Source organism: Faecalibacterium sp. 3, from assembly GCF_048323735.1.
Classification (GTDB): domain Bacteria; phylum Bacillota; class Clostridia; order Oscillospirales; family Ruminococcaceae; genus Faecalibacterium; species Faecalibacterium wellingii.
Genome location: NZ_JBLWFN010000001.1, coordinates 1391672 through 1505820, shown reverse-complemented (window position 1 = coordinate 1505820; position 114149 = coordinate 1391672). Strand labels below are relative to the sequence as shown.

The 114149-nt window shown below is 54.8% G+C and carries 106 protein-coding genes, 2 tRNA genes, 3 rRNA genes and 3 pseudogenes (2 of these 114 running past the window's edge); 47 read left to right on the top strand and 67 right to left on the bottom strand.

Annotation, left to right across the window (positions count from 1 at the left end; translation table 11 throughout):
* Together purE and ybaK are read right to left on the bottom strand one after the other, a co-directional pair.
* A protein-coding gene (gene purE / locus ACNSPV_RS07050) for a 5-(carboxyamino)imidazole ribonucleotide mutase (protein WP_249238284.1) crosses the window boundary here: on the bottom strand, positions 1 to 17 show its start. Its footprint begins 484 nt before the window's first position; 17 of the gene's 501 nt are visible here — the first part of the coding sequence; its start codon is at positions 15 to 17; its stop codon lies off the left edge, out of view.
* Positions 18 to 588: 571 nt separating this feature from the next.
* Positions 589 to 1071 (bottom strand): Cys-tRNA(Pro) deacylase, encoded by a 483-nt coding sequence (ybaK, locus tag ACNSPV_RS07045; protein ID WP_249238283.1) that lies wholly within the window; start codon positions 1069 to 1071, stop codon positions 589 to 591.
* Positions 1072 to 1544: 473 nt separating this feature from the next.
* Between ybaK and aroF the strand changes: the two genes are divergently transcribed.
* Positions 1545 to 2558 carry a 3-deoxy-7-phosphoheptulonate synthase gene (aroF, locus tag ACNSPV_RS07040; protein WP_348583925.1) on the top strand — a complete coding sequence of 338 codons (1014 nt, stop codon included), beginning with the start codon at positions 1545 to 1547 and terminating at the stop codon, positions 2556 to 2558.
* A 190-nt stretch (positions 2559 to 2748) separates the two neighbouring features.
* On the opposite strand, the gene ACNSPV_RS07035 is transcribed toward aroF, so the two are convergent.
* Complete coding sequence (locus ACNSPV_RS07035; RefSeq protein WP_348583927.1) at positions 2749 to 3204, bottom strand: threonine/serine exporter family protein; 456 nt, start codon at positions 3202 to 3204, stop codon at positions 2749 to 2751.
* Complete coding sequence (locus ACNSPV_RS07030; RefSeq protein ID WP_249238280.1) at positions 3201 to 3968, bottom strand: threonine/serine exporter family protein; 768 nt, start codon at positions 3966 to 3968, stop codon at positions 3201 to 3203. Before ACNSPV_RS07030 ends, ACNSPV_RS07035 begins: the two co-directional genes overlap by 4 nt.
* 238 nt (positions 3969 to 4206) lie before the next feature.
* Between ACNSPV_RS07030 and ACNSPV_RS07025 the strand changes: the two genes are divergently transcribed.
* Positions 4207 to 5328: an AI-2E family transporter gene (locus ACNSPV_RS07025; protein ID WP_348583929.1), complete on the top strand. Its 1122-nt coding sequence runs from the start codon at positions 4207 to 4209 to the stop codon at positions 5326 to 5328.
* Positions 5329 to 5406: 78 nt separating this feature from the next.
* Here the strand turns inward: ACNSPV_RS07025 and ACNSPV_RS07020 are convergent, their stop codons facing one another.
* On the bottom strand, positions 5407 to 6084 hold the full coding sequence (locus ACNSPV_RS07020) for a GntR family transcriptional regulator (protein WP_339396056.1): 678 nt from the start codon (positions 6082 to 6084) through the stop codon (positions 5407 to 5409).
* Between the two features lie 634 nt (positions 6085 to 6718).
* Here ACNSPV_RS07020 and ACNSPV_RS07015 point away from each other — a divergent pair.
* The 4 genes from ACNSPV_RS07015 to ACNSPV_RS07000 all read left to right on the top strand — a co-directional run bounded on the left by ACNSPV_RS07015 (position 6719) and on the right by ACNSPV_RS07000 (position 9631).
* Entirely contained in the window at positions 6719 to 7849 is a 1131-nt protein-coding gene (locus tag ACNSPV_RS07015) for a sodium ion-translocating decarboxylase subunit beta (protein ID WP_249238276.1), read from the top strand.
* Positions 7850 to 7862: 13 nt separating this feature from the next.
* Positions 7863 to 7991, top strand: a complete 129-nt coding sequence (locus ACNSPV_RS07010) for an oxaloacetate decarboxylase (protein ID WP_249238275.1) — start codon at positions 7863 to 7865, stop codon at positions 7989 to 7991.
* Between the two features lie 138 nt (positions 7992 to 8129).
* Positions 8130 to 8552 carry a DUF3783 domain-containing protein gene (locus ACNSPV_RS07005; protein ID WP_348583932.1) on the top strand — a complete coding sequence of 141 codons (423 nt, stop codon included), beginning with the start codon at positions 8130 to 8132 and terminating at the stop codon, positions 8550 to 8552.
* On the top strand, positions 8549 to 9631 hold the full coding sequence (locus tag ACNSPV_RS07000; protein ID WP_348583934.1) for an FAD:protein FMN transferase: 1083 nt from the start codon (positions 8549 to 8551) through the stop codon (positions 9629 to 9631). The genes ACNSPV_RS07005 and ACNSPV_RS07000 overlap by 4 nt, the downstream gene beginning before the upstream one ends.
* A gap of 51 nt (positions 9632 to 9682) precedes the next feature.
* On the opposite strand, the gene ACNSPV_RS06995 is transcribed toward ACNSPV_RS07000, so the two are convergent.
* The 6 genes from ACNSPV_RS06995 to ACNSPV_RS06970 form a co-directional block, all read right to left on the bottom strand.
* The gene (locus ACNSPV_RS06995; protein ID WP_348583937.1) at positions 9683 to 10522 is read right to left on the bottom strand and encodes a response regulator; all 840 of its coding nucleotides are present in this window, start codon (positions 10520 to 10522) and stop codon (positions 9683 to 9685) included.
* A 208-nt stretch (positions 10523 to 10730) separates the two neighbouring features.
* The gene (locus tag ACNSPV_RS06990; protein WP_348583939.1) at positions 10731 to 11441 is read right to left on the bottom strand and encodes a CpsB/CapC family capsule biosynthesis tyrosine phosphatase; all 711 of its coding nucleotides are present in this window, start codon (positions 11439 to 11441) and stop codon (positions 10731 to 10733) included.
* On the bottom strand, positions 11438 to 12184 hold the full coding sequence (locus ACNSPV_RS06985) for a CpsD/CapB family tyrosine-protein kinase (RefSeq protein WP_348583941.1): 747 nt from the start codon (positions 12182 to 12184) through the stop codon (positions 11438 to 11440). Before ACNSPV_RS06985 ends, ACNSPV_RS06990 begins: the two co-directional genes overlap by 4 nt.
* Positions 12181 to 13002, bottom strand: coding sequence for a YveK family protein (locus ACNSPV_RS06980; RefSeq protein WP_348583943.1), 822 nt, complete (start codon positions 13000 to 13002; stop codon positions 12181 to 12183). Before ACNSPV_RS06980 ends, ACNSPV_RS06985 begins: the two co-directional genes overlap by 4 nt.
* 145 nt (positions 13003 to 13147) lie before the next feature.
* Positions 13148 to 13747 carry a hypothetical protein gene (locus ACNSPV_RS06975; protein ID WP_339396064.1) on the bottom strand — a complete coding sequence of 200 codons (600 nt, stop codon included), beginning with the start codon at positions 13745 to 13747 and terminating at the stop codon, positions 13148 to 13150.
* Positions 13748 to 13818: 71 nt separating this feature from the next.
* Positions 13819 to 14808 (bottom strand): LCP family protein, encoded by a 990-nt coding sequence (locus tag ACNSPV_RS06970; protein ID WP_339396065.1) that lies wholly within the window; start codon positions 14806 to 14808, stop codon positions 13819 to 13821.
* A 240-nt stretch (positions 14809 to 15048) separates the two neighbouring features.
* Between ACNSPV_RS06970 and ACNSPV_RS06965 the strand changes: the two genes are divergently transcribed.
* From ACNSPV_RS06965 to ACNSPV_RS06955, 3 genes are all read left to right on the top strand, one after another.
* Entirely contained in the window at positions 15049 to 16281 is a 1233-nt protein-coding gene (locus ACNSPV_RS06965) for a glycerate kinase (protein ID WP_348583946.1), read from the top strand.
* Between the two features lie 134 nt (positions 16282 to 16415).
* On the top strand, positions 16416 to 17447 hold the full coding sequence (locus tag ACNSPV_RS06960) for an SPFH domain-containing protein (protein WP_339396067.1): 1032 nt from the start codon (positions 16416 to 16418) through the stop codon (positions 17445 to 17447).
* Positions 17447 to 17647: a PTS ascorbate transporter subunit IIC gene (locus tag ACNSPV_RS06955; RefSeq protein WP_005940562.1), complete on the top strand. Its 201-nt coding sequence runs from the start codon at positions 17447 to 17449 to the stop codon at positions 17645 to 17647. Before ACNSPV_RS06960 ends, ACNSPV_RS06955 begins: the two co-directional genes overlap by 1 nt.
* 121 nt (positions 17648 to 17768) lie before the next feature.
* Here ACNSPV_RS06955 and glpK read toward each other — a convergent pair whose 3' ends face one another.
* From glpK to ACNSPV_RS06920, 7 genes are all read right to left on the bottom strand, one after another.
* On the bottom strand, positions 17769 to 19262 hold the full coding sequence (gene glpK, locus ACNSPV_RS06950; RefSeq protein WP_348583948.1) for a glycerol kinase GlpK: 1494 nt from the start codon (positions 19260 to 19262) through the stop codon (positions 17769 to 17771).
* 36 nt (positions 19263 to 19298) lie between these two features.
* Complete coding sequence (locus ACNSPV_RS06945) at positions 19299 to 19652, bottom strand: DUF1667 domain-containing protein (RefSeq protein WP_249238263.1); 354 nt, start codon at positions 19650 to 19652, stop codon at positions 19299 to 19301.
* Entirely contained in the window at positions 19649 to 20908 is a 1260-nt protein-coding gene (locus tag ACNSPV_RS06940; protein ID WP_348583950.1) for an NAD(P)/FAD-dependent oxidoreductase, read from the bottom strand. Before ACNSPV_RS06940 ends, ACNSPV_RS06945 begins: the two co-directional genes overlap by 4 nt.
* A complete protein-coding gene (locus ACNSPV_RS06935; protein ID WP_348583952.1) occupies positions 20901 to 22346 on the bottom strand; it encodes an NAD(P)/FAD-dependent oxidoreductase in 1446 nt (481 codons plus the stop codon). Before ACNSPV_RS06935 ends, ACNSPV_RS06940 begins: the two co-directional genes overlap by 8 nt.
* A gap of 241 nt (positions 22347 to 22587) precedes the next feature.
* Positions 22588 to 23001: an EamA family transporter gene (locus ACNSPV_RS06930; protein WP_348583953.1), complete on the bottom strand. Its 414-nt coding sequence runs from the start codon at positions 22999 to 23001 to the stop codon at positions 22588 to 22590.
* A 90-nt stretch (positions 23002 to 23091) separates the two neighbouring features.
* Positions 23092 to 24642 (bottom strand): helix-turn-helix transcriptional regulator, encoded by a 1551-nt coding sequence (locus tag ACNSPV_RS06925; protein WP_348583955.1) that lies wholly within the window; start codon positions 24640 to 24642, stop codon positions 23092 to 23094.
* A 32-nt stretch (positions 24643 to 24674) separates the two neighbouring features.
* Complete coding sequence (locus ACNSPV_RS06920; RefSeq protein ID WP_348583957.1) at positions 24675 to 26006, bottom strand: ABC transporter substrate-binding protein; 1332 nt, start codon at positions 26004 to 26006, stop codon at positions 24675 to 24677.
* Between the two features lie 653 nt (positions 26007 to 26659).
* Between ACNSPV_RS06920 and ACNSPV_RS06915 the strand changes: the two genes are divergently transcribed.
* The 16 genes from ACNSPV_RS06915 (at position 26660) to ACNSPV_RS06840 (ending at position 43240) form a co-directional block, all read left to right on the top strand.
* The gene (locus ACNSPV_RS06915) at positions 26660 to 27268 is read left to right on the top strand and encodes a twin-arginine translocation signal domain-containing protein (RefSeq protein ID WP_348583959.1); all 609 of its coding nucleotides are present in this window, start codon (positions 26660 to 26662) and stop codon (positions 27266 to 27268) included.
* 122 nt (positions 27269 to 27390) lie between these two features.
* Positions 27391 to 27963 (top strand): twin-arginine translocation signal domain-containing protein, encoded by a 573-nt coding sequence (locus ACNSPV_RS06910; protein ID WP_348583961.1) that lies wholly within the window; start codon positions 27391 to 27393, stop codon positions 27961 to 27963.
* Between the two features lie 91 nt (positions 27964 to 28054).
* Positions 28055 to 28621, top strand: a complete 567-nt coding sequence (locus ACNSPV_RS06905; protein WP_348583962.1) for a twin-arginine translocation signal domain-containing protein — start codon at positions 28055 to 28057, stop codon at positions 28619 to 28621.
* Positions 28622 to 28698: 77 nt separating this feature from the next.
* A complete protein-coding gene (locus ACNSPV_RS06900) occupies positions 28699 to 30249 on the top strand; it encodes an acid-shock protein (protein ID WP_348583963.1) in 1551 nt (516 codons plus the stop codon).
* Between the two features lie 18 nt (positions 30250 to 30267).
* A complete protein-coding gene (locus tag ACNSPV_RS06895; RefSeq protein WP_348583965.1) occupies positions 30268 to 31818 on the top strand; it encodes an acid-shock protein in 1551 nt (516 codons plus the stop codon).
* A 38-nt stretch (positions 31819 to 31856) separates the two neighbouring features.
* Positions 31857 to 33413, top strand: coding sequence for a hypothetical protein (locus tag ACNSPV_RS06890; protein WP_348583966.1), 1557 nt, complete (start codon positions 31857 to 31859; stop codon positions 33411 to 33413).
* A 71-nt stretch (positions 33414 to 33484) separates the two neighbouring features.
* On the top strand, positions 33485 to 34921 hold the full coding sequence (locus ACNSPV_RS06885; RefSeq protein WP_348583968.1) for an SPFH domain-containing protein: 1437 nt from the start codon (positions 33485 to 33487) through the stop codon (positions 34919 to 34921).
* A 29-nt stretch (positions 34922 to 34950) separates the two neighbouring features.
* Entirely contained in the window at positions 34951 to 35817 is an 867-nt protein-coding gene (locus tag ACNSPV_RS06880) for a DUF4428 domain-containing protein (protein ID WP_348583970.1), read from the top strand.
* Positions 35818 to 35837: 20 nt separating this feature from the next.
* Complete coding sequence (locus ACNSPV_RS06875; protein WP_348583972.1) at positions 35838 to 36929, top strand: twin-arginine translocation signal domain-containing protein; 1092 nt, start codon at positions 35838 to 35840, stop codon at positions 36927 to 36929.
* Between the two features lie 89 nt (positions 36930 to 37018).
* Positions 37019 to 38110 carry a hypothetical protein gene (locus tag ACNSPV_RS06870; protein WP_348583973.1) on the top strand — a complete coding sequence of 364 codons (1092 nt, stop codon included), beginning with the start codon at positions 37019 to 37021 and terminating at the stop codon, positions 38108 to 38110.
* A gap of 14 nt (positions 38111 to 38124) precedes the next feature.
* On the top strand, positions 38125 to 38973 hold the full coding sequence (locus tag ACNSPV_RS06865; RefSeq protein ID WP_348583974.1) for a TPM domain-containing protein: 849 nt from the start codon (positions 38125 to 38127) through the stop codon (positions 38971 to 38973).
* A gap of 13 nt (positions 38974 to 38986) precedes the next feature.
* Positions 38987 to 39418 (top strand): hypothetical protein, encoded by a 432-nt coding sequence (locus ACNSPV_RS06860; protein WP_348583975.1) that lies wholly within the window; start codon positions 38987 to 38989, stop codon positions 39416 to 39418.
* Positions 39419 to 39440: 22 nt separating this feature from the next.
* Positions 39441 to 39986: a DUF6935 domain-containing protein gene (locus tag ACNSPV_RS06855; RefSeq protein WP_348583976.1), complete on the top strand. Its 546-nt coding sequence runs from the start codon at positions 39441 to 39443 to the stop codon at positions 39984 to 39986.
* 16 nt (positions 39987 to 40002) lie between these two features.
* Positions 40003 to 40605, top strand: coding sequence for a gamma-glutamyltranspeptidase (locus tag ACNSPV_RS06850; RefSeq protein ID WP_348583977.1), 603 nt, complete (start codon positions 40003 to 40005; stop codon positions 40603 to 40605).
* A gap of 35 nt (positions 40606 to 40640) precedes the next feature.
* Positions 40641 to 41714, top strand: coding sequence for a hypothetical protein (locus ACNSPV_RS06845; RefSeq protein WP_348583979.1), 1074 nt, complete (start codon positions 40641 to 40643; stop codon positions 41712 to 41714).
* 32 nt (positions 41715 to 41746) lie between these two features.
* Entirely contained in the window at positions 41747 to 43240 is a 1494-nt protein-coding gene (locus ACNSPV_RS06840) for a bifunctional UDP-sugar hydrolase/5'-nucleotidase (protein ID WP_348583981.1), read from the top strand.
* 220 nt (positions 43241 to 43460) lie between these two features.
* Here ACNSPV_RS06840 and ACNSPV_RS06835 read toward each other — a convergent pair whose 3' ends face one another.
* The 4 genes from ACNSPV_RS06835 to ACNSPV_RS06820 all read right to left on the bottom strand — a co-directional run bounded on the left by ACNSPV_RS06835 (position 43461) and on the right by ACNSPV_RS06820 (position 48574).
* The gene (locus ACNSPV_RS06835; protein WP_348583984.1) at positions 43461 to 44936 is read right to left on the bottom strand and encodes a glycoside hydrolase family 32 protein; all 1476 of its coding nucleotides are present in this window, start codon (positions 44934 to 44936) and stop codon (positions 43461 to 43463) included.
* Positions 44937 to 44960: 24 nt separating this feature from the next.
* On the bottom strand, positions 44961 to 46631 hold the full coding sequence (locus ACNSPV_RS06830) for an extracellular solute-binding protein (protein WP_348583986.1): 1671 nt from the start codon (positions 46629 to 46631) through the stop codon (positions 44961 to 44963).
* A gap of 76 nt (positions 46632 to 46707) precedes the next feature.
* Positions 46708 to 47643: a carbohydrate ABC transporter permease gene (locus ACNSPV_RS06825; RefSeq protein WP_005945023.1), complete on the bottom strand. Its 936-nt coding sequence runs from the start codon at positions 47641 to 47643 to the stop codon at positions 46708 to 46710.
* The gene (locus ACNSPV_RS06820; RefSeq protein WP_097781457.1) at positions 47627 to 48574 is read right to left on the bottom strand and encodes an ABC transporter permease; all 948 of its coding nucleotides are present in this window, start codon (positions 48572 to 48574) and stop codon (positions 47627 to 47629) included. The genes ACNSPV_RS06825 and ACNSPV_RS06820 overlap by 17 nt, the downstream gene beginning before the upstream one ends.
* Positions 48575 to 48934: 360 nt before the next feature.
* On the opposite strand from ACNSPV_RS06820, the gene ACNSPV_RS06815 reads away from it, so the two are divergent.
* The 5 genes from ACNSPV_RS06815 to ACNSPV_RS06795 are packed head-to-tail and all read left to right on the top strand — an operon-like array spanning position 48935 to position 54064.
* On the top strand, positions 48935 to 49990 hold the full coding sequence (locus ACNSPV_RS06815; protein ID WP_348583989.1) for a LacI family DNA-binding transcriptional regulator: 1056 nt from the start codon (positions 48935 to 48937) through the stop codon (positions 49988 to 49990).
* Positions 49991 to 50007: 17 nt separating this feature from the next.
* Positions 50008 to 50658, top strand: coding sequence for a YesL family protein (locus tag ACNSPV_RS06810; protein ID WP_348583992.1), 651 nt, complete (start codon positions 50008 to 50010; stop codon positions 50656 to 50658).
* Positions 50645 to 51262, top strand: a complete 618-nt coding sequence (locus ACNSPV_RS06805; protein ID WP_348583995.1) for a hypothetical protein — start codon at positions 50645 to 50647, stop codon at positions 51260 to 51262. The genes ACNSPV_RS06810 and ACNSPV_RS06805 overlap by 14 nt, the downstream gene beginning before the upstream one ends.
* Before the next feature lie 36 nt (positions 51263 to 51298).
* Positions 51299 to 52231, top strand: a complete 933-nt coding sequence (locus ACNSPV_RS06800) for a carbohydrate kinase (RefSeq protein ID WP_348583997.1) — start codon at positions 51299 to 51301, stop codon at positions 52229 to 52231.
* A gap of 3 nt (positions 52232 to 52234) precedes the next feature.
* Positions 52235 to 54064 (top strand): amylosucrase, encoded by a 1830-nt coding sequence (locus ACNSPV_RS06795; protein ID WP_348583999.1) that lies wholly within the window; start codon positions 52235 to 52237, stop codon positions 54062 to 54064.
* 228 nt (positions 54065 to 54292) lie between these two features.
* Here the strand turns inward: ACNSPV_RS06795 and ACNSPV_RS06790 are convergent.
* From ACNSPV_RS06790 to ACNSPV_RS06715, 16 genes and pseudogenes are all read right to left on the bottom strand, one after another.
* Positions 54293 to 54433, bottom strand: a pseudogene (locus ACNSPV_RS06790) (transposase); the annotation flags it as partial.
* Between the two features lie 129 nt (positions 54434 to 54562).
* Positions 54563 to 55192: pseudogene (locus ACNSPV_RS06785) on the bottom strand (recombinase family protein); the annotation flags it as partial.
* A complete protein-coding gene (locus ACNSPV_RS06780; protein ID WP_348584001.1) occupies positions 55143 to 55313 on the bottom strand; it encodes a recombinase family protein in 171 nt (56 codons plus the stop codon). The pseudogene ACNSPV_RS06785 and the gene ACNSPV_RS06780, both read right to left, overlap by 50 nt.
* A gap of 130 nt (positions 55314 to 55443) precedes the next feature.
* Positions 55444 to 57171 carry an ABC transporter ATP-binding protein gene (locus ACNSPV_RS06775; RefSeq protein ID WP_348584002.1) on the bottom strand — a complete coding sequence of 576 codons (1728 nt, stop codon included), beginning with the start codon at positions 57169 to 57171 and terminating at the stop codon, positions 55444 to 55446.
* A 3-nt stretch (positions 57172 to 57174) separates the two neighbouring features.
* Entirely contained in the window at positions 57175 to 58944 is a 1770-nt protein-coding gene (locus ACNSPV_RS06770) for an ABC transporter ATP-binding protein (RefSeq protein WP_348584004.1), read from the bottom strand.
* Positions 58945 to 59018: 74 nt separating this feature from the next.
* Entirely contained in the window at positions 59019 to 59633 is a 615-nt protein-coding gene (locus ACNSPV_RS06765; RefSeq protein ID WP_348584005.1) for a hypothetical protein, read from the bottom strand.
* A gap of 268 nt (positions 59634 to 59901) precedes the next feature.
* Positions 59902 to 60858: a helix-turn-helix domain-containing protein gene (locus ACNSPV_RS06760; RefSeq protein ID WP_418268261.1), complete on the bottom strand. Its 957-nt coding sequence runs from the start codon at positions 60856 to 60858 to the stop codon at positions 59902 to 59904.
* A gap of 51 nt (positions 60859 to 60909) precedes the next feature.
* Positions 60910 to 61149, bottom strand: coding sequence for a hypothetical protein (locus tag ACNSPV_RS06755; protein WP_418268260.1), 240 nt, complete (start codon positions 61147 to 61149; stop codon positions 60910 to 60912).
* A 176-nt stretch (positions 61150 to 61325) separates the two neighbouring features.
* The gene (locus ACNSPV_RS06750) at positions 61326 to 62072 is read right to left on the bottom strand and encodes an alpha/beta fold hydrolase (RefSeq protein WP_348584008.1); all 747 of its coding nucleotides are present in this window, start codon (positions 62070 to 62072) and stop codon (positions 61326 to 61328) included.
* A gap of 20 nt (positions 62073 to 62092) precedes the next feature.
* Entirely contained in the window at positions 62093 to 62695 is a 603-nt protein-coding gene (locus ACNSPV_RS06745; protein ID WP_212791846.1) for an L-2-amino-thiazoline-4-carboxylic acid hydrolase, read from the bottom strand.
* A 6-nt stretch (positions 62696 to 62701) separates the two neighbouring features.
* Entirely contained in the window at positions 62702 to 63334 is a 633-nt protein-coding gene (locus ACNSPV_RS06740) for an L-2-amino-thiazoline-4-carboxylic acid hydrolase (RefSeq protein ID WP_348584011.1), read from the bottom strand.
* Positions 63331 to 64257, bottom strand: coding sequence for a ketopantoate reductase family protein (locus ACNSPV_RS06735; RefSeq protein ID WP_348584013.1), 927 nt, complete (start codon positions 64255 to 64257; stop codon positions 63331 to 63333). The genes ACNSPV_RS06740 and ACNSPV_RS06735 overlap by 4 nt, the downstream gene beginning before the upstream one ends.
* Positions 64254 to 64418 (bottom strand): annotated as a pseudogene (locus ACNSPV_RS06730) (class I SAM-dependent methyltransferase); the annotation flags it as partial. The pseudogene ACNSPV_RS06730 and the gene ACNSPV_RS06735, both read right to left, overlap by 4 nt.
* Positions 64419 to 64520: 102 nt before the next feature.
* Entirely contained in the window at positions 64521 to 65222 is a 702-nt protein-coding gene (locus ACNSPV_RS06725; RefSeq protein WP_348584015.1) for an L-2-amino-thiazoline-4-carboxylic acid hydrolase, read from the bottom strand.
* Positions 65219 to 66082 carry an MBL fold metallo-hydrolase gene (locus ACNSPV_RS06720; protein ID WP_348584017.1) on the bottom strand — a complete coding sequence of 288 codons (864 nt, stop codon included), beginning with the start codon at positions 66080 to 66082 and terminating at the stop codon, positions 65219 to 65221. Before ACNSPV_RS06720 ends, ACNSPV_RS06725 begins: the two co-directional genes overlap by 4 nt.
* 101 nt (positions 66083 to 66183) lie before the next feature.
* On the bottom strand, positions 66184 to 66951 hold the full coding sequence (locus ACNSPV_RS06715) for an alpha/beta hydrolase (RefSeq protein WP_348584019.1): 768 nt from the start codon (positions 66949 to 66951) through the stop codon (positions 66184 to 66186).
* A 922-nt stretch (positions 66952 to 67873) separates the two neighbouring features.
* Here ACNSPV_RS06715 and ACNSPV_RS06710 point away from each other — a divergent pair.
* The 4 genes from ACNSPV_RS06710 to ACNSPV_RS06695 are packed head-to-tail and all read left to right on the top strand — an operon-like array spanning position 67874 to position 71131.
* The gene (locus tag ACNSPV_RS06710) at positions 67874 to 68296 is read left to right on the top strand and encodes a hypothetical protein (RefSeq protein WP_348584021.1); all 423 of its coding nucleotides are present in this window, start codon (positions 67874 to 67876) and stop codon (positions 68294 to 68296) included.
* Positions 68293 to 68727 carry a plasmid mobilization protein gene (locus tag ACNSPV_RS06705; RefSeq protein ID WP_348584023.1) on the top strand — a complete coding sequence of 145 codons (435 nt, stop codon included), beginning with the start codon at positions 68293 to 68295 and terminating at the stop codon, positions 68725 to 68727. The genes ACNSPV_RS06710 and ACNSPV_RS06705 overlap by 4 nt, the downstream gene beginning before the upstream one ends.
* The gene (locus ACNSPV_RS06700; protein ID WP_348584025.1) at positions 68699 to 70234 is read left to right on the top strand and encodes a relaxase/mobilization nuclease domain-containing protein; all 1536 of its coding nucleotides are present in this window, start codon (positions 68699 to 68701) and stop codon (positions 70232 to 70234) included. Before ACNSPV_RS06705 ends, ACNSPV_RS06700 begins: the two co-directional genes overlap by 29 nt.
* 12 nt (positions 70235 to 70246) lie before the next feature.
* Positions 70247 to 71131: a hypothetical protein gene (locus ACNSPV_RS06695; protein WP_348584027.1), complete on the top strand. Its 885-nt coding sequence runs from the start codon at positions 70247 to 70249 to the stop codon at positions 71129 to 71131.
* Between the two features lie 423 nt (positions 71132 to 71554).
* Here ACNSPV_RS06695 and ACNSPV_RS06690 read toward each other — a convergent pair whose 3' ends face one another.
* The 8 genes from ACNSPV_RS06690 to ACNSPV_RS06655 form a co-directional block, all read right to left on the bottom strand.
* Positions 71555 to 72442 (bottom strand): M14 family metallopeptidase, encoded by an 888-nt coding sequence (locus ACNSPV_RS06690; protein WP_348584028.1) that lies wholly within the window; start codon positions 72440 to 72442, stop codon positions 71555 to 71557.
* 41 nt (positions 72443 to 72483) lie between these two features.
* Positions 72484 to 73278, bottom strand: coding sequence for a dipeptide/oligopeptide/nickel ABC transporter ATP-binding protein (locus tag ACNSPV_RS06685; protein WP_348584029.1), 795 nt, complete (start codon positions 73276 to 73278; stop codon positions 72484 to 72486).
* The gene (locus ACNSPV_RS06680; RefSeq protein ID WP_348584031.1) at positions 73271 to 74104 is read right to left on the bottom strand and encodes an ABC transporter ATP-binding protein; all 834 of its coding nucleotides are present in this window, start codon (positions 74102 to 74104) and stop codon (positions 73271 to 73273) included. The genes ACNSPV_RS06685 and ACNSPV_RS06680 overlap by 8 nt, the downstream gene beginning before the upstream one ends.
* Positions 74101 to 74925, bottom strand: a complete 825-nt coding sequence (gene opp1C, locus ACNSPV_RS06675; RefSeq protein WP_005935744.1) for a nickel/cobalt ABC transporter permease — start codon at positions 74923 to 74925, stop codon at positions 74101 to 74103. Before opp1C ends, ACNSPV_RS06680 begins: the two co-directional genes overlap by 4 nt.
* 2 nt (positions 74926 to 74927) lie before the next feature.
* Complete coding sequence (gene opp1B / locus ACNSPV_RS06670) at positions 74928 to 75866, bottom strand: nickel/cobalt ABC transporter permease (RefSeq protein ID WP_348584033.1); 939 nt, start codon at positions 75864 to 75866, stop codon at positions 74928 to 74930.
* A gap of 60 nt (positions 75867 to 75926) precedes the next feature.
* Positions 75927 to 77552 carry a nickel ABC transporter substrate-binding protein gene (gene nikA / locus ACNSPV_RS06665; RefSeq protein WP_348584035.1) on the bottom strand — a complete coding sequence of 542 codons (1626 nt, stop codon included), beginning with the start codon at positions 77550 to 77552 and terminating at the stop codon, positions 75927 to 75929.
* Positions 77553 to 77717: 165 nt separating this feature from the next.
* Positions 77718 to 78620, bottom strand: coding sequence for a LysR family transcriptional regulator (locus ACNSPV_RS06660; RefSeq protein WP_348584037.1), 903 nt, complete (start codon positions 78618 to 78620; stop codon positions 77718 to 77720).
* Positions 78621 to 78786: 166 nt separating this feature from the next.
* Complete coding sequence (locus ACNSPV_RS06655; RefSeq protein ID WP_348584039.1) at positions 78787 to 79038, bottom strand: DUF6061 family protein; 252 nt, start codon at positions 79036 to 79038, stop codon at positions 78787 to 78789.
* 221 nt (positions 79039 to 79259) lie between these two features.
* Between ACNSPV_RS06655 and ACNSPV_RS06650 the strand changes: the two genes are divergently transcribed.
* A complete protein-coding gene (locus tag ACNSPV_RS06650) occupies positions 79260 to 79715 on the top strand; it encodes a hypothetical protein (RefSeq protein ID WP_348584041.1) in 456 nt (151 codons plus the stop codon).
* A gap of 137 nt (positions 79716 to 79852) precedes the next feature.
* Here the strand turns inward: ACNSPV_RS06650 and ACNSPV_RS06645 are convergent, their stop codons facing one another.
* The 6 genes from ACNSPV_RS06645 to ACNSPV_RS06620 all read right to left on the bottom strand — a co-directional run bounded on the left by ACNSPV_RS06645 (position 79853) and on the right by ACNSPV_RS06620 (position 84558).
* Positions 79853 to 81019 carry an iron-containing alcohol dehydrogenase gene (locus tag ACNSPV_RS06645; RefSeq protein ID WP_348584043.1) on the bottom strand — a complete coding sequence of 389 codons (1167 nt, stop codon included), beginning with the start codon at positions 81017 to 81019 and terminating at the stop codon, positions 79853 to 79855.
* A 14-nt stretch (positions 81020 to 81033) separates the two neighbouring features.
* Positions 81034 to 81354: a carboxymuconolactone decarboxylase family protein gene (locus ACNSPV_RS06640; RefSeq protein ID WP_015561020.1), complete on the bottom strand. Its 321-nt coding sequence runs from the start codon at positions 81352 to 81354 to the stop codon at positions 81034 to 81036.
* 11 nt (positions 81355 to 81365) lie between these two features.
* A complete protein-coding gene (locus ACNSPV_RS06635; RefSeq protein ID WP_348584045.1) occupies positions 81366 to 81770 on the bottom strand; it encodes a cupin domain-containing protein in 405 nt (134 codons plus the stop codon).
* A 131-nt stretch (positions 81771 to 81901) separates the two neighbouring features.
* Positions 81902 to 83245: an MATE family efflux transporter gene (locus tag ACNSPV_RS06630; RefSeq protein WP_348584047.1), complete on the bottom strand. Its 1344-nt coding sequence runs from the start codon at positions 83243 to 83245 to the stop codon at positions 81902 to 81904.
* Between the two features lie 72 nt (positions 83246 to 83317).
* On the bottom strand, positions 83318 to 83554 hold the full coding sequence (locus ACNSPV_RS06625) for a hypothetical protein (protein WP_348584048.1): 237 nt from the start codon (positions 83552 to 83554) through the stop codon (positions 83318 to 83320).
* 113 nt (positions 83555 to 83667) lie between these two features.
* A complete protein-coding gene (locus ACNSPV_RS06620) occupies positions 83668 to 84558 on the bottom strand; it encodes a LysR family transcriptional regulator (protein WP_348584050.1) in 891 nt (296 codons plus the stop codon).
* 161 nt (positions 84559 to 84719) lie between these two features.
* On the opposite strand from ACNSPV_RS06620, the gene ACNSPV_RS06615 reads away from it, so the two are divergent.
* The 7 genes from ACNSPV_RS06615 (at position 84720) to ACNSPV_RS06585 (ending at position 92336) form a co-directional block, all read left to right on the top strand.
* Positions 84720 to 85079: an ECF transporter S component gene (locus ACNSPV_RS06615; RefSeq protein ID WP_348584052.1), complete on the top strand. Its 360-nt coding sequence runs from the start codon at positions 84720 to 84722 to the stop codon at positions 85077 to 85079.
* 965 nt (positions 85080 to 86044) lie between these two features.
* A complete protein-coding gene (locus ACNSPV_RS06610) occupies positions 86045 to 86380 on the top strand; it encodes a hypothetical protein (protein ID WP_348584054.1) in 336 nt (111 codons plus the stop codon).
* A 679-nt stretch (positions 86381 to 87059) separates the two neighbouring features.
* The gene (locus ACNSPV_RS06605; protein WP_348584055.1) at positions 87060 to 88310 is read left to right on the top strand and encodes a hypothetical protein; all 1251 of its coding nucleotides are present in this window, start codon (positions 87060 to 87062) and stop codon (positions 88308 to 88310) included.
* 76 nt (positions 88311 to 88386) lie between these two features.
* Entirely contained in the window at positions 88387 to 89679 is a 1293-nt protein-coding gene (locus ACNSPV_RS06600) for a virulence-associated E family protein (RefSeq protein ID WP_348585200.1), read from the top strand.
* 212 nt (positions 89680 to 89891) lie between these two features.
* Positions 89892 to 90206 (top strand): helix-turn-helix domain-containing protein, encoded by a 315-nt coding sequence (locus ACNSPV_RS06595; RefSeq protein WP_348584057.1) that lies wholly within the window; start codon positions 89892 to 89894, stop codon positions 90204 to 90206.
* A 13-nt stretch (positions 90207 to 90219) separates the two neighbouring features.
* The gene (locus ACNSPV_RS06590) at positions 90220 to 91617 is read left to right on the top strand and encodes a site-specific integrase (RefSeq protein ID WP_348584060.1); all 1398 of its coding nucleotides are present in this window, start codon (positions 90220 to 90222) and stop codon (positions 91615 to 91617) included.
* 470 nt (positions 91618 to 92087) lie between these two features.
* Positions 92088 to 92336, top strand: coding sequence for a DUF6061 family protein (locus ACNSPV_RS06585; RefSeq protein WP_097783552.1), 249 nt, complete (start codon positions 92088 to 92090; stop codon positions 92334 to 92336).
* 83 nt (positions 92337 to 92419) lie between these two features.
* Here ACNSPV_RS06585 and ACNSPV_RS06580 read toward each other — a convergent pair whose 3' ends face one another.
* The 6 genes from ACNSPV_RS06580 to ACNSPV_RS06555 all read right to left on the bottom strand — a co-directional run bounded on the left by ACNSPV_RS06580 (position 92420) and on the right by ACNSPV_RS06555 (position 96528).
* Entirely contained in the window at positions 92420 to 92959 is a 540-nt protein-coding gene (locus ACNSPV_RS06580; RefSeq protein WP_112091226.1) for a hypothetical protein, read from the bottom strand.
* Positions 92956 to 93234 carry a hypothetical protein gene (locus tag ACNSPV_RS06575; RefSeq protein ID WP_242699431.1) on the bottom strand — a complete coding sequence of 93 codons (279 nt, stop codon included), beginning with the start codon at positions 93232 to 93234 and terminating at the stop codon, positions 92956 to 92958. Before ACNSPV_RS06575 ends, ACNSPV_RS06580 begins: the two co-directional genes overlap by 4 nt.
* Positions 93235 to 93367: 133 nt before the next feature.
* The gene (locus ACNSPV_RS06570) at positions 93368 to 94351 is read right to left on the bottom strand and encodes a hypothetical protein (RefSeq protein ID WP_242699430.1); all 984 of its coding nucleotides are present in this window, start codon (positions 94349 to 94351) and stop codon (positions 93368 to 93370) included.
* A gap of 237 nt (positions 94352 to 94588) precedes the next feature.
* Positions 94589 to 94906 carry a zinc-ribbon domain-containing protein gene (locus ACNSPV_RS06565; protein WP_348584064.1) on the bottom strand — a complete coding sequence of 106 codons (318 nt, stop codon included), beginning with the start codon at positions 94904 to 94906 and terminating at the stop codon, positions 94589 to 94591.
* A 142-nt stretch (positions 94907 to 95048) separates the two neighbouring features.
* Positions 95049 to 95714, bottom strand: a complete 666-nt coding sequence (locus ACNSPV_RS06560; RefSeq protein WP_207697964.1) for a sigma-70 family RNA polymerase sigma factor — start codon at positions 95712 to 95714, stop codon at positions 95049 to 95051.
* Positions 95698 to 96528, bottom strand: coding sequence for a helix-turn-helix domain-containing protein (locus tag ACNSPV_RS06555; protein ID WP_207697963.1), 831 nt, complete (start codon positions 96526 to 96528; stop codon positions 95698 to 95700). The genes ACNSPV_RS06560 and ACNSPV_RS06555 overlap by 17 nt, the downstream gene beginning before the upstream one ends.
* A 674-nt stretch (positions 96529 to 97202) precedes the next feature.
* Here ACNSPV_RS06555 and ACNSPV_RS06550 point away from each other — a divergent pair.
* From ACNSPV_RS06550 to ACNSPV_RS06540, 3 genes are read left to right on the top strand one after another with little or no spacing between them, the layout of a single operon-like run.
* On the top strand, positions 97203 to 98468 hold the full coding sequence (locus ACNSPV_RS06550; RefSeq protein ID WP_348584066.1) for a plasmid recombination protein: 1266 nt from the start codon (positions 97203 to 97205) through the stop codon (positions 98466 to 98468).
* A gap of 42 nt (positions 98469 to 98510) precedes the next feature.
* Positions 98511 to 98825, top strand: a complete 315-nt coding sequence (locus ACNSPV_RS06545; RefSeq protein WP_370866644.1) for a helix-turn-helix domain-containing protein — start codon at positions 98511 to 98513, stop codon at positions 98823 to 98825.
* A gap of 16 nt (positions 98826 to 98841) precedes the next feature.
* A complete protein-coding gene (locus ACNSPV_RS06540) occupies positions 98842 to 100230 on the top strand; it encodes a site-specific integrase (RefSeq protein ID WP_217285605.1) in 1389 nt (462 codons plus the stop codon).
* 162 nt (positions 100231 to 100392) lie between these two features.
* Here the strand turns inward: ACNSPV_RS06540 and ACNSPV_RS06535 are convergent.
* The 4 genes from ACNSPV_RS06535 to ACNSPV_RS06520 all read right to left on the bottom strand — a co-directional run bounded on the left by ACNSPV_RS06535 (position 100393) and on the right by ACNSPV_RS06520 (position 105362).
* Positions 100393 to 100468, bottom strand: a tRNA-Lys gene (locus ACNSPV_RS06535).
* 38 nt (positions 100469 to 100506) lie between these two features.
* Positions 100507 to 100623: ribosomal RNA gene (gene rrf / locus ACNSPV_RS06530) — 5S ribosomal RNA — on the bottom strand.
* 128 nt (positions 100624 to 100751) lie between these two features.
* Positions 100752 to 103586 (bottom strand): 23S ribosomal RNA (locus ACNSPV_RS06525).
* Positions 103587 to 103851: 265 nt separating this feature from the next.
* Positions 103852 to 105362, bottom strand: a 16S ribosomal RNA gene (locus ACNSPV_RS06520).
* Together the 16S, 23S and 5S rRNA genes with 1 tRNA gene alongside form the textbook arrangement of a ribosomal RNA operon.
* 575 nt (positions 105363 to 105937) lie before the next feature.
* Here ACNSPV_RS06520 and ACNSPV_RS06515 point away from each other — a divergent pair.
* Positions 105938 to 106714 (top strand): type III pantothenate kinase, encoded by a 777-nt coding sequence (locus tag ACNSPV_RS06515; protein ID WP_348584068.1) that lies wholly within the window; start codon positions 105938 to 105940, stop codon positions 106712 to 106714.
* A gap of 292 nt (positions 106715 to 107006) precedes the next feature.
* On the opposite strand, the gene ACNSPV_RS06510 is transcribed toward ACNSPV_RS06515, so the two are convergent.
* Positions 107007 to 107083 (bottom strand) — tRNA-Arg (locus tag ACNSPV_RS06510).
* A 163-nt stretch (positions 107084 to 107246) separates the two neighbouring features.
* Between ACNSPV_RS06510 and ACNSPV_RS06505 the strand changes: the two genes are divergently transcribed.
* Positions 107247 to 108626 carry an MATE family efflux transporter gene (locus ACNSPV_RS06505; protein ID WP_348584070.1) on the top strand — a complete coding sequence of 460 codons (1380 nt, stop codon included), beginning with the start codon at positions 107247 to 107249 and terminating at the stop codon, positions 108624 to 108626.
* Positions 108627 to 108679: 53 nt separating this feature from the next.
* Here ACNSPV_RS06505 and ACNSPV_RS06500 read toward each other — a convergent pair whose 3' ends face one another.
* The 4 genes from ACNSPV_RS06500 to ACNSPV_RS06485 form a co-directional block, all read right to left on the bottom strand.
* The gene (locus ACNSPV_RS06500) at positions 108680 to 109702 is read right to left on the bottom strand and encodes an ATPase P (RefSeq protein WP_348584072.1); all 1023 of its coding nucleotides are present in this window, start codon (positions 109700 to 109702) and stop codon (positions 108680 to 108682) included.
* A 226-nt stretch (positions 109703 to 109928) separates the two neighbouring features.
* Positions 109929 to 111434 carry a carbon starvation protein A gene (locus ACNSPV_RS06495; RefSeq protein WP_348584073.1) on the bottom strand — a complete coding sequence of 502 codons (1506 nt, stop codon included), beginning with the start codon at positions 111432 to 111434 and terminating at the stop codon, positions 109929 to 109931.
* A 429-nt stretch (positions 111435 to 111863) separates the two neighbouring features.
* Positions 111864 to 113363 carry a carbon starvation protein A gene (locus ACNSPV_RS06490; RefSeq protein WP_348584075.1) on the bottom strand — a complete coding sequence of 500 codons (1500 nt, stop codon included), beginning with the start codon at positions 113361 to 113363 and terminating at the stop codon, positions 111864 to 111866.
* 312 nt (positions 113364 to 113675) lie between these two features.
* A protein-coding gene (locus ACNSPV_RS06485; protein WP_348584076.1) for a LysR family transcriptional regulator crosses the window boundary here: on the bottom strand, positions 113676 to 114149 show its 3' portion. Its footprint extends 444 nt past the window's final position; the window shows 474 of its 918 coding nt (coding positions 445-918); its start codon lies off the right edge, out of view; it ends in the stop codon at positions 113676 to 113678.

Below are 114149 nucleotides of genomic sequence, written 5' to 3'. Positions count from 1 at the left end.
GCCACTTTACGAACCATATCCAAACCTCTCTTTCTTGATCCCGACAAACAAAAAAGGCTGTGGTACCCCCGTACCACCGCCTTTATTTCTGCATACGCTTTTCCCACACGCCGCACAAAGCTGCACGATGCCCCTGACTTGCATGAATGTTGTTCTGACTCATGAGACCGGCCAGCATCTTCATCATTGAAGTTTTCCTCCGCAACTCTTTGTGCCTGCGTTTTTTCAGGGACGGCAAAAGCCCTTTCTGCGGGCCATCCGTCCCTGTACTACATACAGTTTACGGCAAAAGAAACGCTTTGAAAAGGGCGTTTCCATAAATTCTACCTTGTGTTTTCATGCCGCCAAAAAACTTTCAAAAGTTTTGTGCAGTTTCGACATTGTTTTTCTTTCTAAGTATGACTTATAGTTTAGGTATATTTTAGGTAAAGAAGTTTGTGCAAACTTCTGCATAATAGACAGACTTTTTGCCCTCTCATCTCCGCAAAGTTCAAAAGCTCCTCCAATCAGAAGGTTCGATTTTCTTCACAGCACATAAAGCTCGCCCTTCGGGAGAGCTGGCGCGTCAGCGCCTGAGAGGGTTCATCCTCAGAAGATGATCTTTGCAGTTGCCGCCCGTGCTGCGCGGATAAGGTCTGCCGGGGCACAGCACACCTGTGTGCCGATGCGGCCGCCGGAGACATATACCTTTTGCTGTGTCAGCACGCTCTCGTCAAACACGGTCTTGTACTGTTTTTTCATACCCACCGGGCTGCAGCCGCCCCGCACATAGCCGGTGACCTTGTTGATATCGGCCACATGGATCATCGCCACGCTCTTTTCGCCCACACTGCGGGCGGCGGCCTTCAGATCCAGCTCCGCTGCCACCGGAATGACGAAGACGAAATAGTTTTTGCTGGCTCCCTGCGTTACCAGCGTTTTGTACACGCATGCCGGGTCCTCGCCCATGCTGGCTGCCACGGTCACGCCGTCCACAGCCACGCCCTCTTCGTGGGCGTACTCGTGGGCGGTGTAGGGTACCTTTTCACGTTCCAGAATGCGCATGGCATTGGTTTTTGCTTCTTTTCCCATATTTGAATCCCCTTTGCTTGTATTGAACCCTCTCAGGCCGCTTCGCGTCCAGCTCCCCCGAAAGGGGGAGCTTATGCGCGGTAACTGGCAGATCCTCTTTCACCGTGAAGCAATGCCCCATGGAAAGCAGTAAAAAGCTCGCCCTTCGGGAGCAACAACAACGACCGCCGCCAGTGGCGGATACAGGGAGTTGTTGTTGGGGCAGCGGCCAGCAAAGCACGAGTGCATTTTTGCACGAAGTGATTGCTGGGAGCCGCAACCCGGCAAGTGTCATTGCGCAGCAATGACTGAGAGGGTTCTTTTTTATTCTACCACTTTCTCCATAAAATTTCAAAATTTCTCTTGACTTCAGTTTCCTGAAGTGATATCATAGCGTCACACACTTCAGAGCACTGAAGTTTGACAATGCAAGCTGCGGCAAAGGAGCCGGTCTCCCTCGCCGTTCACACGATAAGGCAAAGGAGACAAAAATCATGATCATCGTATTGAAACAGGATGCACCCGAAGTACAGGTACGCGAGTTCTGCCACGAACTGCAGGATATGGGCCTGCAGATCAACGACTCCAAGGGCAGTGAGCGCCACATTCTGGGCCTGATCGGCGACACCAAGGCCGTGGCCGAAAGCTGGGTGCTGGCAAACCCGGTAGTGGAGACCTGCCGCCGTGTGACGGAGCCCTACAAAAAGGCCAACCGCAAGTTCCATCCGGATGACAGCGTCATCGATGTGGACGGCGTCAAGATCGGCGGCGGAAACTTTGCAGTCATTGCAGGCCCCTGCAGCATCGAGAGCGAGGAGCAGATCACCTACTGTGCACAGCGGGTCAAAGCCGCCGGTGCTTCCCTGCTGCGCGGCGGCGCGTTCAAGCCCCGCACCTCTCCGTACTCCTTCCAGGGAATGCGCAGCGAGGGTCTGGACCTGCTCAAGCTGGCACGCCGTGCCACCGGCTCCCCCATCGTCACCGAGATCATGAACACCGAGCACCTGCCGCTGTTCGAGAACGTGGACCTCATTCAGGTGGGTGCCCGCAACATGCAGAACTTTGAGCTGCTCAAGGCCGTCGGCCGCCAGAAAAAGCCGGTGCTGCTCAAGCGCGGCCTTGCCAACACGCTGGAAGAGTTCGTGATGAGCGCCGAGTACATCATGGCCGAAGGCAACGAGAACGTCATCCTCTGCGAGCGCGGCATCCGCACCTTTGAGACCAGCATGCGCAACACCCTCGACCTTGCCGGTGTGGTGATGCTGCACAAGATGACCCACCTGCCCGTTGTCGTGGATCCCAGCCACGCCTGCGGCCACGCATGGATGGTGCCGGAGCTGGCAAAGGCTGCCGTCGCCGCCGGTGCCGACGGCCTGATGATCGAGGTTCACAACAACCCCGCCAAGGCCAAGTGCGACGGCGCTCAGAGCCTGACCCCGGATCAGTTCGACGAGCTGATGCAGTTCGTGAGCAAAGAGGTGGAGTTCTTCGGCAAGAAGATGAACTGACACGCTGAAAGCCGGTCGGCAGACGGGCCACGATTTTCTGAATACAGATCCAAAATGGATGCTTTCCTGCATTGAGCGGGAGGCATCCATTTTTTCGATAAAAACATTTATAATGTGTAACCGGATCTCCGTACCGTTGCAATCATCTCCCTGTAAAATCCATGTGATTTTCCAGAGCAGACCATACAAATCATTTGCGGGGCCGGACCAGAAGCAGATGGAGTTTCCGGCTCAGATCTGCCAGACACCACGCGATCGCCATGCCGCTTGCAATGCCGAGGGCGGCCAGAAAAGTCTGCTCCCCAAAGTGCTCTGCCGCCCGCAGATCGCTGGAGACCACCGCATTCATGCAGTAGTAAAGCGTGCTGCCGGGGATGAGGGGAATGGCCGACGTGATGAAAAACGGCGTGGAAGGCGCATTGCAGCACCGGGCAAGGATCTCGGCATAGAGGGCGGCACAAAAACCGGCCAGCAGATTTGCAAGAAAGACGCTGCTCAGCGCATGATCGGCCAGCAGGTAGGCCAGCCACGCCAGAAACCCGCCCACAGCGGCGGCAGGCAGGTAGCGCCGGTTCAGGTTGAAGATCAGCCCGAAGCCGACAGAGCCCAAAGCTGCGCTGAGCAGCTGCGATAAGATCTGCATCATGCGATCCCTCCCATCAGCCAGATGGCCGCCATCATGCCCAGTGCAAGGACTGCGGCCATCAGAATGGCCTCCACCAGCCGCAGAGAGCCGGAAATGATATCGCCGAGCAGGATATCCCGGATGGAATTTGTCAGCATGATGCCGGGGATCAGCAGCATGATGATGCCAATGAGGATCTTGTCTGCGTGGAGCTGCGGCCCGATGCGGCAGAACAGCAGGGTGGAAATGCCGCAGCAAAATGAGGCGATGAACTGAAATTCCACGCCGTTCATACAGAACGGTGCAAGGCAGCGCTCCATCCAGAAGACCAGCACTGCAATGACGCCGGCCAGCAGGCCGTCCCACAGGCTGCCCCCAAAGAACACGGCAAAGCTGGAAGCAGCCAGCACGCTGCCCGCCAGCCGGAGCCGGGGGTCTGCACGCTTGGCAAGGATGGCGTCCAGCTGCCTTTGAAATTCCTCCACAGAGGGCGGTGCCGCACAGATTCGGCGGCTGAGTGCATTGAGCTCTTCCAGCATGAGCAGATCGTTCCCGGACGCATGGCGCAGACGGCGTGTCTGGGTCTGCGGCGGGAGCTGCGGCATTGTCAGGGTGACAACGATGCTGGATGTGATGACGAACACATTGACCTCCTGCGCGCCGTATGCGGCTGCGATGCGGTTCAAGGTATCTTCTACGCGGAAAACCTCGGCCCCGCTGTTCTGCAGTGCTTCTCCCATTTTGATCAGAATGCAGAGAAAGCGGCTGACTTCTGCTTCTCCCATGAAATATCCCCTTTTCAGCTTTGTCTTTTGCCCCTATTATAATGGTTCTGCGGGATGGAAACAAGAGTGGTAGGGATGCCTGCACGGAAATCCGCTTTTGCAGCCTGAGCCAAATCAAAAGCCTTCCCCTTTCCCGGCGTCTTGACAAGCCCTTTTCTTCTGGTTACAATACGGAAAAGAGTCCGCAGACCGTCTCTTTGCAAATTTCAGCCGCCGGCTTCGGGAAAGGAACTTCGTCATGGAACCAAAAACCAAACAATATCTGCTCGTAACTGTTGTGGGCGTAACGCTTTTTGTTGCTCTGCTGCGGCTTTCCACCGTTCTGGCCTTTGCGGCAGAGCTCGTGGATCTGGTCCTGCCCATTCTGGCAGGCGGCATTCTGGCACTTTTTATCAACGTGCCCATGAGTGGGCTGGAAAAGCGGCTGAAACGTCTGTTCCGCAAGGCCAGAAGGCAGCCGTCGGATAAAGCCATCCACCTTATCAGCTTTTCCATCACGCTGCTGGGCGTTGTGCTTGTGCTGGTGCTGGCTCTCACTCTGCTGATCCCGGAGCTTGTGCAGTCCTTCCACAGTCTCTATCTGCAGATCGAGGCAAACATTCCCCGCTGGACCGCCTATCTGAGTGCGCAGAATGCCGACACAGGCTGGCTGATGAGCTGGCTGGAAGGCATCAACTGGGAGCAGCTGCTGCACAAGATCACTGCCGGCATCGATACTGTGCTGATCAACGCGGTAAGCGCCGTATCTGCCACGGTGAATGTTGCGGTGACAGCCTCCTTTGCCCTGATCATCTCCATCTATATGTCCCTTGGCTCGGAAAGTCTCTGCCGACACGCCCGCACGCTGGTGTGCGCCTATCTGAAGCCGAACCACGCCGCCGGGCTGCTGAAGTTCTGCAGGGCGTTCCGCCAGTCTTTCGCAAACTTTCTTACCGGACAATGCAGCGAGGCGGTGATTCTCGGCGTCCTCATGACCCTTGCGTTTTCCGTTTTCCGGATCCCCTACGGCAGTCTTGTGGGAATGCTGACCGCCATCTGCGCCATCATCCCCTACGTCGGCGCGCTGATCTCCTGCGTGGTCAGCGTGTTCCTTGTGCTTTTGGTGGACCCTGTGCTGGCGGTGCGCTGCCTCATCGTTTATCTTGCCGTGCAGTTCATTGAAAATCAGTTCATCTATCCCCGCGTGGTGGGCAAGTCCGTGGGGCTTTCTCCCCTTTACACTCTTGTTGCCGCCATGATCGGCGGAAAGCTCTTTGGCATCATCGGCATCATCTTCTTCATCCCCCTGACTGCGGTGATCCTCGAGCTTGTGAAGGAGGACGCCTGCCGCCGCCTGCGTGCAAAGGAAGAGCAACAATAAAAACCAGCGGCCCCGGAAAGCTTCTGAAAACGCTTTCCGGGGCCGTTTTATTCCTGTCCGGGGTGCCCCCGGCAGCATTTACTTGAAATATTGGGGGAAGGACTTCCGGATGGTGGCCAGATTTTCGGTATACCGCTGCATATGCCGGGCGGCAATGGTGCGGGCAGCGGCGGTATCCTTTGCCTCGATGGCCTTCAGCAGGCTGGTGTGGTCATCCAAAATTGCTTCTGCCGGGCGGCAGCGGAAGCTGAGCATCGTGGTGCGGTCAAAATGAGGGGCCAGATTTTCCACCAGCTCATACCAGTAAGGGCAGCCGCACAGCTCATACAGCATTTTGTGGAACTCCTTATCCAGTGCAAAGATCTTTTCCTCCTGCGCCCGCTGAATGTACATCTGCCACAGCGCCACATTCTCCCACAGACGGTCGAGCTCCTGTTTGGTCAGCATTTCGCAGGCCATCCCCGCCAGCTCTGTTTCCAGCACTGCCCGGAGATGCCGGACCTCTTCCACCAGCCCGGCGTCGATGAGGGAAACATAGGTGCCGATCTTGGGCCGGATCTCGATCAGCCGCCGCTGCGCCAGCTCCAGCTCTGCTTCCCGGAAGGGGGTGCGGCTGACCCCCAGCTGCTCGCACAGCTCCGGCTCGTTGAGTTTTTCTCCGGGTTCCAGACGGGTGTTGACGATGTTATCGATCAGCACCCGCAGGACAAAATTTTTAGCAGATTCCTGCTCTCTGCGTTCTGAGATGGTGATCATGGAAATGCTCCTTCTATCCGTTTGCGGTCTGCTCAGGGCGTATCTGAAAACAAAGAAAATGGCGAGTATTCCGCAGTCACAGGCGGGCTCCAGGGCTTTTTCCCACAAGATCCTGCTGTGGCTGCAGAAACAGGCTGGATTTTCGGCTTTTCAGCTGCACGCAAGGGGTACAGCCTGTTCACAGTATAGCACAAACCGCTTCGGCTTGTCCCGTTTTTTGCAGAAAATGCAGCAAAAAGCAAAGCATACAGGGCGCGATTTTTGCTGCCGGAGCAGATCATGGACTTTTTAAAGCTGGAACAGGTCGATCCGCACGGCCATGGCAAGGCCATAATAGACCACAACAGCCACCCGATCATGGATGGTGGTGCTCAGCGGCCCGGATAAGATGCAGGAAAGATTTCCGCTTTTGCCTTGACTTTACCCCTGTTTTCTGCTTTAATACCTTTGATAAAAGGGAGTAAAGGGCCGTTTTCCGTTTTGTGATCCGGAAAACGGCTGCATGGCAGCGTCATCACGGCAAAATGCCCGATGTCATGTGTTCGCTTGAGACTTTTGTCACAGACAAGGTACTGTGGCAGAGGTCTCTTTTTTCTTGCCGCTGTACCGGAGCACAAGGAGGCAAAGAAAAAGCATGAACTTTCTGAACACATTCGCAAGTCTGTTTTCCAACTTTGGAAACCTGACATGGCAGATGGTGGTGATGTGGGCCATCGGTGCGCTGCTCATTTACCTTGCCATCGCCAAAAAAATGGAGCCGAGCCTGCTTTTACCCATGGGCTTTGGTGCCATTCTGGTCAATCTGCCCCTGTCGGGTGCCATCACGCAGGGCGATACGGTAGGCCCAATTTCCGCTCTGTTTGATGCGGGCATGTCCAACGAGCTGTTCCCGCTGCTGCTCTTCATCGGCATTGGTGCCATGATCGATTTTGGCCCGCTGCTGGAAAAGCCGTGGCTGATGCTCTTTGGTGCGGCGGCACAGTTCGGTATCTTTTTCACCCTGTTTCTGGCGGGCTTCTTCTTTGACCTGAAGGATGCCGCCTCCATTGCTGTCATCGGTGCAGCGGACGGCCCCACTGCCATCTTTGTGGCAAACACCCTCAACTCCCAGTATCTCGGTGCCATCATGGTGGCAGCCTACAGCTACATGGCCCTGGTGCCCATCGTGCAGCCCCCTGTTATCCGGCTGCTGACCACCAAAAAGGAGCGCCTGATCCGGATGCCTTATGAAAAAGGCAGCGTTACCCAGCTGACCAAGATCCTGTTCCCCATCGTCGTGACCATCATTGCGGGCATAGTCGCCCCTGCCAGTGTGGCGCTGGTGGGCTTTTTGATGTTCGGCAACCTGCTGCGGGAGTGCGGCGTGCTGAACGTGCTCAGCGAGACCGCACAGAATGTGCTGGCAAACCTGATCACCATTGTGCTGGGCCTGACCGTTGCCGGGCAGATGACCGCAGACAAGTTCGTCCGGCCCGACACGCTGCTGATCCTTGCACTGGGTCTGGTGGCCTTCGTCTTTGATACCGCAGGCGGCGTGCTGTTTGCAAAGCTGCTGAATCTGTTCCTGCCCGAAGGCAAAAAGCTGAACCCGATGATCGGTGCAGCCGGCATCTCGGCTTTCCCCATGAGCGGCCGCGTCGTCAACAAGATGGGTCTGGAAGAGGACAGCCAGAATTTCCTGCTGATGTATTCCATCAGCGTCAATGTTTCGGGGCAGATCGCATCCGTCATTGCAGGCGGTCTCATCCTGACCCTGATGACTTAACGGAGGTGTACTTATGCTTCATCTTTCTTCGTGGATGGTCACACTGCCGATGATGCTCATCGGAATGGTCGGCATCATCCTCGTCATCGGCATCATCGTTCTGTCCGTGATGCTGCTGAACCGGCTTACCAGCCGGAAATGATTTTTCCTTTTACCGTTTGACTGAACAAAAAAGTCCGGGCCTGTTTCCGCTCAGAGAAAGGCCCGGGCTTTTCGTTTGCTCTGGTTTGTGGTATACTATAGTGTATTTTGAAATCACCCTTTAAAAAGAGGTATCATTATGAAAGCACATATCGCACGCAACCAGAACGCCGGTGTGCCGCTGGCGCTGGGCTGGAATCTCTCCAATGCTGACCGCGGCAAGCTGGAGGGCATGGCCCCCGCCTTTGGCATGAAGCTGCTGCTCGTGTCCCCTGCGGATGCCGGCAAGACCGTTGCCCAGCTGCTGGGCGAGGTGGAGACCAGAACCGCCCGCACGCTGGTGCTGGAACCGGGTGCCTATCCCCCGGCACTGGTGCTGGCAAACTTCAAGGATAAGGATGTGGACACCCTGCTGGACCTGATGAAGCAGGCACAGGTGAACATCCCGCTCAAGGCCGTGGTCACTCCCTCCAACCGCAGCTGGGTGTTCGGTGACCTGCTGGCCCATCTGCAGGAGGAGCACGCAGCCGTTACCGCCGCAAAGGAGAACCAGACTCTATGAAGACCCGCGCAAACCGTTTGGTCAGCATGCTGCTGGCCGGTGCGCTCTGCCTGAGCCTGCTGGCCGCTTGTGCCCCCAAAAAGAAGGAGCTGACCCGCTACTCCACCATTTTTTACGATGTGTTCGACACCGTAACGCAGGTGATCGCCTACTGTGAGAGCGAAGAGGTGTTCAAGACCCAGATGGACGCTCTGCACGCAGACCTTGTCACCTACAATCAGTTGTACGACATCTACAACGATTACCCCGGCGTGACCAACGTGAAGACCATCAACGACAACGCCGGCAAGGCCCCCGTGGAGGTGGATGACCGCATCCTTTCCATGCTGGAGCTGGCCGACCAGATGTACGCCACCACCAACGGCAAGCTGAACATCGCCATGGGCAGCGTGCTGAACATCTGGCACAACTACCGCGAAGCGGCCGAGGCCACCGAGGCCGATGCGGACAACAAGCTGCCCGGCATGGACGAGCTGGAAGCTGCCGCCCAGCACTGCGACATCAACAATGTCATCATCGACGAAGACGCCAAGACCGTCTATCTGGCCGACCCGGACATGCGGCTGGACGTGGGCAGCGTGGGCAAGGGCTATGCCGTGGAAATGGCATGTCAGGCAGCCGAGGCCCGCGGCCTGACCAGCGCTCTGGTGAGCGTGGGCGGCAATCTGCGTGCCATCGGCACAAAACCGGACGGCAGCCAGTGGACCGGCGGTGTGGAAAACCCGTGGAACGCTTCCGACCTGTACACCGCCAGTTCCATGCTGAGCGGTGCCATCAACATGAGCGATATGGCCCTTGTGACCAGCGGCGACTACCAGCGCTACTTTGTGGTGAACGGCAAACGCTATCACCACCTGATCGACCCGGACACCCTGTTCCCTTCCACCTATTTCAATGGCGTGACCGTGCTGTGCAGCGACTCCGGTCTGGCCGACTGCCTGACCACCGGCCTGTTCTGCCAGCCGCTGGAGGATGGGCTGAAGATCGTGGAAAGTCTGGACGGCGTGGAAGCCATGTGGTGCACACCGGACCAGCAGATCATTACCTCCTCCGGCTGGGATGCCCATTTGAAAAACTAAAAGCATTTCGACAAAAAGAAAAGCACTGCAATGCAGTGCTTTCTTTTTGCTTCAAAATTCGGTCGGCGCGTAATAGCTGGGAATGGACGCCGTTTTCTGGGCGCTTGCCTGCTGGCGCAGCGCCGAGCGGGTCACCTCTGCCCAGGAATACTGGGTCATATACTCGCCCCGGTAGGAGTTGATGGCCGAGCGGTCGCCCTTCAGGAAGTTGTAATAATCGCAGTCCACCTTGCCCGTATCGATGGCCAGCGTGCTGCGGCCGCGGATGAGCAGGCCGGTAACACCTGCATCCTCCAGCGCATGGCTCAGGTCAAAGATCAGGTTGCGCAGATGGCTGTGCAGGGATGCGGTATCGGGCTTGTCCTCCCACAGCACCGCCAGCATTTCGCCGTTGGTACAGGTGGCACCGTTGCGGTCCACCAGATAGGCCAGCAGCTCTTTGCTCTTGCTGCGCTTGAAAGACAGTGTGCGCCCATTGACAAAGATCTCAAAATTGCCGAAGCATTGGATCTTGACGCCTGCCGGGCCATCCTCCGGCGGGTAGCGCAGATGCTTCAGCACATTCTTGACATCATCCTCGTTTGCGGGCTTGAGCAGAAAGCCGCTGACGAAGATCTGCAGCGCTTCCAGCGCATATTCCGGATGCTCTGTCACCACAATGATGTTGCAGCGCGGCTGCAGCTTCTGGATCATGCGCGCCAAACCAAGCCCGTTCATGCCGGGCATTTCCAGATTCAGGAAGGCAGCATCCATAGGCCCCTGACGCATCCATGTCAGAGCGTCTTCGGTGGTCATGGCGCTGATATAATCACAGTCGGGTGCAACACGGCACAGGATGCGGACCAGCGAGTTGATCGCAAGCTGTCCGTCATCGACGACCAATATCTTCATTTAATAATACACCCCCGCAAGCTTACGTTCAAAACGCTCCCCCTTGTTCAGTTTAACACGTCACCCGCTGATTCGCAAGTTATTTTTGCACAAAAAACGGAAACTTTATCTTAATTACGAAAAAGCACCTCTTCCGTGCAGTTTGTCCGCAAAACCACTGACCGAAAGAGGTGTCTGAGCCGGATCTTATTTCCCGCAGCTCAGGCAGTTATACAAGATATTCCGTGCCGTCCAACCCTGTCAATTTTTGTGCCGTAGTTTCTCCCACATGACTGCACAGCTGCGCGTAGGCCTGCCGCATCCGGGTCGGGCGGGAGGTGCAGTTGTGTGCATCGGAAGAGACCGCGTCCACCAGCCCCGCCTTGACCCAGTGCTCCAGCCGCATCCGCTGCCAGAAGCCGCTGTCCAGCACAGCCGAGCAGTTGATCTGGCAGCGCAGCCGGTACTGCTCATGCAGGCGGGCCAGCAGGCCGTGCTGCGCAAGGCAGGGATACCGCTCAATGTGGGCCACCAGAATGCGGTAGCCTGCACCCGTGATCTCCCGCAGAGCCGTTTCCAGCTCCTTTGCGGTTATGTTCGGCACAAATTCCAGCAGCACCCAGCCGGTATCTCCCAAGGTCAACAGCTGGCGCTGGACTGCCGCATATCCCGCCGCAGGGGTATACAGCAGCTCAGAGCCGTGCTCCAGCTTCAGGTCGTAGCCTTTTTGTGTGCAGTATGCGCGGGCCAGAGCCAGATGCCGGTCGTAGACTTCCTGCGGGAAGCGTTCCATGCCCGGCGTGCTGTGGGAGGTAGCAAACAGGTGCCGCACACCGTCTGCTGCCGCTGCATCCAGCATGGCATACATTTCTTCTCTGGTCTGCGCACCATCGTCCACGCCGTAGACGAAGTGCGCATGATAATCCGTAAAGCCGCTCATTTCTTTTCCGCTTCGTGGCTCCGTTTATAATACTTTCTGTAATAGCCGTACTTTCCATACTTTGAGTAGGATTTGTAGTACTTGCGGCCCATATAGTTGTCGTAGTCCACCTGATTGAGCACGGTGCCCAGAATGGGGCAGCCGGTCTGCTCGATCTGCTGCTTCACGTCCAACAGCTCCTGACGGCTCACATCGTTGTAGTTCACTGCGATCAGGGTGCCGTCACATGCCTTGGCGATCTCTGCCGCATCGATGACCACGCCCACCGGGGGTGCGTCCACAATGATGTAATCTGCCATTCTGGCCAGCATATCCAGCAGTTCGGCAAAATGGCTGTTGGTCAGCAGTGCCAGCGGGTTGGGCACATCGCGGCCCACCGGCACCATGATCGCGTTGGGGATGTCGGTCTGGTAGATGACCTCATCCATGCCCACCATACCGGCCAGAAAATGGGAGAGGCCCTTGCCGTCGCTGCGGCCATCCTCATATTTCAGGCCGTAGTCACTGTTGACCATGCTGCGGCGCAGGTCTGCGTCCACCAGCGCCACCTTGATGCCGCGCTGTGCCAGCGTGCGCATCAGGTTCATGGCCAGATAGCTCTTGCCCTCTGCAGCATGGCAGCTGGTGATCATGATCTTTTTGACACTCGCACCTGCAAAGGAGAGGTTGGTGCTCAGGGTATTAAAGGCTTCATTTCCCGCATAATCCAGAGCCGGAAATTTTGTGATCTTCAGCTGTTTCATGCTTTCCTCCCAGAGCTGCCACCCACACGGCGGCGGACATCATCGGCAAACCGCTTGGTGCGGCGCTTGAACTCGCTTTTCTCTTTCGGCTGTTCGCCAGCGTCGGCCAGCGGGATCGATGCCAGCACGACCATGCCGGTATACTTGCGGATATCATCGGCAGACTTGTAGGTATCGTCCAGCATGGTCCGCAGCACCACCACGGCGCAGGCCAGCACAAAGCCCACCACAAAGCCCAGCAGGATGTTCTTGGCCTTGTTGGGGCTGAACGGATTCTCCGGCACGCGCGCAGAAGACATCAGGGTGGGCTCGTCCGTCTTCATCTTTTCCGAGATGTACTTTGCGCCCACATCCGCATACTCGTTTGCGATCGCTGCCGCTTCTTCCGGGTCCGGGTTCGTGACCGTGATATCCAGCATACGGGTGTCGCTGGTGTTGGTGACAGACAGCATACTGGCCATATTGGTGTAGGTATAATTCAGGTTCAGGTTGCTGATGACCTTTTCGTGGACTTCCCACATTTCAAAGACCTTGATGTAATCGCTGGTCAGCTCGCTTCCGACCTGCAGGTCGGAGAAGTTCAACACCGAATCATTGCGGCTGACCACATAGATGGTGGCCGTTGCCTTGTACATCGGCGTTACCAGAAAAAACGTATAAAGCGCCATCAGTACGGCACCCACCACAGCCGTGGCTGCAATGAGCGTCCAGTGGGCCAGCAGACCCATGAACAGTTCCAGCAGATCAATGGTGTCTTCTCCCTGTTCCGGCTGTACCGCTAAAGCTGTGCGCTCCTTCACAAAAGTATCTTGCTGCACGATTTCACTCCTTATAACCTTATAATATTGCCGCCCATGCGGCCCGGGCGTTGCGCCCTTTCCTCTATTTCTCTAAATCCCATACGCCAAAAATGCGGCGTCCCCTTTTTCATCAGGGAGCACCGCAAATGATGCAGTCTGCTAATTACTTTGCGGTAGCAACAGAAGCAGTTGCCTTGCCAGCCTGAATGTTTGCCATGGTCACGCCATCCAGCACAACCTTGACAACACGCCGGGTCACAGGTTTACCATTGACGGTGGAAGTCTGCTCAACAACGGTACCAACCACAGGCAGAGTCACAACGTTGCCATTCGCAGTGACGACCTTGACCGTAACGACAACCTGAGTGCCTGCCTTGGGCAGAGCTGCAAAGTGGAGGTAAGCGGCAACATCGCCCATTCTAGCCACATAACCGGTAACCTCCAGCTCCTTGATCTCGCTGATGGTCACATTGCTGCCCAGAATGCGGGTAATTTCAGAACAGGCATCTGCACCCAGATAAGCCTGCACGCTGCCTGCTGCCTTCAAAGCTTCCTCTTCCTCGGCAGAAACAGTGGTGGTCTTTAACTCGACGTTCAGGCCCTCAGAAGAAGAACCGGTGGCCTCAAAGGTAATCTTGCCGGCATCCTTATCTGCGCTGGTCGGGCTTGCAGGAGCAGTCTCTGCTGCAAAAGCAGTGGCTGCAACCATACTTACGGCCAGAACCACAGAAACTGCAACACCAACGACCTTTTTCATTTTCATATGACTCTTCCTTTCAAACTTTCGCACTCTTTCCCCGAGAGTACCTCTATCTAAATGTGCAACACACACATTTATTCAACCTGTTCATAGAAAAGCTTCAATACAGCCTGCTGCAGGCTTGCAGCATCCGGATAGAACTCCATAAAGCCATCGGCACCGATCTCATGGGTGCCTTCCGGCTTGATTGTATCCGTCCGCTCATAATCCTTTGCCGCCCACACTTCATTTGCCAGCTGGCCGCGCGGGATGTTCGTATAGAGATACGGTTCCATTGCGTCGTAAGCCGTGAGCACAAAGCTCTGGTTCTGCTTTACTTCAGCATCCAGCTGTGTGGCAAGCTTCTGGATATACTGTTCCTGCCGGGCCATGCGGGCCTCATTGGTGCCAACGCCGATGCTGCGGCGGGTACGGACAAAGGTCTCTGCCTGGTCGCCATGCAGCGTCAGGGTCGTGCCCTTGGTCATAGCCGGATCGATGGCGGAGAAATCATCCTCCAGCGTAACGGTAATGCCGCCCGCCAAGTCATTCAGTGTTGAAATGCCATCCAGACCCATGGAAAGGTACTGATCGACCGTCTGTCCGCCCAGCAGATTTTCCACAGCTTCCACTGTGACCTCGCAGCTGGTCTGGCGTCCATCGCCAAAGCCATATCCCACACAGATCTGCTGCTCCACCGGCTCATACCGGTCCCCCATAACGCCCAGCACTGTCACCGGCGTGATCGTGTCACGGTCGATCTGCAGCTGCTGCACCGTCTTGTTGTTACTGTCCAGCACGATCAACCGGAGGAAATCCGCCTGACCGGCCTGCCGGTATGCATAGGACTCCTGCGTTTCATGATCCACGCCCATTACAAGAATGGTCGTAAGCCCGTCACGCTTTTTGTAGGTATGGCCGTTCAGTTCCACGGTCTCCTGCTCTGCCTGCGGCAGCTCGGTCCGGGTCTCCGGTTTCCGGCTGCGCTTTTCCAGCCAGCTGCCGCCTGCAAAAAGCAGCAAAGCCGCCAGCACCAGTACAGCCAGCGCCGCAGCAGCAGTGCGATATTGTTTTTTTGTGTTCAAAAAGGTACGCTTCCCCTCTTCCCCTCGGAATATGATCCTGCCGGAAAATATTCCACGGCTTATTATAGCGTCACAGCCGTGCAACTGTCAATGCATTTTTCGCTATTTTAGCTGTTATATCAGTTTTTTTCACCCTTATTTTTCTTTGAAATCAAGGAAGAAACCCGGCAGAGCTGCACTTTAAAAGAATGCAGAAACGCGCTATACTAAAAGCAAAAACAGTTAGTGGAGGAATGCTTTATGAATTCGACTCTGCGAAGGGATGCAGATGCCATCATCCGCTCCAGCCTGAACGCCGTTCTCCCGGACGAAGCCGTGCGCCGTGCGTTGAACGCCTTTGCGCCGAGGGGCGGCAGAGTGCTGCTGGTGGCAGCGGGCAAGGCGGCCTGGCAGATGGCACACGCTGCGGTGGAAGCACTGGGCCGTGTGGACGGCGGTGTGGTGGTGACCAAATACGGCCACGTAAAGGGTGAGATCCCGGGCGTGACCTGCTGTGAAGCAGGCCATCCGGTCCCGGACGAGAACAGCTTTGCTGCCACCGAAAAGGCGCTGGCCCTTGTGCAGGGCCTGACGGCAGAGGATACCGTGCTGTTCCTGCTCTCCGGCGGCGGCAGCGCATTGTTCGAGCGGCCGCTGCTGCCCGGGGAAGAGCTGCAGGACATCACAAGCCAGCTTCTCGCCAGCGGGGCCGATATCGTGGAAATGAACATCATCCGCAAGCGGCTTTCCGCTGTCAAGGGCGGACGGTTTGCGCAGGCCTGTGCCCCGGCAGAGGTATTCAGCATCGTGCTCAGTGACATCCTCGGCGACCCGCTGGACATGATCGCCAGCGGCCCGGCGGTGCCGGACACCTCCACCTGCGCACAGGCCCTTGCCATTGCGGAAAAGTACCATTTAAACCTGTCGGAACAGGCAAAGACGCTGCTGCAGCAGGAAACGCCCAAAGCGCTGGACAACGTGACCACCCGGATCACCGGCAGTGTGCGGGAACTGTGCACCGCTGCGGCCAATGCTTGCCGGGAATTGGGCTATGAGCCCATCCTGCTGACCGACCAACTTTGCTGTGAGGCCCGGGAAGCAGGCAGTTTTCTTAGCTCCATCGTCCGCACCCACACGGGGCACGGGAAAAAGCTGGCCTATATCGCAGGCGGCGAGACGGTCGTCCACCTGACCGGCAGGGGCCTCGGCGGGCGGAATCAGGAGCTGGCGCTTGCGGCAGCTCCCGCCATTGCAGGGCGGAACGCGGCAGTGTTCTCGGTGGGCAGCGACGGCACCGATGGCCCCACCGATGCTGCAGGCGGCTATGTGGACGGCGAGACCCTTGCTGCGCTGGCTGCAAAAGGCTGGAACGTGTTTGACACCCTGCAGCACAACGATGCCTACCACGCCCTCCGGGCTGTGGAGGGGCTCATCATGACCGGAGCCACCGGCACGAACGTCAACGATGTGGCCGTGGCATTGCTCCGGGACTGAGAAGCCGGTTTTATAAACATTGTACCCCGCCTGAAGGGATTTTGGCCTCCGGGGCTTGACAGCAAAAGTTCAAAGTGATATGATTTTGATATCATAAAGAAGCGTTTTCAAACCCTGATAAGAAGGAGACCATTATGGAAGAGAAAATTCTGCAGACCAAAAAGAACGGCATGGTCATGCTGCTGCTCACCCTGCTGGGCTATGTGGTGTTCACGGTACTGTTCGTGTACAGCCTGATCCTGCTGGACACCAGCCTGTTCCCGGGCATTCTGCTCATGGCGCTGTCCATCCTGTACTGGGTGGCGGGCATTTTCCTGTTCTGCGGCCTGAAGGTGCTCAAGCCGCAGGAAGCACTGGTGCTCACCCTCTTCGGTGATTACATCGGCACCTTAAAGGGGCAGGGCTTTTACTGGGTGAATCCGTTCTGTACCGCAGTCAATCCTGCAGCGGGCACAAAGCTCAGCCAGAGCGGCGATGTGAACAGCGGCGAAACCGGCATGGCGGCCCTGCTCAAGGCAGGTAACAGCAGTGCCCAGACCGCAGAATCTACCAGCAAGAAGATCTCGCTCAAAATGATGACCCTCAACAACTCCCGCCAGAAGATCAACGACTGTCTGGGCAACCCGGTGGAGATCGGCATTGCGGTCATCTGGCGGGTCACCGACACCGCAAAGGCCGTGTTCAATGTGGACAACTATAAGGAATACCTCTCCCTGCAGTGCGACAGCGCCCTGCGCAACGTGGTGCGCGTTTACCCTTATGATGTAGCCCCCAATGTGGACACCACCGGCGACGGCGTGGCCGATGAGGGCAGTCTGCGCGGTTCCTCGGAGGTGGTAGCCGCCCGCATCCGGGACGAGATCCAGAAGAATGTTGAGCAGGCCGGCATCGAAGTGGTGGAGGCCCGCATCACCTATCTGGCCTATGCGCCGGAGATCGCAGCCGTGATGCTGCAGCGCCAGCAGGCAAGCGCCATCATCGACGCCCGCAAGATGATCGTGGACGGCGCCGTGGGCATGGTGGAAATGGCCCTGGACCGCCTGAGCGAAAACAAGGTGGTGGAGCTGGACGACGAACGCAAGGCGGCGATGGTCTCCAATCTGCTGGTGGTGCTGTGCGGCAACCGTGACGCACAGCCCATTGTGAACAGCGGCAGCCTGTACTGATGGCAGAGCCCAAAAAGCAGGTGCCCCTGCGCCTGAACGCGAAGCTCTACGACGCCCTTGCCGCCTGGGCAGAGGATGACTTCCGCTCGGTGAACGGACAGATCGAGTATCTGCTCACCGAGTGCGTGCGTCAGCGCAAAAAGAACGGGAAGTATGTCTCGGATCAGATCGACGTCCCGCCCGAACTCGACATCAAATGATGTAATAATCTGGCCCGATGGGCCGCTGCAAACAGCTCCATACAAAAAATGAGACAGGCTTCCCCGAAAACAAGGGGCTGCCTGTCTCATTTTTGCTGTAAGTGATCGTGAGCGAAAATCTTCAATGCTCTGCCCAGTCGCTGCTGCGGCCCACGGCCTTGTGCCAGCCTGCCAGCAGGCGGGTGCGTTCGGCCTCGTCCATCTGCGGGACAAAGGTCATGTTGCAGTGCCACAGGCTGCGGATCTCGTCCCGGTCCTTCCACACACCGGTGGCAAGGCCCGCCAGATAGGCGGCTCCCAGAGCGGTCGTCTCCCGGATGGCCGGGCGCAGCACGGTCTTGTTCAGGATGTCGGCTTGGAACTGCATCAGGAACTGGTCACGGGAGGCGCCGCCATCCACCTTCAGCGAGGTGATGGGCACGCCGATGTCTTTTTCCATAGCCGCCACAAGATCGGCGCTCTGGTAGGCGATGGATTCCTCCGCCGCGCGGATGATATGGTTTTGGGTGGTACCGCGGGTGATGCCCACGATGGCACCGCGGGCGTACATATCCCAGTACGGTGCACCCAGACCGGTAAAGGCGGGCACGATGTAAACGCCGCCGTTGTCCGGCACCTTCTGGGCGTAGTATTCCGCGTCGCGGCTTTCCTGGATCATGCGCAGACCGTCGCGCACCCACTGGATCACAGCACCGCCCACAAAGACGCTGCCCTCCAGCGCATACTCCACCCTGCCGTTCAGGCTGATGGCAATGGTAGAGATCAGGCCGTTCCGGCTGCGGCAGATGGTGTCGCCAGTGTTCATCAGCAAAAAGCAGCCGGTGCCGTAGGTGTTCTTGGCCTCGCCCTTGCTAAAGCAGCTCTGCCCGAACAGCGCAGCCTGCTGGTCACCGGCAATCCCGGCCACCGGGATCTGCACACCGCACAGGTCGGTGGTACCGTAGACCTCGCTGGAATCGGTCACGCGGGGCAGGATGCAGCGCGGGATATCCAGCGCTTTGAGCAGAGTGTCGTCCCAGTCCAGCGTGCGGATGTTATACAGCATGGTGCGGCTGGCGTTGGTGCGGTCGGTGACGTGCACTCTGCCGCCGGTCAGCTTCCAGACCAGCCATGTGTCCACAGTGCCGAACAGGATCTCCCCTGCCTCGGCCCGCTCCCGCGCACCGGGCACATTGTCCAAGATCCACTTGATCTTCGTTGCGGAGAAATAGGCATCGGGCATCAGGCCGGTGTTCTCCCGGATGTAGTCTGCCATGCCGGGCTGCTGCAGCAGTTCATCCACCAGCGGTGCCGTGCGGCGGCACTGCCAGACGATGGCGTTATAGATGGGGCGGCCGGTGGCCTTTTCCCACAGGATGGTGGTCTCCCGCTGGTTGGTGATGCCAATGGCGGCAATGTCGTGGACATCGACGCCGCTCTGGGCCACCACCTCGTTCATGACTCCATACTGGGTGGACCAGATCTCCATGGGGTTGTGCTCCACCCAGCCCTGCTGTGGATAGATCTGCTCAAACTCGCGCTGCTGCACCGCAATGATGTTCTGCTCATTGTCGAACAGGATGGCACGGCTGCTGGTGGTTCCCTGATCCAGCGCCAGAACATATTTTGTACTCATGCTTTTGCTACCTCCGTATCGTTTCAGGAGTGTATATTACAGATTTCGCGTCGCCACAATGTCCACGCCGGTGCCGCACACGTCGGCCAGCACCACCTGCCCGGTGCGGACGGGTGCGTGCAGGGTGACGCGGTCCAGCGCAGCCATGACCTCGGTCATCTTCTCTTTGGGCACAGCCTGCGCAGTCTTTACCGGGCAGCGCGGATACAGTCCACCCTCTACCCGCACGGTGCTGGTGAGGATGCGGGTGGGGTGGGTCAGTTCCTCCCTGCCGTAGGCGGCACCGTTGGGGCAGGCGTTTCCCGTTACATTATAATCATTTTCCGGGTCCACCTGCAAGTGGCAGCCGCAGGGACAGCAGATGCAAATAACTTCTTTGATACGGCTCATTCTGCAATAACCTCCTCTACCGCGACGGTCAGAGGGCCGTCCGCTTTTTCCAGCAGGACTTTTGGAAGGGTGATGTGCTCCATCTCACCGGGTGCCATGCGCTGGCGCTTGAACCGGGCCAACTGCCTGCCGCCGCAGGCCACTGTGATCTGGCTGGGGCCGTAGTTCTGCCGCACGCGGAAGGAAATATTCACGCTCCTGTCCACATCAGCGGGGCGCACCCGCTGCGGCACGGTGTAGCCCACGCCATTGCCCGGGACAAGGTCAAGCACAACCGTATCGGAGGCTTCGCCCTTCAAAACATAGGCCGCCGCAGAAGCACCGGCAAGGTCGCTTTCGCCCGAAACGAAGTCCACCAGATCATGCACATGCACCACGTTGCCGCAGGCGAACACACCGGGGATACCGGTCTCCATATTCTCGTAGACCACAGCGCCCTTGGTGTGGGGATCCATGGGGATCCCGGCCTGCCGGGTCAACTCATTTTCCGGGATCAGGCCAACGCTGAGCAGGATGGTGTCCACATCAAATTCCATTTCGGTGCCCGGGATGGGGCGGCGGTTCTCGTCCACCTTGGCAACGATGGCCTTTTCCACGCGGGCCTTGCCCTGAATATCCACGATGGTGTGGGACAGATACAGAGGGATGTCGAAATCCTGCAGGCACTGCACGATGTTGCGGGTCAGGCCGCCGGAATACGGCATGACCTCCACGCAGGCCAGCACTTTGGCCCCTTCCAGCGTCATGCGGCGGGCCATGATCAGGCCGATGTCGCCGCTGCCGAGGATGAGCACCCGCTTGCCTACCAGATAGCCCTCCATGTTGACATAGCGCTGGGCAGCACCGGCGGTGTAGATGCCGGCAGGGCGGGTGCCCGGGATGCCGATGGCACCGCGGGTGCGTTCCCGGCAGCCCATGCAGAGGATGATGCTTCTGGCTTCCAAAATCTGATAACCCTTTTCCCGGCTGACACAGTGGATCTTTTTGTCCGGGGTGACCTCCAGCACCATGGTGCCCAGCTCCACCCGCACGCCGGTGGATTGCAGCAGTTCAATGCATCGGCCGGCATACTCCGGGCCGGTGAGCTGCTCCCCAAAGCGGTGCAGACCAAAGCCATTGTGGATGCACTGGTTCAGGATGCCGCCCAGTTCGTTGTCCCGCTCCAAAATCAGAATATCGCGCAGACCATGCTGCCATGCGCTGTAAGCTGCGGCAAGGCCTGCCGGGCCGCCGCCGACGATGACCAGATCAATCATGGTGATTTTCCTCCTGCTTGGTTTCGCACAGTAAGACGTTGGTACCGGCTTTATCCTGCAGCACGTCCAGCGGGCTGATGCCCAGCGTTTTGCTGATCAGCTCCAGCACCCGCGGCCCGCAGAAGCCGCCCTGACAGCGGCCCATACCGGCACCGCAACGGCGCTTGACGCCGTCGATGGTGGTGGCGGGGATCTCTTCCCGCAGGGCGTTCAGGATCTCCCCCTCGGTGATCGTCTCGCAGCGGCAGACCACGCGGCCGTATGCGGGATCTTCCGCAATGAGCCGGGCCTTTTCTTCCGGCGAACACTCCTTAAAGCGCACTCTGGTGCGGCCGTCCCTGTAGTCTGTCTTGGCGGCGGGCAGGTCGCCGTGGGCCTTCAGGATCTTGGTAACTTCCTTTGCGACAGCCGGGGCGCTGGACAGGCCGGGCGATTTCATACCGGCCAGATCAATGAAACCGGGCGCGCCCTCTGCTTCGCCGATAACGAAGTCGCCCGTATCCACATTGGCGCGGACGCCCGCAAAGTTGCGGATGGACTCCCCGAACCGGATGCTCGGCACGCTGCGGCGGGCTGCGGCGCTGACAAAAGCCAGACCGGCAGCGGTGCAGGCGGTGTTGTCGCCCTCTACCCGAACGGCGTCCGGGCCAACAAGCAGGTTGCCGTGGACGGTGGGCGCGACCAGAACGCCCTTGCCGTTTTCGTTGGGGCACTGGAAGATGACGTGGTGCACACGGCTGCCCTCGGATTTGTCCAGCAGGTAGTATTCGCCGCGGGTGGGCTGGATGGTAAATTTGTGGGGCGCAGCCATATCGTGCACGGCCTGTGCCGAGATGCCTGCCGCATTGATGATGTAGCGGGTCTCCACGATGCCATCGGGCGTTGTCAGTGCCCATCCGCCGGCAGTCTTTTCAATGTGGGTCACAGGGCAGCTGCGGTGCAGCTCCACGCCGTTGCGCACAGCTACTTCTGCCATGGCCAGTGCAAAGTCCCACGGGCTGACGATGGCGGCGCTGGGCGCATACAGCGCGCCAACCACATTGGAGGCCAGATTCGGCTCCATGGCAAGCGTTTCCTCTGCGGAAAGCAGCCGGATGCCCGGCACGCCGTTGGCGATGCCGTTCTCATACAGTTTCTGCAGGTGGGGCAGCTCCTCCGGGCTGAGGGCCAGCACCAGACTGCCGCACTGATGGTACGGCACATCCAGACGGGCACAGATCTCCTTGGCCAGTGCAGAACCCTCCACGTTGAGCCGTGCCATCCGGGTGCCCGGCTCGGGATCGTATCCGGCGTGCAGAATAGCACTGTTGGCCTTGGTCGTGCAGTCTGCCACATCGTTTTCCGCCTCAAAGACCGCGGTCTGCAGCCGGTAGTGTGACAGCTCGTAGGCACTTGCTGCGCCGATGACGCCGCAGCCGATGATCGCTACATCCAGCATAAATACCTCCTGATCGCTCTGTTTTCCGAACAGAAGAAAAAGAGCAGAGCAAACAAAAGGGTTTTTGCTTTCCCTCTTGTTTGTTCTGCTCGATTCTCTGAACAAACTTTTATTGTTTTTATAATAACGCAGTCCGCATAAGATGTCAAGGCATTTGTTCAAAAATAATAGTCATATCAGACGAAAGTGCTCGATCTGCAGGCTGCAGCACCGCGCAACGTGTCGCAGCCATTTCTTGTTTTTATAATACCATGAACAAGGTTCCTGCCGCAATGAGCGCACAGCCGATCAGATTTTTGGCCGTGAACGGCTCATGCAGGATGAAAAATGCCAGTGCCAGCGTGATGACCACGCTCAATTTATCGATAGGAACCACCTTGGACGCTGCACCGATCTGCAGAGCGTGATAGTAGCACAGCCAGCTTGCACCCGTGGCAAGGCCGGATAGGATCAGGAACAGCCAGCTTTTGTGAGAAATATCCCCGATGCCGGTCTGTGTTCCCGTCAGAAACACCATGCCCCAGCTCATCAGGAGCACAACTGCAGTGCGAATGGCCGTGGCAAGCGTGGAATTTACTCCGTCAATGCCGATCTTCGCAAGAATAGAAGTCAATGCGGCAAATACCGCTGACCCCAACGCAAAAACAAACCACATGCTGCTTCCTCCTGTTTTTCTCAACTCTACCACCATTTCAGGTCTATTTCAAGTAAAGGTGTTTGGGATAGCGGTGCGGGAGCATTCCGTTCAGCGGCCTTTCGGCGGGGCGTTTTCGTCCGGGGCGCTGCCGCTGCCGGAATTCAGGATCGCCACGAACTGCTGCAGCTGCTTGAGGGAGCTGACACCCAGTTTGTCGTAGATGTTCTTGTTGTGGAAGCGCAGGGTGCTGTCCTTGATATCCAGCTGCTGCGCGATCTCCCGGGTGCGCAGCCCGGCGGCGTAGCCGTCAAAGATGCGGCGTTCGGTCTTGGTCAGGGTGGGGATGCCCGCCACAAAGGTCTGGAAGGCATCGGGCACCGACTCGTTGCGGCACACGTCCGCCAGCCGGGACAGCTCAGTCTGCATCTGCTGGCGTTCCAGCTGCAGCTCGTCCATCCGCCGCCGGGACTCCCGCCGGTCCTCCTCGAACTGCCGGAACGCAGGCGAGAGGATGCGCCGATGGAAGTTCATGCAGCAGAACACCACGAAAAAGGCGATGAACAGGCCGATGAGCAGCATCTGCAGATTGCCGGAAAAGACCAGTCTCCGGTAGTCTGCCATGGGGATGCACACCGCCAGCCGGTAGGACTGGCTCTCGCTCAGGCGGCACAGCTGGGAGATGCCCGCATAGGCGCTGTCGGGGCCGGTCAACTGGGTCAGCCCGCCGCCCATGCTGCGCAGCATCAGCGTGTCCCGGGGGGCATGGTAGTAGCCGCCGGTGGTGCCGCTGCTGAGGGCGGCATCGGCAGCAAGGCCGTCCCCCGCCGGGGCCAGCAGGCAGCTCAGCCGGTCAAAGCCGGTGGGCTGGGCAAAGTTCTGCTTGAAGTAGCTCTCGCTGATCTCAAAGCCGCACAGCCCGTACATCGTGCCGTCCCGCCCCCGCAGAGGCAGCAAAAACAGCTGCACCTCCTCCGAGGTGCCGGGCAGCTCGAACCGCTCGGTCAGCGTATAGGACTGGTACAGCGGGGCGCTGCCGGGGGTCATCCAGCGGTCGTAGTCCGGGAACTGGTCGGTCTGGAACTCCATGCGCCACTTGCGGTGGGGCATCACGCTGTGGGCCTTGCCCACCTCCGCACTGCCCCGGTACAGCAGCAGGGGCACGGTGGGGGTGTCGGCACCGCTTTTCTGCACATACAGCCCGGCGCGGGAATGCTCTGCCCCCTCCATGCGGGTGTTGACGGTGGCATCCAGCAGCACAAAGGCGCCGGAACAGCCGGTCTGGCGCAGACGGCGGCACAGCGGCTCGATCATTTCCTCCTCCAGCGCGTTCAGCACCTCGGGAGAGTCGTTCAGCTGGGCAAAGGACATCTGCCGCAGGGCAAGCTCCTTGTCCACCTCTGCACTCATGTCCTCGGACAGGTTCACGCCCATGACCGCCAGCTGTTCAAAATAGCGCTCCATATCGTTCTGGAACACCGAAAACTGGATCTGCAGACTGCGGCTGATGTCCTTTTTGGTGTTGTGCAGGCTGGCAAACAGGAACAGCGCCGCACCAAAGGTCAACACCAGCAGCACCACCAGCAGCAGGCAGGCCCACAGCAGCCGGCTGCTCATGGGGCTTTGGCGGATCTTTTCACGGTGCCGGTCAACAAAGTGCATCAAAGTCCCTCCTTTCCGGCTGAGCGGCAGGCTCAGGCATTGTCACACAGCAGCTGCCATGTCTCCTCGGCAAGGGCTTCCAGCGTTTCGCCGTCCGCAAGGCGCTGGGGATAGTCCTTCTGGCGCTGGCGCAGGCTGTCGTACAAGGTTTTGGCCTTGGCGTGGTACCCCACGATGCCCGGTTCGGACAGGGGGGTGTTCTGGATGCGCATTTCGTTGTAGACGTCGTACAGCCGCTGATAGCTCTGCTGCTCAAAGGGATAGTCCGCAATGGCGTCAAAGGCGGCGCTGGACACCGGCATGTAGCCGGTATCGGCGGCAAATTCCAGATTGCGCTGCTGTTCGGTGAGCCAGCGCAGGAACACGGCGGCGGCTTCGGCCTTCTGGTCGGTGGTCTTGAAGGCGCACAGGCCCACACCGGCCTGCGGCATCAGGGGCGTGGCGGTGCCTGCGGCGTGGGGCAAAGGAGCCAGCAGCAGGTCGGTGGGCTCGGTGGTGTTGTCCGGGTAGGTGACGAAATCATTGTAATAAAGGATGGCCGCAGAGCTGCCAAGGCCCGCCAGCGTCTCGCCGGTCATCACCTGCGTGTTGGAGTACAGGTCCGACACCAGAATATCGCCCTGCACCAGCGCCCGGGCAAACTCCATCCACGAAGCGCGGAAGGTCTCGTTGGTCAGATCGTACCAGCTGCCCTTGTACAGCTCTGCGCTGCCCTGCTCCAGCGCGTTCAGCTCCACCAGACGCAGGGGGTAATCCAGCGCGCAGAAGGGCTTGCCCTGCGACCACTGCCGGTAGGTACCTGCCATTTCAAAAAAGCCGTCCCATGTGGCAAGGGTGGAAAGCTGCGCCCCGGTGTCCGCCGCAAACCGGGCGTACTGGGAGCCGTTCAAAAAGATGAGCTGGGTGGATTTGGACACCGGGAACACCACCTGCCGCCCGTCAATGATGCCGTCCTGCACAAAGCCGGGCACATAGGCCGCCATGTCCTCGGCGGTGAACCAGTCGTTCCAGTCCACAAGGTCCTCAATGCCCAGAGCGCTGGCGTCCGCGGGGTGGGCCGAGAACAGGTCCGGCAGGTCCAGCGCGCCGGGCTTGCCGGCCTTGGCGTCCTGCAGCTGGCCGCCGATGGCGGCGCTGTTGGTCATGTTGGTCACGTTGAGCAGGATGCCCTTCTCCCTGCCAACCGTGTCGTTGAACTCGGTCAGCAGGCGGTTCATGGGCGAGTCGGCCTGTTCGCCGTACACATGCCAGATGCTGAGCATGGTGGGGTCCTTGGGAGAAAGCAGGGTCTTGCTGCCGCCGCAGCCCGCAAGTGCCAGACCGGGGACGAGCGCCGCAAGCTTTAAAAATGTCCTTCGTTCCATTTATCATGACTCCTTTCCGCACATTGCAGCCAGAGGGGGAAAACCGGCACAGGCAGGGCTGCAGCTGCCTGTTTTTTGGGGGGAACTGCCCCAAAATCCCCCCAATTTTGGGCTTTTTGGGGGGATTTTTTGAGGGGGAAGCCCCAAACCCCCAAAAATTTTTTTGGAATTGCCCCCCCAAAAACGGCTTTTCTGAGGGGGCAATTTTTTCCCGGGTATGGTACAGTACAACCAGAAAAAGTCCTGCGCCGGTGCAGAAAGCCTGTCGCTGTGCACAAAACGTGTCAACAGGCATCTGCGGATTCTATTCATAAGGATAGCATAAGATGGAGCGGACTGCAAGTGCAGAGAATACCCGACTACGGAAATCATTTTTTGCAGCTTGACCCGGAGAAAAAGCCTTCACCCCTTGGGGACAGATTTCCCCCGCACCGGGGGAAAATGTCGAATAGCGACAAAAGGGGGAGCAGGTGGCGCGTAGCGCCGGATGAGGGGTATTCAGGGCAAAATGCTGTTGTCCTGCGCCCTCATCAGTCACCTGCGGTGACAGCTTCCCCCGACCGGGGGAAGCCTTCATGCGGAAAGTTGATTTTCGTAACACCCAAACCAGAGCCCCCTAAAAAGCAGGGGGACCAACAGAAAGGAGCACCCCCATGAAAGAGATGAACCGACGCGAATTCCTCACCCTCTCCGGCGCAGCCGTTGTGGCGCTCTCGCTGGCAGGCTGCGGCGGCGGGCCCTCCGTGCCTCCCGCACCCGCAGCACCCACCCAAAAGGAGCTGGACCTCCTTAAGGCCCTCAACGAGACGCTCATAGACTATTGGAATGATCGGGGACACCCTGAAATGATCAGAACGCTGGGCTACAGTCAGGATGCATCCGACTTCGCGAGACACTTTGTCAGTCCCTGCGTGAAGGCGGACAAGGCAGAGGTGGAGATGACCCCGGAGCAGAACGCTGCCTTTGAAAAAGAGATGCAGGAACGACGGAAGGCCCTCCAGATAAAGTACGGATCAGAGATGTCTCTGCGAGAGGGGGTCGTGGGGTGCAGCTATGTGCTGGGCTACCCTGAACTCCATGACTATGGCATGGAGCTGACGATCCCGTATGAACTGAGCGGCGAGAATTTCAAGGATACGTTCCTTAAGATGGTCAATGCCATGGACATGGAAACCAGAGATCTCGGCATCTACTGCCCCACCGTTGCGGGAACGGACTATATCGTGATAGCGCCTCTGTCGGATAGGCGGCACAATAAGTAGTTGTAACACCCCTGTCGGATCTGCGCTGAGCCGCAGCTGATTTTTTAAAGCACATCACCCGCCCCGGGCACGGCAACCTCATAACGTGCCCGGTGGCTTTATAAGAAGAAAGGAGCACCCCCATGAAAGAACTGAACCGACGCGAATTCCTCACCCTTACCGGCGCAGCCGTTGTGGCGCTCTCGCTGGCAGGCTGCGGCGCCCCCTCCGCACCTTCCGCACCCGCAGCACCCACCGGCAAGGAAGCCGAGCTGCTGGCAGCCATCAACAAGGTCTGGAAGGAAAATTTTAATGCAAATCTGGTTGACCATGAGCAGCTGATTCTCAATCAGGAGGCGCAGGGAGCCATAAAAATCCAAGGAGGAATCTTCGAGGACGCAAAAGAATCGGTGCATACGCTGACTACGGAAGACATGCAGAAACTGGTTGATATTCAAAAGTGGGAAATCTCAATGAAGAAAAAGTATGATCTTGGAGGCGCTGCCGGTTTCTCCGAACCGACTGGCGAGGAAGGAAATATGGAGGTATCCTTGACGTTTGAGTATTCCTGCGAGGGTGCGGTGGTTCAGAAATTTGTGGATAAAATCCTGAAGTATAGTCTCAGCCGGAAGGCAGAGTTCATCAGCATCTACTGCCCGGTGGTTCAGAGCACGACCTACATGATCGCTACCGTGTTCTGGAACAAAACGGCATAAGATAACAAGACATCAAAACATCCCCCTGTTTGCCCCGGGTACGGAAGCCTCACAGCGTGCCCGGGGCTTTGTAAGTGAAAGGAGCACCCCCATGAAAGAGATGAACCGACGCGAATTCCTCACCCTTACCGGCGCAGCCGTTGTGACGCTCTCTCTGGCAGGCTGCGGCGGTGCCCCCAGCGCACCGACGCCCTCCAATGACATCAGAGTCCAGCAGGCACTGGACGCCCTCAATCAGTTCCGCAGGGACAATGGTCTGATGGAGCTGGTCTATGAGAAGGAGCTGGAAGAACTTACCGACCTTCTCATCAGCCCCTTTGTAAAGGAGGGGAATCCGGTCGTTGACGCAACAAAGTTCGAAAACGATGTAAAGGTAAAGGAAGCGGAGATCAAACAGACGCTGTTTAACAAGGGGTATCCCATCTATGATCGCTATTTTACTGCGGGCCTTGGATCGATTGGACCGAAAGGAACGAACAAATTGGAGACCTTGAAATACCCCACCAACGAGGCGCAGGGACAGAAGTGGCTGACTTATATGTCGGAAGGCATCAACATGGCGGTAGACAACCCACACTGCTTTGCCATGTCGGTGCGCAACATCGGCGGTGAGAATTACTTCATCGCACTGGTGGTGGGCGAAAAGTTCTCCCATTGATCTTTGGAAATTTCCCGGCCCCGGGCACTGCCCATCCTCCTGTGTGCCCGGGGCTTTGTAAGTGAAAGGAGACAGCCATGAAACACAAATGTTTTGCTGCTGTGGTTCTGGCTGCGGCGCTGCTGCTGACCGGCTGCGGCGGCGCAGCTGCCCCCGCGGCCCCCGCAGGCTCCGGCGCAGCTTCCCAAAGCGCCGCAGCCGCAGCGGTGCAGACGGCGCAAAAGGAGCGCATCACCGACCAGTGGAGCCTTGAAAAGACGGTGCGGGGCGAGATGATCGGCGTGATGAAGCTGAGCATCCATGTGCCGCAGCTTGTGTGCGACAGCCCGGACGCCGCCGCTCTCAACGAAGAACTTGCCGCTATGTATGTGGCGGAATACAAGGATTATGAAAGCTACCCGGACGCTGAGGTGCCGCAGGGCGAAGAGTGCTCACAGACCGAGATCAACTGGGACGCCTACTGGTACGGCGACTGCGTCAGTCTTGTGATGCGCAGCCACGATTACGACGAAGCACCGTGGTATTACAGCGGGTGGTGCTTCGATTTTGCCACCGGCAGGCGGCTCACCACAGCCGAGATGCTGCAGCACATGGGTCTGGACCCGGACGAAGTACAGGCGCAGGTGCAGCGGCAGGCCATGCAGACCTTTGACCGGGAGATGGCGCAGGGCGCGTATTACGAGGGCCTGCGCAGCGGCGGGAACCTGTCGGAAATGCGGATGGGCACGCTGGAATACAATGAACTGGAAAGCCTGTGCCTGCTTTTGCCGGAACAGGACCGGCTGGTGCTCCGGGGCAAGTACTGCTCCGAGACCGACTGGGGCTGGCAGCAGCTGGATGTGGAGATTCCGCTGACCCCCGCCGCCCCCGCCGACACCCCGGTGCTGACCGACACCTACGACGGTGTGCAGGTGCAGCTGAAGGGAACACAGGCCGCCATCACCCTGAGCCCCGCGCCAAAGACCGACCAATGGGGCGACATTGGCATCCGGGTGGAACAGACGCGCACCTACCCCATCCTTGGCGCCTACAATGAATATGTGGATGTGTGCATCGGGGATCAGGCGGACGGCTTCTTCCGCCCGGTGGTCTATCTGCTGACCAAGGACGGCGTGGTGGAGTATGTGGACGTGCTGCGCTGCCTCATGTTCGGCAACGCCATGATCTGTCAGGACCCCATCTACTTTGCCAACAACGGTGTGGCGCTGGAACTCTGCGGCAGCGAGGTGAACCTGCGCCGGAAGGACGGCTCTGTGCTGGGGCTGGCTCCCCTGTCGGCAGAGTGGAGCGCGCAGGAGATCCCCTATTCCGTCACCGGCTCCTACAACTACACCTCTGAAACCGGCTGGAACTGGCTGGATCTGGGCAGCGACGGCAGCGTTCAGCTGGGCGTGCAGGACAACAGCCGCATCTATCGGGGCGACGCCGCGTATCTGGGCGTGGTGCCCGAGGGCGTGGTGCTGGGCATCTCTGCCGACGAGACCGAAGCCGGGCAGACGTCAATCGAGTTTGTGGCAGCGGTCATGACCGACCTGTACTACGAGACCCTGAGCGTTACCATGATCGCCGGGCAGAACCCCTTTGCCGAGGGCGAGACCCAGCTGCAGATGGCTCGCAGCTACGGCTGAGAACACAGGAGAAGGACCATGAAACACAAACGCCTTGCCGCTGCGGTGCTGGCGGCGGCTCTCTGGCTGACCGGCTGCGGCGGCGCGGCGGCTCCCGCTGCCCCCGCAGGCTCCGGCACTGTCCCCCAGAGCACCGCAGACACGGCGGTGCAGACAGCACAAAAAGACCGCATCACCGAGCAGTTCGCGCTGGAAAAGACCATCCGGGACGAGTACGGCATCACCCAGAAGCTGACCATCCATGTGCCGCAGCTTGTGTGCGACGGCCCGGATGCCGCCTATCTCAACGATGAGCTTGCCGCCATGTATGCGGCAGAATTCCGACAGTACGAGGACAGCCCGGAGATCGAGCCCCAGCAGGACGAGTGGTGCCCGGAGACCTACATCAACTGGGATGCCTACTGGTACGGCGACTGCGTAAGCCTTGTGGTGTTCCGCTACGACGGCGGCTCCGACCCGGGGTATTCCCGGGGCTGGTGCTTCGATTTTGCCACCGAAAAGCAGGTCTCCGTGGCGGAAATGCTGCAGCGCATGGGGCTGGACCCGGATGCCGTGCAGCAGCAGATGCTGCGCGGGGCCATGCAGACCTTTGACCGGCGCATGGCGCAGGGCGGCTACTACGAGGGCCTGCGCAGCGGCGGCAATCTGGCAAGCATGCGGATGAACACGCTGGAAAACAACCAGCTGGAGGATCTGTGCCTGCTGCCGGAGCAGGACCGGCTGGTGCTCCGGGGCGGGTGCAGCTCCCCCGCCGGCAGCGGCTGGCGGCAGCTGGATGTGGAGATCCCGCTGCAGGCTGCTGACCCGCAGCCGCAGACGGTGCTGACCGATACCTACGGCAGCGCTTCGGTGCAGCTGGAAGGAACACAGGGCACCATCACCCTGCGCCGCACGCCAGAGACCGCCGCATGGGACACGGATTACGGCATCCGGCTGGAACAGGACCGCACCTACCCCATCCTTGGCATCTATAATGAGTATATCGACCTGTGCATCGGAGAGCTGGGCGCATCCTTCCACCCGGTGGTCTATCTGCTGACGAAGGACGGCGTGGTGGAGTACGTGGACGTGCTACACTGCCTCATGTTCGGAAATGCTCTGGTCTGTCAGGACCCTATCTATATTGCAAATCAGGGCGTGGCGCTGGAACGCAGCGGCAAAGAGGTAATTCTGCATCAGGAGGATGGCTCTGTGCTGGAGCTTGCTCCCCTGACGGCAGAGTGGAACATGCAGGAGATCCCCTCGGAGGCTGTCGGTGCCTTCAACGACATGTCTGACAACCAGTTTGACTGGATGGACGTGGAAAGCAATGGTTCCGTCCAGATGGGCGTGCAGGACAACAACGTTTTCTATCAGGGCTACGCCGACTATCTGGGCGTGGTGCCGGAGGGCATGGTGCTGGGTGTCTCTGCCAACGAGACGGCGGACGGGATGCCGGGCATCACCTTTGTGGCGGCGGTGAAGTACGACCTGTACAACGAAACCCTGAGCTTTACCATGATCGACGGGCAGAACCCCTTTGCCGAGGGAAAGACCCAGCTGCAGCTGATCCGCTGCCCGGATGCCTGACCACGGCGCAGCTGAGCCCGCAGACAAGGAGGTGCAAGATGAAACACATCACTCTCTGCGGCGCGCTGGCAGTTTTGCTGGCGGCGCTGCTGGCAGGCTGCGGGGCAAGGGCCGCGGCCTCTGCCCGTCCGGCCGACAGCCGGGAGCTGAAATCGACCCCGCCGGATTCCATGCACGCCACCGCGGCGATCACCGAGCAGTACACCCTTGAAAAGGTGGTGCAGGCAGAGAACGGCAGCACCGTCCGGCTGAACATCCATCTGCCCCGGCTGGAAAGCGACAGCGCCGACGCCGCCCGCATCAACGCCGAGATCGCCCGCTACTACGAATACGATGTGCAGGAGTACGCCGACTGCCCGGAGGCAGCCGACCCGGATTCGTGGGACATCTGCATTGAGATGAACTGGAACGCCAGCTGGTACGGCGACTGCGTCAGCCTTGTGGTCAGCAGCTGCTATGGCGGTACGGATGCCCCCTTCCACAACGGCTGGTGCTTCGACTTTGAAAGCGGAAACCAGCTCACCGCCACCCAGCTGCTGCAGCGCATGGGGGCAGATCCCGCCGCGCTGGAAGAAGCACTGTACCGCGACGTGAAGCGCCGGGATGAGCTGGACCAGCAGGCCGCCTGTGAGCGGGGGCTGCTGCCTCCCGACAGCCTGAAAGAGGGCAACACCGCATGGTGGACTACGCTGGATGAATTGCCGTTTTCGTTTGACGAAGCGGGGAACGCTTCCTTCGTGGTCAGGCGGTCCAGCGCAGCGCAGGAGCAGTATGTGGACGACACACCGACCATTCCGCTGGACGCGCAGCCGCTGCCGCAGGACTGGGAGCAGCAGGTGCTGGCCGAGTGGATGGCAGTCACGGCGGTGACGCAGGGTGAAAGCTATGCCCCCGCCGACCGCAACGAAAGCTTTACCCTGCGGCTGGAAAAGGCCGAGATCACCGGCACGGTGACCGTCTCCTTCATCCGGGAAACATACGTCAGCCCGCAGATCCAGTCCGTTGCCGAGACCCGCACCGGAGAGCTGAATGCCGGCGCTGTGACTGGCTGGGACGGGGAAAAAAGTCAGGGCTGGAACCTGAAATGTCTCAGCGAGGACAGCAGAAGCTGCTGGACCATCTCCATGATGGAGGACGGTTCGCTGCGGATGCAGTCCACCGGCCCCAAAAAGGGCAGTGAGGTCTGGTACGTTTTTCAGCGCACCGAGGCATGGGACGACATCGGCTACACCGCCATCCCCCGCAGGCTGTGGGGCACTTACCGCGCCGGAGACGAGGCCGCAAAGGGAATCCGCTGGATGACCTTCCTGCCGGACGGCAGCTGCTGCATGAGCGTGGAATGGGACGGGTGGAACGGCACCCTGACCGGCACCGCCGAGGGAACACAGGGCCGCACCGAGGACGGCACCGAGCTGCACTTCACGCTGACCGACACGGACGGCAGACCGTGCGAGTTCTGGGCCATTTTGCTGAACGATGACGGCAGCCCCAGCGGCTGCAGCCTGAAATACCGCGCCGGAGAGGTGCTGTTTGACCGGGACACGTGTCCCGTTTACTGGAAAAACGACTCCCCGGATCTAACCCTTGTACCGTGACCGAAACCGGAAACCGTGCGATAACAGAAAGTTATCGTTTGCACAAATAAAACATACAGGAGGAAATTACTATGGGTCTTATCAAAGCAGGTATGGGCGCACTGGGCGGAACCCTTGCAGACCAGTGGAAGGAATTTTTCTACTGCGATTCTCTGGACAAGGATGTGCTGATGGTCAAGGGCCAGAAGCGCACCTCCCGCCGCAGTTCCAACAACGGCGAGGACAACATCATCACCAACGGCAGCGGCATCGCCGTGGCAGACGGACAGTGCATGCTCATCGTGGAGCAGGGCCGCGTGGTGGAGGTGTGCGCCGAACCGGGCGAGTTCACCTTTGACGCATCCACCGAGCCCAGCGTGTTCACCGGCAACTTCGGCGACAGTCTGGCAGCTACCTTCCAGACCGTGGCCAAGCGCTTTACCTACGGCGGCGACACCGGCAAGGATCAGCGCGTATACTACATCAACACCAAGGAGCTGGGCGAGATCCTGTACGGCACCGCCACCCCCATCCCGTTCCGCGTGGTAGTCAGCGAGGAGCGGGGCTACAAGCTCTCGGTGAACCTGCGGTGCAACGGCAGCTTCACCTGCCGCATCTGCGACCCGCTGCTGTTCTACACCAACGTGTGCAGCAACGTCTCTACCCAGTATGACGCATCCGAGATCGCACCCCGGCTGAAGAGCGAACTGATGAACGCTTTGCAGCCTGCCCTTGCCACCCTTTCGGCAAACAAGGTGCAGTATTACGAGATCCCCGCCCACACGCTGGAGATCTCCGAGGCGCTCAACGAGCAGCTCTCCAATGTCTGGCGCAAAAAGCGCGGCATTGAAGTGTTCTCCTTCAACATCAACTCCCTGTCCATCCCGGAGGAGCAGCAGAAGAAGATCACCGAGTGGGAAGAGAACGCCATGACCACCGATCCCACCACCGCTGCCGCCCGTCTGGTGGGCGGTCAGATCGACGCCATGAAGACCGCCGCCGGCAACACTGCCGGTGCCATGACCGGCTTTATGGGCATGGGCATGGCAGCCGGTGCAGGCGGCATGGGCGGCATGAGCGCCCAGAACCTGTTCGCCATGGGCCAGCAGGCCCGTCCGGACAGCGTGGACGCGCCCCAGCCGGTCAGCCGTCCCGCACCCGCCCCGGCAGACAGCTGGAAGTGCAGCTGCGGCGCCACCGTTACCGGCAAATTCTGCCCGGAATGCGGCAGCAAAAAGCCGGAGCCGAAGCCCGCTGCGGACAGCTGGACCTGCAGCTGCGGTGCCACCGTCACCGGCAAGTTCTGCCCGGAGTGCGGCAAGCCCCGCCCGGCGGCAGCAGAAGGCTGGACTTGCAGCTGCGGCGCAGTGAACAAGGGCCGCTTCTGCTCCGAGTGCGGTAAACCCAAGCCCGCCGGCACGCCCAAATATAAGTGCGACAAGTGCGGCTGGGAGCCGGAAGACCCCGCCCACCCGCCCAAGTTCTGCCCGGAGTGCGGTGACCCCTTTGACGACAGCGACCTGACCTGACAAATACAGAGCAATGAAAGGAGCATACCATGATGGGATTCTTTTCCAACCTGTTCGCAAAACAAAACTGCGCCGTCTGCGGCAAGGAGTGCGGCACCATGCACCGCTCCAAGCTGCGGGACGGACAGTTCCTCTGCGATGACTGCGGCAACAAGTGCTCCAAATATATCCGGCTCAGCGAGCTGACGCTGGACGAGGCCAAGGAGCACATGGAGTATATGGCCCGGATGAAGCGGGTGTTCGACGAGGTGTTCAACAAGACCGAGTTCCGGGTCAACGAATACCCCTCCACCCCATCGCAAATGGGGCTGGTGTTCTGCGATGAGCTGGGCATGCTGTACATCGACGACCGCACCGGCGGACGGGGCAAGATGCCGGAGCTGATCCGCTACGACCAGATCGCCAGCTATGAGGAGTATCTGGACGAGACCCCCGCCAAGGAGCCGGGCCAGGAACCCACCCTCAACGGCGGCGGCCTGAAGCTGAAGCTGGTGCAGCCCCGCAGCATCACCGAGGCCCAGACCCAGCGAGGCATGCATCCCCACCCCTACATCAAGCAGGAGCTGGTCATCTGCTTCAGCAAACGGGACCGGCGGGAGATCGGCTATGCCCACATCGCACGGCAGCATCTGGACCACATCTTCGGGGTCCACGATAATGAGACCAGCATGTTCGGCCGCCGGATGTCCAAGGCCGAGGAACGGGAGCTGAAGGGCCAGATGGGCATGATCGGTGCCATGGGTGCCGTGGCATCTGCCGCCATGAAGGGCGGGCAGCTCTCTGAGCAGGAAAAGGCCCGCTTTGTGGAGAACATCAATCTGGCAAACGACGCCCAGACCGGCGGCATGGCATTGTACAGCCGCCGTGCTGACGAAGCCTTTGCAAAGGTGCAGTGACTGAAAAAGGAGGAACGGATATGAAAAAGATCCAGCGCAGAGATTTCCTCAAGGCCATGGGCCTTGCCACCGCCGCCCTCGGGCTGACCGCCTGCGGCGGCTCCGGTGCCGCCAGCGCATCCAGCGTTTCCAGTGCACCGGCTTCCAGCAGCAGTGCCCCGTCCGCTTCGGCACAGCCGGAAGCAGCAGAGGACAAAGCCGCCCTTGCAGGGCCCCCTGTGACCCAGTTCCAGACCGGGGAACTGACCATCGGCGACTACACCTTCAAGGCACAGTACATTCCCTTTGACGTCCGCCGCGAGGTATGCGGTGCCTATCATTTGATCCAAGCGGACAGCTACCGGGGCAATTACTTCTTCAGCTTCTACAACGAGGACGATGAAGAGCAGTCTGCCAAGATCTTCGAGTATGCCATCAAGGACGACCGGCTGACCCCGGTGGAAGAGTACAACATTGACGGCAGCAACGCCCTCAGCATCGACCGCAATGGCATCCTGTACGCCATGGACAACTTTGATGTCTACTGCTACGATCTGAACAGCAGCGACCCGGAGGAGCCCAGCGACGCACTGGACTACTCGGGCAGCTGCTATTCCTCCAAGGACCGGGATCTGACCGTGATCTACTGGACCGACTCCGCGCCGGTGCTGGTGCAGGACGGCGAGTACACCGAGCTGACGCTGGAGGGCGATAACGAGATTGGCCCCTTCTACAGCATGTCCTCCCTGAACCTCAGCGGGGACGAGCTGCTGACGGTGGGCGAGCTGGAATCCAGCGGCGATGATTACTTTGCTGCCTTTGATCTGGACGGCAATGAGCTGGCCCGCAGCTCGCAGCCGGTGGGCAGCTTTAACGCCGTGATGATGAAGCGCCCCAACGGCTATCTGCTGGACACGGGCTATGTGTGGGAGCTGTACGGGCCGGACGGCACTTTTTTGGAAAAGTCCCTCCCCGTGGGTGAGCGCGAGACCCTGTGCCAGCTGTGCGGCGACTTCTGCACCTTTGATGTTTTCCTGCCGCTGGAAGAAAACGCTTTCCTGGCAGTGGGCCACCACGGCAAAGCCACCGAGCCGGACGAACCGGTGGTGTTCCGCATCACTACGGATTTCTGAGCCGACCGCTTCGGCGGGAAGACCAACGCAAAAACAGCGGGGCCGGGGAAGAGCCCCCGACCCCCTTTGAAACAACAGGAGGAAACGCTATGGCAGGAATGCTGGAATACAAGTGCCCCTGCTGCGATGGTGCCATCCAATTTGACAGCGCCACCCAGAAGATGAAATGCCCCTACTGCGACACCGAGTTCGATGTGGATACCCTCAAGGGCTACGATGAGGAACTGAAGGACGAAAAGCCCAGCGAGATGGAGTGGGCGACCCCCGGCGGCAGCTGGGCAGAAGGAGAGACCGCCGGTCTGCATACTTACAGCTGCAAGAGCTGCGGCGGCGAGATCGTGGGCGATGACACCATGGCGGCGTCCGCCTGCCCCTTCTGCGGCAACCCCATCGTCCTCACCGGACAGTTTGCCGGGGCGCTGCGGCCCGACCTCATCATCCCCTTCAAGCTGGACAAAAAGGCCGCCAAGGCAAAGCTGCAGGAACATCTCAAGGGCAAGACCCTGCTGCCCCGGGTGTTCCGCAGCCAGAACCACATCGACGAGATCAAGGGCGTGTATGTGCCCTTCTGGCTCTTCGACAGCGACGCCGACGCTCAGCTGCGGTTCACCGCCACCCGGACCCGCAGCTGGTCGGACAGCAAGTACGACTATACCGAGACCAATTACTACTCCGTCCGGCGGGACGGCACCCTGGGCTTTGATGCAGTGCCGGTGGACGGCTCGTCCAAGATCGAGGACGACCTGATGGAGTCCATCGAGCCCTTCGCCATGCAGGACGCCATCCCCTTCCAGACCGCCTATCTGGCCGGCTATGTGGCAGACAAATACGACGTGAACGCCGAGGACAGCATCGAGCGGGCCAACAAGCGCATCCGCCGCTCCACCGAGGAGACGTTCCAGCAGACCGTTACCGGCTACGATTCGGTCAAGGTGGAAAACAGCAGCATCCAGCTGCACGGCGGCAAGGCAAAGTATGCGCTGTTCCCGGTCTGGCTGCTGAGCACCAGCTGGCGGGGCGAAAACTATCTGTTTGCCATGAACGGCCAGAGCGGCAAATTCGTGGGTGACCTGCCCGTGGACAAGGGCGCTGCCCGCAAGTGGATGCTGGGCCTTACGGCTGCTCTTTCCGCCGCATCCTACGGCGTGATGTGGCTGCTGTGGCTGGCACGGATCCTGTAAAGGAGGGACGAACGATGAAAAAGACTTCCAACCGACTGCACTCCCTCTTTGCGGCGCTGGCAGCACTGATTCTTGCGGCGGCGCTGGCTGTTCCGGCTTTTGCGGTGGAGGGCGGCTTTGCCGACCTATACTACCGCATATTCGACGACGCTGAGGTGCTGACCGAGGACGAGGACAACGAGCTGGAGGACGCACTGGAAGAGCTGAGCCTGCGCCAGAGCTTCGATGTGACCATTGCCACCATCGAGTCGATGGAAAGCGTTGGTGCCGACAGCATGGAGCAGTTTGCCGATGATCTGTATGACTACTGCCAGTACGGCTACGGCCCCGATATGGACGGCGTGCTGCTGCTGGTGAGCGTGGGCGACCGCAAATGGCACATCTCCACCTGCGGCTACGGCATCACCGCCTTTACGGATGCCGGCATCCAGTACCTTGGCCAGCAGATGACCCCCTTCATGGCCGATGGAGATTACGCCGGTGCATTCCGCACCTTTGTCCAGTGGTCGGATACCTACATTGACGCTGCCCGGGCGGGCCACCCCTATGACGTGAATAACCTGCCCCGGGAGCCGCTGTCTCTCATGTACCTGTTCCTTGCGCTGGGCATCGGCCTTGTGCTGGCATGGGTCGTCGTTGGCGTGATGAAAAGCCAGCTGCGCAGCGTGGCGTTCCAGGAGAACGCCGCCAGCTATGTGCGGGAGGGCAGCATGAACCTGACCAACAGCCGGGAGCTGTTCCTGTACCGGGACGTGAGCCGCACCGAGCATGTGGAGGCAAAGGACTCCGACAGCTCCGGCGGCAGTTCCACCCACACCTCCTCCAGCGGCACGACCCACGGCGGCGGAGGCGGTTCGTTCTGAAAGGAGCATGTTTATGAACCCTTATCTCTCGGAAAAAGCCCGGGGCGAGATCCCTCGTTTCCTCAAATGGCTGCGGAACGCAGGGCTTGCCTTCTGCGTGTTCTGCTCGGTCGGCGGGCTGTATACCCTCTGCCTGGACCTGCAGGTCAAGGACACCTCCCACGTTGTCGGGTATGTGTTCTGGATCGTGGTGGGCGCAGTGCCCCTTGTTCTGTTCGCACGCAACGAAAAACGCCGCTACCATGCAAGGACCATCGCCCGCAGGGTGGAGAGCTACTCCGGGCCGGAAGTGCCTTTGCGGTGGCTGTACAACAGCGTTGGTATGGACGCAAAGGACATTGCATGGTATTTTGAAAATGGATATTTTGCAAACCTCACGCTGGATCTGAACAAAAAGATGATCCGCAAGCGGATGATGCCCCGCAGCGATCTGAAACGGGGCTGAGGAAACAGAAAGGAGTATTTTCATGGGACTTTTTGATAAGATGAAGCAGGCCGCTGCCACCGCCGGTGGAAACCAGACCGTCACCTTTACCTTTCAGGAACTGCCGGAAAGCCTTGCCCAGATGCAGGCGCTGCCGGAAGCAAGCCTTGACACCCCCTTCAAGACTGCGGCTCTCACCGTCTGTGCGCTGTGCGCCTACGGTGCCGACAAGAACATCGGAAAGGAGATGCTCAACTGGCTGCGCGGCCCCCGTCCGCTGAACGGGCAGGATATCTCCTTTTTGAACGACCGCTTCCGGGACGGCAAAAGCTACATCCCCTTCTCCTACTTTGTGGGTGCATCGCCAGAAAACGGCTATACCCCCCGCCAGCCCTTCACCCTGCTGGTGGGCAGTAACCACACCTCTAACGTGGAGGAGGGCTATTGCAAGCTGTTTATCCCCTGCGGCGGTGCCGACGACCCCCGCCCCATCAAGCTGCGCCGCAAGGGCAACGGACAGTGGTTTCTGTGGGAGCAGTACCTGATGACCGGCATCCGCGTCCCGACGTCTGCCGACCCGTGGGCATAAGATGAAGGGCCTGACCATGAAGCTGTTTGCCGCCCTGCTGGCGCTGACCCTGAGCCTTGCAGGCTGCGGGCCGGTGGACGGCGACCCCATCCGCTCCGGCGCGGCAGCTTCGGACAGCGCTCCCCGGCCGGACGCTGTGACCGTGGCGCAGCTGCGGCAGCAGGCCGAACAGAACGGCAGCCTTGCCGCAGTGCTCTATCTGGGCAGCGTCCCGGAGCGCACCGCCGATGTGGACGCTGCGCTGGAAGCGCTGAAGCCGCAGTGGACGTTCCTCTCGGACATCCCGGCAGACCACCGGGTCACAGCACCGGGCGGCGGGCGGGAGCTGTACTGCATCTTTGCTGTGCGCAGGCAGGATACGCTTTTTGTCTACGAAAAGCAGGACCCCCAGTACCCGCACCAGACGGGCCGGGAGCTGTATTGCGGGCGGGATGGCCAGCCCATTCTGCTGCTGTGCAACGGCACCCCTGACACCCCCGACATCACGGCGGTGGTCTACTGCACCACCGGCCGCGCGCTGGACTGGTCGCCCCGGCTTTCTGCCGGGACCGGCAGCCCGGAGCCGGTGGAGGGCATAGACGATTTTTCACAACACCCAACGCCCGGCGCTGCCTCCTGAGGTGCGCCCCGGCAGGGCATGAGAAAGGAGAACTTATGAAAAACCTGAAACTTCTGGCAGCCCTGCTGGCGCTGGCCATCGGTCTGGCAGGCTGCGGCAGCGGCAGCAGCGGCAGCAGCGCGTCCAGCTCCAAGCCCGAAAAAATGCTGGACGGAGATAACATGATCGCATCGCCCTCCGCCAAACAGGAGTACACCGAGCCGGAGGACGTGACCTACATGCGCCTTCTGGCAGGGGAGGACGAATATCGCGCCTGTGTGCTGTATCTGGGCGGCTCTTACGAGATCACCACCGATGTGCAGAAGGTGCTGGACAGCCAGACCGACCTGCGGGAGCTGTGGGGCTTCGTCTACGACATCCCGCAGGATCACTGGGTCGTGGCACCGGACGGCGGGTGCGATTTGTACTGCATCTTCCCGCAGGACCCGGATGCCACCCTGTTCGTCTACGAGACGAGCCTGACAGACGATGCCGAAAACCCGCTCCAGCGCGGCAAACAGCTTTATTACAGTGAGGACGGCCAGCCCATCCTGCTGCTGTGCAACATCAGCGATATCGCCCCCAACACCGAGGTGGAGCTGTACCCCAGCACCGGCGAAGAGCTGGTATTCAGCCCTTTCCTTTCCGGCGAGAACGGTCATGTGGTGGAAGCCGAGGGCGTGTGCGACTTTACCATCTACCCGGAGGGGGACGACTGGGAAACCATCACCAGTCCGTGGTCGCTGGAAGGCAACTGGCTGGAGATCGCCCGCGACACTGACGAGGGCTATTCTGAGACCGACCCGGCAGACGCCGACCGGATGTGTTTTTTGCCCACAGACGCCGAGACCGAGGGCGACCAGCTGCCCCTGACCGCCAGCTACATCACCCCCTATCCGGAGCTGAACGTGGAGGAAGCCGACCTGTTCTATCAGGAGGGCACCCCGGAGGTGCCCTTCCAGACCAATCAGGAGTGGTACGCTACCTTTACCGGGGAGGACGGCTCCCGCTACGCTGTCACGCTGGAGGACGAGGACACCCTTGCCCTGAAGTTCTATCTGGACAACGAAGAGAGCTACATGAGCCTTGTCAGTACTGTCTACTTTGCGCGGCAGGAGGCTATGGGCTGACCGCCGCCGACCCACACCGGGAGGAATGCACCATGAAACAGACTAAAAGGATCACCATCCTCCACTCCAATGATCTGCACGGAGATTTTCTGGCAGAGCAGGTGGACGAAAAACTGGTGGGCGGCGTCTCCATGCTGTCCGGCTACATCGAAAAGGTGCGGGCCGAAGAGCCCAACACCATCTACGCCATTGCGGGTGACATGTTCCGGGGCTCGGTCATTGATTCCGAATACAAGGGGCTTTCCACCATCGAGATCATGAACGCCCTTGCCCCGGACATCGTCACCATCGGCAACCACGAGGTGGACTACGGCATCGCACATCTACTGTTCATCGAAAAATGCGCACGCTTTCCCATCATCAACGCAAACCTCTACATCAAGAACACCCCCACACGGCTGTTCACCCCCTACAAGATCCTGCGGGTGGACGGCATGAACATCCTGTTCATCGGCATCATCACCCAGGACGTCATCAACCAGACCAAGTCCGAGTCGCTGGTGGGGTCCTTTGTGGACACCGCTGCTGCCGCTGCCGAGGTGGGCAAGATCTGCAACGCCCACAACAGCATCGACATCGACTTTACCGTGCTGCTGACCCACATCGGCTTTGAGGAGGACCGCCATCTGGCCCGTCAGCTGGACCCGGCGTGGGGGGTGGACCTGATCATCGGCGGCCACAGCCACACCTATCTGAAACATGCCGTGGAGGAAAACGGCGTGGTCATCGCGCAGGCGGGCACCGGCACCGACCAGATCGGACGCTTTGACATCATCGTGGACACCGACAACAACTGCATCGATTCCTACACATGGCACACGGTGCCCATCTGCGCCGACACCTGCCCCCGCAACCCCGCCATGGAGCAGGTGCTGCACCGCTTCACCAGTCAGGTGGACGAGAAATACAGCCACATCGTAGGGCGCTTCCGCCGGGAGTTGACCCACCCGGAGCGCACCCGGGAGACCGAGCTGGGCAACCTGTTTGCGGACATCTTCACCCGCAGCCTTGGCATCGATATCATGCTCATCGGCTCCGGCAGCATCCGGGCCGAGAAGCTTGGCCCCATCGTTACCTACGGCGACCTCATCGAGGGCTTCCCCTACGACGACGGCGTGTTCATGTTCAAGGTGACCGGACAGCAACTGCGGCAGATGCTGCGCTACATGCTGCGGGAGGAAGCCTATGCCGGGCACACCGAGTTCTACCAGCTGCCCTCCACCCTGCGGCTGCGCTACGACCGCGCCAAAGGCGACTTTGACTACTTTACCTACTGCGGCAAGGAGGTGGGCAAGGAGATCGGCGACGATGCCCTGTTCACCGTGGGGCTGCAGAACTACCACTTTAAAAACATCGAGAGCTTTTTCAACATCTCCTACGATACCATCTGCAAGCTCCAGAAGCCCCGCAGCGTGGCAACCTCCTGTCAGGATATCCTGATGGAATACTTCCGGGAGCACGAGATGCTGGACGCGGCGGTGGACGGACGAATGACCATCCTGGCCCCGGACGGCACTGCCCGGTGAAAGCACAAGCATAAAAAGCATCCGCAGCGCTCTGCACATGGGCCAAGACAGCCCGGCAGTGCCGCTGCGGATGCTTTTTTGTCGGCTGCAGTTCCTCTGCGAACCGGCCCCCTGACGCAGACTGGAAGAGCAATGACATAACAAACACAGCCCCGCTTTGGCGAAGGAGAAGCCAAAACGGGGCTGTATTCAATGAAGGAGAAATGAAGGGAATATCAGGTTACAGATTCAACTCAAACTGTTCCACCGTAACAGTTGCTTTGCCGTCTGCGGCAAAGGTGATGCCGTCGGCAGACTGGGGGGTGTAGATCCATGCCGTCATGGTCTGCTCGCCGTCGTTGGCGAAAACTTCGATGCTGTTTTTGTCCAGCAGGATACGGAGCTTGAGCGCACCGTTCTGGCTGCGTACCTTGCAGCTGCGGCGGTGTACGATGTCGGCACGGGAACCGGCATAGCTGCGATCCAGCGTCAGCTCGGAAGTGTAGGGGTCGTAGATCAGGCTGGTGTGGTGGTCTGCATCGGCGGCCAGCTTCAGGGTGAAGGAGCGGTATTCGCCGGGCTGCACCGTGACGGTCAGATCCGCCACACGGCCCTTGATGCCTTCCAGAGAAGTTTCGCCTTGCACCGTCACATTTTCGTGGAAGGTGCGCTTGCCGTGGGCTGCATCCAGCTCCCGCACCGGGGCCTGAACAATGCGACCGTCCTTGATGTGCAGCTCCCGGGGGCAGATGGTCTGCCCGAACCACTTGCAGCCCTGCGGCTTATCCTCGGTGTCCGACCATGTCTGCAGCCATGCGGTCATAATCCGGCGGCCATCCGGGGCAAGGGTGGTCTGGGTGGCGTAGAAGTCGATGCCGCCGTCCATCAGCTGCACGTTTTCCTTGGTGAAGGTGTGGGTGGCTTGGTCGTAACTGCCAATGAAGGCAATCACGTTGTGACCGTTGTGGAACTCGCCCTTGGGCAGCATCTCCATGGGTCCCAGCATCAGGACCTGCTTGCCGTCCAGCGGGAAGAAGTCCGGGCACTCCCACATTTTGCCGTACTGATTGTTGCAGCATTCCAGCACCGTGACAAAGTGCCAGTCGAAGCCGTCCTTGCTCTGGAACAGTGCCGCTGCGCCGCTGCCGTCCTCGGCCAGGCAGACGGTGACGGCGGAGTAGGTGCCGTCAGCCTCACGCCAGATCTTGGGGTCCCGGAAATCGAACTTGCTGAAGCCTTCCGGCAGGTCTTTCTGGGTCAGCACCGGGTTGCAGGCAGGCTTTTCGTAGTTCAGTCCGTCACCGATGGCAATGCTCTGGGTCTGGATGTCCCGCATCTCCCCATTGGGCTGCTTTTCTGCCACCACGCTGGTGTACATCAGCAGCTGCTTGCCGTCATCCATCTCGGTGGCAGAACCGGAGAAGCAGCCGGGGCCGTTGTCCGCCGGAGAATCCGGGGCCAGTGCACAGGGCAGATACTCCCAGTGCAGCAGGTCGGTGCTGACCGCGTGACCCCAGTGCATGGGCGCCCACCGCACATCGTAGGGGTTATACTGATAGAACTGGTGATACTTCCCTTTATAATAAGAGAAACCGTTTGGGTCGTTCAGCCAGCCCACATAGGGAGTCATGTGGTAAGCAGGGCGTTCCTCCGGGGAGATCGCTGCGCCGTGCTCGGCCTCATAGGCACGAGCTTTTTGTAAAGTCAAATCGTTCATGGAATCCTCCAAAGGAAAGAATTCTTATGCGTAGTAAGCATCCAGATATTTCTGCATAATGCCCAGATAGTCGGACAGGCCGTAGTCTTCCAGCTTGCTCAGATATTCGTTCCACTCTGCATCCTTAGTGCCGTTCATGATCCAGTTGGCCTTCTGCGTATTCATGTAGGTCTGCAGATCTGCCTGCAGGTTAGAGACCTGCTCGGTGTCCTCGCTGCTCATAAAGACATTGGGATAGACATAATCGTTGTTCATATCCGGGGTGTAGATCTCCTTGATCCAGTCCAGACGGTACTGTGCATCGTCCGGGCAGGTAACGTATACACCATAGTAATCATCCAGAACCGCCAGAGGTCCACTGACACACTGCGCTTCACGGACTTCCACGGGAGAAGCATCGCCCAGAGGAGCGTGCTTCAGCATGGGCTCGCCCTTATCGTTGGTGGACAGTTCAAAGATGTTAAAGCCTTCCGCATCGCCGTAAGTACCCCAGTTGTTCTGCGGAGACTGGAGGGGTGCGTACATCTGATCCAGCCATGCGCAAACCAGTGCAGGATTAGTCGCCTTTGCGGTGACAACGCATCTGCCGCGGGCAAAGCCGCTGGTGAAAGAGCCGTTCTGCGGAGTGATATTCCGGGTATCGGCGGTCAGGGCAGGCAGCGGCTCCCAGTCGGTCAGGTTGTCAATGTTGGCAACATCCCAGCTGAAGCAGACACCATAGCGGCCAGCCTTGCCCTTGGAAACATAGGTGGACCACTCCTGCGTGAAGCACTCCGGGTCGATGAGCTTCTCGGCATACAGCTTGTGCAGCCAGTCCAGACCATCGCGGTAGCCCTGCTGGGTGGCGGCACAGATGACTTTCCGGTCGTTGGTAACGGCGATATGACGGTCTTTGTCTGCATCACCGTAGCCTTCGCCAAAGCCATTGATGAGGATGCTGGGGTCCTGATCGCCGTTGTTGACGATGCAGGACATGGGGATGATGTCGCCGTCAATGCCATACTCTGCCTTGATAGAAGCGGCGTTATCACGGAATGCCATCAGCACCTGCTCAAACTCGTCCACCGTGGTGGGCATCGACAGACCGAGGAAGTTCAGCCACTTGGTATTGATGAAGCTCATGTTGCCAATGGTCTGGATGGCGGTCTTTTCTGAGCCGAGCTGCTCGATCCAGGGCAGTGCCCAGATGTGGCCATCGCTGTCGGTGCACATGGTGCGGTACTCCGGGTACTTCTCAAAGACCTTCTGGAGATAAGGCATATTGTTGTCAATGTAGTCTTCCAGATTGAGGATGACACCCTGATCTGCGTAGCGCAGCAGATTGCTGTCGGTAAAATCAGCAGTAAAAACAAAATCCGTCAGGGTGTTGGGGTTGGACATATTCAGGGTGATCTTATCGCTCCACTGGTCGGACTGGATGGCGGTCCAGTCGATGTGCACATTGGTCTGCTCTTCCAGACGCTTGAAGATGGTGCGGTTGTTCGGTTCGGGTTCGCTGCCCACAGGGAAGCTGGTCATACCGGTAAAGGTGACCTTTTCGGACAGCGGAAATGTAACGGCACCGGTCACGTCCACAGCTGCGGCAGCAGAATCGCCGCTGCCGGTGGATTTGCCGCCACAGGCAGACAGAGCAGCGGCAGAGCCCGCCAGAGCGCAGACCTTGAGGAAGTTGCGGCGAGAGATCAGCTTTTTCATGGTATTTTCTCCTTTTTCGTGTTTCTTTTTTCGTGTAACAGATGAGCGTACCTGCTTATAAAATTCTGGAATATCCTCAGCCCTTAATGGAACCAGCCATGATGCCGGCATCAAAATACTTCTGGAAGAAGGGATACATCACCAGCAGCGGCAGACTGGAAATAATAATGGTTGCATATTTGAGCAGCTCTGCCATCTTGGCACGTTCGGCAGTGCTCTGGATATCTGCGATCATGCCGGATTCCGGCTGGCTCTGGATCAGGATGGAACGCAGCACCAGCTGCAGCGGCTGCTTCGATGCGCTGTTCAGGTAGATCATGGCGTCAAAGTAGCTGTTCCACATGGCCACGAACTGCCACAGGGCCAGAACTGCCACCACCGGCATACACACGGGCAGCAGGATCTTGAAGAAGTAAAGCATCTCGCTGGCTCCATCCACATCCGCAGCTTCGCGCAGCTCACGCGGGACGCCTTGATAATAGGTACGGGCAATGATCATGTTCCACACGCTGAATGCTCCCGGCAGAATGACCGCCCACATGGAATCCAGCAGACCCAGATTGTTGATGAGCAGGTAGGTGGGGATCAGACCGCCGCTGAAAAACATCGTGATCACAAACAAGGTATTGAAAATCTTTTTGCCTTTGAAGTCCGGCAGCGACATGGGATAAGCGGCAAGCATCGTCACAGCTACCGAGATGATGGTGAAGATGATCGAGTAAAGCACTGCGTTCCTGAAGCCGACCCAGATCTGCTTGTCCGAAACGACACGCTGGTAAGCATCCAGACTCCACTTGCTGAAATCAAAGGAGATGCCCTTGTTTTGCAGAGTGACCGGGTCCATAAAGGACGCGATGACGATGTAGATCATCGGAACGATGATCGCCAGCAGGAACAAGCCCAGAAGTGCGTAGCCGCAGTACAGGATGATCTTATCTTGTCTGGTGTAGAGGGCCATTTTTGATTTTTTCTGTTTTGCCATGGTAAACCCCTCCTTACAAGCCCTTGCCATCGTTCATTTTGGCAACGATCTTGTTCACTGCGATCAGCAGGATGACGTTGACAATGGTGTTGAACAGACCGACTGCCGTGGAAAAGCTGTAATCGCCGTCCAACAGGCCCTTTTTATAAACGTACGTTGCAATGATCTCGGCAGTGTTCAGGTTCAGGTCAGTTTGCAGGGCATAGGCTTTTTCAAAACCGATGCTCATAATGTTGCCTGCCTGCAGGATAAACTGAATCACGACCATATCCTTAATGGCGGGCCACTCCACCGTCATGATCTGCTGGATCAGGTTTGCGCCGTCGATCATCGCAGCTTCCTTCAGATCTTTGCTGGCGTTAGAAAGGGATGCGGTGTACATGATGGATGCCCAGCCGGCACCCTGCCAGATGCCGCTGATAATGTAGATGGGGCGGAATGCTTCCGGCAGCGTCATGAAGTTGATGCTGGTGTGAAGCAGGCCGTTCACCGGACCGGTGACACTCAGCAGCACCCGGACGATGCCGCACAGCACGATGACCGAGATGAAGTTGGGCATATACAGCACCAGCTGCACCTTCTGCTTGATCTTCTTGCTCTCGATACGGTTGAGCAGGAATGCCAGCAGGATGGGGATCGGGAAGCCCCACAGCAGACCGTAGACGCTCAGCTTCAGGGTGTTGATCAGATAGCGCTGGAAGTCCGGCGAGGACATGAAGCGGGTAAAGTTTTTGAAGCCTACCCACTCGCTGCCCCAGATGCCCTTGAAGGGATTGTACTTCTGGAACGCGATCAGCACACCGCCCATGGGAGCGTACTTGAACACCAGCGTCAGCGCCACGGCAGGCAGCAGGAACAACAGGTAAAGCTGCCAATGCCGTTTGATGTAGACCCATGTGTTGTGCAGCTTGCGTTCTGCCGTCAGCACAGCCGTTTCCGGCGAGGCCGTCTTTGCTTTCATGAATCATTCTCCTCCTTTTTGATTTGCTTGCCGTTTGATTTATGTTTTACATTTGCACCTTTGAATTTTACGTTTTCATCGCTTCGATTGTGCAAATGTAAAACTCTGTAATTCATTTATACCACGCAAGCAAGCGAATGTCAACGATAATTCGTGGTATACATCAAAAATTATTGTGGATTTGTACAGATGCACAAATTCAAAAGTGCGCAAATATGCAAAATGATGATTTGCATTTTTGCATTTGACTAATTTGTGCATTTGCACTATACTGGAGTCACAAAGAATAAGATCCGTCACCAGACTTTATCTATAAAAGAAAGAACACCCGCTCCTATTTATAAAGAAAGAGGATGACTTATGGCAACCAAGGTCACCATTCAGGATATTGCAAACGAACTGCAGCTTTCCCGCAACACAGTTTCAAAGGCCATCAACAACACCGGTGTGCTGGCAGATGCCACACGGGAGAAGATCCTGCGCAAAGCCGCCGAAATGGGCTATAAGCAGTTCGCCTATCTGCCGCTGTTTCAGGGAGACGCTGCAAAAACAGCAGGGCCTTCCATTCTGCCAAGTGACAAACGGGAGATCGCCATGCTGACGACCCAGTTTCTGAGCAGCTCTCACTTTTCCTCCATGATGCTGGATCGTTTCCAGTCGGAAATCGACCATCTGCACAGCGGCATGACCATTCATCGCATTTCTCCCATAGAGCTGAAAGAGAAAAAACTTCCATCTTCTCTCGACATCCAGTGCACAGCCGGCATCATCTGCATTGAAGTATTCGACTATGACTACGCACAGATGCTGTGCGATCTGGATGTTCCGCTGCTGTTTGTAGACACCCCTGTGATGGATATGCGTCCGCCCCTTAAAGCCGACCGCCTTTATATGGAAAACCGCATTGAGATTCAGAATGCAGTGGCCCACATGGTCCAGCGCGGCAAAAAACGCATCAGCTTTGCGGGGGATAAAAACCACTGTCAGTCCTTCTTTGAGCGTTATATGGCTTATAAGGATGCAGTGGAGTACTTTGGTCTGACAGAAGGCCTGAGCACCTGTGCGATGCCATCCGGACAGCAGAACTATCCGGTATCCCTGTACGAAACCATACGTCGGTTCAAAACGATGCCGGATGCCTTTGTCTGCGCCAATGACTTTGTTGCCATGGATCTGGTCAAGGCATTGAATGAGCTGGGGTATTCGGTTCCCGATGATATCTGGGTCTGCGGCTTCGATGACAGTCAGGAGGCTTCCTACTTTGCCCCCCGTCTGACTTCAATCCATATCCATGGACAGATCATGGGCTACACCGCGGCCAATCTGCTTATGACCCGCATCGAAGAGCCATCGCTGAACTATCGCACCGTCTATACGGAAACCAACCTGATCCTGCGCGAATCCACAGGAGATTGAGCGAAAGGAGCCCCCCCATGCGTGACCTGTGCAATACGGACAAACCGCTGTTTGCTGTGCTGACGAAATTGACTTACAGTGCTTACCTGAACATCTTATGGCTCGTGTGCAGCCTGCCCATCGTTACCATAGGGGCTTCTACGACCGCATTGTTCTACGTCACGCTCAAAATGGCGGAAGATCGGGACGATGGTCTGACCCGGATGTTTTTTAAGGCGTTCCGGGAAAATTTTAAGCCTGCCACAAAACTCTGGCTTATCCTGCTGGCAGTCGGCAGTTTCCTGGCTGTGGATGGCTTTGTGCTGCGCCGAATGTGGAGCGAAAACATTTTCTGGACGCTGCTCACTGCAACGCTTATTGGTGCGGCAATTCTGTACGGCATCGTTCTGCTGTATGCCTTTCCTCTGCTGGCACGGTTTGAAAACACCACCTTCGGCATCCTGAAAACAGCGTTTCTCGTGGGTGTCCGGTATCTGTTTTGCACCCTGCTGATGGCGGCGATCTATGGCATCATGGGGTACGTCATAGTGTTTGTGTTCACGCCTGCATTCCTGCTGGGCATGGGCCTGTGCGCCATGCTCTGCTCCTTTCTGATGCTTCGGATCCTCTATCTGATCGGTGGAGACCCTGATGCAGTACACGAGGAATACGACCATGACAAAAACTGACCGGGATACGCTCCGCTCCCTCCATGGGCGCAAAAAGTGGGAGCACATCTGGGCATATTACAAGCTGCCCATTGCGATCGTGCTCATCGTCGTCTATATCCTCGGGTATGCAGCCTACCGTCATGTGACGAAAAAAGAGGATGTGCTTTACCTTGGTCTGGTAAATGTCACTGCCGGGTCTGATCTGACAGAACAGCTTACCACCGGCTTTGCCGAGGCGCAGGGTCTGACCAAAAAGCAACAGGTCGATCTGCTGTCCGGCTTGCTGCTCAGCGAAAGCGAACACGCAGAGGAGCAGTATGTATATGCTTCGGAGATGAAGCTGCTGGGTGCAGTCAGTGCCCAGCGGTTAGATGTTGTTCTGATGGACGAATATGCACGGGATCGACTGTTGGCAGATGATTATTTTCTCGATCTGCGGACACTGGATGCGTCTTTCCATGCACTGTCGGGTTTGAACGCCGGTGGGACCGTGTTGGATATTTCGGACACGCCGTTTGTCAGGCAGGCAGGTTTTTCTGGCAAGGTCTATCTTGGGGTAGTGCAGAATGCACCGCACCCGGAGCGTGCAGCCGCTTACATTCATTATCTGTTCCAGCGGTGATCGTTGGGTTTCACATCAAGAATAAGGAGAATTATCATGGACATTTTAACGATTGGCGAAGTTTTGATCGACCTGACCCAGACCGGCAAGGACGAGCGCGGCATTCCGCAGTTTGCCGCAAACCCCGGCGGTGCTCCGGCAAATCTGGCGGTGGCAGCTGCCCGGCTGGGGGCACAGACCGCCTTTATCGGCAAGGTGGGTGCAGATGCTTTTGGCCGCTACCTGAAAGAGGTTCTGGCAGAGAACAAAGTGGATGTTTCCGGCATGGCGGTGGATGCAGACCACCCCACCACCATGGCGGTGGTCTCGGTGGATGCCACCGGCGAGCGGGATTTCAGCTTCTACCGCAGCGCCAACGCTGACGTGATGCTGTGCAAAGAGGACATTTCGGACGAGGCTCTGAAAGCTGCCAAAATCGTCCACTTCGGCTCTGTCAGCCTGACCGCTGACCCCTCCCGCACTGCCACGCTGGACGCTGCTGCCCGTGCCAAAAAGCTGGGTGCTACCATCACCTACGACCCCAATTACCGTGCAAACCTCTGGAAGAACAAAGAGGATGCCATTGCTCAGATGAAAGCACCCCTGCCGCTGGTGGATATTCTGAAAGTGTCCGATGAAGAGCTGCCCCTGCTCACCGGCACCACCGACTGCGAAAGCGGCACAGCCCAGCTTGCCCAGAACGGCATCCGGCTGATCTTCGTCACCTTGGGTGCAAACGGCGTGTTCTACCGCTTTGGGGACAAGACTGGCCATGTGGCGGGCGTTCCCTGCAAGGTGGGCGACACCAACGGCGCAGGTGATACCTTCTTTGGAGCTGCCCTGTCTAAGCTCTGCAAGGAGGAGCTGAACACCCTGACCGTGGACAAGCTGGAAAGCATTCTGGCCTTTGCTAACAAAGCGGCCAGCATCACCACCAGCCGGCATGGTGCCATCCCTGCCATGCCCACTCTTGCGGAAGTGGAGGGCTGAATCATGGCAGCAAAACAGGAATTTGCGTCCCGGTTCGCCAAACACAAGGACGAGCTGGAATGGCTGTTTATGGAACTGTACCACAACCGGGAAGGGCTGGAAGTTCTGGAGCGGGAGATGGCAGAAGCCTACAACGCCCGCAGTGCTGAGCTGAAAGCGCTGGACAAGGCACGCTCTGCCGACCCGGAGTGGTACAAGCGTGGCAATATGTTCGGCATGACCATGTACACCGACCTCTTTGCCGGAAATCTGAAAGAACTGGCAAAGAAACTGCCCTACCTCAAGGAGCAGAAGCTGACCTATCTGCACCTGATGCCCCTGCTGCAGATGCCCCACCCCCACAATGACGGCGGCTATGCGGTGGAGGATTTTGACACTGTAGACCCGGCCCTTGGCACCAACAAGGATCTGGAAAACCTGACCCGGGAGCTGCGGAAAGCAGGCATCAGCCTGTGTCTGGATTTTGTCATGAACCACACCGCCAGCACCCACCGTTGGGCCATGGCGGCAAAGGCCGGAGACCCGTGGTTTCAGGCCTATTACCACCTCTACGAGGACCGTACCATCCCCGACCAGTACGAGCAGACCGTTCCGCAGGTGTTCCCCAACACCGCGCCCGGCAACTTTACATGGTGTGAGGAGATGCACAAGTGGGTGCTGACCACCTTCCACGATTATCAGTGGGATCTGAACTACGCAAACCCGGCGGTGTTCGTGGACATGACCAAGAGCATCCTGCACCTTGCAAACCTCGGCGTGGAGGTGTTCCGCATTGATGCCGTGCCCTACATCTGGAAGCAGCTGGGCACCACCTGCCGCAATCTGCCGCAGGTGCACACCATCGTGCGGATGCTCCGCATGGTATTGGAGTGCGTCTGCCCGGCGGTCATCCTCAAAGGCGAGGTGGTCATGGCTCCCAAGGAGCTTGCCGCCTATTTCGGCACCCCGGAAAAACCGGAATGCCATATGCTCTACAACGTGTCCACCATGGTCAACCTGTGGGGTGCCCTTGCCAGCCGGGACACCCGGCTGCTGAAAGCGCAGCTGGATGCCCTGCACGCCCTGCCGGACAACTGCTGGTTCGTGAACTATCTGCGCTGCCACGATGACATCGGCTGGGGTCTGGACGAGGCGGTGGAGAAACGACTGGGCATCGACCCGCAGAAGCACAAGGAATACCTGTACCACTTCTACGAGGGCAATTTCCCCGGCAGCTGGGCAAAGGGTGAGCTGTACAACTACGACCCTGCCACCGGCGATGCCCGGAGCTGCGGCACCACCGCCAGCCTGTGCGGCGTGGAGCAGGCACTGGAAAAGGACGATAAAACCGCACTGGACTACGCGGTGAAGCGCGACCTGCTGCTGCACACTGCCATGGCGTTCTTGCAGGGCTTTCCCATGCTGAACTGCGGCGATGAGATCGCACAACTCAATGGCTGGGACTACAAAAACGACCCCGACCGTGTGGAGGACAGCCGTAACCTGCACCGCAGCAAATTCAACTGGGAGAACGCAAAGCAGCGCACCCGGAAGGGCACGCTGCAAAACGCTTTGTGGCAGGGCATGGAGCAGCTGCGCCAAATGCGGGCAGACCCCTGCTTTGCCCCGGATGCGTGGGTGACCACATGGGACAGCCACAACCCCGGCGTGCTGGCACTGGTACGCAAGCGCGGCGAGGAAACGCTGGTGGGACTGTTCAACTTTACCGAGTACCCGGCAGGGGCAAGTCTGGATGCGCTGGGCGGCAAGTATAAGACCGCCGATGGCAAGCCGGTCTGGTTGGCGGATGTGGAGCTGAATCCCTATCAGGCACTGCTGGTAAAAAACAAATAACCAAAACGATCCCACCTGGCTCTCTCTTTTTGCCAAAGTTTTCATTGCGTTTTCTTGCACTCTGCCGAAAGTGACGTGTTCTCAAAAGTTCGCGTTTGCGCAGCGCAGCGGAGCAATGAAAGCCACAGTGGGACTTTTAAGCGACAGAACGGTCTTGCGCAGCAAGATGGAGGGGCCTCGCCCCGACAAGTTCACGTTGACATGGCTCGATTTTTGTGGCAATCTATGCTTGTAATCGCATAGTGTCCTTCGTATTTTTCCAATATCTTTTCTTAGCTTTCCGTATATCACTTTCCTGCGATATTTCGGTACTAGCACTATGTGATATTTGCAATTCAAGCTCGTATGTGATAAACTTTTCTCGTCCATATGGATGAACCTCCTTTTGCTTTAGTATGCGGTTGGCGTTACCCGCTTCTAATTATAGCAAAAGGAGGTTCTTTTTCTACCGTTTCAACGCTACGGCTCTTTTCTTCCACAAGCATAGCTTGTGGTTTTCTATATGAAAGAAAGAACGCAAAATCTTACGATTTGACGTTCAAAATTTGGTGCACCTTGCGCACTCATATCCGAACTTTTCTCCGCTTTCACGGCTTCCCCGAAAGCGACCGTTTCTGTACCTTCCTTATAGTTAAAGGTAATAAGTACCTTATCATCATAGAGATAGATGGCATTGATGAAAGTATCCACCAGTGCCTGCCGCTGCTCCGGCTGGGTCATATCCAGCTTGCGGAAGCGAAGCAGCCAAAACCGGACGAACTCTTCTTTCATCTTCGGCTTGGCCAGCCGTTCCTCTGCAATGCGGGCTTGCAGTTCTTTTCGCTGATCTTCCAGAGCTTCCAGCCGCTCCTTTGTGGAGCTGGTCAGGATGCCCATCTGGATGGCGTTCAGCATATTGGTGATGCCAAGTTCCGTTTCTTTCAACTGCTTTTCATAGATGGGCAAATCCGTGCTTTCCTGATTTTGCAATTCCATGACTTTGGCAATGATGGCATTCATGGAAGCGTCATCTTCCACCAGCTTCATGGTCTCGTTGACCACCAAATCTTCCAGCCACTGTTTCCGCACGGCCTTTTTATCACAGGTCTTTTTCTTCTTGGCAGCAGCACACTTGTAATAGGTGTACATAATGCTTGACCACCGTGAAGCCGTTCTTTTCCGCATAGGCGGTGCATTCCCGGATCTGACCTTCAATGGATTCTTCACGCTGACTGTCAGTAGAATAGCGGGCATAGATCACGGCGGTCATGGCAGGCACCTCCCATTTATACATCATTGAACGGTGGAGCGTTCTTTCAAAACAGTGTTTCGTATAATGTATATACCACAGTTTTTAACTGAATGCAAGACTTTTTCCCAAATAAAAGCTGCTCTCATTCTCAGATCGTCCAGTTCTGGCTTGCCGACTGCAGATCCACCATGTGGGTGTACAGTCCCTTCCGGGCGTACAGCTCTGCCGGGCTGCCCTGCTCGGCCACGATGCCGCCCGACAGCACAACAACCTTGTCTGCACCTGCCACGGTACGCATCCGGTGAGCGATGATGAGGACGGTCTTGTTTTTTATGAGCCGGGATAGTGCCTCCTGAATGGCAGTTTCGTTTTCCACATCCAAGCTGGCGGTGGCCTCGTCCAACAGAATGATGGGCGCATCCTTCAGGAAGGCGCGGGCGATGGAAATGCGCTGACGCTCGCCGCCGGAAAGAGCGCAGCCATTCTCGCCGATGTTGGTGTTCCACTTGTCCGGCAGCTTTTCGGCAAATTCCTCGCAGTTTGCCAGCTTTGCCGCCGCCAGAACCTCCTCGTCGGTGGCCCCCTTGCGCCCCAGACGGATGTTTTCGAGGATCGTGTTGTCAAACAGCGTCACATCCTGAAAGACGATGGAATACAGGCTCATGAGCTTTTCCGGGTCGATTTGGGAAACCTCCATGCCGCCCACGGTGATGCTGCCCTTCTGGTAATCCCAGAACCGTGCTGCCAGCCGGGAAACAGTGGTCTTGCCGCCGCCGGAGGGGCCCACCAGTGCCGTGACCTCGCCCTGCTTTGCGGTAAAGGAGACATCCCGCAGCACCGTCTCGCCGGAGTTATAGGCAAAGCCCACATGGTCGAACACGATATCGCAGCCCTGATTGGTCAGCTGCTCGCTGCCGGTCTGCAGGGAAGCGTCCAGAATCTCATTCATCCGCCCCACATTGGTACGCATGGCGATGACCGCCGCCAGATTCTGCAAAGCCCCCTGCATGGGGTCGTACATCCGGGATGCCGCCATCAGGAACAGAAACAGGGTCAGTACGTCGATACTGCCCTGCACCAGCAGCACCGAACCGGTGAGCGCCACCGACGCAATACCCAGCTTGAGCACCATGCCGGCGGAGGACACAAACAGCGCTGTTTCCAGCTCTGCCACAATAGACTGCTTTTCCATTGCCCGAATTTTGTCGGAAAGGCCGGAAAGATAGCCTTGTTCCGCATTGCTCGCTTTCAGATCCCGGAGGGTCTCGATGTACTCCTGAATGCCGTCCGCACAGGCCATTTTCGCCGCCATGGTCCTGGCCTGCACCTTATCCTGTACCCGATAGCTGCCCACCACGATGGCAGCGGATACCGGAATGACCCACAGAGCCGCCAGTGCCATCCGCCACTCAAAGGCGAACAGGCTCAGGGCAATGAGCACGGTAGAGATGAGGGAACCGAACAGACCGGGGATGAAGTGGGAGCAGTCCTTTTCCAGTACCTCGCAGTCCGCCATGATGGTGCTGGTCAGGTCGGCAAGATCTCGCTTGCCGAAAAAGGACAGAGGCAGCTTCCGCAGCCGCTCCGCAAGGGTCAGGCGGCGGGTGCCGCTCTCTTTATAAGTGGTAAAATAGGTGCCGTTGTACTGGAACCATGTGGTCAGTAAAATCAGCGCAAAGCAGGCAACGCACCCCAGCAGGTAGAAGGCCGCTCTTCCGCTGGTGGAGCCTACCAGCAGGTCTTTTACCAGAAGATACAGCAGCCCGGTGGGCAGCATGAACGCCATGTTCTGGAACGCACAGGCCAGAACGCCCTTTACAAGTTCCTTTGCGCCCTCCGGGGAGCTGGCTGTGGCGTGTTGAATTTTTTCGATCATTCCTTACCCCTCCTTTGCGACCTTCCACTGCACCGACGCCTGATACTCCTGCCACATCCGGGCAAACAGACCGTTCTGCGCACACAGTTCGTCCTTTGTGCCGGATTCCACAATCTGCCCATCCTGCACCACATAGATGCAGTCGGCGTTGGCGACTGTGGACAGGCGGTGCGCGATCATCAGCACCGTTTTGCCCTTGGCAAGCTGGGCAAAAGCTGCCTGCACCTTTGCTTCATTGTCCGGGTCGGCAAAGGCGGTGGCCTCGTCTAGGATCAGGATGGGCACATTTTTCAGCATGGCGCGGGCAATGGCAATGCGCTGCTGCTCGCCACCGGAAAGATACACGCCCTTGGTGCCGATGACCGTGTGGATGCCCGCCGGGAACTTCTCCACGATATCCATGCACTGTGCAGCTTTCAACGCCGCCAGCACCTCGGCTTCGGTGGCCTGCGGCCTACCCAGACGGACGTTGTCCAGAATGCTGCCCTTGAGCAGGCGGCTGTTCTGGAACACAAAGGAGATGGTGTCCATCAACTCTTCCTTGGGGATGTCCCGCACATCCGCTTCTCCCACCCGGACGCTGCCGCTCTGCACATCAAAGAACCGGCAGACAAGGTTTGCCAGCGTGGATTTGCCGCCGCCGGAGGGGCCTACAAAGGCCACCGTCTGTCCCGGCTGAATCTCCAGCGAAACGCCCTTGATGACCTCGGTTTTTCCGTCGTAGCTGAAATGCACATCCCGCAACGTGACAGAGGAATCCTTCGGGTACTGCGGAACAGCCTGCACCTGCATGGGCACCGTCTCCAGCACCGAGTCGATGCGTGCCAGCGCATCCGCCACCACCATCTTGTTCTCGCTCATGTACATGATGCGGGTCAGGGTCAGGGAGATTACCGGGGTAATGATGATGTAGAACAGCAGGTTCAGCAGAAATTCCGAAGTCACACCGTTCCGGGTGAACAGCAGCCCGCCCGCGATCAAAAAGGCGAACACCCCGTTGACGGCGGCGGTATAGAACATCATGGGCAGTCGCAGATCTTTGGTGTAGGAGACGACCCACTTTTCGTACTCATCAATGGCGGCCTTGAACTTTTTGAAGGAAAACACCGACTGCCCGAAGGTCTTGACCACCGGGATACCCCGGACGTACTCCACGGCCTCATTGGACATAGCCTCCAAGGCGTTGCCGTACTGCCGCATTTTTTCAGCCATCCGCTTGCCAGTCATGGTCGCCATAATGAGAAAAGCCAACACCACCGGCGCAAGGCTCAGTAGACCCAGCCGCCAGTCGAACGCCAGCAGCAAAACCAACAGCCCCACCGGGGTGGCGATGGCGTTGTACTGGTCGGGCAGCTGGTGGGCAAGATAAGTCTCGGCGGATCCGGTGCTCTCATGGATGATCTTGCGCAGCTTGCCGCTGCCGAAGTTCTCGGAAAAGCCCAGCGGCAGCACCGCCAAATGTTCCGACACCGCCAGCCGCAGATTGGTCGCCACCCGGAACGCCGACAGATGGGAGCACAGCAGTGCCGCAATGTAAATGAGGTAGGACAGCACCGCAAACAGCACTGCCATCCAGCCGTAATGGGGGATGTTCACCGCCTGCGCATAGTCCGGCGCGGCGTTCAACACATCTCGCAGGATCTTCCAGATGTACACAAAAGGCACCAGCGCCACCAGCGCACTGACCGCAGACAGCACCCACGAAGCGTAGGTGAAATATCGGTAGTTCCCGGCGTAGCCCATCAGCCGGGAAAGATCGGACTGTTTTTTCACGGAAAGACCTCCTTCAAATAATTTTTATGCAAAAATGCGCCGTGGCGTTTTTGCTCCACAGCACATTCTGCGTATTAACCTGCTAGATTTTCAGTACAGAACAGCTCAATGCAGTTGTCGATCATAGTCTGGTCGCAATCCGTAGAAATGCCAGATGCCACCCAGTAAGCATATTCGCCTGCATCGTACTGGCTCAGAGCTTCTGCATCCGAACCATAGCGAAACTCAATGTGGTAGGTTTCCGCACTGGTGTCTGGCGCGAGGAAAAAGTAGGTGAACTCGCCGGAATCGGCATCATCACTTTCAAACTCATACAGTCCATGCACAGGCTCCATGCCAATGTAGTGATAGGTATGGGAGAACAGCACATTGCCGTCCTTATCGGTGCCGGAAATGGTAGAAGTTTCACCATCGAAGGTCAAGGTCGCAAGGCTATTGGTAAAGCCGCAGAAATAGGCTCCGCCGCCGTTGGCATAGGCCTCGACGGCATCCTCGCCGTAGACATCGCTCGTAACCATTGAAGAGAGCTTTTCAAAGGCAGCTTCCGCATTTTCCTCTCCCACAAGGGCGGTACAAACATCCAGCCATGTCTGCTTATATTCGTCCGCCAGAATCACCGGCCACAGTTCCTGATAGCTGCCTGTTAGGTCGTTCAGCAGCTGTGCAGCGGCAGCTTCGTTTTCATCCACAGCAGAAGAGGCGGTCTCTCCTACGGAAGAAACAGTGCTTTCTGCGGCAGAACTTGCAGAAACGGGAACAGAGCTCGCCGTGCCGCTGCTGCAGCCAACCAGAAGAGAAGCAGACAGAGCTAGCACAGCAGCTGCACTCAGAATTCTTTTCATCAAACGCATTATCAATTTCCTCCACAAAATCAGAATATCGGCGTTAGCTTCAACTAATCGCGATCCTGATTTTACTGAAACCGGACTTTCTGCGCAAGAACCAAATCGACAGAATCTATCCAATCGGACGCATCTTCCGATACTCCGTAGGCGTCATGCCGGCTGCTTCCCGAAATGCAGAAGAAAACTTATTCGGATTTTCGTACCCGACCCGATGGGCGATTTCAGCAACCGTGCAATCGGTTTCGAGTAGTAGCTTCTGTGCCAGCTGCAGCCGGTACTCTTTCTGATACGCATAGACCGAGCTTCCGTAAATGCCTTTGAAACAGCTTTTTAATGCCGTAGGCGAAAGGCCGACCTCCTGTGCAAGCTGTTCGATTGTACGGCGAACTGTCAGTTCCTGCGTGAGAAGAGCCGCAGCCTGCTTCACACACTCCACCTGATGCTGATTGAAATACTCTGTCTGCTGCACATCTTCCCTGTTTTTCAGCCGGGTCAGAATATGCAGCAACTCCAGCACTTTCAGCCGAAGATAGCCGGTGTCCGGCACAGAATGCGCTGTGTAAAGCTCTGAAAAAATATGGGCAATGGTCGGTTCTGACCGCAGGATACAGCAGCGGTTTTCCGTGCAGATGTACCGCCGTATGACATCAAGGTCTACGCCGTACCATTCCATTTGTTTCCGCATTTCCGGCGAAATCGCATCCAGATTCAGCAGAATGGTAATGCCGTGATAGTGCCGCAATGGGAAGCAGGAGGAGGATTTCTTGCGCGCTGCTGCACAGACGGCAAAGTCCCCTGCCGCCAGATAGCAGCAGCTATTTTCCCCAAAACTGCACTCGTAACGCCCCACGCGGCAGTGGTTGATCTCGATCACATTCCGCGCTGGTGCGGGAGTCTCGTCAAAGGAAACAAGATGCATATCGTTGTAGTACAGTTCTGCCCCCGAAAACAGTGGACAGATGGTCATACTCCCGCTCCCCGTTCCGTTGGAGAACACGACGGTGCGGGGCGTCGCCGTAGAAGCAGTTTGCTCCGGGGAAAGATCAAAAAGTGATTTATACATAGCCATTCTCTTTTCCTGAAGATTCGCTTTTTCTTACTGATTCGCAGACGTGAACTGTCAAATTCCATTTCTCTGCAAAAATGTTTCCATCAAATCAAGATACCGTTCCACCTGAACAATGAAGCCCACATGACCGCCCGGAACCGTGCGGATCTCTGCATCCAGTTTCCGGAACAGATCTGCGAACCGTTTCTGATCTTCTTTTTTGAAAATGTCATTTTCCGGGAGAGGGATCAGTATCCTCCCCCGCAGATATTCAAAATCATTTGCTTGGAAAGGCGGGTAATCCTTCAGCATATATACACACCGGAAGCTATGGATGCACTTTCTGCAAAAAACACAGACAATTCAGCAATCGCTGTCATCCTGCGAGGTGCGCAGAGTGCTTTTTCTCATACACCGCAGCCGCGATGCACCAGCGGATAAACTGCTTTGTTACTTCTTTCTTCATTTTCTTCGCTTCCTGTTCGTAATCATAATAGCCAAAAGCGTTCCAGCTCCGACACAAGCAGTGCCGGATGATTGATGATCTCGCCATGGCCGAAACCGGTGAAGCAGCGGACGATCAGGCTCGGATATGCCGTCCGCAGCCGCTGGATGGCCTTTTTCATGTGCCCTTCTTTTTCTCCGTACCAACAGGCGACCTTTGCATCGGGCTGTACCAAAAAGTCCGTTCGATAGAGATAAAGTCCTGCCTCCCAAGTGGCCCGGACGGATTCCAAGCTGATATGATCCGGGATACGGCGGAGCATAGTCTGCATTCCCTGCTCCGTCTGCCCCATAAAGCGCAGCGCCCATGCAGGCATATACTTTTCGTGTGCCGTTCGATACTGCTTTTGCGGCATGACCTTCAAAATCAGTCGATTCAGCACGCCAAAATCCAGATACTCCGGCCCGCTGAGGATCATCCGACCGATTTGAATGTTTGGGGAAGCCTTCAGAAAAATAGCCGGTCCGCAGCCCAGCGACTCTGCATAAAGCAGGTCCAGCCGTCCGTCCAGTTCTTTTTCAATATATCCCGCCAGCTTGTCCGCCTGAGCCTGAGCGGTCGTGTAGGTCGTTTCGCCTGTTCCGTCAAAGCCGTCGAAACTGACGGCATACACGCAGAATTTCTTTTCCAACAGCGGGATCAGATTCTCATACTGCCGCCAGCACATAAGATTTCCGTGCAGCAGCATCATGGTCTTTCCCTCTATATTGCCGAATCGTTTGATTTCCATACCAATCTGCCTCCCCGCTATTATCTGACCTTCATGCAAAAATCGCAGCGGTCATTTCCGCGCCCCAGCGTCATGCTTCTCTCCCAGATCAGCTTCGGATGCAGCCCGGTATAGCTGATGTCATCACTGTCGCAAAAGCAGCGGCACAGCTCCGGGCAGCCGTATTCTGTGCAGGTGTCGTGATAGGGACACTTCATCATATCCACACGCCAGACGCCGTTACCGGTCTGCAGTTCTTTTGGGGCAAAGCCCGCCGCCGGGCCGAAAACGCTCCGGGTTGATTTGACAAAAACGCCGGGAACAAGGCGGTAAAGCCCCGGTATGTGCAGCAGAGCGGCAAGCTGTTTGTGGCTCGTTCTCGCCAGCCGCTCCACATAGCCGTGAACGGTTTGCAGTGCTTCCTCTTTCGGCATGACCCGCTGCAAGGTTTCGTAGGCCGCAATGCCCGGCAAGATTTGCCGCTTGAGGTGGTACTGCTTTTCCTTGCTTGCACCCGCGTTTTCAGCCAGCAGCGCATTCAGGCGCATATCAAAAGCGGCGTTCAGCTGCTTTGCCTGCGCAGGAAAGCGTTGCGCCGCAGTCTCCCGAAAGTCACGGGAAAGATAGGTTTCCTTCGCCTTCATCGTCCGTCACCCCTTCTTTTTGTACCCGCAGTCGCAGTAGGGTCCACCGGAGGCAAGGGTGTACTGCCGCACAAAATTTGTCACACCGCCCGCTTCGCTCATGGTGTAGTCCAGATGGCACAAAGCAGGGGTCAGGTCATATAGCCCCAGCTTTTTCATCAGCACACAGATGCCGCATTTTGTAAAGCGTCCCTCGTAGCCGCTGCCATCCGGGTATTCGTAAAACTCCATGTTCCACGAATAGGGGTTGCGGTCGGCGGCTTTCAGGGCGGCAGTGGCTTTCATGGCGGCTATATCCTTTGCGGTAAACTTGCTTTTTCCGCTCTTGCGGCAGAACCACTGCATGGGCTTTGTCATCATGGATCTTGCGTAGTAATCCGTCAGCCTGTCCACCTCTGGGCGTTGCGGCATGGAGAGAATGAACGCGCCGAGCATTGCGCAGTTGACGATGTTCATCTTGAAGCGGTCCGCTTTTTCAAACTCCGGCAGCCTGCGGATGATCTGCCGGTATTGTGGCTTTGCCTTTTTCGTGATGGCTCTTGCGGTGGCTGCATCATAGCCCAGCACAGCGGTCAGCTGCTTTTGAAAGGAGCCAGCAAACAGCACCCACATTCCCATGGGCATTCCGGCATACTTCATTGCAGATACCTCCCGGCTTCCGCTTCCAGTGCCTGCCATACCGGGTAGGCTGCGCCGTTCGCATCGAAAAATTTCTTAAGATCCCGGTTCAGCGCACTCATTTCGTCGATGGCGTTCATGGCATGGTCGGAGGCGCAGAGTTTTCCCAGCGAGGTGGCGCACATCAGCTTGAAAAAGCGCAGGCAGGTCTTGCGATATTTTTCCCCTTCAAAGTCTGCATCCTCCTTGGGCAGAATGGTGTGCCCGGCATCTCGGATGGCGCGGTATCCCTCGATGTCGGCATCCAGCACACGGTTCAGGTACGCAGTATCTCCCCTGAGCTTTTTCAGGTCGCCGTCTGTCTTATAGCAGGCGAAGGCCGCAGGCATCACAAACGCGGCATGGCAGAGCAGATAGTCCTCCATGTTCGGCTCGTAAACAACCTTATATTTTGTGCCGTGGAAGATGCGCCCGATCAGCTGTTTATTGGAGATTGCACCCGGCAGCTGTCCGATGGTGATCTTTTTCAGGTCGATGGAGACCACCCGGTCAGCCTCCCGATGCCCGGCAGAAAGCGCAAAGGCAAACAGGACGTTCTTTTCCGGCAGCGCCGCCGCCAGCGCCCTCGCCTGCACATTGTTCCCCACAAAAACGATGTTCTTCGTCCGGTTCGCCCGCAGCGTGTCCAGAACGGAATCCAGCTGTGTATAGCGCAGGACCACAAAGATCACATCGTACATTGCATCCGGTGCAAGCTCCGTCACCACCGGAATGCGGCTGACCGAGGTGCGGAGCGAAAATTTGTCCTTGATCCGCAGGCCGTTCTGCCTGATCTCCGCAGCCCAGTTTCCCCGCGCAAGCAGAGTGACATCCTTTCCGGCGCGCAGCAGATTTCTTGCCAGATTGCACCCCAGAACGCCTGCACCATATACCAGAATTTTCATTTCTTGCCTCCAAATCCGATCTTCACGATCTGCATTTTCATCCCGTTGTCCCCGACCTTAGCGAGAAACCGGAAAAAGCCGCTGACGGAAGGGTCTTTCAAATCGTTGTACCCCAGCATATAGCCCCGGCTGGATACCTGCAAACGGTTGTCCCATGGGGTAAAGATGCACCATCCCAACAGCCCCTTTGCGGATGCCCACGGCACAGACAAGAAACAGCAAAGCCCCCAACCCAAGACCTTCCAGAATCACCTGTAAAAGCATTACTTGTTCCTCCTGTATCCGTTTTCATCCCGGTATTCGGGATGTTCCTTTGCATACGGGTCTTGATCGCCGCAGATGGTATAGTCGCATCGGCAGCCGTCCACGCAGGTGGTCGTCCGCACGAGCTTGGCATGGAGCAGCTCCATCGCTGCAAAATCCACATTGCACAGGGCGGGCATAATGTCCGCAAATCCGAACCGCTTAGCAAATTCCGCCGCCGGACACGCCGTAAATTCATAATAGATGGGCTTGCTGTTTTCGTAAGGCGTAACATCCATCTCGTAATCATGCCATGTGTCACAGTGCTTTTGAGCAGTGCTGAATGCCCGATACATCAACTTTTTCCAGAATGGCTTGTTGATGTCAACGAAGCGCAGCTTCCGGAAGGACGGCAGGATCAGATTTTCTTCTATCTCTTCCATTTCGCGGAATGTGACCACATCCCGGCACACATCGTAAAAGCACATGATGGCGATGCAGTCGTAGGTGCCGCCTACGCCGTTGTGAAAATTCTTTTTACCGCCGAGGTCGGTGCGCCACTTGGAAAGAAGCTCTGCGTATCTCAGCTGCACCTGCTCCCAGACCGCCTCGCGCTCCACCTCCGGATAGTGCAGAGTGATTTTCGCCAGAATTTCCTTTTTGCAGGGTTTGGAATATAGCACATGGCAGCTACGGTCAATTTGTAATTCGCTGTCCCTCATCTTCCCACGCCTTTCAGAAAACCGCTCTTTGCATTTTCTTCGGTGTCGTCCGATTCGTCGTAGGCATCATAGGGTGCCGATGGGTCGTGGGCTCTTTTTTTGAAAGGCGAGCACAGCTCATTTTTGTGCGCAAAGGCAAACTCCATGTTGTCCGTCCAGCCGGTGTGGCCGGTAATAAACAGCGGATGCAGTCCGCGTTTTTTCAGCTTTTTCTCCAGCAGTGCCAGAGACTTCACTGCCAGCTTGTTATCCTCTGCCAGCGCAGAAATAAAGCTGTAGCCGCCGTCCGCGCCAAACCACAGCGTGTCGCCGGTAAAAAGGTACTTATCGTCAATGAGGTAGACCACATGTCCCCATGTATGACCGGGAACCAGAAAACACTCGATCCTGACGCCGTCAATATCAAAGACCTCTCCATCGTGAAGCAGCTGCTTTTCGTTGTAGATGGTCACTTGCGGCAGCTTATAGAGATGATAAATAACCTTGCGGCGTGCTTCTCCGATCAGATACCGGTTCTCGATCTCGCCGATGTACAGATTCGCATTCCGGAACAGCCCCGGACTGTCTGCTTCCACCACACCCACATGGTCGGTGTCCTGATGGGTGATAAGGATATGGTGTATCGACTTCGGATCAATCCCAAGCCAGCCCATTTTTTCGGCAAGGCGGTCGTAGTTATATCCCGCATCGACCATAATGGTCGTATCGCCTTTGCGGTAGAAGAAGATGTTCGCCACCCATTCGCGCACGCAGGCAACATTCTTGTCGATCCAGCCGGTGTTCAATGGCTTGAAGATTTCCTTGCCCCGGTACATCCAGCTCATTGCTTTTCTTTGAAATTCCGTTGCCTTTTTCGACATAATCGCACCTCATTTCTGTGCTGTGATGCACAGCCAGCCCTTTTTATTTTTGTGGTTCTGGATCTTACAAAATCCTGCTTGCTCCAGATACATTTTACCGTTCACAATGCAACGCTTTTTACCAGATGCGCCCACTGCTCCGGGTGACAGGCCAGCAATTCCTCGTGCTGCAAGTTCTGCTCATGGAGAACAGGATGTGCAAAATGCTGCTGATACCGGGCACGATATTTTGCGCCCATTTTCAGGGCGTAAAAAATATGGATCTCGGTACCGGGCACATGGATCTTATCCGGCAGCGGAGTGATAAGATCGGAGTAGAACTGATTTTTACAGCTCTGCATGGTCACATAAGGGCGGGCCCCACCGAACATTTTCAGAAAGGCTTTGACATAATCCCCCGACTCTCTGGCACGCTTATCCAGACGCTTTTGGAGAAATTTCGCCTTAATCTTTCCGTCTCGCACCACAGGGTAGATCAATGGCAGCAGAAAATCCGTCTGCAAGTTTGCCGTCAGCGGCGATGCCTGATCCAAATCGGAGCTACCCAGAATGCCGTAGTCCATGTGGATGTTCTGCCGCGCCGCCAGCAGCCCCACAAACGAGCCGCCCAGAGAGCAGCCGTAGGCCGCCCGGATGCGACCGCCGCAGTGGGTCTTGAGGTAGGCCTCGATTTTTTCGGTCTCCTCCAGCATGGTGGGAAATTCAGTCTGTTCAGTCTCATCAAAACCATCGTAGCTGACGCACAGCACCCGGAAGCTGTCAGCCAGAAGCGGGATCACGGCACCGAAATTGCTTTTCCAATGGCAACAGGTACCCGGCAGCAGCAACAGCACCGGGGCATCCTCTGCACCAAAATGGTAGATTTTCATCCTGATACGCTCCTTCTCTATTTATTTTCCACCTGTAAATAGAAGAGATATATTTCTTCGTATAGGGCAGAGTTATGAGTTAGGTAAAGCTAACTTTCAGCCTTGTAAAAAGCCGCTTCTCAGCGGTCCTTCTGCCAAAATAATACGCCCTGCTGTCTCCTCTGTCAAGGAGTTTAGGCATTTTCGGAGATTTTGAAAAAGATTTCGTTATTGGAGCTTCCCCTGCGGCATAGAGGAGGCAAAACGTTTCCCGCATCGAAAAAATTTCGTCCCTGTAAACTTGTCTGTTTCTGCTTGGCAACGCCCGGTGGGAGTGCTATTTTTACTTTGTGAATTTGTTTTGCCTAACCATCTGAGGGGTTTTTCCCCTGCATTTTTTTGCATCGATTGTTAGACAATGGTCAAAAATGCAACATCCTGTTGCTGCCGGCAATAGAAAAATCTACCGCAGACAGAAAAGGGGGGTTGTTCTGATTCACATAGCGTATTTTTTCCTAAAGCTACAAGATGTGTCATACTTTTCTTGCTTCACTTCAATAAATTTTTCAAAACCCTCTTGACGCATTCTACATGCCGTGGTATTTTTCTTGTAAATCCCATTGATTTTGTGGATTGGTTCAAATTCATCCACAAGATGTAGTCGTGTTCATTTTGAACACAGCCACAGAAAGTGGTTGGTTATCACCGTGAGACCCACCACTTCAGTGAGGGAAAGTCCGCAAAAGAATTTACCGCCCCGCAACACACCCGATTCATTTTGCCGCTGTTTCACCCGACAAAATCCATCGCTATGCTGCATGGGCGGTATTTTTCTTTTATGGGAAACGCACCTTGAAAATCTCATGAGCCGACCGAACGTGATACCGACTTTTCGTCAACGCCGCTGCACAAACAGGGGCAGGAACTGCGTTCGGAGCAAACGGTGACCCACATACATGAGCAGCACAACCTCTACTTATTTTTTTGCGCCTTAACAATTCGGAAACAATTACCCAGAAACGGTTTTGAGCGCAGCGGTAGAGGGCAAGAACCGTCCCGTGGCCACAAATTTTCAATTTTTGAAAATTTCCTGTCCATCCGGGACTTCACTTCTCAAACTCTTGCGAGTTTTCCAAGTGATCTTGTTGGGGTAGCGCTTGTCGGGGCAACGCCCCTCCATCTGCTGTCGCAGACCGCGCTGCCGCTTAAAAGCCCCACTGGAGCTTTCATTGCTGCGCTGCGCTACGCAAACGCGGTCCCACCCCAAACCCTGCTCATCATTCGTGCCTTGCGGCACGAATGGAACGGCGTGTCGTGCTTACATAACTTCACCGAGGAGTTATCGAACAGACAGGAGGTACAATGACCAAAACGAATGTTCAATCGACCCCTAGCAATTCCCAGCACCACAACACGCCGAACAACAAAACGCACGTCATCAAGTTCCGTGTGACAGCGGAGGAAAAAGCGTCACTGGAACTCACTTGCAAACTCCTGAATCTCTCCCTCTCCACTTTTATCCGCCGCGCCATCCACAACGTCAAGATCGAGAAAACAGTCATCGTTGCCGGCGGCGGAGAAGAAACCTTGACCGCCGTTTCCACCCTGCTTGCTCAGTGCAGCAAGGTGGGCGGAAACCTCAACCAGCTTGCAAGGCACTTCAATTCCGGCGGTGCAGACACCGAGCAGATCCGAGCGAAAATCCTTGACGAACTTGCAGACCTGACTGCATTCCGGCTCAGCGCCGAGAAAGTTCTGGGTGAACTGTATGGCAACGCTCAAGCATATCGCCTCTAAAAACTCGGACTACTCTGCCATTAAAGCGTACCTTATTTACCAGCACGATGCGTTCACCGGGAAGCAACTTCTGGATGAACAGGGCCGACCGAAGCTGCGGGAATCCTACCTGCTCGACACCCTTGAGTGCGGCGATTTCTCGTTTGCAACGGCCTGTCTGTTGGCAAACCGCAAGTATGGCAAGAACACCCAGCATGGTGATATCAAAAGCCACCAGTATATCATCAGCTTCGACCCACGCGATGCAGCCGACAACGGCTTGACCATGGAAAAGGCACAGGCCCTTGGCCTGAAGTTTTGTTCTGAAAATTTCCCCGGTCACCCTGCCATCGTCTGCACCCACCCGGATGGACACAACCATTCGGGGAATATCCATGTCCACATCGTGATCGGCAGCGTCCGAACACGAGAAGTGGAGCGCAAGCCCTATATGCAGAAGCCCCGCGATTGGCGCGAGGGCATGAAGCACTCCAGCACAGCCCAGACCATGCGACACCTCCGTGTCGAAGTCATGGAGCTGTGCGAGGGTGCCGGACTGTACCAGATTGACCTGCTCAACGGCTCGAAAGAGCGCGTAAGTGAAGCCGAGTATTGGTCAAGGCGGCGCGGCCAGATGAAACTTGACCGCGAGAACGCAGCCCTCACCGCAGCCGGACAACCGCCCCGACAGAAGAAGTTTGAAACCGTAAAAGATACCCTGCGGAAACAGATTTCTTCGGTGCTGTACCGTGCCACCAGCTTTGAAGATTTCTCTGACAAGCTCATGCAGCAGTATGGCATCGCGGTCAAGGAAAGCCGTGGACAACTCAGCTATCTGCCCTCTGGCAGAACCAAGTTTATCCGGGCGAAACATCTCGGTGACAAGTTCGATAAGGCGGCAGTGCTTGCCACGTTGCAGGCAAACGCCGAACGCAAACCTAAGGTGCAGTTCAAGCAGGATACCATCGGGAAACTGATCGACATCCAGTCGAGGATGACCGAGGGCAAAGGCATCGGCTATAAGCGTTGGCTCACGAAACACAATCTCAAAGTTATGGCGCAGACCGTGAAGCTTCTGCAGGAAAAGGGCTTAACCGACGAGGATGCCTTGAACCAGCGCATCGCCGAACTGGAAACCAAGTATCACGATTCGCTGGCAGTGGTGAAAGACCTCGAAGGTCGCATTAAGGCCAACAAAGAACTGCGCTATCATGTCGCAGCCTATACCAGCACCAAGGGTATCGTACAGCAGTTCAATACTGCCAAGCGACCCGCAGCCTTTGAGGAACAGCATCGTGCAGAGCTGACAGCATACCGGGCGGCAGCAGCCTATTTCAAGGCAAACAACATCACAAAGCTGCCCAGCCCGAAAAAGCTGGAAGCCGAGTATGCGCAGCTGGCATCCGAAAAGGCAAAGTTCTATGAGCAGTACAAAGAAGCCAAAGAGGAACTGCTCAAGCTGAAAACCGCAAAGCAGAATGTTGCGTCCTTTTTCCGGGAGGAAGAACCGGCGCAGCAGGAGAGATAAAGGAGTGTGCGTATGATCAATCTGAAAATTGACCCGAAGTTCCAGTCCCAGATTCCCCCTCTGACCGATGATGAATTTAAGCAGCTTGAAGAAAATATCCTGAAAGAGGGCAAGCTGATCTCTCCTTTGATCGTGTGGAACAACACACTTGTTGATGGCCACAATCGTTATGAAATCGTTCAGGAACATCCCGAAATCTCTTTCTCCACGATGCCGCTCCCCTTTGAAAGCCGGGAAGAAGTTCTCGCTTGGATCTGTAAGAACCAGCTGGGGCGGCGTAATCTGACCCCGGAGCAGAAGAAGTTCCTCATTGGAAAACAGTACAGTGTGGAGCATCGAAAGCCCGGTGGAAACGGCAACAACCAGCACACGGCTGCTGCCAAGAAAACCGCCCCGGAGGAATTGTGTCAAATTGACACAATTCCTCCCACTGCCGCAGAAGCAAGCGTTCGTAAGCAGATTGCGGAGCGAAACAATGTCAGCGAATCCTACGTTGCCCGGTCTGAAAAGTTCATGCGTGGCGTGGAGATTATGGAACAGATGATGCCCGGTATGCAGGAGAAAATTCTGTCTGGGCAATTCAAAGACCGTGATGCTGATATGCACCGCCTTGCCAGAGCCGATTTTCCGAACCGCAAGCAGATCGTGCACGAGATTCTGCACCCGGAGGACCGTCCCGCTCCGCAGTCGAGCTACTCACACTACTCTGGAATCGACTACTCCGCGCTGGAAGTCGCTGTCCGGCGGATTCAGCAGGACTTTGATTTTTTGATGAGATACTTGCCTAAGCTACCGGACGATTCCTACGCCAAAACTGAAACGCTAAAAATCCTCAAGCAGCACAAGGCGTATATGGCACAGTTTGAAGAAATGCTGAACGAGAAAGAAATCGCATAACGACAGGCACTTGTAAGCCATCAACGAGCCACCAGCCACAAGTGCAGGGCGGAAAACATCCGCACCCTTGCGCCTGATAAAAATGGAACTTTGATTTTCTCGCCCGGCTTTGCCATGGTGGGACAGTCAAAGGAGCGTGCGTTTGAACAAAAAGAAAAAGTCCACAAACACTTCCCCTTACCCCGATGAAGTCATCGACCGTCTGGCACGGGCATTCTACCCGGCCATCCTTGCCTGCTGGAACAGCGAGGAAGGCCAAAGAGAATTTGCCGCATGGCAGGCAGAACAGGCTCATCATATCCCCAGTAAAGAGAAACAGAGCGTTCCCGATGGGGAACGCCCTGTTGTACATATCGCTATCATATGTGGATTTTGGCAGGGTGCGTCCGGGTGGGCGCACCCTGTTTTTGTTTTTATGGAAACTCATGCTGTCCCATACGCAACGAGCAGGTCATTTCTACGGACTCCCAGCGCGGCAGTCTCGTACAAAACCCGCCCTGCAAATCTTGCACGGACCTCGCAGTTCTGCGTCCCATCGGAGCTTTTCCACCTGCCCAGCAGTGCATCCTTTAATACTTCCTGCCCAGCACAGACTTGCGGAAACCAGTAGCCATCCGCCGGAGCTTCTTCGTAGACGGCTTTTGCAATTTCTGTTTGCGGAACAGCATCGAACGCTTCTTTTCTTATTCCAAGATGGTTCATCAGACGGAGTACATCCTCGCAATCTGCTTCCACCTCTTCGGGAGTCCAGCGGCCATTTCCGCCTCGCTCCAACAGCAAAGCAGGGATTTCTTTTTGTGCTGCCCAGCTGTACAATCCATTTCGGGCTGTTGAACAGACCCGCATGGAAACAGAAAGCGCTTGTGCCGCCTTGCGGGTCTCCTGCTCCACTTTTTGCCCGGCTCCACAGGGAAAGAATACCAACGGGGCCAGTTCTTCATTCCAGTCTCCACCGTGAAGGTCCAGAAGAAAATCCGCTTCCGGGTAAAGGAGTTTTTCGATCGCCCATGCCATCCGCTGTGTTTCGGTTCCGTCCGCCTTACCGGGAAATTCCCGGTTCAGGTTCTTGCTATCTGCCGGATTCAGTTGTTTTACCCCTGCAAAAAATCCTTTGGAATTGACCAGCGGCAGCAAAATGACCTGTCCATAAAGAGTGGCACAGTCCAGCATTTCTACTAATTTTTGCAGAGCCAGCATGCCAACGTACTCACAACCATGCACCCCAGCTGTGACCACCAGCGTCTTTCCGGGGTGCGCCCCGCACAGCAGCCACGCTTCCAGCGGTGCACCGCCGGGAACAGGCAGTTTCACCTGCCGTTTTTCACCGGGGGCGATCTCAAAGCCGCACAGCGTCATGCAGATCCCTCCGTATCAAAGACGACAATGGATTCCAGCAGCTTGCGGGCATACTCGTCCTTCGTTTCACTGATGCGCTCTACCGGCAGGTTCTCTGTTACCCGGCCCTGATACAGGAACAGCACATCATCACAAAGATAGGTAATGGAGGTCAGGTCATGGGTGATAAAGATGTACGTCAAACCAAGGCGGTCTTTAAGCTCTCTCAGCAAGTCCATGACCTGTACCTGCGTATGCGCATCCAGCGAGGAGATTGCTTCATCAAACAGAATGATCTCCGGCTTGCAGGCCACTGCGCGGGCGATGCAGACACGCTGCAGCTGTCCGCCGGAAAGCTCATGGGGAAACCGGTCTGCAAAATCGGCAGGCAGACCGACCAACTCCAGCAAACGGCTCGTTTCGGCTTTCCGATCCAGCTTTTTGCCTTCTCTGCGTTCCTGTACAGTCAGGCCTTCCCCAATAATATCCCGGATGCGGAACCGGGGATTTGCAGACGTCGTGTAATCCTGAAACACGATACTGAGTTTGTTTTGCAGATTTCGCCGTCCGGCACGGGAAGCGTAGACCGAAACGCCATCCAGAACGGCTTCGCCACTGTCTGGTTTGAGCAGTCCGCAGAGCACACGGCCCATCGTGGATTTGCCGGAGCCGCTTTCCCCCAGAATGCCGAGACATGTGCCCTCTTTTACGGCAAGTGACACATCAAACAACACCTGCTGCCGGGTATGACCAAAAATTTTATCCTGCCGCTCACTGCGGAAGCTTACATTGATGTTTTTGAGTTCAAGCATGGGCAGCCTCCTTTTTGCCGTTCAAAACAGCGGTGTACCTGCGCATAACATCCGCGCGCTTCTCCACCAGCAGTTTCGTATAGGGGTCTTGTGCATGATGCAGGATATGCTGGAAATCGCCGCGATCCACCACTGCTCCGTGATTCAGCACCACGATACGGTCTGCCACGCGGGAAATGGCGTTCAGGTCATGCGAAATGAAGATCATAGCCGTGTTGTGATTTTCTTTGATATGCAGAAGTTCATTCAGAATTTCATACTGGGTGATGGCATCGATCGCCGTGGTAGGTTCGTCTGCAATCAGAAGAGCTGGTTTCATGGCCGTTGCAATGCCGATCATGATGCGCTGGAGCATACCGCCGGAAAGCTGATGCGGATATTTTTCCAGCACTTCCTCCGGGTTTCGGATGCGCATTTTTTCCAGAAGCTCCAGCGAGCGGACATGAATTTCCTCTGCTGTCCAGTTATTATGCGCCGAAAACGTCTCAGCGATCTGTTGCCCAATGCGGTACAGCGGGTCAAAACAGGTCATGGGGTTCTGAAGAATGATGCCCACCTTTCCGCCGCGCAGACGGCGCAGTTCCTCGGCACTCTTGCCCAGAAGCTCTTCCCCCTGAAACTGTGCAGTGCCCTTGACATGGAAGCTGTGGTCCAGCAGACCCATAGCCGCTTTCATCGACATTGACTTGCCGGAGCCGCTTTCCCCCAGAATGCCGAGGCACTCGCCGGGAGCAACTGCGAAGGACACCCCGCGCACCAATTCGACTTCCTTATGGTGGCTCTGCAAAGAAACGTGCAGATCGTTCAATTCAAAAACAGGGTTCATTTCTGCACCTCCTTGGGGTCCAGCACATCGCGCAGAGCATCGCCCATCAGGTTGAACACACAGACCAGCACCACAATGGCGATACCGGGAGCGATCATCTGCACCGGGTTCGACGTCATCACATTTTTTGCCTCATTGAGCATTGCGCCCCATTCCGGCGTGGGAGCCTGTACGCCCAGTCCCAAGAACGACAGCGTGGAAATGTTGATGATCGCCCAGCCCACATCCAGCGAAGCCAGAACCACCAGGTCGGAGGTAATGGAGGGCAGCAGATGGCGGAACAGGATAAACCGCTCCGGCATTCCCACGCAGCGGGAGAACTGGACAAAGTTGCGGTCGCGGTACTGCATGACGCCCGTGCGGATCATGCGGGCATACCACGCCCACTTGATGAAAACATTTGCAATGATGACGTTCTGGACGCTGACACCCAGCAATGCCACCACAGCGAACACCATGATCTGGCTGGGAAAAGAGAGCATCACATCCACCACACGCATGATAACTTCTTCTACGATACCCCGGAAATAGCCTGCCATGATGCCAAGAATGGCACCCAGACTGATGGTGCCGAACATGGTCAGCAGGGCAAGGCCGAGGGTGGGACGGATGCCATAGATCATGCGGGAAAGAACACAGCGGCCAAGCTGGTCGGTGCCCAGCGGATATTGCAGGCTGTAGGATGCAAATTTGTTCAGGATATTGGTCTCATAGGGGTCATTAGGCGCAATGACAGGAGCCAGAATGCCTACAAGACCCACCAGCAATACAAATACAACGGTAAACACTGCCGTGCGGTTGCGGAAGAATCGTTCTTTCATGGTCAGTCCTCCTTGCGCAGACGGGGATCGGAGACGGTCTGCAAAATATCAAACAGCAGATTGAACAGGACAAACAGTACCCCGATCAGCAAAACATAGGTCTGGATGACCGGGTAATCCCGATTGAAGATGGAACTGATGCAGAGCGTACCAAGTCCCGGCCACGAAAAAACATTTTCGACCACGATGGTGCCGGAGATCAGCTGCGGGATGCTCATACCCATCGCCACGATGCAGGTGTGCATGGAGTTTTTCAGAATGTGCTTGACCAGAATCGACTTCTGCGGCAGCCCGCGCACATTGGCGTAAAGCACATAGTCCTGTTTCATGTTTTCCAGCATATTGTTGCGAATCAGACGGATATACGTCGAAATATAGCTCAATGCCACCGTGAAGGACGGCAAGATCAGATGCCGCCATGTTCCGTTGCCATTGGTGGGAAGCCAGTTCAATTTAACACCAATGCCCCACATCAGCAGCAGACCCACCCAGTAGGCAGGCATAGCAGTCGTCACAAAGACCAGTCCGCGCATAATTTTATCAAACCAGCCGTCCTTATAGACTGCACAGAGGAAGCCGATGGGGATACTGAGCACCGCCACGATGACAAAAGAAGTTCCTGCCAGCTGAAGGGTTGCAGGCAGGCAACGCAGCAGCTCGCCCGCCACGGTGCGTTTCGGGTTGACATAGCTGATGCCAAAGTCACCGTGGAGACAGCCCAGCACCCAGTCAAAATAGCGGACAAAGAAGGGCTTGTTCAGACCAAGCTGTTCTTCCATCGCAGCGATGATTTCGTCCGTGATCACGGTGGTCTGCTGGACGCGCAGCGCGACCTCCGCCGGGTTGGATGGAATCAGATTGATAAAGCAGAAGCAGACGAAGGAAATGGCTAGCAGCAGCGGAATCGCCATCAACAGTCTGCGTACAACATAGCGTTTCATGGGCAGTCCTTTCTTCAAGAAAAGCCGCTCCATACCCGAAGCGGCTTTTCCTGTCAATTCTTATTCAAAATACATATCCGCAAAGGGCACATCGTACTGGTCGGTGCCAAAGTGGACGCCGTGCAGAGCAGAGGTGTACAGAGCCTTGTTGCACTCATAGGTCAGCGGCAGATACATTGCATCCTCGTGCAGGTTGGTCAGGACCGACTTATACAGCTCCTGACGCTCGGCCTCGTCCGTAGAAGTCAGGATTTTGGTAATGGCTTCGTCGATCTCCGCCTTGTCCTCAAGACCCTGCTGGGCGGCATAGTCGCCATAGACCGGGGCACGCATCGCAGCCAGCGAAGACTGCGGGTCATACGGCATCCCCCAGCAGATATTGAACACCATATCGAAGTTGCCGGCCTTCATGTTATCGCGGTAGGACTGCTCTTCCTCGCCGTGAATGGTCATGGAAATGCCCAGCTTGAGGTACTCGCTCTGAAGATACTCGGCAATGGTCTTTTCCGTCACGCTGTCGCTGTTGTAGAGCAGGTCGAGCGCCAGCTGCTTGCCATCCTTGGCGCGCATCTTGTCGCTGCCCAATACCCAGCCCGCTTCGTCAAGGATCTGCGCCGCAGTCTCGGTGCTGTACTCATAAGGCTTCAAGCCGACATTGCAGTAGGGGACCGTGGTGGCGTAAAGCGTATCCGCAGGCTGCTCCAGACCGTAGAAGATGCCGTCAGAGATGGTCTGACGGTCGGTAGCGTGCTGCAGCGCCTTACGAACTGCCGGGTCGCTCAGGATCTCATGGGTGGTGTTCATAACGATGTGCCGGGTAGAGGTGGGGTCAGACAGACCGACCGTGAACTTGTCGCTGTCCAGATACTGGCTGATCGCATCGGCATCGATCATGTTCTTGCCGAAAATCAGGTCGATCTCGCCGGATTCCAGAGCCATAATACGGGTCTGGTTGTCGGGAATGACCTTGACCGTGATCTTGCGGATGGCCGGAGCTTCGCCCCAGTAATTCTCGTTCCGCTCAAACACGGCGTATTCATCGGTCACGAAATCCGTCAGCACATAGGGACCGGTGCCAATGTGGCCATTGACGCCATCCTTCGTGCTGCCGTTGATCATGCAGTTGGGGGAGATCATGGCAAAGGGACGGATACAGCCCAGCTCCGTCAGCATGGGGTAGTAAGGCTCGCTCATCTCAATGACGAAGGTGTTTTCATCGGGAGCCGACACACCCACCAGCAGGTTCATCATTTCCAGCCAAGTGTGGCGTTCGCGGTTTTCCAGAATGGCGTTGAAGTTGGCAAGGATGGCATTCGCATCGCACTTTTCGCCATCCGAGAACAGAACATTGGGACGAATGTGGAAGGTGTAGGTGCAGCCATCCTCGCTGATGTCCCAGCTTTCCGCCAGACAGCCTTCATAACCGTTCGCCGTAATGCTGACCAGCGTATCGTAGAGGATGCTCTGGGCATACATTTCGCCCGCATACAGATGCGGGTTCAGATCACGAATATCACGATAGTTGACAAAGATCAGCTCATCGCGGACTTCCCCAGATGCCGCAGCGGAAGCGGATGCTGCGCTGGACGAAGCAGTGGACGAAGAGCTGGAGCCGCAGGCAGCCAGCACGCCGGTGCAGCAGGCACCCGCCATCAGCAGGCAGAAGTTTCTGCGAGAGATTTTCATAGTGTGTTTCCTCCTGTGGTATCAAAAAGCATCAGTTATAACGAAAAAGGAGCACCACGCTTGCCGCGCGGCGCTCCCATAGGATACCACAGTTTGTCCTGCCTGACCAGTGATGAAATCGGCATAGCTTTCCATAACAAATCGTTATAGCGGGTCACGCCTTTCTTAGAGCAGCTTTTTGAAATTTTCGATAAACCATTGTGCTGCTTCACTTAGTTCATCGCCCTCTGGTCGGACGATTCCAATCAGTAAAAATGGCTCACATCCGTTGATTTTCAGATTCTTAATGTCATAGTGTTTATACGGCTGGTGCATAAAATTGATGCCAAGGCTGCACAGGTCGGTCTGCATCAGCGCATTGATGGTCATGTGGTCGCTATTCGAGTAAATGGAATAATTCAAATCTTTGGTGCTGATAGCACCCAATGAGACCCGGTCCAGATGATGCTCCATAGAAAAGTAGTCCCGTACCGCCCCTATGAAGCGCAAGCTGGACAGCTCCGAGAAATCCACGCAGTCTCTCTCGTAATATGGGTGATTGGGACCCACATAGACACAGGCTTCTTTTACATCGAGCGGTTCGAATTCCAGATTTTTATGCCCAAGAATGTGCCGAAACGCCGCCAGCTGACGCTGTGCAATGTAGACGATACCGATTTCCGTCTGCCCACTGGCCACCCAGTTGCTGACCTCTTCCACACTGCCTTCCTGATGTTCGACGATGTACTCTTTACCCCAGTGTCGGTAAAAATCCACCAGAAGATTCGTGATCATATTGCTGGGGTAAGTTGCCAGCGTGAACTTTTTGCCGTTGTGATGTGTTGCCATCGAGCTGATCAGAGAAGCGTGTTTCAGAATGACTTTTGCATAATCGCGCACAGTCTCACCGTAGGGCGTGATCCGCAGCCCTCGGCTGCTCCGCTCCACCAATTTTCTCCCCAGCTCTTTTTCCAGCGAGGAAATCACCTTGCTGACATTTGGCTGCGATGTATAAAGGCATTCTGCTGCCTGGCTGAAGCTTCCTTTTTCACATACAATGGTAAAATACTCTAGCTGTTTGAGTTCCATCTTCTTTCGCGATCTCCTGAATCCAGTCAAATATACCACAGTTAGCTTTAGCTTACCTAGTATAGCATTCTTTCCAATGCAGTGCAAGATTAAAATCGCCGTTACGCAACCTAAAAAACGGAGCACCTTATAAAAGGTCTCCGTTTTGGATGTTTATTGATTTATCTTATGATTTTAGTCCATGACCTCCAGCTACATTCTTCAAATATTTCTCCAGGTCGCCATTCAGAATCAAATCCGCATAGCCCAGCGGGTCATTGTAGATGAGATAATCCAACTCCGACCTCTGCGCCATGGTCACATCCAACGCATCCTCGACCCCGGTGCAGTCGATGGATATTTTTCTTCCATCCCGGAGCAGCAGCTCCACGCACCCGGTGTCCATGTTGAATTTGCAGGCTCTTTCATCGTACTTCATGTTTGTGTCCTTTCCGCCTTACGGCACTCTCACAATGGTCTGTCGTGCTTTCTTATGATAAGGTCTAGGACATTTTTCGATGGAAGCAAGGGATTCGTTCTGTTTTCCGAAGAATACAAAAAATCCGAACCCTTCTCCTATCGGAAAAAAGTTCGGATTTTGTTGTTGTGGTGCACCTCCAGGGACTCGAACCCTGGGCCCACTGATTAAGAGAAACCAACGTGCAACAATCGTCAATTTTCAAAATTGCGTCAATTCGTTATTTTTATCGTTTTATCGTAAATTTACGTTTTGCATCTGCTGCATTCCTTGCACCTGTTATCCCCTCTCGCATCCGTTATCCAGCTGTTCCGGTGTGCAAAAAGTGTGCAAAAATGTGCAGAGCCAAAATCAACCCCTTAAAACAGGCATTGAGTTTTTATGCAAAGCCAGGAAAACGGTCAGGTTCGAGCCCAAAACGGCAGCTGCAATCTTGCCTGTTTAGACCAAGCATCAAATGTACATTCACAACTATGATTCATGGCAGGGATTTGGACAATCGAACAGACACTACCTTATTGGCAGGTACACTATGGAAGCATGGTGTACCTATTATTTTTTCAAAAAATTTCAAAAAGACCTTGACTGCACGGTTCGTGCAGCTTTATGCTTTAGACACAGGAGGTAAGAAGCCATGAAAATTCTTAATGAAGTTGTGCCACAATGTCAAGTGATGAATTAAAAAAAAAAGACAAGCACCATCAAAGAAAAATTTCTTTCACAGCACTTGTCTTTCTCTATTATATTATCGTTCTAAAAGCTCCTTCTTAAATACTTACAGACTGTTCTTCAAAATCTCCAACACTTCATCATGATTCAACACCTTATATCCACCTTCCATGATGAAGGTTCCATTTGCGATCCCCTGCAACATTTCTTCTGTTGCTCCCAACTCATGGAGATTCATTGTAAGTCCCAGTTCTTTCATCCAAACTTCCATACAGGAAAGCCCTTCTCTGGCAACCTGTTCATCAGCTTTTCCAGCAGGATCGACCTCCCACACATTCACAGCAAAACGGCAAAACTTGCTAAGACCATAAGGCATAATATACCGATAGTAAGGAAGTGACACCGCAGAAAGCGTCATTCCGTGAGTTGCATCCGTATATGCTCCTACTGCCTGACCAAGCATATGAACCATCCAGTCGGTACTTTTTCCTCTGGAAACAAGCGTATTCAGTGCCCAGGTTGCAGCCCACATGATATTCGACCTTGCCTCATAGTCCTCTGGATTCCGAATGGCAATTCTCGAACTGTGAATTACCGATTTCATCAGTGCCTCGCTGATATAATCGCTGGTATTGTCGTCCTCCCCAGAGAAATACTGCTCGCAGATATGGTTGAAAATATCATAAATGCCGGCCACCATCTGCTGTTTCGGCAATGTGAACGTGAATTTCGGATTCAGGATTGCAAACTTCGGCATCACAGCATCTCCAAACACATGACCAATTTTCAGCTTTTGATCGTGATTGGTGATGACCGCACCTCCATTCATTTCGCTTCCGGTTCCCACCATAGTCAATACACAGCCAACAGGGACAATCTCACAATCCGGCTCCTCAAAGCGGATATAATATTTCTCCCATGGATCTTCGTCACAGTGAACAGACACGGAAAGCGCTTTTGCATAGTCGCAGCAAGAGCCGCCGCCTACAGCCAGCAGAAAGTCCACATGATTCTCTCTGGCAATCTGAACACCCTCCCGCAGTTTCTCCACGGTAGGATTTGGCATCACTCCTCCATCCTCAACGACTACTTTTCCGTTATCTTTCAGTAATCTCATAACCTGATTGTAAATACCATTTTTCTTGATAGAACCACCGCCATAAATCAACTGAACGGTTTTTCCATATTTGGGAAGCTCCTCGTTCAAAGAACAAAGAGACTCCTCTCCAAAGTAAAGTTTTGTCGGATTTGAATACGAAAAATTTCCTAACATACTGTTTTTCCTCCTTAGTCCTGATAGATTTCCTTCGCCATGCGGAATGCTGCCCAGGCCTTCGGCCAGCCAGCATAAAAGGCAGCGTGTGTCAAAATTTCTGCCATTTCTTCTTTTGTAACACCGTTCTTTTTTGCCTCTCCTATATGAAAGGCAAGAGAACTGTCCAGAACACCGCTTGCCATAAGTGCTGTTACTGTGACGATGCTTCTGTCTCTTGCAGGCAGCTTATCTTCTCGTGACCACACTTCTCCAAACAGCACGTCATCATTCAGTTCCGCAAATTTTGGTGCAAAATCACCCAGGGCATCTCTGCCCGCTGTTACCTTTTTCATAATTTGTCTCCTTATTTTAGCTTACTGTATTCTTCTTCCTTCACCGGTTCCAACCATTCATTAGAACTTCCTTCTGCCGGGACCTCCACCGCCAAATGAGAAAACCAGCTATCAGGAGCAGCGCCATGCCAATGCTTCACTTCCGGCGCAATATTGATGACATCACCGGGGTTCATCTCCTGAGCCGGTTTTCCCCACTCCTGATAATATCCACGTCCGGCAGTACAGAGCAAAATCTGTCCGCCTTTGTGATGAATATGCCAGTTATTCCGGCATCCTGGCTCAAAAGTTACATTTGCAATTCCAACTCTTTCCGTTGTCAGCATGGACAGGTAACTCTGTCCAACAAAATATTGTGCATACGCATCATTTTTCTCACCCAATGGGAAGATCTGTTTAAAATCTTTTTCTGTCATGATTGATTCTCCCTTCAAGAATTAAAATAGCCTAAAATTTCTTGCATCCTTGCAACCTGATCCACATGGAACGGGCAGCGTTTGTTACAATGCCCACATCCAACTCACAGACTTTTTACCCATAAATGAATCTATATCACCTGAAATGTTTTCCATTTTCCGGACTTCTGCCTCCAGAAAAATATGACCGCACGAATGCTCCAGTCACAAACCATTGCAATAGCAATCCCGATCACGCCCATTTTCAAAACAATTCCTAAGAACCATGATAAAAGGAGACGCACTGCTATCGTGGAGATAACCGAAACATACATGGTAAATTTCACATCACCCGCTGCCCGCAGCCCATTACTAAGTGCACCGGAAAAGGGATATGCTGCTGCATTAAACACGTTATGGATTAAAACCAGCCAGATTACAAGCCGTTTGGTCTCCGGCTGCAAAGCATAAAATTTCATAAAGAATGGAGTCAGAAGAAAAATCAAAAGATTCCATGCCGATGAAATCAGCAATGTGATTCTTGTCAATCTCTTAAAATTATGCTCCGCAGCATCTGCATCGCCATTTCCCATACACTGTCCAATGACCGTTATAAATATGGGCCCCATAGCAACTCCCGCCAGCGCAGCCAATGACCAGATACTTTGTGCAACACCATTTGCAGCAATCTGATATGTTCCAAAAAGTGCAACGATACCGCTTAATGCTACTTTGACTAACTGGAATACACCGTTTTCCATCCCATTTGGAATAGCGATTTTTAGAATTTGTTTCATGAAATCCACATTCCACCGGAAAATCCACTTGCAGCGATAGAACACTTCATTTTTTCTCTGAAAACAAAGTACTGTAATCATCACGGCTGAAAATGTCCGAGCGATCAGTGAAGGGTATGCAACACCTGCAACACCTGCATGCAAAACAAATACACCAATGAGATTTCCAATAACATTGATGATATTGGAAATTACCGACAAATACATGGTCACACTGGTTTTTCCAATACTGCGAAAAAGGGCAGCGCCAGCATTGTAAACCGCCAATGCCGGATAGGAATATGCAGAAATCCTAAGGTATGTAATACAAGCGTGCATCACAGAATCTTCCACTTTACCGAACATCAGACGAAGCATCCCTTCATTTCCAATTAGAACCATCCCTGCGATCAGTATGGAAAAAATCGTAGAGAATGATAGAAGCTGACTGGCGGATTCTCCAGCGTCATCATTTTTCTTTCTACCAATATACTGGCTGATCACAACCGCCCCTCCAGATGCCAATGCTGTAAACAGATAAATAAAAATAGTATTGAACTGATTTACCAGTGAAACACCGGATACTGCCGCTTCTCCTGCGTAGCTGACCACCAGTGTGTCCGCCATCCCTACAAGCATTATCAGCAGCTGCTCTAAAAACAGGGGAATAATCATAGCCATCAACTTCTCGTTTGAAAACAGAGTTGTTTGCTGATTCATGCCTTTTCCTCCACTAAGATTTTACAATTTATTCCTTTCTTCTGCTCTGTGAGGTTATCTTTCTGAGTCCTTTCACTGTGTAAAAGCCGATAAAGACCCATAGTCCCATTTATTGTTATTTTTTATTTTACAGATCATATAATCGATTGCATCAAGTGACTGCTGCTTTTCATGTACCTCATCAAGCAATTTGTACCGATATTTTCGCAACATCCTTATCTGCATTTCTTGATCTTCACATCCTGAAATTTTTGCGATTTCTTCTTTGCTTAATCCGGCGTTTATAAGGGAATCATAATCCGGTTTCATGAAATGGCACTCCCTCCTCAATAAAAAATATAGGTGCAGAAATTAAAGCTGTTTGCTTTATCTCTACGCCTATATTATAATTTTCTAATTGAATTATATCAAATACTTAGTTTTTATGGTTTTTTCATGCCTAAAAAGCATTGAATATGTTTGATGAATTTTGTGGTTGCTAAGCTAAACGGCTGACCACGTTTCCATGCTAATACACTTGTTGCTGTAATTGGCGGATCAAGCGGTCTGAATGTAACCTTTGATTGATCCCAGAAGGGTACAGCCCCTTCAATCACCAATGAATATGCCAAGCCTCCATTCACCATAATTGCGCTGTTCGTACTTAAATTGCTGGTAAAAACAATATCCAGTTTCTCATAGTAGTTGCCAAACCAACTTGCCAACTCACTCTGCACATTCATACGCCTTGGAAGAATCAAAGGCAGTACAGACAAATCTTTTGCGCTTACCGTTTCTTTCTTGGAGAGTGGATCATCCGATTTCATCAGAACCACCCATTTTTCCCTTATATTCAAGCGAATAAATTCATATTTTTCCATATCAACCGGCTCAAGAAGCAAACCAATATCCAGTAGTCCCTTATCCATTTGTTCCTTTACCAAATCTGCTGTGGCTGTAAAAATGTCAAAAGTAACACGGGGATATTTCTGACGAAAGGACTCAATTATTTTAGGAAGAAGTTGTACAGCAGCAATTTCTCCACACCCAATGGAAATTTTACCTTCCACCTGTTCCTCTTGCTCCACTAATTCTTTTTCTGTCTTATCTACAAGCTGCAAAATTTCTTCCGCACGACGGCGAAGAAGTATTCCTTCATTTGTCAATTTGATTTTCCGTGTCCCTCTATCAAACAGCTTTACACCAATATCTTCCTCCATCTGTGCAAGCTGACGTGAAAGTGTCGGCTGCGTGATATGTAAAACTTCTGAGGCTTTTGTGATACTTTCTTCCCTTACTACAGTCAGAAAATATCGAAGAACTCTAATTTCCACGAAAAACACCTCCCAAATTCATCATGCTTAATAAGTATATTTTAACGTATCTATACTCGAAAGGCAATAAAAAACATCTGCTCATCGTATGCTCACCGGCAATGTAATTTTATGTAAAACTTGATAAACCCCTATCTCTCATTGATAGAGAGATATCCTCAATGGAGCATGGAGAGATTGCCAACTTTCTGATGGGCGCTTCTTATGTGGTCGCTGCCGGAGCTATTTATAAACGCCACAAAACCAAGAAAACAGCATGGATCGCCTGTGTCACCGCCAGCTTTGTGATAGGTATTGCCGCAGCACTGGCAAACTACTTCATCCTGCTTCCCCTGTTTGAAACCTTTATGCCGTTGGATCAGCTCATCGCCTCTTTCGGCGCGTTCCTGCCGTTCATTCACACAAAGCTGGACATTGTGCTGTTCAATGCCTTGCCTTCCAACATTCTGAAAGGACTTGTCATCGGCGGCTTTACCATGCTAATATACAAGCGGCTTGCGCCGATCCTGAAAGGTCGTTGATGTTATAGCGCAATTGTGACCCACAGGGGGGCTAGTGCCGTCCAGCCCTCTCTCTTTTCGCCAAGGTTTCCCTTGTTTTTTCTTGCAATCTGCCGAAATCAGCGTGTTCTCAAAGCTTTTTGTTGACATGGCTCGATTTTTGTGGTAATCTATTCCAACAATTTAATATAACATATTTACTTAGAGTTCCAGCTCAGCTCCCGAAGGAGCCGGAGCAAGTTTTTGACTTTCTTATCGCTACATAGCAAACCCGAACTAAGGCCATCCCGGAAGGGATGGTCAGGTTCAGGTTGTTGTGTGGCGATTTTTTATTGCCAAATCCAGCACCGTACCTTGAAAACCGAAAGACCGTCTGCATTGGATACCCGGCCATGACCCCGTAAGGGAGAGCCGGAAAACGCCGCCGGAAGGGGGCAGGAAAGCCATGCAGGGAGAACGGCGCACCCAATATCAACTGGTCAAAATGGCCAGTTGATGTGGTGAATGACACAAAGCGTCATTCATCAGAAAAACCTTATGCGTTACGGCTCACCTCATGTGGACATTTTAACCACATGGGGTGAATTGCCGCAGCTTGAATCAATGTAGACAATTTGTCCACATTGATTCTGTTCGTGCTACGCTTAACCTCGACTTGACATTTTGTCAAGCCACGGTGAAATCTGGTAAGTGTCGCTTTCCGGTATTTGCCAGATTACTGTAACACGATTACCCCATGGTGGGTTACGAAAACCGTAACTCACCACTTGGAAGTGGTAAATGGACAAAATGTCCACTTACCACCCAGCATTAACGCACAGATTTTAGTTGGTGATCATTTTGATCACCAACCAGACAATCGTAACGCTTTATTGTGTAAAAGTGGTGGTTATCATTTTGGTAACCACCATATACCCGTAACATTTGGGGCAAATAATGCTTTTCATTATCCACCACACACCTGTAACAGCCAAAGGAGGATGCCTATGACAACAGAACAATGGGAACGTGAAAATCAGGACACCCTGATGGAATATTTCATTGATGGCGACCCCAGTGTGCGCAGAATCCAATGTGAATACTGCCGCAAGGTCATCTACACCCAGACCCGAAACCGCAAATATTGCAGTTTCCAAACATGCGGTCACAAGATGCTGAATCTACGGAAAAGCCTTAAAAAGCGTGCCGAACGTGGAACGTATACCTGCGCTTGCTGCGGGGAGCAGTTCTTACCGATTCGGGCAGATGCCAGATATTGCAGCAATGCCTGTCGGCAGAAAGGCTACCGCCAGCGTAAAACAATCGCACACACTTCTCTTTGAGGGACTTGACAAAGTTTGTCAAGTTCCTTATCGGTGTTACTTTTATTTAGTAAAGTGGCACTTCCCATTCTGGGAAGTGCCAAAATACCGTAACTCTTAATCGCTCACTCCCAAATCCCCAAAGTGGGAATTCGGGCTGTCATCTGAAATCAGGTTACGCTTTCCGTAACTTGATTTGCAACTCCCGCCGAATCAAGTTCCCACTTTGGGAACTTGATTGTAGCTGTATCAAAATCAAGTTATCAAAATGATAACTTGATTGCATCCGTGGCAGAGCCACCGGAGTTTCCATTTTGATAACTCCGGTTTTATCTGTAACACGTCACTCCCACTCCGTAAAAATCAGGTGATCAAAATGAGCACTTGATTCTACCTGTAACGCCTCAAAGTCGTTGAAAATCAGGTGCCGCTATCCGGCACTTGATTTTTTACCCGTAACAGAATCAGTGGGTCAAAATGGCCCACTGAAAAAGCCGGACGAGCTGCGGGCAGAGATTCGCAAATCTTTGCCCGCCAGCTTGCCAAAATCAACGGGCCAAAATGGCCCGTTGAAGGGAGTCAAGGGGGAACGCCTTGCCCAGTGATATGATGCTGTGCGTCATATCCTACTGGGTATTATCTGGCGCAAAACGGCGGCAGATCCAGCAGCTCCGCTGCTGCGTTTTTCCACGCCAAGCTGTTGAAACGGAGGAATGTCTATCTGAAATTAACACGACACAACGGACGAGCCGGAACCCACGGCACCTATAACCCAAAACACAATGACCGCAGTTTCAACCTTGCCAACAGTGAACACATCGACTCGGAACGAGCCAAGGGCAACATCTACTGGGACTGCTTCCACGGTTTCCGTTCGGCTCTCGACCCACAAGACCCGGATGATCTGGCGGCAACCTTCTCGGACGTAGAACGGCAGTTCTACGAAACCCACTACACGGCTTTTGTGGAAAGCCAGAACGAGCGAAACGCCAGGATCCGGCACACGGAACGCAACCGCTCCATTCCCGACCTGCTGTCCAGCCGCAAGACCTGCCCGGAAGAGACCATCTACCAGCTGGGAACGCTGGATGAACACGCTTCGGCGGAGGACTTGCTGAACATCGTCACCGAGTTCATTGACGAGTTCAAGTCCAAGTTTGGCGACCATGTTCATGTGCTGGACTGGGCACTGCATCTGGACGAAAGCACACCCCACATCCACGAACGTCATGTGTTCGACTGTGAGAATAAGTACGGCGAGGTGGCACCCCAGCAGGAAAAGGCGTTGGAAGCGTTGGGCTTTGAGCTGCCCGACCCGGACAAGCCCCTCAGCCGCCGCAACAACCGCAAAATCACCTTTGATGCCGCCTGCCGGAAGATGCTGTTTGAAATCGCCAAGCGGCACGGGCTGGAATTGGAGGAAGAAGCGGAGTACGGCAACCGCAAATATCTGGAAAAGCAGGATTTCATCCTTGCTAAACAAAAGGAGCAGCTTGCCGCCCAGCAGAACAAGCTGGACGAATTGACCCTCAAGGTCAACGACATGGAAACGCTGATCGACGAGGTATCGGCTGCGGCTTACGACAAGGCGGTGGAGGTCGTGACGGACGTGGTACGCACCGAGACCCGCAAGGAAGATATGCAGATGATCGAGGACACGAAGAAGTGGGTGCTGTCCCCGGAACGCAAGGCTCCGCAACCCACGAGAGAATATGCAGCCCATCGGTTGGATACCGTGTTGGACAAGTTTCTCAAGACCATGCAGACCACCGCTGCCCGCTTGCAAGAGAAGCTGCTGAAGCCGGAAGTCCGGCAGAAAGGCAAGGAGCAGGTCAAGGAGAAAGCACGGGATTCTGTTCTGCAACTGCTAAGCCGCTTGCAGGCAGAACAGGCGCAGCGGAATCCATCTGTACTTTCAACTGCGGAAAAGTCAGAAAATCGCTTTCAATAATAATACGAGGTGATGTTTATTGAGCAAAGAAGTCAACGAAGAACGTGCTCCCCGAACCGTTACCGATGTGAAAGAAATGCTGACCAAGCACTCCAATGGCGAAATTCAGCGGACAATCCAGAACTGTATCACGATTTTGCAGAACGACCATGTGCTTGCCGATGCCATCCGGCTGAACTTGTTGAGTGAGCGCATCGACATTGTGAAGCCCGTAGGCTGGCCCCGCTCCGGCAAGCCCCTGAACGACACCGACATGAAGTATATCCTGCGGAGAATGGAGAAATACGGTATTTCCAGCGAAAAGAAAATCGAATCTGCTATCCGCATCGTTGCCAACGAGAACCGTTATCATCCCATCCGGGATTACCTGAACGGCCTGCAATGGGACGGCACGGAACGGATAGCCCACGTCCTGCACCATTTTCTCGGTGCTGCGGAGGACGAGTACACTTGCGAAGCCATGAAGATTTTCTTGCTGGGAGCCATTAAGCGCGTGTTCCAGCCGGGATGTAAGTTTGAGACCATGCTCTGTCTGGTGGGCGGACAAGGCACAGGAAAGTCCAGCTTTTTTCGGCTGTTGGCGGTCAAGGATGAATGGTTCTCGGACGACCTGCGGCGGCTGGACGACGACAACGTGTACCGAAAGCTGCAAGGCCACTGGATCATCGAAATGTCGGAGATGATCGCCACCGCCAATGCCAAAAGCATCGAGGAAATCAAGAGCTTTCTCAGCAAGCAGAAGGAGACCTATAAAGTCCCATACGAGACCCATCCTGCCGACCGTCTGCGCCAGTGCGTCTTTGCTGGCACGACCAACCGGCAGGATTTTTTGCCCCGTGACCGCACAGGCAACCGCCGCTTCATCCCTGTCCCGGTGGATGCGGAACTGGCCGAAGTCCACATTCTAGACAACGAGGAGAAATCCCGTGCCTATATCGACCAGCTTTGGGCGGAAGCCATGACCATCTACAACAGCGGCAACTACAAGCTGGCGTTCAGCCCCGCCATGCAGGAAACGTTGCAAGCCCATCAACAGGACTTCATGCAGGAGGATGCACAGGCGGGCATGATCTATGCCTTTCTGGAGGACTACACGGGTGACCGGGTGTGTTCCAAGCAGCTCTATGCGGAGGCACTGGGCAACACCAACATCCCGGCAGAGTGGGAGACCCGCGCTATCTGCGAGATCATGAATACGGGAATTTCGCGCGGCGATATCCAAGGCTGGCAGGCGCACAAAACCGCCAAGCGTTACCCGAAGTACGGGGTTCAGAAAGGCTGGGAGCGCGTAACCAGCCCCGAAACCGGGGCTGAAGATTTCTCCGAAATAACGGATGCAGAAGCCCAGCAACTGGGCTTTCCCTTCTGATGGACAGCGGTTACACGTCTGGTTACAGATTCGGTTACGTTCCAGTTACGGCGAAAAAGCCGCATGACTGCTGTGTTTTTCTCTTTCTGTAACCATGTAACCTTAAAAAGAGAAGAAAAAGTATAAAGCCCACCGGATGCCCTGTGTGCAGAAAAAGAGAGTTTTCCTGTCCGGTTACAGGCGTTCGGTTACAAGGAATTGGAGGTCTGCCTATGAATATGAATCGGCCTGACACGACCGAAGATGTGAAATACAAAGATTATACGAATAAATCCTTGCAAATGGACTCGAACCTCGCTACAATGGATATGTCTAAATCCCCTGCCATTGAATCTTCTGACCAGACCAAAGCAGCCAAGCACGAACCTCTTGTTTACCGGGTGGAGGAAATCGCCCAGCTTTTGGCGATTTCTCCTCGCGCTGCGTACAACCTGTGCAACACTACGAAGGATTTTCGGGTGCTGCGCATCGGCACCAGCATCCGAGTGAACAAGCAGAGTTTCGACAACTGGTTTGCGGCGGTCTGAGGGAGGTAAATCTATGGCATCTATTATGAAGCGAGGAGATTCCTACTCCGTCCGTTACAAGTACAAAGACCATTCCGGCAAGCCCTGCGAGGGATGGGAAAGTTTCAAGACCAAGAAGGAGGCGCAAGAGCGAAAGATCACGGTCGAAAAAGAACTGCTGGACGGCACGTTCCTCGTTCCCGACACCATGACGGTGGAGGAAATACTGTACAAGTGGATTCCCATTCAGTCCACCAAGCACAAATGGTCCCCCAAGACCTACACCCAGTCCGTGGCGATGGTGCAGAACCTTATCGTCCCCTATATCGGCAATCGCAAGGTGCAGGAACTGCGCACTTACGACATCGAGAAGTTCTATGCCACCCTTGCTAAGACCCCTTGTGGGCAGTATGTTCACGGCGTAAAGCAGACCCTGACTGATAAGCAGAAGAAACGGCTGCTGTCCAGCACCTCTATCCACGAAGTCCACACGCTGCTCAAGACCGCATTCTCCTATGCGGTGGAATGGGATTTGATCCACAAGATTCCCCTGCCCCGTGATGCCCCCAAGGTCAATATCGAGGAACGCACCATCTGGGACGAGAAAACCATGCTGGCAGCCTTGCAGACCATCGAGAACCCTGCCCTGCATCTGGCGGTGCACATGAGCATGATCCTTTCGCTCCGTGAGGGTGAAATTCTCGGCTTGCAGCCGAGTGATCTGGACTTTGATGCCGCCGATGGGCGCGGCACCATCTCAGTCAACAAGATCATGCAGCGAGCCAACAAGGACGCTCTGGAAAAACTCGACCCCAATCAGGTGTATCACACCTTCCCGGACAGACGGGAGGGCAGCAAGTCCTCTCTCATCCTGAAAAAGCCCAAGACCAAGAAGTCCAACCGTATCCTGTATATGACCAAGCCCTTGAAGGAAGAACTGCTGGCGTGGCTGGAAAAGCTCAAACAGGACGAGCAGAACGCCCCGGAGAAATATAGAAACTGCGGGCAACTGTTCCGACTGCCCGATGGTCTGCCCATTGCGCCAGAACTGCTGACCAAGTGGTATCGGCAATGGCGGTCAGCGCACCCGGAGTTCGAGCAGATCGTGTTCCACGGTCTGCGGCATTCCAGTGCCACCTACCAGCTCTTGCAGTCGGACGGTGACTTCAAGTCGGTGCAGGGTAACACAGGCCATGCGACGGCATCTGTTCTGATGGACACCTACGCCCACACACAGGACAAGCCCCGGTTGGAGCTGACCGAGAAGATCGAAGCAAACTTCTACTCCCAAGACCTAACCCCGGCAGCATCCCAGCCCCGGCAAAACGAAAAGCCGGCGGCAACAAAAATCTCCGGTAAGGAGATCCTTGAAGCCATCCGGCTGATGGACGCAGACGAACGCAGAGAATTGACGAGAGCCTTGTTCGCCTAAAATTTCTTCTTTTTATGCAAAGGAAAGCAGGCTGTGCAAACCTTGCGCAGAAAAGCCCCTGATTCGGGCAAATGTGCAAACGGTGTGCAGAAAGTGTGCAGCCGCTTTCTTACATAAAGAAAGAACGCCAAATCTTTCGATTTGACGTTCAAATTTTGGTGCACCTCCAGGGACTCGAACCCTGGGCCCACTGATTAAGAGAGCAAGCCGCCGGTTCGTCTCAATTTATGGAAGTTTCGAGTTATCGTTATTTTTAATCAAGGCAACGTGATTTTTCACCTGGTAATTTCTGCACTCTTTGTCGGATTTTGCAGCGAAAAGTACCCTTTGCACGTTTTGAAACCGTGCAAAATCCGTGCAGAAACCGTGCACTTACTCTCTGACAAACAAAATCGACCTATCCCCCATCGACTTGACGGCATTGGTTTGAGTGGCCGCACACCAAAAATCAAGTCTAGGAGGACACTACTATGATGAAACTACTTTCCTGCCGCTACAATATGGACACCAACCGGGTGGAAGCCCGGTTTGAGGATGGCACTGTCCTTTCCCTTGACTGCATCGCCATTGAGGACGAGTACGGCAACACCCCGGCACAGCGGGCAGAACTGGATTGGCTGCTCTACAATAAGCCATTGGAGTACGCCCAGCTTGTGCTGAGTGGTGAGATTGAACACTACCTTTCACTTGGCTGCGACCATGGCAGACTGGAAGATTGACCTTTAATTAAAATATCCAAGGCAAAACAACAGCCCTCTACTTGCAGTCGTTGCAAATAGAGGGCTCATGATTAGTTAGTAGTTCAACCTATTATGGTAACCATCTGAAAATACTGATACTGGTATTCATCTTCTAATACCGCCTGCATTTCTTCCATGTATAGCGGGTCTTTCAACAGTTTGGGATGAAATGCTCGCTCTCTCCAGAGTCGGACTCCAATTTCGGGAAAAAAATATTCCGTTCCCAGTTGCAAGTCCTTTTCGTTGCAAATAACGTTGTCCTTTTTCATTAAGCTATCAATAATACACTCGGCGGCTGTATTAAACATATCCATCCCGAACAATTTTATTGATGCCACTTTAGACAAATCACGCTGGATGCCGATTTCAGCAGCTTTTCCGTTCCGATACTGCACAAGAAAGAACGAATCATTATCCATATATCGTCCGGTTATCAAATTAGGGTCATCGGTTTCCGCACAACATTCCATTTGCATTGCTTCATCAGAAGAATTCGACCACTGTTTCTTCATTTGTAGAAGAGCATTTTCTAATTCATCTGATGTCATGCCTAATTTTAATTGTCCAATTCCAATATGTGGTTCAATAATTATCTCTTTCATAACAAAACCTTATACCAAAAAGTGAGCCATACAAATGCAGCAGTTGCACATATCATCAGAACCAGTAGTATCGTACTTGCAAGTTTTTTCTCAATGGAAACTTTCTGATTTTCGCACAAGACAATTTGCTGAAGATTGTGAAATTCGGCTTCGCTGACATTTCCATTTAACGCTTTCCATGTATTGCGGCGTTCTGTAACCAGCAAGAAATCAGACAGCATTTCCATAAAAATGACAGCGAAAAATGCCAAAGAAAGAAACACATACTGCTCCATTGGCTTGCCGTCAAAGTATCTCGGAGTGCTGCCGGTTTCAAGGACTGTACCGCAATGACATAAAGTACGGTACTTTGTTCACAGTTGTTCTCCTTAATCTGCTGGCACCTATACACCGTTATTCCCATCATGTCTAAAAGCGAATTGATTTTGCAATTTCCAATGCCTGGCTTTCCGACACAGAACTTGCTTCAAGTTCAATTGCAACAAAGCATTCTTTCTCGTTATCATAAGCGAGAACGCCTAAATTGTTTACTGGTTCTGAATTTGCACCATCTTGAAAAATTACCGTTGTAAGTGCAGTCGTTCCGCGTTCCGTGGTTTGTATCACATCGTATTTATTATCCGTGTCAAACCTGTAAACCGATCCTAGCCGAAGTGCAGAGTAAACAATCTGCACGGAATCTCTATCACCTTCATATGGTTCATAGGTACTGTATCCAACCGCGCCAACCAACACATGATTTTTGTCATAAATATCATATACTGGATAAGACGGATTCAGGCTTGCAAGAGCAAGTGGTTTATTTTCAGCACGTTGCGTTTGTTCTCTCTTTTGAATTTTCCACCCTTGCGGAAGTTCGATTGAAATAACACTGCTCGCTTGTCCTAATTCTTCAGTTTGAAATTCAATTTGCCGATTTGGTTTCTCCTTGTTTTCAGCTTGTTCTCCTAAAATATCTGATGCGATTTGTCCATATTCTTTATCAGTAGTGATGGATTCCAGATACTGATAAAGCGTATTTCTTTCTTCATCCGATCCTCTATAGGGAAGCTCTGTTTTTATGCCGGATAAAACAAGCTGCTGAAAGTCTTTATCATTCATCAGTTTGTCATATTTCAACACATACAGTGTGTCTTGAGGGAATTTGATAAGACGATTTGTCAACACCGAAAAGCAATCTTCTGTATACCCACCATCCGATTCTTTAAGCTTTTGCAGTACTTGGCTTGTGCTGGCATTTTCAAGATTAGATAAAAATTCCTGCTCGCTTGTCACCGATGTCGATATAGGAGAGTTCATAGAAGTTGAAGAGGATACTTTTGTTGAGCAAGCTGACAATCCTATGATTGTCGCAACCGAAATTGCAATGAAGCTCCTTTTCATATAGAACATACACCTCCCGTTTGTTTCCATCAGAAGCTTTTACTTAGACAACGCAGCAACCAACACATTTGTTGCAGGATTTTCCAAATTTGTTTACTTAAACAAAAATCCATCCTCACATTTGTGCTCATCTGAACTTTGAGCATTATTTCCACAGCCAATCAATGTAAGTACCAGCGCAAGGCAAAGAACTATTATAGCCCTCTTTTTCATACGGTTTCCTCCTTCTATGTTTTTTCTTCACATTTATCGGACTTTTCCACAGTTTTTGCAAAAAAGTTCAGAAGAAGCATTTAATGTTCCGCAGTCCGGGCAATACCATCTTCCGTCTGGCATCGGTTCAACAGGCGAGGGCGTTTGGTGTGCTTTTGCTGGAGTTTGAACGGGTGATGCAGTAAACAGCGGCGCAATATTCACATCTCTACGGCCAACACCAGCAAGGCTTCTAAAATCCAACGATTTAACTTCTTGTGCCAATGTCCGTTTTGGTTCAATATACTGACCGCACCGTTGGCAATATCGAACACCCAACTTGTTTTCATAACCACAATTTTTACAAGTCATCAAAGCTCCCTCCTTGCTTTTTGTTTAGATAACGAAATTTAAGCCTGATTTATTTCGTTTGTCCACAAAATTTTTCAAAATCGTATAGCTGCACATAAATTTCCAGAAAACTTGTAGCACAATCACGATTTTTTCTTTTTATTCAAAGAAACCACCACGGCAGTTCCAGCCACAAATTATCCATGACCTGTTCCTCCGTCTTTTTTGCGCGGCCTTTTGTCAGGTGAAAGTATATCGCCGTGCCGATCAGCGGATGTTCCTCGCCATCGGTGAAGCCATAGCGGTACAGCAGATAGGTCTGCTCCCGTTGGGTCAGCCGTTTCAGGCCATCGTACAGTTCCCGGCGCGATTCCTGCTCTTCCATAATACTCTGCGGCTGCATGGCATAAGGGTCGGCTATGGCTTCGATACGCCGCAGCTGCTCTTCTCCCGGCAGAACCTCATCCAGCGAAACGCGCTGGTAGCAGACGCCGTCCTTGTCTTCCGTCACCATCCGCTGCTCAAAAGCGGCAAAGGCATCCCGCACCATGTCCATCATGGCGTTGCGGATGGCCGGAGCTGCGTAGGTCAGGAACTTCATGCCGCGCGCCGCATCGAACTTCGGCACAGCTTTCCATAAGCCCAGATTGCCCGCTTGTTTCAAATCGTTCGTGTCAAGGTTCAGGCCAGACTGTGCCAGATTCATGCTGCGGAAGAGGTCATTTGCCACCTTGCCAATAAAGGACTTGTTGTTTTCAATCAGGCTGTCCAGTGCGGCGGCATCGCCTTTCTGTGCCAGCGCACAAAGCCGTTCATTCGTCTGCTTCATGGGCGTTTTCCTGCTCTGCGGCAGACTGCAAGATTTCCAGCAGACCGTTCCGCAGCTGTTCCAGTGCTTCCGGCGTAGCTCCCTCCATGCCCGAAACACTGTCCAACATTGCATCCGTCAGCTGCTCTGCCGTAATCGTTGGGTGCTGCACATCCTGCCCCTTGGTCAGTTCATTGAACATCTTCTCGGCCACTTTCTTGCTCATGGCTTCCTGTTCGGCGTAATGGCTCCCGATGCCCTTTTTGATTTCCTTGACCGCTGCCATGAAGTACATCTCAATGTCATCAAGGTCACCTTGGTATACTGGCTTTCTCCGAAGGCTGATGTCCTTTGCGGCTTTGGCTGCTTCCGGGGTCTTGACCTTCGTGCGAAGCAGATTGCTCAGGGTGGAAAGCATGGCATTCTGTGCTGCGATACCAGACGCAAAAGTATCATCAAAATACTGCGATATGCGGTAAGTAAGTTCTGCGAAGCGAGCGTTTTCCAGCAGCAGGTTGACCACCTCCGCATTGATGCGCCCTGTGTAGAGGTTCTTTGCGGCTTCTACGGACAAGCCCAGTTCGGCAATGTCGTAATTTTTGCGGTCGGGGATGTTGGTTTCTCCCAGCAGGAAATCCGTGGACACTTTGAACAGCCTTGCAATCTTTAGCACCTGCTCATGGGTCAGGGTTCCTTTCGCACCACTAATAAAACGGCTGATGGTGCTCTTGGAGCAGCCGATCTCCTTGGCGAGTTCTGGTTGGCTGATGTTGTGCTCTTTCATCAAGTCCGCAAGACGGATGTTGGATGGTGCGGGCAGATATTCCTGTGCCATGTGGTCGGCCCTCCTTTTTGAGCTTTTTCCTCATTATAATACGCTCTTCCGTTTTGTTCAATATACGGTTTCCTCTCCGCCCTTGCTGTTGCAATCCTGCAACCGGTAAGGGCTTTTTTCTTTTTCCGTTGCAGTTCTGCCGCTTTTTCGCCTTTCCTGCAAAATTTTCCGTATATTCAGGCAGGAAGCAAAAAACACCAGAGTTCCCACGCTAGGGACTCTGGTGCAGTACATAACATCGCCCTGCCCGGTGGCCGCAGGGTGCGGGGCTTTGTGGGCATCGAGCCGCTTGTCCACCCCTGTCCATAAAAAGTGCATTTTTTCACGGAAGAAGTTCGTACAACCTGTACGGTCTGTACTTGTACGCACCCGTACGGCAAATCGAGATAAATTAAGGCGTGTTATCGTTTATATTTCGGGTTTCCGTACACCGTACGAACCGTACAGGTTATTTGAACTCCGTACGCGATTTTTTCGGATGCGTACGGAGCAATCAAGTTCGCATTGTGCGAACTTGATTGTAACTCTCCCGCAGGAGACGTTCCCCCTCGGAGAGCCCACTACACTTTGCAGACCATAGGGATGAAAGTGTCATAGTGGGTTATTACACTTCCGAAGAAGTGCATCTTCGTTCCCCGTCACCTCTCGATGAACCCCGAAAGGAGGGATGCCCTTTGGCAAGAAATGATGGTATTGACCGCACCAGTGTCCGAAATCTCGCCGTTTCAGACAAAGCCGTTGACAACACCCAGCAGCACAACGAGCGCGAAAAGGACAGCTACCGGAACCCCGACATCATCCCCCAGCGCACTGCATGGAACGTCCACTTCAAAAAGCCAACCGCCAGCTACACCGACCTGTTCTCCCAACTGGAAACCGCTGGCACGATTTCAACGCGCGGCCTGAAGCCGGATGCCACCCATTATTGCGAGCTTGTCTTTGATGTCAACTCTGCCTATTTTGACAACCACGGCGGCTATGAGTTCGCCAAGCAGTTCTATGAGGATGCCTACAAAGCTGCTGTGCAAATCGTGGGTGGTGAGCAGTATATCCTCTCGGCAGTCATGCACGCCGATGAGGTCAACCGTGCCATGACCGAAGCATTAGGCCGGGAGGTCTACCACTACCACCTCCATGTGGTCTATGTGCCCGTGGTTGAAAAGCAGATCCTCTGGTCGAAACGCTGCAAGGACAAGGCGTTGGTCGGCACAGTCAAGGAGACCGTCATGCAGGTCAGCCGAAGCAAGAAGTGGGCATCCAAGCCCCTGCTGGACGATGCCGGAAAGCCTGTGCTGCAAAAGAACGGCAAACCAGTCCTGAAGAAGTCGTACAGCGTCCTGCAAGACGATTTCTTCAACTATATGCGCAATGCCGGGTATACGGATGTAGAGCGCGGTGAACGCGGCAGCACCGAAGAACACTTGACTGTCACCCAGTTTAAAGTCCAGAGGGAGCAGGAACGGCTGGACGCCCTGACTGCTCAAGCCAACCAGCAGGCGCAGTCGCTTGCTAAAACCTGCCAAACCCTCTCCAAAAAGGAGAAAGAGCTTGCCGCCGTTCAGAAAAAGGCCACGCTCACGAAAGAAGCCCTCATTCATGCGCGTGATCTGGATTATATTGGCAAGCGCACCTTTCTCGGCAACTACTCGCTGACCGAGGAAGAATTCTCCAAGCTGAAAAAGCAGGCTGACCACGGCTATATGATGGACGTGGAGAACCGCCGCCTGAAAGAAGAACTTTCCACGGCCAAGAAGGAAGCAGCCCATTGGGGTCAAAAGTATCATGAACTCTGGTACGAGGTGAAGCCCTATCTGGATGCCCTCCACCGTGCGCCGGAACTGGTGCGCGGCTTTCTGGAAAAGATTCTTGCCCCCAAGCAGGAGCGCACCATGAATGTGCAGCAACGAAACCACAGGCGTAGGCAGGATGTAGAACTTTAATCTGAATTTTTAGATGATATGACAATATAAGGAGCAATGCTTATGGATTTTGACCGTAATTCTATGAACGTCCCTGTGCAATCTTCCGATTATACGAAAAAGTTCTTGCAAAAGGACTTGAATCCCACTACAATGGAGGTGGTCACTCAAACCAATGCCGTCAAGTCTCCGACTGACAGCCCGGAAACCACGAAGCTGGTGTACACGGTGAACGATATTGCACGAATGCTGGCCATCAGCCTGCGCTCTGCTTACAACCTGTGCAACAGCACCACCGAATTCCGTGTCCTACGGGTAGGCGGAAGCATCCGTGTACCGAAAGACAGTTTCGATGCGTGGCTCTACCGGGCAGCTTGATAAGGAGGCAAACAGTATGGCATATATTACGAAGCGCGGCAACTCTTACAGCGTCCGATACACCTACGAAGATGAACACGGCAAGAGCTGCGACAAATGGGAAAGTTTTCCCACAAAAGAGGAGGCAACGAACCGAAAGAAGCAAATCGAGCATGAACTGGCAGCTGGCACATTCCTGATTCCGTCCTCTGTGACGGTAGCAGAGTTCCTCATGGATTGGCTGCCCAAGCAGTGCAGCAAGCACAAGTGGGCCCCCAAAACCTACGAATCCAATCTTTCCACCATTCAGAACCTTATTATCCCCTATATCGGCAGCATGGAGATGCAGAAACTCAAGCCCTACCACATGGAAAACCTCTATACGACCCTGAGCAAAACGCCCTGCGGTTCGTATATCGAGGGAAAGAAGCAGGAATTGACCGAAAAGCAGAAACAGCGGTTCCTTTCCGGCACGACGATCCATGAGGTGCATCGGCTGCTGGGCACAGCGTTCCAGTACGCCGTGGAATGGGGCATTCTTGTCAAAAGTCCTGTTCCCGTGGACAGCCCCAAGAAGTCCACGCAGGAGCGCTCCATCTGGACGGTAGAGGAAATGCGGGCGGCTCTGGACAGCATGGATGACCCTATCCTGCATCTGGCAGTCCACCTCACACTGGTGGGCGCACTGCGAGAGGGCGAGATCGTAGGTCTGACCCCAGAGGATATTGACTTTGACGCTGCGGACGGCATCGGAACATTCCGTATCAACAAATCCATGCAGCGAGTGCGTAAAGAAGCCCTGAATCAGGTAGACGACGGCTGCATCATCAAGGTATTCCCGGACAAGCTGGAACGCAGCACCACTTCTCTCATCCTGAAAAGCACCAAAACGGCGTCCTCCTGCCGTACCATCTTCATGACCTCTGCTCTGAAAGAGGAACTGAAGAAGTGGCTGAATCAGCTGGCGGCAGACGAGATGAAAGATCCGGCACGCTACCATGACAGCGGAATGCTGTTCCGTCTGCCCAACGGTCTGGCTGTGGAGCCTGTGCTGATTCGCAAAAAGTTCCTCAAATGGCAGGATGCACACCCGGAGTTCCCTCGTATTGTGTTCCACGGTCTGCGGCATTCCAGTGCGACTTATCAGCTGATGATCTCCGGCGGCGATGTGAAGGCCGTTCAGGGAACCACTGGACACGCTACGGCAGATATGCTGGTGAACACCTACGCCCATATCCAGCAGTCCTCTCGTGTTGAACTGGGGAAGAAGTTCGAGGAAGGGTTCTATGCTAAGTCCGAAAGCCCCAGCCCACAGGCTGTACCCGCCGCAGGCGAACCGACCATCTCTATGACTGCTCTGCTGGAACTTCTGAAGAACGCAGACCCCGAAGTAAAGGCGCAGCTCCGTCTGGCTCTTCTGACCTGATGCAAAATTTACCACGCATTTCAAAGCAATTCCAGCCCATGCAGAGGATTCCCACGAAAAAGCCGACCGTGCAAAAACCGTGCATTGACCGTGCAAGCCCCGAATTTTCGGGGTTACATAACGAAAAAGAGCGTCAAATCTTACGATTCAACGCTCTTTTATTGGTGCACCTCCAGGGACTCGAACCCTGGGCCCACTGATTAAGAGTCAGTTGCTCTACCAACTGAGCTAGAGGTGCATATTATCAGAATGTGGTTTCTTCATTCTGATAACTCAAGTCGGCGACTACCTATTTTCACGCGCCGTTTCCAGCGAACTATCTTCGGCACAAGTGAGCTTAACTTCTGTGTTCGGAATGGGAACAGGTGGAACCTCACCGTCATCGACACCGACCGATCTGACTGGCCTAGTATAACATATCTGTTGTACTTTGTCCAGTGTTTCTTAGAAGGACGTGCCTTCAAAACTGAATAATCACTGCTAGCATTTTTTCGTTGACTCTTGAGAGTCTCAAGCGAATTGTGGTCAAGCCCTCGACCTATTAGTACACGCTTGCTGAATGGATCGCTCCACTTACACATCGTGCCTATCAACCTTGTAGTCTTCAAGGGGTCTTACTTGTTTGAAACAATGGGATATCTTATCTTTGGGTCGGCTTCACGCTTAGATGCTTTCAGCGTTTATCCGATCCGTACATAGTTGCCCAGCTATGCTCTTGGCAGAACAACTGGTGCGCCAGAGGTACGTCCGCTCCGGTCCTCTCGTACTAGGAACAGCTCCCATCAAATATCCTGCGCCCACGACAGATAGGGACCGAACTGTCTCACGACGTTCTGAACCCAGCTCGCGTACCGCTTTAATTGGCGAACAGCCAAACCCTTGGGACCGAATACAGCCCCAGGATGCGATGAGCCGACATCGAGGTGCCAAACCTCCCCGTCGATGTGGACTCTTGGGAGAGATCAGCCTGTTATCCCCAGGGTAACTTTTATCCGTTGAGCGATGGCATTTCCACTCACATACCACCGGATCACTAACTCCAACTTTCGTTACTGCTCGACCCGTCAGTCTCGCAGTTAGGCTCGCTTCTGCGTTTGCACTCTTTTGCTTGATTTCCGTTCAAGCTGAGCGAACCTTTGAACGCCTCCGTTACTCTTTAGGAGGCGACCGCCCCAGTCAAACTGCCCACCTAACAATGTCCCCCGCCTTGATTCAAAGGCGCAGGTTAGAATTCCAATATCGCAAGGATGGTATCCCAACGGCCTCTCCACAAGCGCCAAAGCACCTGCTTCCCAGAGTCCCATCTATCCTGTGCATGCAACATCGAAACCCAATATTAGGCTACAGTAAAGCTCCATGGGGTCTTTCCGTCTTGTCGCGGGTAACCGGCATCTTCACCGGTACTACAATTTCGCCGGGCGGGCTGTTGAGACAGTGCCCAAATCATTACGCCTTTCATGCGGGTCAGAACTTACCTGACAAGGAATTTCGCTACCTTAGGACCGTTATAGTTACGGCCGCCGTTCACTGGGGCTTCGATTCAATGCTTGCACATCTCCTCTTAACCTTCCAGCACCGGGCAGGCGTCAGCTCGTATACGTCATCTTTCGATTTAGCACAAACCTGTGTTTTTGGTAAACAGTTGCTTGGGCCGATTCTCTGCGGCTGCATTGCTGCAGCACCCCTTCTCCCGAAGTTACGGGGTCAATTTGCCGAGTTCCTTAACAACCCTTCTCCCGTTGGCCTTAGAATCTTCTTCCTACCTACCTGTGTCGGTTTGCGGTACGGGCACCGCAGAAATACACACAGCTTTTCTCGCCATCTTCCATCCCGGACTTCGGTACTAATTTCCCTCGATCGCTACCGGAACCAACACCCGGCTCCGAGACTTCATATGTGTCCCTGTGTTTAACTCTTTTGGTGGTGACGGAATCTCTACCGTCTGTGCATCGGCTACGCCGTTAGGCCTCACCTTAGCTCCCGACTGACCTGGAGCGGACGAACCTTCCTCCAGAAACCTGAGGCTTTCGGCCATGCAGATTCTCACTGCATTCGCGCTACTCATTCCGGCATTCTCACTTCTATACACTCCACAGCCGCTTGCGCTACTGTTTCACCGCGTATACAACGCTCCCCTACCCAATACATTGCTGTATTGCCTAAGCTTCGGTGTCAGGTTTAGCCCCGTTAAATTCTCCGCGCAAAGACGCTCGACCAGTGAGCTATTACGCACTCTTTGAATGAGTGGCTGCTTCTGAGCCAACATCCTGGTTGTCTGCGTATCTTCACATCGTTTTCCACTTAACCTGACTTTGGGACCTTAGCTGTAGATCTGGGCTGTTTCCCTTTTGACAATGACATTTATCTGACACTGTCTGACTCCCAAGCATCAATACTCTGGCATTCTGAGTTTGATAAGCTTCGCTAACCTCTCGGCCGCTAGGCTATTCAGTGCTTTACCTCCAGGTATCTAACTTGAGGCTAGTCCTAAAACTATTTCGGGGAGAACCAGCTATCTCCGGGTTCGATTGGAATTTCTCCGCTACCCACAGTTCATCCGCCGCCTTTTCAACGGAGGTCGGTTCGGTCCTCCATGGAATTTTACTTCCACTTCAACCTGACCATGGGTAGGTCACCCGGTTTCGGGCCCATTGTATGCAACTTAACGCCCTTTTCAAACTCGCTTTCGCTTCGGCTCCAGACCTTAAGTCCTTAACCTTGCTGCATACAATCGCTCGCCGGACCGTTCTACAAAAAGTACCCTATCACGCATTGACGCGCTCTAGGTGCTTGTAGGCACAGGGTTTCAGGTTCTTTTTCACTCCCCTCCCGGGGTGCTTTTCACCTTTCCTTCACAGTACTATACGCTATCGGTCACTGGGTAGTATTTAGGGTTGGAGGGTGGTCCCCCCGTATTCCGACCAGGTTTCACGTGTCTGGCCGTACTCTGGAATTCGCTCGGCTCTTGTCGCTTTCACCTACGTGGTTCTCACACTCTCTGACCGGCCTTCCCATGCCGTTCGGTTAACAACTTAAGTCCTAAATGCGCTCCGTACCCCGAAAGTATTTCTACTCTCGGTTTGCCCTCTTCCGCGTTCGCTCGCCACTACTTACGGAATCTCGTTTGATGTCTCTTCCTCGCCCTACTTAGATGTTTCAGTTCAGGCGGTTCCCTCGATATACCTATTTTGAAGTTCAGTATAACGTACCTGAGTATGAACCCAGGTGAGTTTCCTCATTCAGAAATCTCCGGATCAATGCTTATTTGCAGCTCCCCGAAGCTTATCGCAGCTTATCACGTCTTTCATCGGCTCCCAGTGCCAAGGCATTCGCCCTGCGCCCTTGTTCGCTTGACCTTTCAAACGTTCTCTTGGAACATTTGGTATCCTCTTGATTCTCTCTTGCCAACGAAGATTATTGTTACCCTTCCTTTTGAAATTGCAATATTTCTTAAAAAGAACTTACTATAATCTTTGTTTCGCAGTTATTATTCAGTTTTCAAGGTACGTCTTTGAGTGTCCTTTTCAGGGCCCTCAAAATCGAACAATATCTACTCTACTCGTTCAAACCTGTCCAAGAACTGTCCATCTTTTGATGTTCTGTCCTTGCCTGACTCCTTAGAAAGGAGGTGATCCAGCCGCAGGTTCTCCTACGGCTACCTTGTTACGACTTCACCCCAATCACCAGTTTTACCTTCGGCGGCGTCCTCCTTGCGGTTAGACTACCGACTTCGGGTCCCCCCGGCTCTCATGGTGTGACGGGCGGTGTGTACAAGGCCCGGGAACGTATTCACCGTGGCATGCTGATCCACGATTACTAGCAATTCCGACTTCGTGCAGGCGAGTTGCAGCCTGCAGTCCGAACTGGGACGTTGTTTCTGAGTTTTGCTCCACCTCGCGGTCTTGCTTCTCTTTGTTTAACGCCATTGTAGTACGTGTGTAGCCCAAGTCATAAAGGGCATGATGATTTGACGTCATCCCCACCTTCCTCCGTTTTGTCAACGGCAGTCTGGCCAGAGTCCTCTTGCGTAGTAACTGACCATAAGGGTTGCGCTCGTTGCGGGACTTAACCCAACATCTCACGACACGAGCTGACGACAACCATGCACCACCTGTCTCCTTGCTCCGAAGAGAATACATATTTCTATGCCTGTCAAGGGATGTCAAGACTTGGTAAGGTTCTTCGCGTTGCGTCGAATTAAACCACATACTCCACTGCTTGTGCGGGCCCCCGTCAATTCCTTTGAGTTTCAACCTTGCGGTCGTACTCCCCAGGTGGATTACTTATTGTGTTAACTGCGGCACTGAAGGGGTCAATCCTCCAACACCTAGTAATCATCGTTTACGGTGTGGACTACCAGGGTATCTAATCCTGTTTGCTACCCACACTTTCGAGCCTCAGCGTCAGTTGGTGCCCAGTAGGCCGCCTTCGCCACTGGTGTTCCTCCCGATATCTACGCATTCCACCGCTACACCGGGAATTCCGCCTACCTCTGCACTACTCAAGAAAAACAGTTTTGAAAGCAGTTTATGGGTTGAGCCCATAGATTTCACTTCCAACTTGTCTTCCCGCCTGCGCTCCCTTTACACCCAGTAATTCCGGACAACGCTTGTGACCTACGTTTTACCGCGGCTGCTGGCACGTAGTTAGCCGTCACTTCCTTGTTGGGTACCGTCATTATCTTCCCCAACAACAGGAGTTTACAATCCGAAGACCTTCTTCCTCCACGCGGCGTCGCTGCATCAGGGTTTCCCCCATTGTGCAATATTCCCCACTGCTGCCTCCCGTAGGAGTCTGGGCCGTGTCTCAGTCCCAATGTGGCCGTTCAACCTCTCAGTCCGGCTACCGATCGTCGCCTTGGTGGGCCGTTACCTCACCAACTAGCTAATCGGACGCGAGGCCATCTCAAAGCGGATTGCTCCTTTTCCCTCTGCTCGATGCCGAGCCGTGGGCTTATGCGGTATTAGCAGTCGTTTCCAACTGTTGTCCCCCTCTTTGAGGCAGGTTCCTCACGCGTTACTCACCCGTTCGCCACTCGCTCGAGAAAGCAAGCTCTCTCTCGCTCGTTCGACTTGCATGTGTTAGGCGCGCCGCCAGCGTTCGTCCTGAGCCAGGATCAAACTCTTTATAAATGATATTTATCACTTAAAAGTGTTAAATCTTGTTCGCTCAGCACGCAATCGCTTGCGTCCTGTGTGAATTACTTTTGGAATTGTTTTAAGTGTTTTTCCAAACACATAAAGGTTCCTTACAAGTTTTTCGATATTGTTCAATTTTCAAGGTCCTGTAGCGCCTCAGCCTTGCGGCTGACGACCTGTTTATTTTACCGCCAAAGTGGTTTTTTGTCAAGCCTTATTTTTTAGAAGCTTTTGAACTTTCTGAACATGGGCACTCAAGAAGTTTCTCAGAACAAACTGGAACTTTTTCAGCGTCTATTGGTCCTTTTCAAAGGCTTCCTGCTGAGGCTTCGGAAGTCATTCTTTTGCCTCAGCGCTTGGCGCTCAAGTATAATACCACACCCCCGCCTCCTTGTCAACACTTTTTGACAACTTTTTTCCAATTTCTTTGCAATTTCTTTTGGAGGGGAGAAAGTCCCTCAATCGGAACGCCCCTCTCTGTCATCGCTGCACACACTTGCGTATCGGCGGCAGGTGCGCTATTATATATTATAATACATTATATTGTGCCGTGGAGGAGGGCTTTGTTTATGATACTCACCGTTAACATCGGCAACACCCATATCACTGTGGGCGGCTACGAACAGGACACGCTCCGGTTCTGTGGGCGGCTGCATTCTGATATGGATGCAACGGTGGATGAATACGCCATTCGTCTGGTGAATCTTCTCTCACTGCATGGTGCCACCCCCGACCAGATCGAAGGCGGCATTCTGGGCAGCGTTGTCCCGGTGCTGAGTGGGCGGGTGCTTTCGGCGCTGCACATCCTGTGCAAAGCCCGCATCCTGACGGTAGGGCCGGGCCTGAAAAGCGGCATCAAATTGCGGCTGGACAATCCCGCCCAGCTGGGTGCCGAACTTTTGTGCGGTGCCGTCGCCGCGCTGTCAGAGTGTTCCGGGCCGCTGGTGGTGATCTCTGCCGATACCGCCATTTCCATGATGGCCGTCAATGCAAAGCAGGAGCTTGTGGGTGGAGTGATCCTGCCCGGGCCGCAGCTTTCACTGAGCGCACTGGTAAAAAACACCGCCCAGCTGCCGCAGATCGACCTTGCCGCGAAGGCCCCTGCGTCCATTCTGGGCAAGAGCACCTCTTCCTGCCTGCAGAACGGCTTTGTGCTGGGCACCGCCAGCCTGCTGGATGGTCTGGCTGAGCGTTTCTGTGCCGAGCTTGGCCCGCAGACCGCCTTCTACGCCACCGGCAGCCTGCCCGCTGCCATCCGGGAAGCCTGCCGCACCCCCATTCTATACCGGGAGACCCTCATCACAGACGGACTGTACCGCATCTGGATGAAAAACAAAAAGGGATAGCTTCATTTCGCCCGGATGAACGGTAGTCCTCTTGTTAGACATTCCTACGGGTTGGGAACCGCGGGCTAAGCAAAGCCGCACTGTGGCTTTGCTTGCGGCGCTATGCAGGGCCTTACGGGTTGCGTTTGCTGATTTTTCTGCAGCTCCTTGACAGGGCTTTGAAAAACCAGAACGCGGCCCCAACAACTCCTCCCTGTTTCAGCCGCTGGCTGCGGTCGTCGTCGTTGCTGTTCGAATCCTCCCGGCGCACTAAAAAAGAAAAACCAGAACACAGATGTGTTCTGGTTTTTCTTGGTGCGACCGGGAGGATTCGAACCTCTGGCCTTCCGGGTCGGAGCCGAACGCTCTATCCAGCTGAGCTACGATCGCATACATTGACCTGTCGGTGTAATGTAGTATAGCACAGCCGCACAAAAAAATCAAACCTGAAATGTCGAAGCCATCTTGCAAAAGATGCACCGGCCCATATAATAGAAATGTGCCCCGGTGTGCGCGGGCACGGTTTTGTTTAGGATAAAGGAAAAAAGAGAGTATGAGTTCGAATACCAAAACGCTGACCGAAGGGCCTCTGGCAAAGCAGATCCTTCTGGTCAGCCTGCCGCTGGCATTCTCCAACCTGCTGCAGGTGCTGTTCAACATGTCGGACGTGGCCGTGGTAGGCCGGTTTGCAGGCTCTACAGCGCTGGGCGCCGTGGGCTCCACCAGCATCCTTGTCAGCCTGTTCACCGGCTTTCTGATCGGCCTGAGCGGCGGCATCAACGTGCTGGTGGCCCGTTTTTACGGCGCGCGCCATGCCGGCGATGTGGAAAAGACGGTGCATTCGGCGGCCATCGTCAGTCTGATCGCGGGTGTGGTGCTGCTGTTTGTCGGCCTGCTGGGCTCCCCCTTCATGCTGCGGCTGCTGAACACCAAAGAGGATCTGCTTCCCGGTGCCATTCTGTATCTGCGGGTGTACTTTCTTGGTATGCCGGCTCTGGCCCTGTACAACTTCGGCAACGCCGTGTTCAGTGCCATCGGCGATACCAAAAAGCCGCTGATCTATCTTTCCATTGCAGGCGCGCTGAACATCCTGCTGAACCTGTTTTTTGTCATCGTGTGCCAGCTGAGCGTGGTGGGCGTGGCGCTGGCCAGTGCCATCTCCCAGTGTGTTTCGGCCGGGCTCATCCTGCGCGCCCTGACCCGGGTGCAGGACTGCTACGTGCTAGATACCCACAAGCTGCACCTTGACCCTGACCTGACCCGGAGCATTCTGGGGCTTGGCCTGCCTGCCGGATTCCAGAACGCAATCTTTGCCATTGCGAACCTGTTCATTCAGGCAGGCGTCAATTCCTTCGACTCCCTCATGGTCAAGGGCAACAGCGCCGCCGCCAATGCCGACGCCATGATCTACGACTGCATGGCCGCGTTCTACATGGCCTGTGCAAGCTTTATGAGCCAGAACTACGGTGCCGGCAAGCCGGACCGCGTGAAAAAAAGCTTCTTCATCAGTCTGGCTTACTCCTTTGGTGTCGGCCTGATTCTGGGCGGGAGCCTTTTCTTCTTCGGGCGCAGCTTCCTTGCCCTGTTCACCACCGAGAGCGCCGTCATCGACGCAGGCATGAAGCGTATTCGTGTGATGGGCCTTGCCTACTGCATCTCCGCCTTTATGGACTGCACCATTGCCGCGTCCCGCGGACTGGGCAAGACGATCGTGCCTACCATCATTGTGGTGATGGGCTCCTGCGTGTTCCGGGTCATCTGGGTCTACACCATCTTTGCCCACTTCCACACCATTCCCTCGCTGTATGCGCTGTACCCCTGCAGCTGGGCGCTGACCGCCGCTGCAGAGATCGTGTACTACGCGCACTGCTACCGGGAAGCCATGAAGATCTTCCATCACCCCAAAGCAGAGCAGCTTCCAAGCGCTCTGTAACACAAGAACCGGCAGCCCGCGGGCTACCGGTTCTTGTTGTTTTATGAGGATCTTTACTGATAATCGTGGTTGAGGAACATGGCCTTGATGACCACCACCTCGTCGTACTCCTCCTGTTCCACCTGCACATCTGCGTTCAGGGACTTCAGGCGGCTTTCCACAGCAGCAAGGGCTTCCGGCACCGTGACGGCGCGGCCCTCTTCAATGGCATCGCTCATCTGCTTGAGCACGATGGGATGGGCATACCGGCTGGGCACCGGGAACGCACCGCTGGGGTAGTGCTTCACGTACTCCGCCATGGCAGCTTCGGCCTTCTCGGCCCGCTTCATGATGGCGCTGTGGTTGTTGTGGGCGGTGGGCAGCATGTTGTAGCTGGAGAACAGGAAGATGGCTGCAAAGCCGAACAGCGCAAAGTAGATGCCATAGCCGCCGGTATGGGTGGTGACGGCGTACAGGCCGTAGGCCGCAGAGACGATGCCCATGATAAAGATGGCCAGCGCCACATAGCGGTACACCGGCTTGCTCTGCAGCTGGGCGCGCTTGCGGCGCTCGGCTGCGCTGAGCTCATCGGAGAGGGCAGGCTTTGCTTCCAGATATTCCTTTGCCCTGCGCAGCACCGTGATGCTGTGGCGGGCTTCGTCGGTCAGCTCGCTTTCCGGCAGCTTGCGGGAGGCCTTTTCGGCTTCCTTTTTTTGCAGCATCTGCTCACCGGCTGCGCTGAGCAGATGGATCTGCGGCTGCTCTTTGGCCAGCACCTCCAGCAGCTTGTCCACGTCGCGCTCGTCCTTGAAGTTGCACTGCTTCTGCTTGCCACCGTCGTACTCTACCACAAGGTAGGCCATGGAGGCAAACATGCCCTTGCCGGTAAAGCCGCCGGAGCTCATAGCCACCCGCTTGAACACGCGGCTGATGCTGCCGTAGGGCAGATAATAGCGGCGGTCGATGTAAAAGCTGTTGAGGTACAGCGCCTTTTTGCCAACGCCGCAGGGGCCGATCTTTTTGCAGGACTTTTTGTCCTCCACCAGCTCCTGTTGATCAAGCTTTGCCATACCCAGCTGTGCAGGTTTGAAGATCATGGAAGTTCCCTTCTTTACTGTTAGTTTCCGGTCCGGCCGCAGATGCTGCAGCCATTCCAAATAAGATCACCGGTTCTATTTTCGCACCGCAGCCCTTAAAATGCAACCCCTCCGGCTGCTAAGATTTGCACAAAAGGTTTGTCTGTTATGTCAAAACACCCCCGTCACTGCAGGCACAGCGGCGGGGGTGTCAGAATTTAAGGCTTATGCGATGCGGCAGACGTCCTTATGCCTTCTGGGAAGCGGTGTGCTTCTTGGTGGCATGGATGAAGAGTGCCAGCATTGCGATCGCAAAGATGATGCCGATGGGATATGCAACAGCGGTGTTGTAAGCGACCAGCTTGCCGTCTGCATAAGTATTGATCATCTTGCCCAGGCACTCAGGTGCCAGCACGAAGTAGGTGCAGGACACAGCGCTCATGAAGGTAGCGGGCACAGCGGTGATCCAGTAGTTCTTCTTTTCCTTGAACAGGTACATGGATGCAGCCCACAGAACGATCATGGCCAGCGTCTGGTTGGTCCAGCTGAAGTAGCGCCAGATCACGGTGTAGTTGATGAAGCCCAGTGCGTTGCCGATGCCCAGGAAAGCACCAACGCCCAGAACGGGGACACAGAGCTTCAGGCGGTTTGCGTAGCTGTCCTGATCGATCTTGAGCCAGTCGGCCAGGGTCAGACGAGCAGAACGGAATGCGGTATCACCAGAGGTGATGGGGCAGATAACAACGCCGATCATTGCCAGAGCAATGCCAACGCCGCCCATGGTCTTTGCACACACGTCGTAGATTGCAGCAGACTGACCGGCAGCCAGAGCCTCGGCCAGACCAGCCATCTTACCGTCGGTGATGGTGTACAGTGCGCAGCCGGCAGCGGCCCAGATCAGAGCGATGACGCCCTCGCAGACCATTGCGCCGTAGAACACGAAGTGGCCCTGCTTCTCACTCTTCATGCAGCGGGCCATCAAAGGCGACTGGGTGGAGTGGAAGCCGGAGATAGCGCCGCAGGCAACGGTGATGAACATGAAGCTCCAGATGGGAGTGCCCGACGGATGCATGTTGTTGAAGTTTGCCCAGATCTCGGGGATGGTGTAGGCGGGGTTGGTAAAGATGCCGAAGATAACGCCCACAGCCATGATGATCAAGCAGATGCCGAACACGGGGTAGATCTTACCGATGATGGCATCGATGGAGATAAAGGTGGCGATGAAGTAATACACCAGAATGATGATCAGCCAGAACAGGGTGGTGGTCAGCAGACCGGACATGCCGCTGTTCTTGCACAGGGTAACGATCAGGCCGGCGGGGCCCACTGCGAACACGGTACCGACCATGATCAGCAGCACAACAGAGAACACACGCATAATGTTCTGCATGACAGGTCCAAGGTATCTGCCGGTGACCTCAGCGATGGATGCGCCATCGTTGCGCTCGCTCATCATACCGGAGAAGTAGTCATGCACACCACCTGCAAAGATGGTGCCGAAGGTGATCCACAGGAACACCACGGGACCCCACAGAGCACCCTGCAGTGCACCAAAGATGGGGCCCAGACCTGCAATGTTCAGCAGCTGGACGAGGAACAGCTTCCACTGGGGCATCACAACGTAGTCAACGCCGTCGTTGATGCGCACAGCAGGAGTTTCGCGGTCGTCCGGTCCGAACGTGTTGTCAACGATCTTGCCATAGACAAAGTAGCCGATGATCAAGAGCGCCAGACAGAGTAAGAAACTAATCATACCAGAAACCTCCTTTTTGATTCAAACCGCAGCCAGCATTTTGCGTGCCCAGCCACGGCTCTGACCAATCTCTGGCTTCATGTTAACACTTTTTTCATAAAGCAGTTAATATTTTTCTGGTATGGTTCCCATATCAAAAAGTATATGGCAAGATGCTTCCGCGGAATACCTGCAAAGAATTTTTATCGCATTTACGGCAAATTTTCTCAATTCCCCGGCAAAGACCTTTCCCGGAACCGGTCAAAACCGCTGCTGCCAAACTTTCCAGTCTGTTTTTGTGCAAGTTGCTCAATCGTTTTCGATTTTCTCCGCAAATCGTGATTTCTTTGCCTGAAACGCCGCAAAATACAAGGCACCCTCCGCCGAGCCGTTTCAGCGAAGGGTGCCTTATTCAGCAGATCATTTGTATATATGTTTGTATATATCGTGTCATGCCTTCTGGGCTGCCTTCTTCGTTGCGTGGAGGAAGATCGCCAGCATTGCAATGGCAAAGATGACACCGATGGGGTATGCCACTGCGGTGTTGTAAATGGTGGCACCCTCTGCGGTCTTACTGTTCAGCAGGCCGCCCAGGCATTCGGGAGCCAGAATGAAGTAGGTGGAAGAGACCGCGCTCATGAAGGTGGCAGGCACAGCGGTGATCCAGTAGTTCTTCTTTTCCTTAAAGAGGTACATGGATGCAGCCCACAGAACGATCATGGCCAGCGTCTGGTTGGTCCAGCTGAAGTAGCGCCAGATCACGGTGTAGTTGATGAAGCCCAGTGCGTTGCCGATGCCCAGGAAAGCACCCACGCCCAGAACGGGGACACAGAGCTTCAGGCGGTTTGCGTAGCTATCCTGATCGATCTTGAACCAGTCGGCCAGAGTCAGACGTGCGGAGCGGAATGCGGTATCGCCGGAGGTGATGGGGCACACCACAACGCCGACCATTGCCAGCGCGATGCCCACACCGCCCATGGTCTTGGAGCAGACATCATAAATGGCCTTGGACTGGCCCATGGCCAGTGCTTCGGCCAGACCGGTGTTCAATCCGCCGGTAACTTCGTACAGGCTGCAGCCTGCAGCGGCCCAGATCAGAGCGATGACGCCCTCGCAGACCATTGCGCCGTAGAACACGAAGTGGCCCTGCTTCTCACTCTTCATGCAGCGTGCCATCAGAGGCGACTGGGTGGAGTGGAAGCCGGAGATCGCACCGCAGGCCACCGTGATGAACATGAAGCTCCAGATGGGGGTGCCCGACGGATGCATGCTGCCGAAGTGATCCCAGATCTCCGGGATGGTGTAGGCAGGGTTGGTGAAGATGCCGAAGATGACGCCGATGGCCATGATGATCAGGCAGATGCCGAAGATGGGGTAGATCTTGCCGATGACCGCGTCGATGGAGATAAAGGTCGCGATAAAGTAGTACACCAGAATGATGATGAGCCAGAACAGCAGCGAGGTGAGCACGCCGGAAGCCCCGCTCTGGCTGCACAGCTCCACGATCAGGCCGGCGGGGCCCACCGCGAACACAGTGCCCACCATGATGAGCAGCACCACCGAGAACACGCGCATGACGTTCTGCATCACAGGGCCTAAGTATTTGCCGGTGATCTCAGCGATGGAAGCACCGTCGTTGCGCTCACTCATCATGCCGGAGAAGTAGTCGTGCACGCCGCCTGCAAAGATGGTGCCGAAGGTGATCCACAAAAAGACCACCGGGCCCCACAATGCGCCCTGCATGGCACCAAAAATGGGGCCAAGGCCGGCGATGTTCAGCAGCTGAACGAGGAACAGCTTCCACTGGGGCATCACAACGTAGTCCACACCGTCATTGATGCGCACAGCAGGCGTTTCACGGTCGTCCGGGCCGAAGGTGTTGTCCACGATCTTACCATAGACAAAGTAGCCCACGATCAGGATCGCCAGACAGAGTAAGAAACTGATCATACCAGAAACCTCCTTTTTCTTTGTGCCGGAAGGATGGAAGCATTTTCCATATTTTCCATCCATCCCGGCCAGCTTTCTGGGTCTATGTTAACATATTTTTCATAAAAGTGATAATATGCTTCTGGTATAGGGGCATATCAAAGGCCATATACCAGCAAAGATTTTTAGCCGATGTTTCGTTTCTTTTTCGTGCGATTCATCAACAAAAAGACAGCCGCAGCGCATAAAGCGCCGCGGCTGTCGGCCAAATTCCTTTGCTTTCCGGTTTTTCTGCATTCCGATGTTTTGCCAGTTCTTAACCGGTTTCGGCGGTCATTTCACGGTCAGCGCCGCCTGCTTGTGCAGCAGCTGCACAAAGGTCTGCTCCTCCGGGCGCAGGGTCCCCCTGTCCGGATAGACCAGAACATCCTTCATGCGCTGGCGCTGGGCCGGGCACTTCCTGAGCACCAGATGATACTGCTCCAGCGCCCGCCGGGGCATGGGCGACGCCCACATATAGGCATTGGGCAGGTTCTGCAGGATGGAGAACTGGCTGCACCGCTCGTACACATGGATGCGGCGGTTCGGGTTCGTATGCCAGCGCAGGCCGCTGTCCTCGCCGCCGGGCAGTTGGAAATCACCGTGCAGGACCTCCATATAGCTGTTCAGCTGGGTGATGTCGGTCACCTCGCACTTTGCCAGCGGGCCTTCCCGGTTGGTCAGCAGCCGGTATTCAAACTCCATCACCGGCTCCCGGTGCAGGCCGTGACGGTCGCAGTAGCGGTGGTAGTAATCCTCGTCCTCCTC

Excerpts from the sequence above, each read along its gene's own strand:
- ybaK (WP_249238283.1), bottom strand. The coding sequence starts at position 1,071 with ATGGGAAAAGAAGCAAAAACCAATGCCATGCGCATTCTGGAACGTGAA.
- aroF (WP_348583925.1), top strand. The coding sequence starts at position 1,545 with ATGATCATCGTATTGAAACAGGATGCACCCGAAGTACAGGTACGCGAG.
- ACNSPV_RS07035 (WP_348583927.1), bottom strand. The coding sequence starts at position 3,204 with ATGATGCAGATCTTATCGCAGCTGCTCAGCGCAGCTTTGGGCTCTGTC.
- ACNSPV_RS07030 (WP_249238280.1), bottom strand. The coding sequence starts at position 3,968 with ATGGGAGAAGCAGAAGTCAGCCGCTTTCTCTGCATTCTGATCAAAATG.
- ACNSPV_RS07025 (WP_348583929.1), top strand. The coding sequence starts at position 4,207 with ATGGAACCAAAAACCAAACAATATCTGCTCGTAACTGTTGTGGGCGTA.
- ACNSPV_RS07020 (WP_339396056.1), bottom strand. The coding sequence starts at position 6,084 with ATGATCACCATCTCAGAACGCAGAGAGCAGGAATCTGCTAAAAATTTT.
- ACNSPV_RS07015 (WP_249238276.1), top strand. The coding sequence starts at position 6,719 with ATGAACTTTCTGAACACATTCGCAAGTCTGTTTTCCAACTTTGGAAAC.
- ACNSPV_RS07010 (WP_249238275.1), top strand. The coding sequence starts at position 7,863 with ATGCTTCATCTTTCTTCGTGGATGGTCACACTGCCGATGATGCTCATC.
- ACNSPV_RS07005 (WP_348583932.1), top strand. The coding sequence starts at position 8,130 with ATGAAAGCACATATCGCACGCAACCAGAACGCCGGTGTGCCGCTGGCG.
- ACNSPV_RS07000 (WP_348583934.1), top strand. The coding sequence starts at position 8,549 with ATGAAGACCCGCGCAAACCGTTTGGTCAGCATGCTGCTGGCCGGTGCG.
- ACNSPV_RS06995 (WP_348583937.1), bottom strand. The coding sequence starts at position 10,522 with ATGAAGATATTGGTCGTCGATGACGGACAGCTTGCGATCAACTCGCTG.
- ACNSPV_RS06990 (WP_348583939.1), bottom strand. The coding sequence starts at position 11,441 with ATGAGCGGCTTTACGGATTATCATGCGCACTTCGTCTACGGCGTGGAC.
- ACNSPV_RS06985 (WP_348583941.1), bottom strand. The coding sequence starts at position 12,184 with ATGAAACAGCTGAAGATCACAAAATTTCCGGCTCTGGATTATGCGGGA.
- ACNSPV_RS06975 (WP_339396064.1), bottom strand. The coding sequence starts at position 13,747 with ATGAAAATGAAAAAGGTCGTTGGTGTTGCAGTTTCTGTGGTTCTGGCC.
- ACNSPV_RS06965 (WP_348583946.1), top strand. The coding sequence starts at position 15,049 with ATGAATTCGACTCTGCGAAGGGATGCAGATGCCATCATCCGCTCCAGC.
- ACNSPV_RS06960 (WP_339396067.1), top strand. The coding sequence starts at position 16,416 with ATGGAAGAGAAAATTCTGCAGACCAAAAAGAACGGCATGGTCATGCTG.
- ACNSPV_RS06955 (WP_005940562.1), top strand. The coding sequence starts at position 17,447 with ATGGCAGAGCCCAAAAAGCAGGTGCCCCTGCGCCTGAACGCGAAGCTC.
- glpK (WP_348583948.1), bottom strand. The coding sequence starts at position 19,262 with ATGAGTACAAAATATGTTCTGGCGCTGGATCAGGGAACCACCAGCAGC.
- ACNSPV_RS06945 (WP_249238263.1), bottom strand. The coding sequence starts at position 19,652 with ATGAGCCGTATCAAAGAAGTTATTTGCATCTGCTGTCCCTGCGGCTGC.
- ACNSPV_RS06940 (WP_348583950.1), bottom strand. The coding sequence starts at position 20,908 with ATGATTGATCTGGTCATCGTCGGCGGCGGCCCGGCAGGCCTTGCCGCA.
- ACNSPV_RS06935 (WP_348583952.1), bottom strand. The coding sequence starts at position 22,346 with ATGCTGGATGTAGCGATCATCGGCTGCGGCGTCATCGGCGCAGCAAGT.
- ACNSPV_RS06930 (WP_348583953.1), bottom strand. The coding sequence starts at position 23,001 with ATGTGGTTTGTTTTTGCGTTGGGGTCAGCGGTATTTGCCGCATTGACT.
- ACNSPV_RS06925 (WP_348583955.1), bottom strand. The coding sequence starts at position 24,642 with ATGCACTTTGTTGACCGGCACCGTGAAAAGATCCGCCAAAGCCCCATG.
- ACNSPV_RS06920 (WP_348583957.1), bottom strand. The coding sequence starts at position 26,006 with ATGGAACGAAGGACATTTTTAAAGCTTGCGGCGCTCGTCCCCGGTCTG.
- ACNSPV_RS06915 (WP_348583959.1), top strand. The coding sequence starts at position 26,660 with ATGAAAGAGATGAACCGACGCGAATTCCTCACCCTCTCCGGCGCAGCC.
- ACNSPV_RS06910 (WP_348583961.1), top strand. The coding sequence starts at position 27,391 with ATGAAAGAACTGAACCGACGCGAATTCCTCACCCTTACCGGCGCAGCC.
- ACNSPV_RS06905 (WP_348583962.1), top strand. The coding sequence starts at position 28,055 with ATGAAAGAGATGAACCGACGCGAATTCCTCACCCTTACCGGCGCAGCC.
- ACNSPV_RS06900 (WP_348583963.1), top strand. The coding sequence starts at position 28,699 with ATGAAACACAAATGTTTTGCTGCTGTGGTTCTGGCTGCGGCGCTGCTG.
- ACNSPV_RS06895 (WP_348583965.1), top strand. The coding sequence starts at position 30,268 with ATGAAACACAAACGCCTTGCCGCTGCGGTGCTGGCGGCGGCTCTCTGG.
- ACNSPV_RS06890 (WP_348583966.1), top strand. The coding sequence starts at position 31,857 with ATGAAACACATCACTCTCTGCGGCGCGCTGGCAGTTTTGCTGGCGGCG.
- ACNSPV_RS06885 (WP_348583968.1), top strand. The coding sequence starts at position 33,485 with ATGGGTCTTATCAAAGCAGGTATGGGCGCACTGGGCGGAACCCTTGCA.
- ACNSPV_RS06880 (WP_348583970.1), top strand. The coding sequence starts at position 34,951 with ATGATGGGATTCTTTTCCAACCTGTTCGCAAAACAAAACTGCGCCGTC.
- ACNSPV_RS06875 (WP_348583972.1), top strand. The coding sequence starts at position 35,838 with ATGAAAAAGATCCAGCGCAGAGATTTCCTCAAGGCCATGGGCCTTGCC.
- ACNSPV_RS06870 (WP_348583973.1), top strand. The coding sequence starts at position 37,019 with ATGGCAGGAATGCTGGAATACAAGTGCCCCTGCTGCGATGGTGCCATC.
- ACNSPV_RS06865 (WP_348583974.1), top strand. The coding sequence starts at position 38,125 with ATGAAAAAGACTTCCAACCGACTGCACTCCCTCTTTGCGGCGCTGGCA.
- ACNSPV_RS06860 (WP_348583975.1), top strand. The coding sequence starts at position 38,987 with ATGAACCCTTATCTCTCGGAAAAAGCCCGGGGCGAGATCCCTCGTTTC.
- ACNSPV_RS06855 (WP_348583976.1), top strand. The coding sequence starts at position 39,441 with ATGGGACTTTTTGATAAGATGAAGCAGGCCGCTGCCACCGCCGGTGGA.
- ACNSPV_RS06850 (WP_348583977.1), top strand. The coding sequence starts at position 40,003 with ATGAAGCTGTTTGCCGCCCTGCTGGCGCTGACCCTGAGCCTTGCAGGC.
- ACNSPV_RS06845 (WP_348583979.1), top strand. The coding sequence starts at position 40,641 with ATGAAAAACCTGAAACTTCTGGCAGCCCTGCTGGCGCTGGCCATCGGT.
- ACNSPV_RS06840 (WP_348583981.1), top strand. The coding sequence starts at position 41,747 with ATGAAACAGACTAAAAGGATCACCATCCTCCACTCCAATGATCTGCAC.
- ACNSPV_RS06835 (WP_348583984.1), bottom strand. The coding sequence starts at position 44,936 with ATGAACGATTTGACTTTACAAAAAGCTCGTGCCTATGAGGCCGAGCAC.
- ACNSPV_RS06830 (WP_348583986.1), bottom strand. The coding sequence starts at position 46,631 with ATGAAAAAGCTGATCTCTCGCCGCAACTTCCTCAAGGTCTGCGCTCTG.
- ACNSPV_RS06825 (WP_005945023.1), bottom strand. The coding sequence starts at position 47,643 with ATGGCAAGGGCTTGTAAGGAGGGGTTTACCATGGCAAAACAGAAAAAA.
- ACNSPV_RS06820 (WP_097781457.1), bottom strand. The coding sequence starts at position 48,574 with ATGAAAGCAAAGACGGCCTCGCCGGAAACGGCTGTGCTGACGGCAGAA.
- ACNSPV_RS06815 (WP_348583989.1), top strand. The coding sequence starts at position 48,935 with ATGGCAACCAAGGTCACCATTCAGGATATTGCAAACGAACTGCAGCTT.
- ACNSPV_RS06810 (WP_348583992.1), top strand. The coding sequence starts at position 50,008 with ATGCGTGACCTGTGCAATACGGACAAACCGCTGTTTGCTGTGCTGACG.
- ACNSPV_RS06805 (WP_348583995.1), top strand. The coding sequence starts at position 50,645 with ATGACAAAAACTGACCGGGATACGCTCCGCTCCCTCCATGGGCGCAAA.
- ACNSPV_RS06800 (WP_348583997.1), top strand. The coding sequence starts at position 51,299 with ATGGACATTTTAACGATTGGCGAAGTTTTGATCGACCTGACCCAGACC.
- ACNSPV_RS06795 (WP_348583999.1), top strand. The coding sequence starts at position 52,235 with ATGGCAGCAAAACAGGAATTTGCGTCCCGGTTCGCCAAACACAAGGAC.
- ACNSPV_RS06780 (WP_348584001.1), bottom strand. The coding sequence starts at position 55,313 with ATGACCGCCGTGATCTATGCCCGCTATTCTACTGACAGTCAGCGTGAA.
- ACNSPV_RS06775 (WP_348584002.1), bottom strand. The coding sequence starts at position 57,171 with ATGATCGAAAAAATTCAACACGCCACAGCCAGCTCCCCGGAGGGCGCA.
- ACNSPV_RS06760 (WP_418268261.1), bottom strand. The coding sequence starts at position 60,858 with ATGGCTATGTATAAATCACTTTTTGATCTTTCCCCGGAGCAAACTGCT.
- ACNSPV_RS06755 (WP_418268260.1), bottom strand. The coding sequence starts at position 61,149 with ATGCTGAAGGATTACCCGCCTTTCCAAGCAAATGATTTTGAATATCTG.
- ACNSPV_RS06750 (WP_348584008.1), bottom strand. The coding sequence starts at position 62,072 with ATGGAAATCAAACGATTCGGCAATATAGAGGGAAAGACCATGATGCTG.
- ACNSPV_RS06745 (WP_212791846.1), bottom strand. The coding sequence starts at position 62,695 with ATGAAGGCGAAGGAAACCTATCTTTCCCGTGACTTTCGGGAGACTGCG.
- ACNSPV_RS06740 (WP_348584011.1), bottom strand. The coding sequence starts at position 63,334 with ATGAAGTATGCCGGAATGCCCATGGGAATGTGGGTGCTGTTTGCTGGC.
- ACNSPV_RS06735 (WP_348584013.1), bottom strand. The coding sequence starts at position 64,257 with ATGAAAATTCTGGTATATGGTGCAGGCGTTCTGGGGTGCAATCTGGCA.
- ACNSPV_RS06725 (WP_348584015.1), bottom strand. The coding sequence starts at position 65,222 with ATGAGGGACAGCGAATTACAAATTGACCGTAGCTGCCATGTGCTATAT.
- ACNSPV_RS06720 (WP_348584017.1), bottom strand. The coding sequence starts at position 66,082 with ATGTCGAAAAAGGCAACGGAATTTCAAAGAAAAGCAATGAGCTGGATG.
- ACNSPV_RS06715 (WP_348584019.1), bottom strand. The coding sequence starts at position 66,951 with ATGAAAATCTACCATTTTGGTGCAGAGGATGCCCCGGTGCTGTTGCTG.
- ACNSPV_RS06705 (WP_348584023.1), top strand. The coding sequence starts at position 68,293 with ATGACCAAAACGAATGTTCAATCGACCCCTAGCAATTCCCAGCACCAC.
- ACNSPV_RS06700 (WP_348584025.1), top strand. The coding sequence starts at position 68,699 with ATGGCAACGCTCAAGCATATCGCCTCTAAAAACTCGGACTACTCTGCC.
- ACNSPV_RS06695 (WP_348584027.1), top strand. The coding sequence starts at position 70,247 with ATGATCAATCTGAAAATTGACCCGAAGTTCCAGTCCCAGATTCCCCCT.
- ACNSPV_RS06685 (WP_348584029.1), bottom strand. The coding sequence starts at position 73,278 with ATGCTTGAACTCAAAAACATCAATGTAAGCTTCCGCAGTGAGCGGCAG.
- ACNSPV_RS06680 (WP_348584031.1), bottom strand. The coding sequence starts at position 74,104 with ATGAACCCTGTTTTTGAATTGAACGATCTGCACGTTTCTTTGCAGAGC.
- opp1C (WP_005935744.1), bottom strand. The coding sequence starts at position 74,925 with ATGAAAGAACGATTCTTCCGCAACCGCACGGCAGTGTTTACCGTTGTA.
- opp1B (WP_348584033.1), bottom strand. The coding sequence starts at position 75,866 with ATGAAACGCTATGTTGTACGCAGACTGTTGATGGCGATTCCGCTGCTG.
- nikA (WP_348584035.1), bottom strand. The coding sequence starts at position 77,552 with ATGAAAATCTCTCGCAGAAACTTCTGCCTGCTGATGGCGGGTGCCTGC.
- ACNSPV_RS06660 (WP_348584037.1), bottom strand. The coding sequence starts at position 78,620 with ATGGAACTCAAACAGCTAGAGTATTTTACCATTGTATGTGAAAAAGGA.
- ACNSPV_RS06655 (WP_348584039.1), bottom strand. The coding sequence starts at position 79,038 with ATGAAGTACGATGAAAGAGCCTGCAAATTCAACATGGACACCGGGTGC.
- ACNSPV_RS06645 (WP_348584043.1), bottom strand. The coding sequence starts at position 81,019 with ATGTTAGGAAATTTTTCGTATTCAAATCCGACAAAACTTTACTTTGGA.
- ACNSPV_RS06640 (WP_015561020.1), bottom strand. The coding sequence starts at position 81,354 with ATGAAAAAGGTAACAGCGGGCAGAGATGCCCTGGGTGATTTTGCACCA.
- ACNSPV_RS06635 (WP_348584045.1), bottom strand. The coding sequence starts at position 81,770 with ATGACAGAAAAAGATTTTAAACAGATCTTCCCATTGGGTGAGAAAAAT.
- ACNSPV_RS06630 (WP_348584047.1), bottom strand. The coding sequence starts at position 83,245 with ATGAATCAGCAAACAACTCTGTTTTCAAACGAGAAGTTGATGGCTATG.
- ACNSPV_RS06625 (WP_348584048.1), bottom strand. The coding sequence starts at position 83,554 with ATGAAACCGGATTATGATTCCCTTATAAACGCCGGATTAAGCAAAGAA.
- ACNSPV_RS06615 (WP_348584052.1), top strand. The coding sequence starts at position 84,720 with ATGGAGCATGGAGAGATTGCCAACTTTCTGATGGGCGCTTCTTATGTG.
- ACNSPV_RS06610 (WP_348584054.1), top strand. The coding sequence starts at position 86,045 with ATGACAACAGAACAATGGGAACGTGAAAATCAGGACACCCTGATGGAA.
- ACNSPV_RS06600 (WP_348585200.1), top strand. The coding sequence starts at position 88,387 with ATGCTGACCAAGCACTCCAATGGCGAAATTCAGCGGACAATCCAGAAC.
- ACNSPV_RS06595 (WP_348584057.1), top strand. The coding sequence starts at position 89,892 with ATGAATATGAATCGGCCTGACACGACCGAAGATGTGAAATACAAAGAT.
- ACNSPV_RS06590 (WP_348584060.1), top strand. The coding sequence starts at position 90,220 with ATGGCATCTATTATGAAGCGAGGAGATTCCTACTCCGTCCGTTACAAG.
- ACNSPV_RS06585 (WP_097783552.1), top strand. The coding sequence starts at position 92,088 with ATGATGAAACTACTTTCCTGCCGCTACAATATGGACACCAACCGGGTG.
- ACNSPV_RS06580 (WP_112091226.1), bottom strand. The coding sequence starts at position 92,959 with ATGAAAGAGATAATTATTGAACCACATATTGGAATTGGACAATTAAAA.
- ACNSPV_RS06575 (WP_242699431.1), bottom strand. The coding sequence starts at position 93,234 with ATGGAGCAGTATGTGTTTCTTTCTTTGGCATTTTTCGCTGTCATTTTT.
- ACNSPV_RS06570 (WP_242699430.1), bottom strand. The coding sequence starts at position 94,351 with ATGTTCTATATGAAAAGGAGCTTCATTGCAATTTCGGTTGCGACAATC.
- ACNSPV_RS06565 (WP_348584064.1), bottom strand. The coding sequence starts at position 94,906 with ATGACTTGTAAAAATTGTGGTTATGAAAACAAGTTGGGTGTTCGATAT.
- ACNSPV_RS06560 (WP_207697964.1), bottom strand. The coding sequence starts at position 95,714 with ATGAAGCAGACGAATGAACGGCTTTGTGCGCTGGCACAGAAAGGCGAT.
- ACNSPV_RS06555 (WP_207697963.1), bottom strand. The coding sequence starts at position 96,528 with ATGGCACAGGAATATCTGCCCGCACCATCCAACATCCGTCTTGCGGAC.
- ACNSPV_RS06545 (WP_370866644.1), top strand. The coding sequence starts at position 98,511 with ATGGATTTTGACCGTAATTCTATGAACGTCCCTGTGCAATCTTCCGAT.
- ACNSPV_RS06540 (WP_217285605.1), top strand. The coding sequence starts at position 98,842 with ATGGCATATATTACGAAGCGCGGCAACTCTTACAGCGTCCGATACACC.
- ACNSPV_RS06515 (WP_348584068.1), top strand. The coding sequence starts at position 105,938 with ATGATACTCACCGTTAACATCGGCAACACCCATATCACTGTGGGCGGC.
- ACNSPV_RS06505 (WP_348584070.1), top strand. The coding sequence starts at position 107,247 with ATGAGTTCGAATACCAAAACGCTGACCGAAGGGCCTCTGGCAAAGCAG.
- ACNSPV_RS06500 (WP_348584072.1), bottom strand. The coding sequence starts at position 109,702 with ATGATCTTCAAACCTGCACAGCTGGGTATGGCAAAGCTTGATCAACAG.
- ACNSPV_RS06495 (WP_348584073.1), bottom strand. The coding sequence starts at position 111,434 with ATGATTAGTTTCTTACTCTGTCTGGCGCTCTTGATCATCGGCTACTTT.
- ACNSPV_RS06490 (WP_348584075.1), bottom strand. The coding sequence starts at position 113,363 with ATGATCAGTTTCTTACTCTGTCTGGCGATCCTGATCGTGGGCTACTTT.